We start from the raw sequence: 114,124 nt of genomic DNA, 5'->3' as shown, positions 1-114,124 counted from the left end.
CCCAGTGACCGCCCATGCCTCCCTCAGCCCGAAGCAGCGACGACGGTTCGCAGGGGCGGACGGCCGTCGTGGTGCCGACTGGCCGGCCCGCCTGCTGCAGCACATCGATGCCGAGGGCGGCGAGAGCGAACGGAAAGTGCGCCTGAGGCAGCCACCAATGGGCGGATGCGGCGTTCTTCAGGGAAGGTAGGCCTGGCCGGTGGTGCGGTCGGCAGATCATGACCAGACTGATGGCGGATGCGAGGAGAAGCCCATGGACTACTACGATCTCGGCACCCACTCCCGCCCTGTGACAACCTCGTCCGCCGAGGCCCAGCTGTGGTTCGACCGCGGCCTGGTGTGGACGTACGCCTTCCACCACGAGGAAGCCGTCCGCTGCTTCGAGGCCGCGGCAGCGGCGGACCCCGATTGCGCCATGGCCCAGTGGGGCATCGCCTACGCGCTCGGCCCCAACTACAACAAGCCGTGGGAGGCCTTCGACGGCGACGAGCTGGAACGCACCGTCGACCGGACCCACGCCGCCGTGGAACTGGCCCATGACAGAGCGGCCGGCACCACCCCCGTCGAGCGGGCCCTGATCCAAGCCCTGCGCACCCGCTATCCGCAGGCCGAGGCAGTGGAGGACTGCTCGGTGTGGAACGCGCCCTACGCCGACAGCATGCGTGCCGTCTACGACCTCGCCCCCGACGACCTGGACGTGGCCACGCTCTACGCGGACGCCCTCATGAACCTCACGCCCTGGCAGCTGTGGGACCTGCCCACCGGAGAGCCCGCCGAAGGTGCCCGTACGAGGGAGGCCAAGGCCGTCCTGGAACGCGCACTGGCCACCGAGGAGGGGGCACGCCACCCGGGCCTGCTGCACCTCTACATCCACCTGATGGAGATGTCCCCGACCCCGGAGACCGCCCTCCCCGTCGCCGACCGGCTGCGCGACCTGGTGCCGGATGCGGGGCACCTGCAGCACATGCCCTCGCACCTGGACGTGCTGTGCGGCGACTACCGGCGCGTCGTGTCGGACAACACCCGTGCGATCGCCGCCGACGAGAAGTTCCGCGCCCGCTCCGGCGCGATGAACTTCTACACCCTGTACCGATGCCACAACTACCACTTCAAGATCTACGGTGCGATGTTCCTCGGCCAGTCCCGAACCGCACTTCAGACGGCCGCCGAACTCGAGGCCTCCATCCCCGAAGAACTGCTGCGGGTGCAGAGCCCGCCCATGGCCGACTGGCTGGAGGGCTTTCTGGCCATGCGGGTCCACGTCCTGATCCGCTTCGGCCGCTGGGCGGACATCCTCGAACTGCCCCTGCCCGCCGACCCGGAGCTCTACAGCGTGACCACCGCGATGCTGCACTATGCCCGCGGCGTGGCGCTCTCGGCGACCGGCCGCATCCCGGAGGCCGAGACCGAACGCGAGCTGTTCCACCGCGCGCTCGCCCAAGTCCCGCCCACCCGCATGCTGTTCAACAACACCTGCGCCGACATCCTCGCCGTCGCCTCGGCGATGCTGGACGGGGAGCTGGAGTACCGCAAGGGCAACCACGACACCGCCTTCGCCGCCCTGGAACGGGCCATCGACCTGGACGACAACCTCCCGTACGACGAGCCCTGGGGATGGATGCAGCCCACCCGGCACGCCTACGGCGCCCTCCTCCTGGAACAGGGCCGCGTCGCGGAGGCCGAAGCGGTCTACCGCGCCGACCTGGGCCTGGACGACTCCCTCCCGCGCGCCCTGCAGCACCTCGGCAACGTCTGGTCCCTGCATGGCTTCCACGAGTGCCTGCTCCGCCTCGGCAAAGTGGGGGAGGCGCGCATCGTCGCCCAGCAGCTGAAGATGGCCGCCGCCATGACGGACGTACCCGTCGAAGCGTCCTGCTTCTGCCGCCTGGAGCGGGCGTCGGACGGCGATGCCAAGGGCGACTGCTGCGCCCCGGAGCACTGACGGACAGGGGATCGTCCTCACCGTCCTGGCGATCCCGACGTGGCCAGAATTTAAAGCAGTTGATTGACGTAAATGCCGGCGACCCGATTGACTGCGCCCATGACCTCCCCCCACGCCTCACCCGGCCCCGACGCGCCCGGCCTCGACCTCGAGTCTCTGCGCGCCCGCTACCGAGCCGAGCGGAACCGCAGAATCCGCCCCGACGGCGGCGGCCAGTACCAGCGGCTCGCCGGAGAGTTCGGTTACTACGCCGACGACCCCTACGCCGAACCCCTGCCGGGACGCGAGCCGTTGACCGACCGGGTCGAAGTGGCCATCGTCGGCGGCGGGTTCGGCGGTCTGCTCGCCGGCGCCCGGCTGCGGCAGGCGGGCGTCGAATCGATCCGCGTGATCGAGAAGGGCGGCGACTTCGGCGGCACCTGGTACTGGAACCGGTACCCCGGCATCCACTGCGACATCGAGTCGTACATCTACATGCCGCTGCTGGAGGAGGTCGGCTACGTCCCGCAGTGGAAGTACGCCCCCGGCGAGGAGATCCGCCACCACGCCCAGGCGGTCGGGCGGACCTTCGACCTGTACCGCGACGCCTGCTTCCAGACCCAGGTCACCGAACTGCGCTACGACGACGCCGAGTCGGAGTGGATCGTCACCACCGACCGGGGCGACCGGATGCGGGCACGCTACGTCGTCACCGCCAGCGGCACCCTCAGCGAGCCCAAGCTGCCCGGCATCCCCGGCATCACCGACTTCAAGGGCCACACCTTCCACACCAGCCGCTGGGACTACGCATACACCGGAGGGGACGCCGACGGAAACCTCCACCGGCTCGCCGACAAACGCGTCGGCGTGATCGGCACGGGCGCGACCGCGATCCAGTGCGTCCCGCATCTCGGCGCCGACGCCCGGCAGTTGTACGTGTTCCAGCGCACGCCCTCCTCGGTCGACGTACGCGGCAACCGCCCCACGGATCCCGCCTGGGCCGGGTCGTTGACACCGGGCTGGCAGCGTCGCCGTATGGAGAACTTCCTCACCCTGGTCACCGGCGGCCCGGCGGAGGAGGACCTCGTCGACGACGGCTGGACCCACACCGCCCGGCTGCAGCAGAAGCTGATCCCCAGCGACAGCCACCGCCGGCAGCTGCCGCCCGAGGAGCGGGAACGGGCGTACGAGATCGCCGACTACCAGAAGATGAACGAGATCCGCGCCCGCGTGGACGCCCTGGTCGACGACGCGGAGACGGCCGAACTGCTCAAGCCCTGGTACCGCTACATGTGCAAGCGGCCCACCTTCAGCGACTCCTACCTGCAGACCTTCAACCGGCCGAACGTCACCCTCGTCGACACGGCCGACAGCCACGGCGTGGAGCGGATCACCGAGGGCGGGGTCGTCGTCGGAGGCCGGGAGTACGAGGTCGACTGCATCATCTTCGCGACCGGCTTCGACGTCGGTGTGTCCGGCGTCTTCTCCGGACGGCTCCCCGTCCACGGCAGGGGCGGTGTCACCCTGACCGAGGCGTGGCGGCAGGGCCCCAAGACCCTGCACGGCTTCTACAGCCACGGTTTCCCCAACCTCTTCCAGTTGGGACCGCTGCAGAACGCCAGCTCCGTCAACTTCGTCCACGTCCTCGACGAACAGGCCACCCACGTGGCCGCCGTGGTCCGCGCCGCACGCGACCGGCGGGCGCTTCGGGTCGAGCCGAGCGCCGAGGCAGAGGCCGCATGGGTGGCGACGATCCGTCAGAAGGCGGCCGACCTCTACCGCTTCCAGGCCGAGTGCACCCCCGGCTACTACAACAACGAAGGCCGGCCCAGGGAGCGCAGCGAGTCGTACGGCGACGGACCGGTGGCCTTCCACGCCCTGCTGGCCAAGTGGCGCACGAACGGCGGCCTGAGCGAGGTCCTCGTCGACGGCGACGGAGGCACGGCGTGACGGCGACACGGGCCGATCGGCACGCGTCGCAGCCGCAGCTACGTCAGCCGCGCGGCCGCTCCAGCGTCAGCAGCAGCCCCTCCACCGCGCCGGGTCCTACGCGGCCCTTGACGCCGGCGGACGTGATGGCTTTGAGCGCCCAACCGTCCTCGGCGTGCTTGTTGAGGACCTTCTCCAGCTTGTCCCCGTCCAGTGCGTCGCCGATCAGCGACTCCCGGAAGGTGACGACCTTGTACTCGTACGTCTGAGGGCTGCTCATGGCTACGGGCTCTCCTGCGCGTCGGTCGGCGTGTCCGGGCCACCCAATCACACGCCGGAATCCCAGAGGCCTGACGGCAGTTCCCCTTCGTCCGCGAGTCCACCGGCCGACTGCTGCCGTAGGCGCGGCAGATCAGATGGTGGCGGTGTCTGCCGGTGGGCCGCCATCGGTAGAGCCGTTCACCGGCGCCGGCCTGCACGACATCGACCGCGTCCGCGGCCTCCAGGTCGCGCAGGGCCCGGTACACGGTGGTCAGTCCGATCCGTGCGCCGTCCTCGGTCATACGAGCGTGCAGGTCCTGTGCGGAGACGAAGTCGCGGCAGCTCGCGAGAGCTGAGAGGTGGGCCGCGTGTGTGACGTCAGCGCACGCGCCGCTCCTCCAACGGCGCGGCGCGCAGGCGTGCTGTGGCGTCGCTCGGCAGGTGGGGGGTGTGGCCCACCAGCCGGGCGGAGTTGGCGACGACGGCGATGCTGCTGGTGTTGTGGAGCAGGGCGGCCAGCACGGGGTTGATGGAGCCGCCGGCGCCCGCGATGAGGCCGACGAGGTTCACGCCGATGGACAGGGTGTAGTTCTGCCGTACGACGCGCAGGGTGTGCCGGCTGAGTTCCACGACGGCGGCGACATTGCGCAGGTCGTTTCCGGCCAGGGCGATGTCGGCGGTCTCGAGGGCGACGTGGGAGGAGTGCGCGCCCATGACGATGCCGACGTCGGCGAGCGCCAGTGCGGGGGCGTCGTTGGTGCCGTCGCCGACCATCGCGACGCTGTGGCCCTCGGCCTGGAGGTCGCGGATCAGCTGGAGTTTGGCCTCGGGCAGCGCGTGAGCGTGCACCTCGGTGATGCCGAGGGCGTCGGCCACGGCCTGGGCGGTCTCGGGCGCGTCGCCGGTCAGCAGCGCGATGCGGGTGACCCCGAGGTCGGTCAGCTGGCGGACGACGGTGTCGGCTCCGCCGCGTACGGCGTCGGACAGGCCGAGCATGCCGATCAGCCTGTCGTCGTGGGCGAGGCAGATGACGGTCTCGCCGGCGGTGCGCAGTCGGCTCGTCCAGTCCTGGGCGACGTCGGAGAGTTCCAGGCCGTGGCGGCGCAGCAGGGCGGGGCTGCCCACAAGCAGGCGGGTGCCGTCGAGTTCGGCGCGTACGCCCATCCCGAGCACGACCTCGCAGGCTTGGTGGATCGGGATGTGCAGGTGCTGTTCCTCGGTGCGCCGGACGATGGCCTCGGCGAGCGGGTGCCGGGCGTGCAGTTCGCCGGAGGCCGCCAGGCTCAGCACCTCGTCGGCGGTGACCGCTTCGTCGAGCGTGACCACGCTGGTGACCAGGGGGCGGCCGAGGGTGAGGGTGCCGGTCTTGTCGAAGACCACGGCGGTGACGCGGCCGATCCCTTCCAGGTGGGTGCCGCCCTTGATGAGGGTGCCTCTGCGGGCCCCGTTGCCGATCGCCGCGCTGATCGCGGTAGGGGTGGCCAGGCCCGCGGCACACGGACAGGCGATCAGCAGCATCGTCATCGCGCGCCGGGCGTCCCGGGTGAGCACGTACGTGATCCCGGCGAGGGCGAAGGAGACGGGAACGAAGCGGCGCGTGAAGGCGGCGGCGACGGTCTGGATCGGGGCCCGGTCGGCCTGCGCCTCCTCGACCCTACTGATGATGCGCCCGACGACGGTGTCCTGTCCGACCGAGGTGGCCCGGACGGTGATCGAACCGGTGGAGACGAGGGTGCCCGCGTACACCTCGGTGCCGGGCTGGACGTACACCGGAAGCGCCTCGCCGGTGATCGCCGCCTGGTCCACCAGCGCCTCGCCGGACTCGGCGGTGCCGTCGACGGGGATGCGGTGGTGCTCGTAGACCGCTACGACGTCGCCGGTCCTGACCTCCGTGAGGTCGGCCTCCACCTCCACGCCGTCGCGGACCAGCCAGACCCGCTCCTCGCCGATGGAGAGCAGTTCCTCGATGGCGCGACGGGTCCGCCGCAGGGTGATGGCCTGCAGGAACTCACCGATGTTGAGCAGCCACAGCACCATGAGCGCGACCACGTTCTCGCGCAGGACCAGCGAGATCACGGTCGCGGTCGTCACCAGCAGATCGGTGCCCGCGTGGCGTCTGCCGCCGAGGCTGCGTGCGGCGCCGCGGAAGAACGGCAGCCCGGTGAAGACGGTGACCGCGCCGAGCAGGCCGGCCGAGCCCGCCGGGGTCCACGGGGGCCGGCCGAGCAGTCGCCGCAGGGCCACCACAGCGAGCACCGCACCGCCGACGACCAGCCGCGCGACCTCTCCCGTGGAGGAGTCGGCCACGGAACGGCTGTCCCTGGCCGGCACTCCCGGTGGCGGCGCCTCGGCGAGCGCTGCGACGAGCCGGTCCACGTCGACCAGGTCGGGCTGCACCCAGACGATCACAGCGCCGGTCCGCGGGAAGATCCGCAACGCCCGGAAACCCGGCAGATCCGTGAACCGCTCATCGACGATCCCGGCACAGCCCGGCCGCGCACGCAGCCAGGGAACCACCAGCCGTACGCGGCCCGCGGCAGCGGACCGCACCACCACCCCGGAACCGGATCGCGGGCTTGCGCCGGACATGGCAACCACCTCTCAGATGCCCCTCTCAGCGCCTTTGCGCCGCCCCAAGGAGGCCGCAGGCCTCTCAGGGGCGCGGGGAACTGCGCGACCAGCCCCCACCGGCCCGCAGATTTCCCTCGTCCCAGCGGAGCGCTCAGTGCTCGTGATCGTGGGCGTGCCCCTCGACACCGACCGCCGAGGGCGGCGGCGCCTCCTCACCCAACTGCTCCCTGGCCTCCGCCAGCAGGTCTCCCGCCTTCAGGCGAGCCTCCTCGGCGGCCTCCCCGAGCCGGCGCCCCGTCGTGATGCCTCCCGCGATGCCGCTGACCAGCAGCCGGCGGGCCACGGGTTTCGCTTTGGGGGCGGCCTTGGCGGCTCCCCGCAGAACCAGTACGCCGGCGGTTCCGGACAGGGCGTAGTGCGTGATGCGGCCCACGACCACACCCGCGAAAGCGGCGGGATGCATCATGGCCTCCTTCCGCGGAGCCCGCGAAGGGGATTCATCCTTCTTCGGCGCGGTATGTCCATTCTCGTCCCGCAGCGACTGTCACGCATCAGCCGTACCGCGCCGGCCCAAGGCGACAGAGAGTCATTTCCCGGTAATGATTGTCATATGGAATGACTGGAAGGCGTTCTTGACATCCGTTTCCATCTAGCGTGGCGCTGACACCGGGACAGATCGAGCCCGGTGGACGTCCCCCTGGTTGCGGAGGAATCATTCATGCCTGCGTCCTCACCTCGGCGCCTGGCGCCGCTCATCACCGGTGCTTCCCTGGTCCTGCTGGCCGGTTGCGGCAGTTCGTCCGACTCCGGCAGCGGCACCGCCGCAGGCCAGAGTCCCGTTTCCGCGTCCGCCGTCGCCGTGGTGACCTCGACGAACGTCTACGGCGACATCGTCAAGCAGATAGGCGGCGGGAAGGTCGACATCACTTCGATCATCAGTGATCCCGACCAGGACCCGCACTCCTACGAGGCCAATACGCAGAACCAGTTGGCGCTGTCCAAGGCGAAGGTCGTCGTCGAGAACGGCGGCGGTTACGACGACTTCATCGACCGCATGCTGAAGAGCAGCGACAACTCGTCCGCCGAAGTGATCAACGCCGTCAAGGTCTCCGGGAAGACCGCCCCGGCGGGCGGGGAACTCAACGAGCACGTCTGGTACGACTTCCCCACGACCGCCGAACTCGCCGACCGCATCGCGGCAGCCCTGACCAAGGCCGACCCGGACGACGCCGCCACCTTCACCAAGAACGCGGGCGCCTTCAAGGCGAAACTGAAACCGCTGGAGGCGAAGGAAGCGCGGATCAAGGCCGGCCACGGCGGCGAGCCGATCGCCATCACCGAGCCGGTGCCGCTGTACCTGACCGAGGCGAGCGGCTTGGTGAACAAGACGCCCGAGGAGTTCAGCGAAGCCATCGAGGAAGGCGACGACGTCTCCCCGAGGACCCTGGAGGAGACGCTGGCGCTGTTCACCGACAAGAAGGTCGAGGCGCTGGTCTACAACGAGCAGACCTCCGGACCGCAGACCGAGAAGGTCGAGCGGGCGGCCAGGACCGCCGGGATTCCCGTCGTCCCCGTCACCGAGACCCTGCCCGAGGGCCAGGACTACATCGGCTGGATGACCGGCAACGTCGACGCGCTCGCGAGCGCGCTGGGCAAGTGAGGCGGCCCACGGTGACCTCCTTGCCCCGTGCCCGTGAGGGCAGGATCGAGGACCGCGGCACGGACGCCGCGGTGATCAGCCTGCGCGGTGCGGCCCTGTCCTACGGTGCGCGGGTGCTGTGGCAGGACCTCGATCTCGACGTACGGACAGGGGAGTTCCTGGCCGTGCTCGGGCCCAACGGATCCGGGAAGACCAGCTTCGTACGCGCCCTGCTGGGCCAACGGCAGCTGTCCGCAGGGAAGTTGACGGTTCTTGGCCGCCCGCCGCACAAGGGCAGCAGGCACATCGGCTACGTCCCGCAGCAGGCCACACTGTCCGAGCAGGCGATGTTGCGCGCCCGGGACCTGGTCCGCTTCGGCATCGACGGGCACGGCTTCGGGCCGCGGCTGCGCTCGGGCGCCGTACGCCGCCGCGTGGACGAGGTCCTCGCCTCGGTCGGGGCCGCCGCGTACGCGGATGTCCCCGTCGCCCTGCTCTCGGGCGGCGAACGCCAGCGCGTCCGCATCGGGCAGGCGCTGGCGACCGACCCGCGCATCCTGCTGTGCGACGAGCCGCTGCTCTCCCTCGACCTGCACCATCAGCGAGCGGTGACGGAACTGGTGGACTCCCGGCGCCGCTCGCACGGCACGGCGGTGGTGTTCGTGACCCACGAGATCAACCCCGTGCTGGGACTGGTGGACCGCGTGCTGTACCTCGCCCGCGGGGGCTTCCGGGTCGGCACCCCCGACGAGGTGCTGACCTCTCAGGCGCTGTCGCAGCTGTACGGCACACAGGTCGACGTCATCCGGGTCCGGGACCGGATCACGGTCGTCGGCGTGCCCGACGAGGTGGCCCAGCCACCGCACCACTCCGAACTGCCCCACGGAGTACGGCCATGACGATCGCCGAGGGGATCTGGCAGCAGATCTTCAACTTCGACAACTACGGCGAACTGCTCGCCCTGGTCCGCAACTCCCTCATCGCCGGCGTCGCACTCGGCCTGGTCGGTGGCCTGGTCGGGGTCTTCGTCATCATGCGGGACCTGCCGTTCGCCGTGCACGGGATCAGCGAGCTGTCGTTCGCCGGGGCCTCGGCCGCGCTGCTGCTGGGTGTGAACATCGTGGGCGGCTCGATCGTCGGCTCGCTCATCGCCGCGGGAGCCATCGGGCTGCTCGGTTCGCGCGCGCGGGACCGCAACTCGGTGATCGGGACTCTCATGCCGTTCGGCCTCGGCCTCGGCGTGCTCTTCCTCGCCCTGTACAAGGGCCGGGCGGCGAACAAGTTCGGCATCCTCACCGGGCAGATCGTCGCCGTCGACACCCCGCAGATGTCCTGGCTGCTCGGCACGTCGGCCGTGGTGCTCGTAGCGCTGATGATCATGTGGCGCCCGCTCGCCTTCGCCAGCGCCGACCCGGAGGTGGCCGGGGCCCGGGGGGTGCCGGTTCGGGCCCTGTCGTTCGCCTTCATGCTCGTGCTGGGGCTCGCGGTCGCGCTGTCCGTGCAGATCGTCGGCGCGCTGCTGGTCCTCACCCTCGTCGTCACCCCCGCGGCCGCCGCCGCCCGGATCACCGCGTCTCCCGTGCTGCTGCCCGTGCTGAGCGTGCTCTTCGCGGTGGCCTCCATCGAGGGCGGGATCCTGCTGGCCCTGGGCAGCAGCATTCCCATCAGCCCCTACGTGACCACCATCTCGTTCGCGATCTACCTGGTCTGCCGACTGGTGGGCACGTACCGGACCCGGCAGTGGGGAGCGCGGGAAACCGTTCCCGAGTCCGCCTGACCGACCTTCACCGGCTGCCCGAAGAGCGCACCTGCCGGGCTGGATGCATGCAGGAATTGCTATATGTTAATGTCGCAATGGATCAGCCGGCATGAGTCCGCGGCCGGTCAGAGGAATGCGCAAGGAGCCCCCATGAGTACCGCCACCGACCACCGCACGCACCAGGACCACGTACACACCCACGGCGATGGCTGCGGACACGTGGCCATCCCGCACGGCGACCACACCGACTACGCCCACGACGGCCACATTCACCGCGTCCACGGCGACCACGTCGACGAGTGCGCCGCCGGCGGTCACGCCGCCCACGAAGGCCACGACCATCAGCACGGTGAGGGGTGCGGACATGTCGCCGTCCCGCACGAGGACCACACCGACTACGTGCACGACGGTCACCGTCACGCCGTTCACGACGGGCACTGGGACGACCACTGAGAATCCGCGGCGCTGGGAATCATTGTCATATGCTAATTTGTGCATGTGGCGATGACTTCCCCTTCCCCTGCCCGTGAGCCGCTGGAGACTCTCCAGGCGGCCAGCGACCTGCTGCGCGCGCTGGCCTCACCCGTGCGCGTCGGCATCGTGCGCGAACTGGCCGGGGGCGGAAAGTACGTCCATGAACTCGTCGCCGCACTGGGCGTGAGCCAGCCGCTGGTCTCCCAGCATCTGCGGGTGCTGCGCACCTCGCGCATAGTCACGGCCCGGCGTCACGCCCGCGAGACCCAGTACAGCCTGACCGACGACCATGTGGCGCACATCGTGCTGGACGCCATTCGGCACGCACAGGAATAGGTGCACCGCCCACCCGCGAAACGAGACACGTCGACGGCCGCCCGGCTTCCCGCCGGGCGGCCGTCGACGTCTTCACTGCGGTCGGCGCAGGCCCGCGATGAGGAGTGCGACCAGTTGGCGGGCGTCGTAGCGGGGATCGCTGTCCGCGCCGATGCAGAGGTTGCCGACGCCGCGCATGAGCGCGTAGGCGTCCACGTCGGCGCGGATCTCCCCGGCGACGGCCGCGGCTTCGAGCAGCTGGGCGCAGACGGGCACCAGGCGGTCGAGGAAGTAGGCGTGCAGCGTGTCGAAGCCGGAGTTGTCGGACTGCAGCACGGCGGCGAGTCCGTGCTTGGTGACCAGGAAGTCGACGAAGAGGTCGATCCACTGTCCCAGTGCGGCATGCGGGGTCGGGGCGGCCGAGAGAAGGGCCGGCCCCGCCTCGGCGCAGGCGTCGACCTGGTGCCGGTAGACGGCGATGATGAGATCCGCTCGGGTGGGGAAGTGGCGGTAGATCGTGCCCATCCCGACGCCGGCCCGGGCCGCGATATCGCGTACCGGCGCGTCCACGCCCGCGGTGACGAAGACCGCTGCGGCCGCGTCGAGCAGGGTCTCCTTGTTGCGCCGGGCGTCCGCCCGCTTGGGCCGGGCCGGGCGTGCCACGCCCTCCTCGCTGTTGTTCCCCACGCCATTTCCTCCACTGATTCGCCGGCCGCGCTTGCTAAGCGGAACATCGCTCCGTATCGTTAGCGGAGCAACGTTCCGCTTATTCATGATATCCGCCATGGAGGCATACGGTCATGCAGTACCGCACCTTGGGCCGCACCGGTGTGCAGGTCAGCTCCCTCGCGCTCGGCGCGATGAACTTCGGCAGGATCGGACGTACCACCCAGGACGAGGCCACCGCCCTCGTCGATGCCGCACTCGAGGGCGGGATCAACGTCATCGACACCGCGGACATGTACAGCGCCGGCGAGTCGGAGGAGCTGGTCGGCAAAGCCATCGCCGGCCGCCGCGACGACATCGTGCTGGCCACGAAGGCGACCATGCCGATGAGCGACGAACCCAACCACCAGGGCAGCTCGCGCCGTTGGCTGGTCACCGCCCTGGACGACAGCCTGCGCCGCCTCGGCGTGGACCACGTCGACCTCTACCAGATCCACCGGTGGGACCCGAACACCAGCGACGAGGAGACGCTGTCGGCGCTGACCGACCTGCAACGCGCGGGAAAGATCCGCTACTTCGGCTCCTCGACGTTCCCTGCCTACCGCATCGTGCAGGCCCAATGGGCCGCCCGCGAGCATCACTTGAGCCGCTACGTCACCGAACAGCCAAGCTACTCGATCCTCCAGCGCGGCATCGAGACCCATGTGCTGCCCGTGACCGAGCAGTACGGGCTCGGGGTGCTGGTGTGGAGCCCGCTGGCCTCGGGCTGGCTGTCGGGCGCGGTCCGCGAGGGCCGGGAGGTCACCACCAGCCGCTCCACGTTCATGCCCGACCGCTTCGACCTCTCCCTCCCCGTCAACCGGGCCAGGTTGGACGCCGTCGAGCAGCTGGCCAAGGTCGCCGACGAGGCCGGGCTGACCATGATCCAGCTCGCGCTCGGATTCGTGACCGCGCATCCCGGCGTGACGAGCGCCCTCATCGGCCCCCGCACACCGGACCACCTGCACGCGCAACTCGCCGCCGCGGACACCGTGCTCTCCGCCGATGTGCTCGACGCGATCGATGCCGTCGTCGCCCCCGGCACCGACCTAGCCCCGCACGAGAAGCACGACACCCCGCCGGCGCTGCTCGACCCGTCACTGCGGCGCCGCTGATCACTGCCCTGACCGCGGCGGTCGTGGTCTGCGCGGTCACCGGGGTGCCGCCCGCAGCTGCCTCGGCAGAGCCCTCAGGTGCCGAGAGGATCAGTGTCGCGACCGACGGCACCCAGGCCGACGACAACTGTCCCCGATCCAGCCCCCAGTGATCAGCCGTGACGGGGAATACGTCGCCTATTCAATCCTGTGGATGAGAAACACGCGGATCGGCCGACACCGTCTTCCAGTCCACGGCCGACGACAGCGTGCCCGGCGACACCAACGGCACGTCGGACGTCTTCATCCGTCACTTCTCCTGATCGCCCCGGCACGAACATCGCGGCACGACCGACCCGCTCGACCCGGCCCGACGAGGTCGAGCGGGTCGGTGACTCCCCGCGTGGTCACCGACCGCTGTCCCCATGGTGTGGCGTGAATATGGACGGGAACCTTGCGAGAACCTTGCTTCACTGGTGAGGGGCTCGTGCACAGTGACCTCGGGGGAGCGCATGACGGACTTTCTGCTGTTGGGCACGGTGGAGTTACGAGGCGCGGACGGCACGGTGCTGGACGCCGGTCCGGCCAAGCAGCGCACGGTACTTGCGGCACTGCTGGTGGATACGGGCCGCTGGGTGGCTACGGACACGCTGATCGACCGGGTCTGGGGAGAGGACCCGCCGTCCCAGGTGCGTCCCTCGCTCTACGCGCACATCGCCCGGATCCGAAGGATGCTGGCGAGCACGGGCGCACCCGCCGGCTCGGGCGAGGACAGCGCCGGGCCACAGCTGCGGCGCGGCCCCGGCGGCTACCTGCTCGACGTACCGCCCGACCGGGTCGACGTGCACCGGTTCCGGCGTCTGCTCGAACAGGCCCGGGAGGCTGGTCGCACCGATGCCGAGCGGGTGGCGATGCTGCGTGAGGCGGTCGGGTTGTGGCGCGGTGAGCCGCTGGCCGGGCTGGCCGGTGCGTGGGCGGACCGCACCCGGGAGAGCTGGCAGCAGCAGCGCATCGAGGCGGTGCTGGCCTGGGCCGATGCTGAGTTCCGGGTGGGCCGGCACGCCGGGGTGATCGGCACGCTGACCGCTCTGGTCGCCGAGCATCCCCTGGTCGAGCCGCTCACCGTGGCGCTGATGCGGGCGCTGCAGGCCGCCGGACGCGGTCCGGAGGCCCTGGCCCGCTACACCGACCTGCAGAAGCAACTGTCCGAGGAGCTGGGGACGGACCCGGGGGCCGGGGCACAGCGGACGCATTTGGCCATCCTGCGCGGCGAATTCGCCTCGCCGACGGCCCATGACGCCCTGCCGTCGGCCGAGGCGGGGCCCGGTCGCCGGGCGGTCCCGGCGCAATTGCCTTTAGTCGCAAGGGGGTTCACCGGTCGGGAGCAGGAACTGGCGCGGCTGGACGGGATCCTGGCCGCAGCCGCGGAACGCCCGGCCGCGGTCGTCATCTCGGCGATCGCGGGTGCGGGCGGCATCGGCAAGACCTGGCTGGCGTTGCACTGGGCACACGGCCACACCGAACACTTCCCGGACGGTCAGCTCTTCGTCGACCTGCTGGGCTTCAATCCGTCCGTGCCGCCCATGGAGCCGACCACGGCCCTGCGCGGCTTCCTGGAAACGCTGGGCGTGGCCCCGCATGCCGTGCCGTCCACGCTGCAGGGCCAGGCCGGCCTGTACCGGAGCCTGCTGGCGGACAAGCGGATGCTGGTGATGCTGGACAACGCCGGCAGCCCGGACCAGGTCGTCCCGCTGCTGCCGGGCAACCCGGACTGCGTCGTCCTGATCACCAGCCGCCGCAGACTGACCGAACTGGTCACCCGTCACGGTGCCCGTCCCGTCGTCCTCGACCCGCTGAGCGCGGAGGAATCGCGCCGCGTCCTGGACGTGCGCCTGGGCACCGCACGGGCCGCCGCCGAGCCGGACGCCGTCGAGGAACTGCTCATCTGGTGCGGCGGATACCCCCTCGCGCTGGGCATCGTCGCCGGCCGCGCCGGCTGCACCCCACGCCTGCCGCTGGCCCGGATCGCCGCCGAACTCCGCGAGGCCACGACCAGGCTCGACGCCCTCGACGACGACACGCCCGCGGCGAGTCTGCCGAAGGTGCTGTCATGGTCGTACGACGCCCTGACCGCCGTACAGGCACGGCTGTTGGCCCTGCTGGGCCTTGCTCCCGGTCCCGACATCGGGCTGTCCGCCCTCGTTTCCCTCGCCGACCTGCCCACGCCGGAGGCCCGCGCGGCGTTGCGTGCCCTGGAGGACCTGCACCTCGTCGAGCAGCACGAGCCCGGGCGCTGGCGCATGCATGACCTGGTGCGTCTCTACGCCGCCGACCGGGGCCGGCAGGACCTCGCGCCCGACGAACGGGACGCGGCGCTGCGGCGACTGGTCGAGTTCTACCTGCACACCGCGTGCGCGACCCGCGGTCTGATGGTGCTGGAGCTGGACGACGCACCTCCCCAGCTCGGCCCGCCCGGCCCCGGCTGCCGGCCGCAGCAGCTGACCACGCAGGCCGAGGCGGTGCGGTGGCTCGCCGACGAACTGCCCAATCTGCTCGCCGCGCAGGAACTGGCGGCCGGCCGCGGCTGGCGCCGGCTCGTGTGGCAGCTCGCATGGAGCCTGGACCACTTCCAGAGTCTGCTGGGCCATGTTCACGACCGAGTGGCGATGTGGCAGGCGGCACTGGCCGCGCTCGATCCGGACGACTCGCTCGCCGTGAAGGTGCGGGCCCGGTGGCGGCTCGGGCACGCCGCCGCTTATGCCGGAGCACACGAAGAGTCCACCAAGCAACTGGAGCATGCGCTGAGCCTGGCCGAGCAGGCCGGCGACCACGGCACCCAGGCCCGCATCCACATCGCGCTGGCACAGGGACACGGGCGCCAGGATCACCTGCGGGCGGCGCTGGACCACGCCACCCTCGCCGTACAGCTGGAGCGGGAAGCGGACCTGCCGGCGGTCAGGGCCGCCGCGCTCAACTCGGTGGGCTGGTACAGCGCCCGGCTCGGGGACTACGACCAGGCGCGCGTCCACTGTGCGGCAGCACTGCCGTTGGCCCGCCGCATCCGGCACGAGGGCGTGGAAGCCGACATCCTCGACAGCCTCGGCTACATCGCCCACCACACCGGCCACCACGACGAAGCGGTGGACCACTACCGGCTCGCCGTGTCCCGGTACCGCGCCATCGGCGGAGACTACTGGGCCGCCGACACGCTCGACCGCCTGGGCCACAGCTACCACGCGCTCGGCAACCCGGAACTGGCCCGCATCACCTGGCAGGAGGCAGCCGCGATGTACCGGGACCAACACCGCCACCAGCCCGCCGAACGCGTCCAGCGTCAACTCGACGCCCTCGAACGGACAGAGAACAGCTGAGAGCGCCCCAAAGGGGCGCGGGGAACTGCGCGACCAGCCACGATGGCGCCGCAGCGAACCGACGGCACACGGCGGCACTTCCCGCGTCGCGCTCAGGCCGCCGGGTTGTCCAGCGGCCGCAGTTCGTCCGCGTAGGAGACGGAGATGCGGCGCATCACACCGTCCGCGGTGATGTCGTACTGGCCGAGGCGCCACAGCGGCGGCGAGTACGCGTGGATCGAGACCGTGTCGTCGGTGGCGCCGGTGAGGCGGTGGATGTGCTCGGGCCCGAAGCAGAACGCTCCGCCGGCACCGACCGTGCTGGACAGATGGCTGCCGCCGATGCGCGGGTTGGACTCGTTGAGGGCGCCCTGGACGACACGGACCGCGCCCGAGGAGATGTCGTGGTCGTGCCAGCCGGTGTCATTCTGCCGGGTCCAGCACAGCAGCCATACGTCGACGTACTCGTCCCGGTACAGGGAGGCGTAGTGCCGCTGCTCGTGCGAGAAGGCGATCTGCTCGCGCCACAGCTCGGGGCGGGCGGAGAGTTCGTCGACGAGTGCCCGGAGTTCGTGCTTGTCGAGCGTGCGGTCCGGGAGGGACTCGTAGGTCACGGGTGGCTCCTTTCTGTCTTTCCGTCGGCGAGGCTCATGTGCGGCCTCGCAGCAGGCGGTCCGGGTTGGTGGTACGCAGGGCGTGGACCGCGGCGTCCGTGCCGATGTCGGGGATGACGGGGGACGCGTACGGGCGGTCGCTGCCGCTGACGATCACGTCGATGCCGACGGCCCGGACGAGGGCGTCCACGGCGCGGGTCCCGTAGGAGGACGTCTCGTAGAAGACGTCGAAGTCGATCGCGCCGCGTCCGCCGCCCCGGGCCGCCAGCCGCTCGCCGTGCAGCGGGGCCAGGCCGGCGAGGGCGGCGAAGCAGACCCGCAGGCGTGGATGGCGGGCGCGGCCGAAGGCGCGGAACGCGAACCATGACGCGTGCATCTGGTGCAGGTAGGGGACCAGCGCGGGCCACCAAGGGGGCGTGTCCTGGGTGGCGGGGGCGGCGCCGGGGTGGATGAACAGGGGCTTGCCGAGGCGGGTGAGGACGTCCAGCAGTGGGGCGCACTCCTGCCAGCCCGCGGCGTCGAGCAGTGCTGTGGCAGGGAGTTGGAGGCCCACGCAGCCCCGGCGCAGCTCGTGTTCGACGGCCTCGGGGTCCGGCTCGGACAGACAGGGCGAGGCCCAGACGCCGAACGGGTCCGGGAGCGCGAGGGCGCCGTCGTGGAACGCGGTCAGCAGCTCGGTGGCCTCGGCGGGCGGCAGGTACTCGATGCCGAGCGGGCTGGAGAGGGAGACCAGGGCCAGGCCGAGCCCGTCCGCGGCGGCGAGGCGGGCGCGGGCGGTGACCTCGTGATCGGCGGGGTCGACCACATACGGCGGCTCGCCCGCGAGGTGCAGGGTCCAGCCGTCCAGACACGGCGGCGTGGTGCGGGCGCGCAGCACCTCGATGAAGGCGGCTGGCCAGATGTGCTGGTGGACGTCGATGAGCACGCTGCAGTCCTCGGGAAGCGCAGGTGGGCGGGGTTACGGCACGGCTGTTAAGCGCTTCAGTGATGCGGTTAACTTAAGCGGTTAACCAGATGTGGTGTCAAGCGTGCGCCCACAGTGCGGACAGGGCCCGGTAGGCTTCCCGCCATGGCCAGGCCCAATAAGCGCACCACCCTCCGTGAGGTGGCCGAGGCCACGGGCCTTTCCACCGCAGCCGTCTCCTATGCCCTGCGCGGCAAGCAGGTCTCGAAGGAGACCGAGGAGCGGGTCCGCAGGGCGGCGGCCGAGCTGGGCTACGAGGCCGACCCCATCGCCCGTGCCCTGGCCAGCGGCCGCACCAGCATGGTCGGAGTGCTCGCCGGCGATCTCCAGGATCTGTGGCAGCAGCAGCTGATGGCGGCCATCGGCCGGGAACTGCTGGCCAGCGACCACTACGCGTTGATCCTGGACGCGGGCGGCGACCCCGAGCGCGAGCTGGCGCTCGCCAAGCAACTGCGCGACCAGCGCGTCGACGCACTGCTCGTCTCGCCCGTCAACCCCTCGGCGGAGAGCTGGGCCGCGATCGCCGACGCACTGCCGGTGGTGGCCGTCGGGGACTCGCTGAGCCGGGCCCGCACGGCCGGGCAGGTCATCTTCGACAACCGGGCCGGCATCGACGCCGTACTGGAGTATCTGCACGGACTCGGCCACCGCCGCGTGACCGTTCTGACCCCGACCCGGCCCAGCACACCTGGCCGGCCCGCCGACGTCTACGTCCGCGAGGCGGCCGACCGGCTGGGGCTGTGGGTCGAACTGGTGCCGTGCCCGCAGGAGTTGGGCGAGGCGACGGCGGTGGCCCGGCGCGTCCTGGACGTCGACTGGTCCGCGACCGCCGTGTTCTGCTTCTCCGACTCCCTGGCGTACGGCGTGTACGGCGCGGCGGCCGAGGCCTCCCTCGAAGTGGGCCGGGACGTGTCCGTGGTCGGCTTCGACGACCACCCGGTGTCACGGGTGCTCACGCCGCCCCTGACCACGGTGGACTGGGGGCTGGCCGAGATCGCCGTGGAGGCGGCCCGGCTGACCGTCGCGGCGATCGAGGGGAAGCGGGTGCGCAGGAAGCGGATCCTGTGCGCGCCGCGGATGAGCGAGCGGGGGTCGGCGGTCCGGGTGTGAGCGGCCTCGCCTCTGCTCACCTGGTCGGCCCAACGGCGGTGGACCACCGGCTTGGCTGGCCCCGGCCCGTTTTCGCCACGGCGTCAGCCGAAACCGCACAGATGATCCGAACGGAGACCGCCTAGGCTGGCCGGCATGAGCGCACATTTTGACGTGGTGGTCCTGGGCGCCGGCCCCGGGGGATATGTAGCAGCGATCAGGGCGGCCCAGCTCGGCAAGAGCGTGGCGATCGTCGAGGAGAAGTACTGGGGCGGCGTGTGCCTGAACGTGGGGTGCATTCCGTCGAAGGCGCTGCTGCGCAACGCGGAGCTGGCCCACATCTTCACCCAGGAGGCCAAGACCTTCGGCATCCAGGTGAACGGTGACGTGACCTTCGACTACGGCGCGGCCTTCACCCGCAGCCGCAAGGTGGCGGACGGACGCGTCAAGGGCGTCCACTACCTGATGAAGAAGAACAAGATCACCCAGTTCACCGGCCGCGGCACCTTCAGCGACGACCGCACCCTCCAGGTCTCCCTCACCGACGGCGGCACGGAGACCGTCACCTTCGGCCACTGCATCATCGCCGCCGGCGCCACCACGAAACTGCTGCCGGGCACCTCGCTCAGCGAACGCGTGGTGACGTACGAGGAGCAGATCCTGTCCGACACGCTCCCGGAGAGCGTCATCATCGCGGGCGCCGGCGCCATCGGCGTCGAGTTCGCTTACGTCCTGCACAACTACGGTGTCCAGGTCACCCTCGTCGAGTTCCTCGACCGCATCGTCCCGCTGGAGGACGAGGAGGTCTCCGCGGAACTGACCCGCCGTTACAAGCGGCTCGGCATCAACGTGCTGACGTCCACCCGGGTCGAGGCGATCAACGACTCGGGCGACTCGGTCAAGGTCATGGTGACCACGGGCGGCCAGCGGCAGACACTGCAGGCCGGAAAGGTGCTCCAGGCCATCGGCTTCCAGCCGCGGGTGCAGGGCTACGGCCTGGAGAAGACAGGCGTGAAGCTCACCGACCGCGGGGCGATCGACATCGACGCCCGCTGCCGCACGAGCGTCCCGCACATCTTCGCCATCGGCGATGTGACGGCGAAGCTGATGCTCGCCCACGCCGCCGAGGCGATGGGCATCGTGGCCGCCGAGACGATCGCCGACGCCGAGACGATGGAGCTCGACTACGTCATGATTCCGCGGGCTACCTACTGCCAGCCGCAGATCGCCAGCTTCGGCTGGACCGAGGCGCAGGCACGCGAGCGGGGCTACGACGTCCAGGTGGCGAAGTTCCCGTTCACCGCCAACGGCAAGTCGCACGGCCTGGGCGACACCGCGGGCTTCGTGAAGATCCTCAGCGACGCCAAGTACGGCGAACTCCTCGGCGCCCACCTGATCGGTCCCGAAGTCACCGAACTCCTCCCGGAGTTGACCCTCGCCCAGCAGTGGGACCTGACCGTCCACGAGGTCGCGCGCAACGTCCACGGCCATCCGACGCTGGGCGAGGCGGTCAAGGAGGCCATCCACGGGCTGGCCGGCCACATGATCAACATGTGACCGGTTGCGTAGGGAGGGACGGTACGACTCCGTCCTAGCGGGCGAACCCCCAGCCCATCAGGAGGGACGGCACGCCCTCAGCATCGCCGAAGGAACTGGCGTGCAGGCGGGTGACGCCCTGGGTGGACGGGCCGTCGGCGGAGCCGGGCAGCAGCCACGCCGAGCTGGGGGCGGTGTCGTCGCCCGGTGCCGACACGACGAGTTCGGCGCGGTGGTCGCCGTCGAGGTCGGTGAGGCCGACGGCCTGCCCGAAAGCGTGGTTGCTGCCCGGGACGCCCCGGACGTCGCTCTCGTCGAGCACGCGTGCGCTGCGGCCCGTCAGTCCCTGCCGTCCGCCCAGGAAGAGCAGCACCTCCTCTGGGCCCGCCTGCGCGTACACCTCGGCCCGGGGTGCCCCGGCCACGACGTCGGCGGAGCCGTCGCCGTTCACGTCGCCGGCGTCCAGGGACGTGAAGACGGCGTCCTCGTTCTGGGGCTCCTTGCCGGGCACGCCCGGGGAGTCCCGGTCGAGGGTGGTGGTCCGGGGCCCCGGGCCGTTCTCGGTGCCGTACGCCACGGTGACCGAGCTGCGGCTCGCCCGGCCGCCCCGAGGGCTGACGATCAGGTCGCCGTAGCCGTCCGCGTCCACGTCGCCCACCGTGGCCGTCGCCCCGGCGGGGACGTGCGTGGCGTCGGGCCGCGCGAAGCCGTCGCGGCCGCCCCGCAGGTAACTGCCGGACCAGTGCAGGTCGGACCACTCCTCCTCGCCGCCGGTGTCGGCGTCGTGGAAGCTCACCAGGTCATCGATGCCGTCACCGTTGAGGTCCCCGGCGACGAGATCCCGGTACGCCGCCTCGCGCGCGAAGCCGGCCGGCATCCGCGGCGCGGGCACCGGGCCCGTTCCGGCGGGAGTGCCGTCCCGCCGGAACGGGCCCTTCAACAGCCCCTTGTCGGAGCCGAGTCCGAAGACAAGGTCGGCATGCCCGTCACCGTCGAAGTCACCGGCGGCGAGCTGCTCCTCGAGGAGGGGCTCCTGCACCCCGGGCACGTGGCTGCCGTCCGTCCCCGGCACCCGGGCGGCGTGTGTCAGCCCTCGCGGTGACCCCCACATGAGGATCACACGGGCGCCGTCCCCCTCGAACACGGAGGCCGCGAGGTCGGTGTAGCCGTCGTCGTCGAAGTCCCGGGCCACCGCGTCGGACCCGAACATCGCCTCGTCGCGTGCCGTGCCGGGTATGGCGGGGTCGTTCTGCGTGAGGTACTGGCACCGCTCCAGGCCTGTCCCGGAACCCGAGCCGTACGCCACCTGGATGCTCCCGCCGAGGTATCCGTTCTCGACGTCTCCCGGGCCCGCGGTCAGGGCTACGTCGGGGTGGCCGTCGCCGTCGAAGTCGGGGGCTGCGGTGGTGGGGGAGGTGACGGTGGACGGTTTGGCGCGGGCGGTCCCGTCGAGGGGTGCGGTGCCGCCGACGCTGGTCCGGCAGGCGTGCGGCGCGTCGATGTCCGGCGGCTCGTCCTGCGCGAGCACGGACCCCACGACGAGGACCGCCGCGAGACCTGCCGCACCGCCCCCGAACGCCAACTGCCGTTTGCCGATACGCCCTCGCACGCACCCCTCCTGTTCGCCTCACACGTCCCGTACGCGCAAGAACGCCTCAGCCACGGCCGCGGTTCCATCGGAGTCGCACCACGTCGCAATCGCCCTACGACGCCGGTCAGTTACTGCATGAAGGAGACGTCAGGGAGGCGTCGCGACGGGCCGCGCGGTCAGTCGCTCCTCACAGGCACAACGGGACGATCTGCGCGACGAGTGGGGCGTCGGCGGGGTGCGATCGCCGGACTCTGATCGCCGGTGAGCCTCCGTGCGACGGACACCTGCCGGCCGTCGCCCCACTGTGCGTCCGACGTCGTCGTCTGGCTGTGCGCGGCGGGCGCGGGGAGACCCGGGAGTCCCTGGAGACGGGACAACTCGCCGGCGCACCGCTGCAGCGCCACTTCCAGGACCTCCGGCATGGTCAGGGTGCCGGTGCCGTCCGGCGGGACGATCCAGCGCAGCGCGCCCCAGCGGCAGTGCGGCGCGGGAGCGGCGATCCACGTGCCCCTGCCGAGCAGGCGCAGCCCGGTGCCGATCCAGACCGCATACGGCTCCGGGGGCAGGAGGAAGCCCACATGACGGCGACGGGTATCCAACAGGCAGGGACCGGGGTTGAGCAGCGGCAGCTCCTCCAGTAGCTCGGCGACCCGCAGCCCGAGTTCTTCCGGCACGACGAGCACGTCCCAGAACCGTCCGGCGGCCAGCAGGGTGACCCCGGTACTGCCGTTCTGCCACTCCTCCTTGCAGGCACGGGGATCCTCCGACGCCGCGGCCAGCCACTCCATTGACCTCGTCCACTGCGTGAGTGCCATGAAAGCCTCCTAGTAGTGCGCCGATGTACTGCACTGCCCGCCCGGGGCTGTTCGGGGTGACCTTTCGGGATGACCTGTGATGATCGTGGGTTGTTGGGCTGGAATGACAGATGTGGATGATCGGTTGATGCCCCAGTGCATCGGGTGCCGGGTGCCGCGAACAGACGGCCGGGGCTCAATTCCCCGTATGGGGGGAGCGCCCGCGCACCAAACCGGCAGGTATATGCACGGGAGCGCTCCGGCGCACACAGGCTTACGGGCCGTCAGTTCCCGCTACTGCTCAGCCGTTTGCGCTGGCGCAGCGAGATCCGGTTGCCGTCCGGGTCCACCGCCTCGATACGGACCCCGAACGCGTAGTCCTCCGGTTCGGGCTGGTCGAATGCCACGCCGCGGTCGCGCAGCACCTTGAAGTCCTTCCTCAGGTCGTCCGATTCGAGGAAGACCGGACCGGGCGCGGTCACCGGGTCGGCCTCGGCCGGCTGCCCCGAGGCCGCGGCGTGCGGCCAGAGGAGGATCTCGACGGGACTGCCGGGGACGCCTACGGTCAGGAAGCGGCCCAGCGGACTGGAAACGTCGACGCGCTCCTCCAGACCGAGCTGTTCCGTGTAGAACCGCAGCGCGCGGTCCTGGTCGGTGACGTAGAGCGTCACGTACATGATGTTGGTCAGCATCGTGGTGTCCTTCCTTCGCGGGTCCGACCCGAGTGAGGGTCGCGTTGCTTCGTCACGGCACTGACGGACCCCGACGCGAGAATGTGACGCATGGACGCCAACACGACGCGCCTCGACACCGCTCGGATCCGGGCGGCTCGCCGGGTGATCGACCCGGTCTTTCTCGACACTCCCCTGTACCGCTGCGAGCCGCTGGAACCCGATCTCGGGTGCACGGTGAGCATCAAGCTCGAAACGGCGAATCCGGTCCGCAGTTTCAAGGCCCGCGGCACCGAACTGGTCGCGAGCCTGCTCGCCGACGATGGCTCGCGGGCCGTGGTGTGCGCCAGCGCGGGCAACCTCGGCCAGGCGCTGGCCTGGTCCGGTCGCGGCCGGGGGCTCGATGTGACCGTCGTGGCCTCCCGCTTCGCGACCGTGGCCAAGCTTGATCGCATCCGTGACCTGGGCGCCGGGCTGGAACTGGTGGACGGCGACCACGAGTTGGCTCGCGAGCGGGCGGCGTCCATCGCACGGTACGACGGCATCCGGCTGGTCGAGGACAGCCTGGACATCGAGACCTGCGAGGGCGCGGCGACCATCGGCCTGGAACTGGTGGACGCCGCGCCGTCGTTCGACGCCGTGCTGGTCGCTCTGGGCGGCGGGGCGCTGGCCACCGGTGTGGGGCACGTGCTGAAGGCCTTGGCTCCCGACGTCGAGGTGATCTGCGTCCAGCCGCTGGGCGCACCGGCGATGACACAGTCGTGGCGCGGGCGGCGCGTGGTCACCACCGACTCGACGAACACCATCGCCGACGGAGTCGCCGGCCGGTATCCCATCCCGGAAGTCCTGGACGACCTCCTCCTGGTCGCCGACGACGCCGTCCTGGTCCAGGAGGAGTCGATCATCGTCGGTATGCGGATGCTCCTCGACCACGCCGGCCTCGTCGTCGAACCGTCGGCGGCGCTCGGCATCGCGGCGATCATCGAGGACCGTGACCGCTTCGCCGGACGGCACGTCGTCACCATCGTCTGCGGCAGCAACGTCGACGTGGATACGTATCACCGCTGGGTCGGTGCGGCTCCCAGCCACGGACCGTGACACCGGCGGGCGATGAGTTCGCCCCGCGGCAACGGTCTTCTCTCCGGTAAGCAAGAGCAGGACCCTGACAGGAGACGCTCCCGCATGACTGAACCGGAACTGGCAGCGGACCGCTCCCGGAAGACCGGCGTTTGGCCCTTGATCCGTACTGAGCGAGCGGCGCTGGCTGCTGATCTCGCGGGTCTGACGGACGAGCAGTGGCAAACGCCGTCACTGTGCACCGAGTTGACGGTGCGTGAGGTACTGGCACACCTCACCGCCGCGGCGAGTCTCAACTCCGTACGGTGGCTGGCGGGTGTGCTCCGTTGCCGGTTCGACTTCGACCGGCAGGTGGCGATGCGGCTGGCCGAGCAACTGGGTGCGACGCCGGCCGAGACGCTGGCGAGATTCCAGCGTGTGGTCCCCAGTACGACCAATCCTCCCCTCCCCGTCATCGCGATGCTCGGCGAGACGATCGTGCACGCGGAGGACATCCGCCGCCCGCTGGGCATCGGCCGTGCCTACCCGATCGACGTGGTCACGAGGGTGGCGGAGTACTACCGGGGCTCCGACCTCGTGGTCGTGGCCAAGGGGCGCATCGGCGGGCTGAAACTCGTCGCGAAGGACGGCCCCTTCACCACCGGCTCCGGGCCGCTCGTCTCGGGTACGACCTTGGCGCTGGTCATGGCGATGACCGGGCGCGCGACATACTGCGACGACCTCGAAGGCGACGGTGCCGAGCTCTTGCGCGGTCGCTGCGGGACGCGATGACCGCGGCCGACTCCACAAGAGCCGCCACGAGAGGGATCTCCGGTTCTAGACTCTTCTCATGGACAGGATCGACCGCGCCAGCCGGCTGATCGAGGCTCCACCGGCGGCTGTCTACGGTGCCCTCCTCGACCGGGAGTCCCTCGAGGCATGGTTGCCGCCGGACGGCATGCGCGGGCGGGTCGAGCGGTGGGATCCCCAGCCCGGCGGCGGGTTCCGGATGGTCCTCACCTACCTCGATCCCACCGACAGCCCCGGCAAGACGTCGGACGCGACGGACGTCGTCGACGTCGAATTCGCCGACCTGGTGCCGCCGGAACGCGTGGTGCAGCGGGCGGTGTTCGAGGCCGACGACCCGTCCTACGCGGGCACGATGACGATGACCTGGTTCCTCGCTGCCGTCGGTGACGGGACCGAGGTGACCGTCACCGCCACGGGTGTGCCGTCCGGCATCGACCAGGCGGCCCACGAGGAGGGGATCAGTTCCTCGCTGGCCAATCTGGCGTCGTATGTCGAAAGGGCCGACTGACTCAGGTTGGACGTCAGTAGCGGAAGTCATCGGATGTTCCTTGGCCGCTGACCCCGCCAGCTGCCTGATCCTCCCGTGTTCCGACCTCATTCACCCGATCAATTCTTGTTCTGCGCCTTGACGAGTGCATGTAATGTCGCCGATTCTGCGGGTCATCCAATGTATCGGCATGAGGAGATGGCGCATGCCCGAATCATCCTCGTTCAGACACACATTCCTCGGAGCTTTAACGGTGGAAGCTGCATCGGCAGCGCTGATCTCCCGGCGGGCCTTCGTCGCGGGCAGCTCAGCGGCCGTGCTCGCGGCCGGTTCCCCCGTGGCGTGGGCAGGTCGCTCACACCAGCGCGATGTACACGGCGAACTGCTCGACGACGCCGCGATGTTATGGAAACGCGTCCCCGGCAGCTGGCAGGAGGGACCCTTCCTGGGCAACGGCTACATGGCCGCGCACCTCTACCGGAAGCCGGGGGAGGACAACGTCCTGCGCATCATGATCAACAACGGTCTGGTGCAGGACCAGCGCGGCCAATGGGAAGCCGCGATCGGATACTCGCGGCTCGGCGTCGGCCACCTCACCCTCACCTTCGCCGGCGCCATCACCGCCGTGGACTGGCGGCTCGACCTCGACGACGCCGAACTGACCGGCACGATCACGACCACGCGCGGGGGAGCGAAGTTCAGCGCCCTGATCCTGAACCACCGCGACGTGCTCCTCGCCCGCCTCGAACCCACCGCGGGCGAGGAGTCCGCGACGTGGGGCTTCACCCCGCTGCCCGCGCGGACGACCCGCACCATCCGCCTGCCACCCGACTACACCGGCAACCCGGACCCGGCCGTCACCCTCGGCCTGGTCGAGCAGCCGCTGCACGCGGGCGGCGGCTACTCCACCGCCTGGCGCGAGGTCCGCTCTGGTACACGGCGATTGCTGGCTGCCTCCATCGCGTACGGCTATCCGGACTCGACGGGTCGCGACCAGGCGGTCCGTGCGGTCGACGAAACGCTCGACGGCGCCCCGGACCGCGAGATCACACGGCACCGGCGCTGGTGGCACGGTTTCTACCGGCGCAGCCTGGTCTCCGTGCCCGACAAGAAGGTCCAGCGCTTCTACTGGATCCAGCTCTACAAGCTGGCCTGCGCCACCCGCGCGGGCGGCCCGGTCACCCCGGTCTTCGGCCCCTGGTTCCCCGAGTCGGGCAACGGCTGGACCAACATCTGGTGGAACACCAACGTCCAGGTCACCTATCCGGTGGCCAACGGCTCCAACCACCGCGAACTCGACGCCATCACGCCCACCTTCGCCCGCTACCACGAGAACCTGGAGACCAACATCCGGCCGGAGCTGCGCGACGGCGAGACATACGCGCTCTGCCACCCCGGCGACTGGCAACTGCGCTCCGGCCCGCGCTACGTCGGCCGTCCCGGCATCGACCCCAACGACCACACCGGCAACCTCATCTGGGCCCTGCACAACACCTGGGTCACCTACCGCCACCACATGGACGACAAGGTGCTGCGCCATGTCATCCACCCGGTGCTCACCAAGGCGGTCAACCACCACGCCCGCTTCCTCACCGATGGCGCGGACGGCAGGCTGCACCTGCCCGAGACCCGCTCGCCCGAGTACGCCAACGCCGCCGACTGCACGTACGACCTGTCGCTGCTGAAGTGGGGCTGTGCGACGCTGCTGGCCTCGGCGAAACGACTGCGCCTTGACGACCCGCACGCCGGGCGATGGCGCGACATCCTCGCCCGCTTGGTCCCGTACCACGAGAACGAGAACGGCGTGATGATCGGCGCCGGCGTCCCCCTCGCCGAATCCCACCGCCACTTCTCCCACCTGCTGTGGCTGTACCCCCTCCAGGAGAAGCTGGAGCGGCGCACCTTCGACCACTGGACCTCGATGCAGGCGCGCTGGCACGGCTACAGCTTCGCCGCCGCCTCATCCATGGAGACGCTGTTCGGCAACGCGGAGGAGGCGCTGTCGTATCTGCGCTTCTATCTGGACGGCAACGTCGTCGACAACTGCGCCCTGACGCCGAACACCATGTACCGCGAGGGCTCCAACTTCGCGCTGGAGAGCCCTATCAGCGCGGGCCAGTCGCTGCTCGACATGGTCACCCAGAGCCACGGCGGCGTGGTGCGGGTGTTCCCCGCTGTCTCCTCGACCTGGCCCGACGTCTCGATCTCCCGGGTCCGTACGCAGGGCGCCTTCCTCGTCGACGCCTCCCGGTCGGGCGGCCGGACCGACTGGATCGCTGTGACGAGCGAGGCGGGCGAACCGCTGGTGCTGCGGCACGGAATCGACGGCGATATCGAGGTCCGCGAAAAGGCGAACGGCTCCCGGCTTCCGTACCGCGACCGCGGCGACGGAACCATCGCCGTCGGCGTGCGCCGGGGCCGTACGGCCGTCGTGACCCGGCGCGGCGACCGGCCGCGACTCACACCACGGAACGTCCCGGCCAACGGCGACGCCCCGGCTTGGGGCCTGCCGTAGCGAGGCCCGGCATCCGTGACGCCCGGCATCCGTGACGCTCGACATCCGTGACGCCCGACCCCCCACCGATCGACACCATCGACACAGGAGGGCACATATGAACACCAAGCGCAGAGCACTCGCCACCGTCTGCACCGCAGCCGCGGCCGTCATGACCCTGCTGGCCGGCCAGGCTCATGCCGCGGTGATCTGGGACGGCGACGCCTCCCGCGGCACCGGCGTCTTCGGCCACATCGGCAGCAACTGCGGCGCGCCCGGCAGCGTGACCGCGGTGGACGAATCCGCGCGGGGCGAGGTGTGGCGCTACCGCAAGCCGGCCGGCTCCAACCGCTGCGAGAGCCGCGGCATCGTCGTGGGCGGCGACGACTACACCTTCACCAACGGCAGCACCCGCTACCTGGGCTGGGCCAGCAAGCTCTCCAGTACGGTCGACAACAACGCGATCTTCCAGTGGAAGTCGTACGGCGACCACCAGCAGAACTGGCCCGTCGTGCTCAAGATGATCGGCGGCAAGCTGACGGTGATCCAGCGGCAACCGGACGGAACCGTGCACACGATCTGGACTAGGTCCGTCTCCGCCGGTGCCTGGAACCACATCGTCATCGGCCTCCACCTGTCCGACCAGACGCGCGGCGGCTGGGTCGAACTCTGGTTCAACGGCGCCAAGCAGACCTTCAACAGCGGCACCCAGCGCTGGAACTGCCGGACCTTCGACAGCGAGAACCACCCGAAGTGGGGTGTCTACGGCGCCGACTCGAACTCGGTGGACCACTACGTGGACGCTCTGAAGATCGGCACGTCCTACGGGGACGTGGACTGAGCCTCCGGAGGCGAACGGCAGCGTCCGGCGGCGCGCTTCCGCCGCCGGGCCTGCGGTCGGTTACTGTGCGCGAATGTCAAACGCGCGTACGCATGGGGGCTACCGGACGGGCGGCTTATGGGCCGCGGCAGGAATCTCCTTCGGGGCTGTGGTGGTCGGCTCGGCCATCGCCGTGTTCGGCATGATGGAGTTCGACGAGCGGTGCCAGCACGGGCTGACGCAGGGGCCGGGCCGGCTCCTGCGGGTGCGGGATCAGGCGTTTCCGCCGGCCACCATCTGCGAGTTCCAGTACGGAGAGGTCTCCTCGATCGGCGGCGGGGGAGTGCTCAACGTGCTGCTCTGGGGCAGCTTTCTGGTCCTGGTCGTCTGTCTGCTCGTGGCCCTGATCGCCGAGTGTCTCGATCCGCCACTCGGCAGCGAGCTCGTCGTGCCGATGTCCAGGTCCGCGAAACTCCGCCGTACGGGAGCGGCGTTCTTCGTGCTCGGCTCCGTCTTCCTCATGGTCTACGCGTTCGCCGGATGGTGGCTGGTCGCGGGGCCGTCGTCGGCCTGTGCGGCAGGGGCGGACTGGGGGACCCAGGCGCCGAAGACGCTGGAGTACAGCTTCTTCCCGCCGCAGGCGACCTGCCAGTACACCAGCGGCCTGACGCGGCAGATGAACCCCGACTGGGTGGCATCGCTGGCAACCGAGTTGGCCGTTCCCGCGCTGATCGCCGGAGTGGGCTTTGGGCTTGCCTTGCGGCGCTGGGCCGTGGAACGGGCGCCCGATTCAGGTCCGGCTATGAGGAATTGGGGACAGTCGCGTCGGGCTTCGACGGCTGAGACCGAGATCTCGTAGGCGTCGCCACGCACCGCCCCGCCGACACCACCGCCGGCGACACGGACGCGCCATATGACGCACTGTCCCAGCTTCGGGAGGGGTCCCGATCCCCGCCACTACGATCCGCCCCATGCAATGGTTCCGCAGGAGAGGCAAGAAGAGTCAACCAACCGGCGAATCCCGGGACATGGCAGCTCCCGAGAAGGGACCAGAACCCGAACCTGAGTCAACCCCGAAGCAAGCGGGCAACCTCGGAACGGAGAAGTCCCACCGCATTGAACCGCATCCGAAATGTGTGAGTTGCCGACGAACCATCGATCCTGAGGACTTGCGTCCCGACCCGATGGGGGAGCAGGGCATATGGGACATCGCCGCGAACCTCGGTCTGACCCAGGAGGATCTCGCTGGGCCGATGGCCGATGTCAGCGCCCAGCTCTACGCGCGGCGGTGCGATCGCTGCGATTCCTGGATGTGCCATGTGTGCGTGGACAAGGTCACCGGGCACGGCCGGCGGCCGGCCAGGCACCAAAGCTGCGGAGGCATCTTCCGGCCGAAACAGGCCGGTTGACGGAACCGGGCTCCGCTTTTTTGGCCCCTCGACGGGAGAGGGCGACAGAGAAGGGACTGAGCCATGTCAGACGATGTCGTTGGCTGGATCGGATCAGGTGCCGTTCTCGGGATGCTGCTGCTGATGTGGGCATATTGGGTGTGGAGCATGCGTGACGCGGATGAGCCCACGGAGCCGCCTCGAAGGAAAACCGTGTCGGCGCCGCATCCGGCATATACGCTCTCGTGCGCCTACTGCGGCTATATCTGGCCGGTTCTGGATCCTGCGTCTGAAACACTGAAATGTCCCAACCCTGCGTGCGGTCGAACGCATCAGGGAATCCGGTACCCCGACCCTTGGGGCCGACCATACCGGTGAGGTTGCGTTGGCTGCATTGCGGGCGCCCGGCAAGAACGCAGATCACCACTACTCCGCCCACGTCACTGCTTAAGGTCATCCGGTGACGAGTAGCAACGCGCCCCGTTCCCATGTCCTTGAAGGCACCCGTCCGGCAACGCCGCCCACCAACTGGCGTTACCGGCTTCGCCAGTTCGGATACACCGAACGCCCCCGGACCGACACCCGCGAGCGCCTGGTTCCGCCCTTTCCGAAGCCGTCCACTCGCCTCTGGGAATTCCTGGGGCTCGGCCCGGCACCGGCCCACCGCCTCGGGAGGGCGATGGACTGGCTGGGGCCGGTACTCGTCGCCGTATTGGCCGGAGCGATACGTTTCTGGCAGCTCGGCCGTCCTCATGCCTTCGTCTTCGACGAGACCTACTACGCCAAGGACGCCTGGTCCCTGCTGCGGTTCGGCTACGAGGGCACCTGGCCGGACCGTAAGATCGCCGACCCGCAGGTACTCGCGGACCCCCAGGTGATCTCTCTTACCGACACCGGGGCCTTCGTCGCACACCCGCCCATGGGCAAGTGGGTGATCGCCCTCGGTGAGGGGATGTTCGGCCTCGACCCGTTCGGCTGGCGCTTCATGACGGCGCTCCTGGGCACGCTGTCGGTGCTGATGCTGTGCCGAATAGGCCGCCGCCTGTTCCGTTCGACGATGCTGGGCTGCCTGGCCGGCGCACTGCTGGCGATGGACGGCCTGCATGTGGTGATGAGCCGTACCGCTCTGCTGGACCTCGTCGTCATGTTCTTCGTGCTCGCGGCGTTCGGATGTCTGCTGATCGACCGGGACCAGGCGCGGGCCCGGCTCGCGGCGGCCTTGCCGGTCGGCGAGGACGGCCGTACGCGTCCGGACGGGAACACGGGTGATCATGCCGGGACGGGCTTGCGTCCATGGCGGCTCGCGGCCGGTGTCTGCCTGGGACTGGCGGCTTCGAGTAAATGGAGCGGCCTGTATTTCCTGGTCTTCTTCGTGGCACTGACCCTGCTGTGGGACGTCGGCGCCCGCCGCGTGGCGGGGGCGCGCCGCCCGTATCGCGCGGTGTTGCGCAAGGACCTCGGCTGGTCGGTGCTGTCCGTCGCCGCGGTCAGTGTGGTGACGTATGTGGCGACATGGAGCGGCTGGTTCCTGTCCGGCAACGGTTACGGACGCCACTGGGCGGACGGCCGCGGCGGCACCTGGTCGTGGATTCCGGCTCCGCTGCGCAGCCTGTGGCACTACGAGTACGGGGTCTACCAGTTCAACGTGGGACTGCACACTCCCCACAAGTACGAGTCCAATCCCTGGAGTTGGCTGGTCCTCGGCCGCCCCGTGCTCTTCCACTACGAGTCGCCGGCGCCCGGGAAGGACGGCTGCACCGCGACGACCGACTGCTCACAGACGATCCTCGCGCTCGGCACGCCGCTCCTGTGGTGGTCGGCGTGCTGCGCACTCATCTACCTGCTCTACCGATGGGCACTGCGCCGCGACTGGCGTGCCGGCGCCATCCTCTGTGCGGTGAGCGCCGGTTACCTGCCCTGGTTCCTGTACCAGGACCGTACGATCTTCTCCTTCTACGCCGTCGTCTTCGTGCCGTACCTGAGCCTGGCCGTGACGATGATGCTGGGAGCGGTGCTGGGGCCGCCGGGGGCGGCTGAGAAGCGTCGCATACAGGGGACGGTGGCGGCGGGCGCGCTCGTGCTGCTCATCGCCTGGAACTTCATCTACTTCTTCCCGGTCTACATGGGCCAGACGATCCCGTACGCCGACTGGCGCGCGAGGATGTGGCTCGACACGTGGATCTGAAGACACGGCAGGCCGCGGGGGCGGCGAACGTGCGCGCCACTGCGTCAACTGGCGGCAGCGCCGAACCACTTGGGCAGCCGGCTGAGCAGATCCTGCTGATCGTCGCCCACCCACGCCACATGGCCGTCCGGCCGGAGGAGTACCGCGGGCACGTCCAGTTCCTCGCTCACGTCGACGACGTGGTCGACCCGGTCGTCCCAGCCCGCCACCGACAACCGGCCGGTCTGGTCGAGCAGCAGGCCGCGACCGCCGTGCATCAATGCGTAGAGGTTCCCCCGCTTCAGCTCCACGTCCCGCAGCCGCCGGCCGAGGAGTTCGTGGCCCTCGCCGAAGTCGTAGCGGATCCCGGTCGCGGTGATCTTCTCGGTCAGATACCGGTTCACCTCCTCGAAGTCCATCAGTTCCGACAGCAGCCTGCGTACGGCCTGGGGGCCCGGCTCGTTGGACAGCAGCTCCATCTGCGCGCGGGTGTTGTTCAGCACGTCGGCCGCCACCGGGTGCCGCTCGGTGTGGTAGCTGTCCAGCAACCCCTGCGGTGCCCAGCCGCCCACCTCGGCGGCCAGTTTCCAGCCGAGGTTGAACGCGTCCTGGATGCCGAGATTGAGCCCCTGCCCGCCGACCGGCGGGTGGATGTGCGCCGCGTCGCCGGCCAGCAGCACCCGGCCGACCCGGTAGCGCTCGGCCAGCCGGGTGGCGTCGCCGAAGCGGGACAGCCAGCGGGGTGAGTGCACGCCGAAGTCGGTGCCGGCGATGACCCGCAGCTGTCGCTTGAACTCCTCGAGAGTCGGCGGTACGGAACGGTCCTCGGCCACCCCTTCGGCGGGCACGCCGACGCGGTACACCCCGTCCCCGAGGGGCATGGCGCCGAACCGCTTCTCGGTCTTGCGGACTTCGGCCATCACGGCGGCCAGCGTCTCCGGCTCCGCGGTCAGCTTCATCTCGCCCAGCAGGGTCTCGACGCGGCTGGGCTCGCCGGGGAAGCCGACGCCGAGCAGCTTGCGCACCGTGCTGCGGCCGCCGTCGCAGCCGACGACGTAGCGCGAGCGCAGCCGCGTGCCGTCGGCCAGCTCGGCGCTCACCCCGTGGTCGTCCTGGCTCAGCCCGGCCAGCGCGCAGCCGCGCCGGACCTCGGCGTCGAGCTCGGTGGCGCGCTCGGCCAGCAGGCTGTCGGTGGTGGTCTGCGGGATGCCGAGGACGTACGGATGCGAGGTGTCCAGCCGTTCCGGCGCGGGCTTGCTGATTCCGGCGAAGTAGCCACCGACCGGGTACTGCTGACCGAGCGCCAGGAATCGATCGATCACCCCGCGCTGATCCATCACCTCGATGCTGCGCGCGTGCAGGCCGAGCGAGCGGACGATCGGGGTCGGCTCTACGTCCTTCTCCAGCACGACCACGTGTACGCCGTGCAACCGCAATTCGCCGGCCAGCATCAAACCGGTGGGTCCGCCGCCGACCACGATCACGTCAATCATCTGAACGCCCCCGTCATTTCCGCAGCTTGTGGCTTCGGCCGCTCATTCTGCGGCCCGACCGGGGCCTTGCCGCAAGCCCCCCAGTGCGCTATAGGTTGAGAGTGGCAAGGAGTACACACTCTCCTTGCCTTTGCGCTTTTTCCGCGCGGGTCAGTTGTGCGTGGTGGCCGGTGGGCCGGCGACGGCGGTGAGGTGGAGTTTGGTCTCGTCCTCGCTGGCGGGCGCCGCGGTCATGATGACGATCTTGAGCTCGGAGTCGCCGTCGGTCAGGACGTCGCAGTCCACCGTGATGGGGCCCACCGACGGGTGGTCGATCGTCTTGTGGTCCTCGCGGTGCGCGGCCACCTCTCCCGTCGCCCACAGCGCGGCGAACTTCCTGTTGCCCGCGTTCAGTTCGCGGATCAGCGCGGCCAGGCGGCTGTCCTCGGGGAAGCGGCCGGTGGCGCGGCGCAGGTCGGAGACGACGGCGGCGTCGGTGGCGTCGCGGTCCGCCTCGGTCACCGGCCACAGCGCGAGGCGGGGGGAGGCGCCGTCGACCGGGAATCTGTCGCGGGCGAAGTTGCGCAGCCGGGGCGGGGTGGGGGAGGGGTCGCCCAGCAGGGCGGCCCACCCACGGTTCCACCACACCAGTTGCCAGTCCGCCGCGAACACGGCGACCGCCACGTCCCCGAGGCGGGCGAGGACCCGCTGCATGCCGGGCGGCAGATGGTCGGAGATCGTGCCGTCCACCGGCGGTACGAGCTGGGCCAGCCGGTACAGGTGGTCCCGCTCGGCGATGGACAGTTGCAGGGCGCGCGCCAGGGACGCCACCACCGATGCCGAGGGTGTCGTGGCCCGTCCTTGTTCCAGGCGCACGATGTAGTCGACCGACACCCCGGCCAGTTCGGCCAGTTCTTCCCGCCGCAGCCCCACCGCCCGGCGCCCGCGGGCCACCGGCAGCCCGGCGGCCGACGGGGGCAGCCGGTCCCGCCATGTGCGGAGCACCGCGCCCAGTCCGGTTCCGGGTGACATCGACATGATCTCCATCGTCCCGCATCCCCGGTCGTCTGTGGGGGCGCGAGGGTGGTACTGGTCGTCCTACCGTCGAAGCCTCCCTGGTCCGCCTTACCGGCCGGGACCAGGATCGAAGGCATGACGATCACCTTCATCACCGGAGCCAACAAGGGTCTCGGCCGCGAGACCGCCCGCCGCCTGATCGAGTACGGCCATGCCGTGCTCGTGGGAGCCCGTGACCGCGAGAGGGGCGAGGAGGCCGCTGCCGCGCTCGGCGCCCGCTACGTCCCCATCGACGTGACCGACGACGCCTCCGTGGCCGCCGCGGCCGCGGACGTCGCCGAACACGAGGGCAGGATCGACGTCCTGATCAACAACGCCGGTGTGCACGGCCCCGTAGGCGATCCCGGCGACCTCACCGCCGCCGACGCCCGCGCCGTCCTGGACATCAACGTCATCGGCGTGGTCCGCACCACCACCGCGTTCCTGCCGCTGCTGCGCCGCTCGGACGACCCTGTGATCGTCAACGTCAGCAGCGGCATGGGCTCCCTCGCCCTCACCCACGATCCCGACCGGCCCGAGTCGCGTGTCGTCGCGCCGCTGTACACCTCGTCGAAGGCGGCCCTGACGATGCTGACCACGCAGTACGCGAAGGGGCTCAAGGACATCCGCGTCAACGCCGCCGACCCCGGCTACACCGCGACCGACCTCAACGGTCACAGCGGCCCCCAAACCGTCACCGAGGGCACGGACGCGATCGTCGCCCTGGCCACCGAGGGGCCCGGCGCCGGTACCGGACGCTTCGTCTCCCGGCATGGCGAGATCGCCTGGTCCTGAAACCGGCCGGGGATGCCGCGATCCGCGATGAGTTCTGCGTCGTCCGGCGGTCATACTGTCGAACCCGTTACCGAGGAGGACTGCTGATGCGCAGCGTGACCTATTCGATGGGTGCCTCATTCGACGGCTACATCGTCGGGCCGGACGGCAACTTCGACTGGACGGTGCCCGACGAGGACGTCTTCCGCTTCTGGATCGACGAGATCCGACAGGTCGGCGTCCACCTGCTGGGACGACGGCTGTACGAGACGATGCTGTACTGGGAGACCGCCGACCAGGATCGATCGCTCGACGAGGCCGAACTCGAGTGGGTCGCGCTCTGGAACCCGCTCCCGAAGGTGGTGTTCTCCACCACGCTGTCGGCGGTGCAGGGCAATGCGCGCCTGGCCTCCGGCGGCCTGGCGGAGGAGATCGAGCGGTTGCGAGCCGAGCCGGGGGAGGGCGAGATCGCGATCGGCGGCGCGACGCTCGCCGCCGAGGCCGCGGCGCTGGGTCTGATCGACGAGTACCGGGTCATGGTCCACCCGGTGCTGGTGGGCGGTGGCATTCCGTTCTTTCCCCGGCACGAGCGCCGGGTGGATCTCGAACTCGTCGAGACACGCACCTTCAGTTCGAAATTCGTCTACCTCCGCTACCGCGTGGCATCAGCGAAATGATCCGCCGCAGACGCAGGTAAGGCGCGTGGGGTTATCCCCACCCCCGATCCGCCAGCAGCCGCCATGGTTCGCCAAGACCGTGATCCGTAGCTTCGAGTCATCGGCTCGAAAAGATCGCGAGAGGACGGACCATGAGGCTGCGCAGCGGCAAGCGGCAGAAGACGGACGACCGGCCGGAGGCCCAGGGCGCGCCCGGTCTCGCCGTCGAACTGCGCGGCGTCCGGCGGCAGTACGGCCGCGGCGCCGGTGCCGTGCACGCGCTCGCGGGCATCGACCTCGCCCTGCCACGCGGCACGTTCACCGCCGTCATGGGCCCTTCCGGCTCCGGCAAGTCCACCTTCCTGCAGTGCGCCGCCGGCCTCGACCGGCCGTCGGCCGGCTCGGTGCGCCTCGGCGGTACGGAGATCACGGGCATGCGGGAGAACCAGCTCACCGAGTTGCGCCGCAGCCGCCTCGGCTTCGTCTTCCAGGCCTTCAACCTCCTGCCTTCCCTCACCGTCGAGCAGAACGTGCTGCTCCCGATACGCCTCGCCGGGCAGCGCCAGGACCGCCGACGGGCACAGGCGGTGCTCGCGCAGGTCGGCCTCACCGACAAGGCGAAGCGGCGGCCCGGCGAGCTCTCCGGCGGCCAGCAGCAGCGCGTGGCCATCGCCCGCGCCCTGATCACCAGCCCGGACGTGGTGTTCGCCGACGAGCCCACCGGCGCCCTCGACACCGGCACCGCCGCCGAGGTCCTCGGCCTGCTCCGGCACGCGGTGGACACCCTCGGGGCCACGGTCGTCATGGTCACCCACGACCCGGCCGCGGCCGTCTGGGCCGACCGCGTGCTGTTCCTCGCGGACGGCGTCTTCGCCGGTGGCCTCGACCGCGGCTCGGCGGAGCAGATCGCGGCGCACATGGCCGCCCTGACCTCCCGTTCGGGCGCGATGGTGGGGGCGGCGGCGTGAGGAGGTTCGCCCCCAACGGCCTCGCCCGCGCGGCCGTGCGCTTCAAACCCGCGTCGTTCGCGGGCACGTTCGTCGCGCTGATGATGGCGGCGCTGATCGTCTCCGCCTGCGGCATCCTCCTGGAGACGGGCGCCCGCGCCTCGGTTCCGGCCGAGCGGTACGCCACGGCGCCGGTGGTGGTGGCCGCGGACCAGTACGCCCGCTTCGTCACGGGCAGCGGGGACAGCCGGTCCGAGTCGGCGGACCTGCTGCCGGACACGGCACGTGTGGACGCCGCACTGGCCGGCAAGGCGGCCCGCGTGCCCGGCGCGGAAGGGGCGGTGCCGGACTTCACGTTCCCGGTGCGCCAGGGCGACGGCACGCTGACGGGCCACGGCTGGGGAGCGCACACCTTCACCGGTGCCGCGCTCACCTCCGGTGCCGCACCCCGTACCGGCGAGGTCGTACTCGACGCAGCCGCCGCGAGGGCCGCGAAGGCCGGCGTCGGCGACACGGTCGTGCTCGAAACCGCCACCGGACGCGCCGATTTCCGCGTCTCCGGGCTGGCGAAGACCGGACCCGGCGACATGGCCGAGGGAGCCACGGGCTGGTTCGCCGACGCCCAGGCCTCCGCGCTGGCCGGGCATCCCGGCAAGGCCGACGCCATCGCCGTACTGGCGAAGGACGGGGCGGACGCCGACGCGCTCGCCGCCGGTGTGGAGAAGGCGCTCGCCGGCTCCGGCGCCAGGGTGCACACCGGGGACGATCGCGGCGCCGTGGAGGACCGTGGACTCGGGTACGCCAGGGAGATGCTCACCGCGCTCGGCGGCTCCTTCGGCGGGATCGCCGCCATGGTCGCCGTCTTCACGGCGTCCGGCACGGTCGCGCTGTCCGTCGCCCAGCGGGCCCGGGAGTTCGCGCTGCTGCGCGCCGTCGGGGCCACTCCGCGGCAGATCCGCCGCGCGGTCGCCGCGGAGGCGCTGCTCGTCGCGCCCGCCGCCGGTCTGGTCGGCTGCCTGCCGGGGATCGGGCTCGCCCACTGGTGGTTCGGGCAGTTGCAGGCCCGCGGGGCCGTTCCGGAGGCCGTGGACCTGCACATCTCCTGGATCCCTCTGGTCGTCGCCGTCGGCGCGGGACTGCTGACCGCGCTCACCGCCGGCTGGGCCGCCGGGCGCCGACCCGCGAAGATCAGGCCGGGGCAGGCGCTCACCGAGGCGTCGGTGGAGCCACTGCGGCCGGGTGTGATCCGTACGCTGCTGGGCCTGGGCGCCCTCGTCGGCGGCGGGTTCCTCACCGTCGTCGCCGCCCGTTCGGCGGGGGAGGACGCGGCCAACGCCGCCCTCGGAGTCGTCATGCTCTTCATGCTCGCCGTCGCGCTGCTCGGCCCGCTGGTGGCGCGGCTGTGCGCGGAGCTGTTCGGGCTCCCGCTGAGCGGCGGCGGTGCCTCGGCCTCGCTCGCGGCCGCCAACTCCCGTACGAACGCCCGTCGACTGGCCTCCGCGATCACCCCGATCGTGCTGGCCATGGCCTTCGCCTCGACGCTCGTCTTCATGCACACGAGCGAGAGCCATGTCGCCGCGAAGCAGCTGCGTGCCGGCGTCACCGCGGACCACGTGGTCACGGACCCGGCCGGGCTGCCCGCCGACGCCGTCGACCGGGCCACCCGCGCGCCCGGCGTCGACGCGGCCGTCGGCCTGCTCGACACGCAGGTGCTCGTGCCCGTCGGGTCGGGCGGCGACCGGTGGCTCCAGAGCTCGGCGACCCAGGGCATCTCCGGTTCCGGCGCGCAGCTCGCGAAGGTGCAGGACCTCGACGTGCGCAGCGGCAGCCTGGACCGGGTCGGCCAGGGCCGGATCGCCATCGACAAGACGCTCGCCACGTCGGCGAAGGTCGAGGTCGGCGACACACTGCCCCTCTACCTCCCCGACGGCACCAGGACCAGCCCCGAGGTCGTCGCCGTGTACGGCCGCGGGCTCGGCCTCGCCGCGGTGACCATGGACCGCGCGTCGCTGGCCGCCCACGTCACCTCGGGCTTCGACAGCACGCTCCTGGTACGGGGCGGCGACGCACAGGCCCTCGCCCCGCTCGGCAAGGTCACCGACGCCTCCGGCTACGTGGTCGAGCAGAGCACCGACCGCGAGCTCAACGCCTGGGCCAATTACACGATGGCGGGCGTCCTCGGTGGCTTCGCCGCCGTCGCCGCCGTCAACACGCTCGTGATGACCGTCCTCGACCGCCGCCGCGAACTCGGCATGCTCCGTCTCGTCGGCTCCACCCGGCGCCAGGTGATGCGGATGCTGCGCTGGGAAGGCCTCCTGGTGGCGGTGACCGGCATCGTCCTCGGCACGGCCATCACCGCCGCGACACTGATCCCGATGATGCGCGGCCTCACCGGCGAGGCCCCGTACGTACCTCCCCTGGTGTACGCGGCCTTCGCCGGCGGCGCGGTGGGCCTGGGCCTGCTGGCAGTGACCCTGCCGGCGAGGGCGGCGCTGCGGCGCTGAGGAACCCCGTCCGCGCGGTCCACGCCGCTCTGTGACCCATGACACATGCAGTTCCTGTCAGCAATCGGGGCGCTGTTCCGCTCAAGTCACCGAGAGCAAGCGAACCGACAGGAGCGAACACATGAAGCACCGCATCGTCGTTCTCGGCGCCGGCTACGCCGGGGCTTACGCCGCCGGGACCCTGGCCCGTCGGCTGTCCTCGGAGGACACCGAGATCACCGTGGTCAACGCCGAGCCGGACTTCGTCCAGCGCATGCGGCTGCACCAGTTGGCGGCCGGCCGGGAGATCGAGGCTCCGAAGCTCGTCGACGTTTTCGCGGGCACGGGGATACGGCTGCGTCTGGCCCGTGTCACCGCCGTCGACCCCGAGCGCCAGGTCGTCGCCGTGGCCGACGCCGACGGCGGCGGCGAGGTCGGCTACGACACGCTTCTCTACGCGCTCGGCAGCCGCGGTGACGTTCATGGCGTCCCCGGCGTGGCCGAGCACGCGTTCGACGTCGCCGCCCGGCCCTCGGCGCGGCGTCTGCGCGAGCGACTGGACTATCTGGGCGGGCGGGGCGAAGGCCGGAATGTCGTGGTCGTCGGCGACGGGCTGACCGGCATCGAGACCGCCACGGAGATCGCCGAATCCCGGCCCGGCCTGTCGGTGGCCCTGGTCGCCCGCGGCGAGCTCGGCGCCCGGCTCTCCGCCGGTGCCCGCGGCCACCTGCGTCAGGCCTGCGACCGGCTGGGCATCACCGTCCTGGAGCACAGCGAGGTCGAAGCCGTCGAAGCGGCGCGGGTGCTCTGCGCCGACGGCACCGCCCTGGCGGCCGACGTGACCGTGTGGACGGCCGGGTTCGCGGTCAGCCCTCTCGCCGCCGCCGGCGGTCTTGAGGTCGCCGAGAACGGTCGGATCGTCGTCGATCGCACCATGCGGTCGGTCTCGCACGCGGACGTCTACGCCATCGGTGACAGCGCCTACGCCATCGGCGACAACGGCCGGCCGCTGCCGATGTCCTGCGCTTCGGCCGGCTACACCGGCCGGCAGGCCGTCGAGGCGATCGTGGGCCGCCTGACCGGCCGCAAGATCGCGAACACCAAGCTGGTCTACGAGGGCAACCACATCAGCCTCGGACGGCGGGACGGGATCCTGCAGACGGTCGACGACGAAGGGCAGGCGAAGCCGAAGTACATGGGTGGCCGGAATCCCGCGCGGATCAAGGCGGGCATCCTCAAGATGTCGCTGTGGGCCACCTCGCACCCCACCTTCGGCCTGCCCAAGCGCAAGCACCGTATGGACGCCGCGCTACCTGCCGCTGCCGAGAAGCGGGTTGCCGCCTAAGGTGATCCGCATGGACGGCACCGCCCCTGATCGCTTCGACACCAGTCAGTTCGAGGCCAGCCGGAACCGGCTGGCCTCGCTGGCCTACCGGCTCCTGGGCTCCGCCACCGACGCCGAAGACGCCGTGCAGGACGGGTTCCTGCACTGGCAGGCCGCCGACCGGGAGCGCATCAAGGTGCCGGAAGCATGGCTGACCAAGGTCGTCACCAACCTGTGCCTCGACCGGCTCCGCTCGGCACAGGCCCGCCGCGAACGCACCGCCGGTGCCTGGCTCCCCGAACCGCTCCTCGACGGCGATCCGATGCTCGGCCCGGCCGAGACGTTCGAGCAGCGGGAATCGGTCTCCCTGGCCGTGCTGACGCTCATGGAGCGCCTGTCACCCGTCGAGCGGGCCGTCTACGTCCTGCGCGAAGCGTTCTCCTACAGCCACGCCGAGATCGCCGAGATCCTCGACATCACCGAGTCAGCAAGCCAGCAGCACCTCCACCGGTCCCGGCGCCGCGTCACCGCCGAGCGCCGCCGCGACGGCAGCGAGGTCGACCCGGCATCCGCCCGCAGGATCGTCGAGGAATTCCTTGCCGCCGCCACCTCTGGGCGCACCGAACGGCTGGTGGCGCTGCTCACCGACGACGCGATCGCGATCTCCGACGGCGTCGGCGGCACGGCAGCGAAGCTGCTGCGGTTCGACACTCCGCAGCGTGTCGCCGCCGTCGTACGGGCCGGCCTCAAACCCACAGCCGCGAAACGGCGCCTTGCGGGCGGCACGCCCGCCATCCACTACGCGCACGTCAACGGCGCCCCTGCCATTCTCTTCGTGATCGGCGACCAGGTCAGGGGCATCGCGACGTTCGACCTCGCGAGCGGCCGGATCGCAACGGTGCGCGGCATCGCCGCCCCCACCCGCCTCGCCCGCCTCACCGAAGCCTGGCGCCAACATGAACCCGACACACCGCTCATCACCCAGTGGTGACCCGGCGCCGACATGGAATCCACGAAGGACCCGGTGTGCCAACGTGTGCCCATGACGTCTCTTGCCCAGCTCCGCAAGCGGCGCTCTCCTTCCCCGAGACCGTCGAGCAGGCCACCCGCACCGCGACGGCCGCCTTCATGGTCGGCGACAAGCCGTTCGCCTCGCTGGGCAAGGACAAGTACGTCCGCCTTCACCTTCCGGCCAAGGACGCGGACGAGATGCTCGCCGCGCACCCGGCCACGAAGCCGTACACCCGCGGCGCGGTGCGGATCGGCGTACGCGTCCCGTTGGGGGAGATCGACGGGCAACACCTCAACCACTGGGTACGACGTGCCTGGTTGGCGCGTGCCCCCAAGCGTCTCGCCGCGCAGGTGCGGCAGCCGGCACCGCGGCTTCCGGCGCGGTAGGCGACCTGCCGAAGACGATCGGCAGGCCCGCTACGCAGGCGCTTGCTTCCGCCGGGATCACGAAGCCGCCCTTTTCCGGCACCCAGATGCACACCCTGCAGTCGGCCTTGCCGAGGTCCACGCCCGCGCACCGCTGTTCCATCTCATCCATGCCGTGCCTCCCGCCCTGGCCATGACGACGGCGGTACCCGCCCTTCCGGGGCCACAGGATTCGAAGACCCCCGCTTGCGTACTCGTGGCAACAACACTGAACTCCTGCGCTCGGCCCCCGCGTCCGACTTCCAAACGGGCTCAATGATCGGCACCAAGCTCAATCGACGTCCTCCGGACGGGCACCACCCTGGATTTCCCGGCCACGGGGCGGGACCGACAGGGCCCGGGATGACTACCAAGAGGCCCTGTTCCCATGCCCGGCACCGGCGGCGATCATCCGATCGAGACTCCCGTTCGACGGAAACCTCTCAAGATCGGAAAGGCACAGCTTCACCTCCCTCAGGAAAGGTGGATCGCTCGTTTCACCGGCAAAGGGCTCACGAGCCCCGAGATCGGCACCCAGGTGTTCCTCCGCCCCGACGCGGTCGAATGGCACCTCCGCAAGGTGCTCTCGCAGCTCGGCATCTCCTCTCGCAAGGAGATCCGCAGCGTGCAGCTCGAAGGCGCGGCGATGTCGGCCCAGTCTTGAGCTAGGCCAGGGTTGTGGTGGGTGGTCGGTCGGTGAGTGTGGTGCGCAGTTGTCTGCGGGAGGTGATGCCGAGTTTGGCGAACACTTTCCGCAGGTGCCATTCCACGGTGTGGGGGCTGAGGAACAGCTGCGCGCCGATCTCGGGGTTGGTCAGTCCGTCACGGGCGAGGCGCGCGATCTGCGCCTCCTGGGCGGTGAGCGCCGTTGGGGTGGCGATCGCGTGCCTGGCCACCGTTTCACCGGTCGCCTGCAACTCACGCCCGGCCCGTTCGGCGAACGCACGGGCACTGAACCCGGAGAACATCCCATGCGCGGTCCGCAACTGCGTACGAGCGTCGCTGCGGCGATTCTCCCGACGCAGCCACTCTCCATACAGCAAATGAGCCCGGGCCAGTTCGACCCGCATCCGGGTACGGCCCAGCCGCTCGATCGCCTCCCGGTGAAGCCGCTCAGCAGAGCCACCCTCGCTGACCAGCGCACGCGAGCGCGCCTGGACACCCAACGCCCACTCCGTGCCGGCCGCATCCGTCAACTCGGTCAACCGCCCCAGCGCAGCGACAGCCGCACTACGCGCGCCACTACGCACCCCTGCCTCCACCAACTCGGTCAATCCCCAGTGGGCCACGGCCACGTCCTGCGCGTTCGTCTCTGCCTGGTTCGCTGCTGCGAACGCTTGTTTGTACTTGCCCAGGCCGTTGCAGAGCACCGCTCTGGCCCACTGGGCGACGGTCACGCCAACACCTTCTCCACGGACCACGGCGTCGTTCATCTTGGCCTGGATCAGCGCATCGGCCATGAGTTCGTCTCCTTGCCAGGCGGCCAGACCGAGCGCGCCGTACGAAACGAAGCTGCCGCCGACCGCCTCGTTCACCGATGCGATCTCCGCGACGAGCAACGCGGCCGCATCCAGTTCGCCGGCGAACACGTGGACGAGGACCGCGGAGCTGAGCGCCAGGGGCAGCTCGCCCAGGGCGCCGATGGTGCGGGCGGTCCTCACATGGCGCGTGGCGAGCTCCGACCAGCTTCGGTCATCCCATATGTCGCTCGCGACAGCGGATGCGAGTCGGCACCACCGCATCACTTCCCCGGCGTCGGTGTCCCAGTCGAACGAACGCAGAGCGTTCTGAGAGACGGCGGCCGCGGCAACGTACCCATCCGTGAACCTGACGACCAAAGAGTCAAAGAGGAGGTCTGCGTTGCGCGGCGGCAGGGCAACCGGCGAGACCTCGCGTGCGGCTGTTGCCACCGCGCGCACGTCGGAGCCACCTCCAAGGCTCCCGCCGTAGATGGCAGCCAAGAGAGCGTCCAGGAAGGTCTCGCGAGCGAGGTCGGCGTCGAGCGGTGCGAGTCGGCGTGCTGCGGCCAGCAAGAGAGGAGAAGCCTCATTGCCGCGACTCGAGGCGAAGGCGATCTGAGCACGAAGGAGATACAGGCGGGCGTGGTGAAGCTCGTCCACTGGTCCCACTTCGGCGACTGCCAGTAGCTCCTCTGCGGCCTCCGGCGCGCCGGCTCGAAGCTTTGCCTGCGCAGCGGCAAGAGCGCGCGCCGCCCTGCGCCGCGGTTCCGGGGTCAGCACGGCGGCGCGTGCCAGGAAGGCTGCCGCGGCAGTGGTGCCTCCACGCGACTGAGCCCGCCCGGCCGATGACTCGAGCTCGGCGGCGACCGCCTCGTCGGGTCCCATGGCCGCGAGGGCGCGATGCCATGCACGGCGGTCGGGATCAAGGGTGGGCTCGGTCACCTCCGCCAGCACGCGGTGGGCTTCACGCCTCTCGGCGGGGTCGGCCGACCAGTAGATCGCAGAGCGCAACAGCGGGTGCCGGAATCGCATCAGGTTGCCGATGTCGATCATCCCGGCAGCTTGCGCGGCGGCGGCCGCGCCGGGCTCGATACCGAGTCGCTCCAGCGCGCGCCACAGCAACATCACGTCGCCGACCGGTTCGGCGGCAGCGGTCAGCAGCAGCCGCTGCGTCGTCGGCGGAAGGGATCGAACCCGCCGGAGGTAGCTCTGCTCGATGTGGCCGACCATCGATCCCGGGTCGGGCAGTCCGAAGCCGCCGGCCAGTTCTGCCGCTGTCAGACCACGCGGGAATTCCAGCAACGCGAGCGGGTTGCCGCGAGCCTCGGCGACGATCCTGTCGCGGACCCGCTCGTCCATGGGTGCTGCTATTACCGAATCCAACAGCGCGCGGGCATTGGCATCATTCATGCCCGTGAGCGTGAGCTCAGGCAGACCAGCAAATTCGCGTTGCCCCTGAATATCACGGAAGGCGAACACCAACGCGAGCGGTTCGGCGAGCATCCGTCGCGCAACGAAGGCCAGGGTCTGTGCGGAGACCCGGTCGAGCCATTGCGCGTCGTCCACCAGGCAGAACAGCGGCTCCTCTGCGGCTACGTCGGCCAGCAGGCTGAGTACCGCCAGGCCGACCAGGAATCGATCCGGCGGTGGCCCCGTTCTCAGTCCGAACGCCGTAGCCAGAGCCTCGCCCTGCGGACCCGGAAGGCGCTCCAGGCGACCGAGGAACGGAGCACACACCTGGTGCAGGCCCGCGAACGGGAGCTCCATCTCGGACTCGACACCGGCCCCCCGGGCGATTCGGTGTGCAGAAGCACGTTCTGCCATGTAGTCCAAGAGAGCGGACTTACCGATACCGGCCTCGCCGCGCAACACCAGGACAGCGCTGTGTCCTGCCTCCACGACGGATGCAAGTTGATCGAGCGCGCCGCATTCGCTGCGTCGGCCGTGCAGCTGTCTTCGAGGGTTTTCGTTCGCCATCGCCACCGCCCGCGCAAGCGTAGCAAGAACCAAATTCGGCTCAGCCGCGGCAGCTGTAGTTCTTGATCGGTAGGGCATCGTGGCTGGTCAGGTGGTTGTGGCGGCGGTGATGTTGTTCCATCTCCGGTGGGTATCGGCCGCTTGGCGCTGGTGGTGGTGCCACGCGAACCAGTGCAGGAAGTGGTCGCGGTCGCGTCGGGTGCGGGGCAGGGCGGTGATCCTCAGGGGTTGGAACAGTTCCGGCCGCTGGGTGGGGCGAGCTCGCTGCCGGTGGTGGCCGTGGTGGTGCGGACGCGGGTGACGGCCAGGACGTCGGCGAGCATGCTGATCAAAGTCCGGCGCATCCAGAAGGTCCAGCAGGTGGTCTGGCCCTGGGTGAGGCCGCAGACGCCCTCGGCAGTGTGGAAGTCCTCCTCGACGCGCCACCCGCGGCACACCACGCCCACAAGATCAGCCAGGGTGATGGGAGTGGCGGAGTGGAGCAGTAGATGGAGAGCTCACGGGTGTCGCGGTGGCGGCGGACCAGAAAGGTGGCGTGCCCGGGCTTGTGCCCGTCGGGGACACCGGTGAACAGGCGTCGTTCCTCGTCGGCGGCCCACTCGGCGCTGAGGTACAGGGCCCGGCCGATCGGAGCGTGCCCGTGCCGGCTCGCGTAGGTGAGGTGGACGGCGACCTGGCACAGGCCCATAACGCCCAGTCTGCGGAGTATTGGCGGGCCGCGCCGACGCAGTCCGTAAAGGACTTCTCGTCCCCGGTCTCGTCCACGACTTACACCACGTCCCGATCGGTGAGTTCACCGGTCGCCCAGGCGGCGACCCGGGCCCGGTCATGGCCGACGGCGGCGCGGGAGAGCAGTGCTGTAGTCGGTGAGGCCCGCGGTGGCCGAAGGCATGGGCGAGCGTCCAGCAGTTCCGCGTGTCCAGCTCCACCAGCATCGCCTCGGTCATCTCCTGGGCCACAGCGCGTGGTTCACGGCGCTCGAAGCAGTCCGCGACATCCTCGGTCACCGCCCCCAACGCCGCCGTCCACTCCCGCTCGGCCATGGCGGCCTCCACTGCCACCTGGCCTGAAACTCCGTCACAACGTTCGTGATCACGGTGGTCGTACCTACGGCCGCAGGCACCCCGCCATCTAGCTGAGCAGCCCCAAGATCCAACGCAACCACATTTAGAGATGCCGTGCGTTTCACTCACCGCTGCGGCGGGAGCCCTCGGCATGACCACCTCCGCCGCCTCCCAGCAGACGTTCCTGCTGGAGCAGGAGGCCGGGCAGCCCTTGATCGATCGGCTGCCGCGTGGTGCCCGCCCCACGCTGGCGGGTGCCGCGCTGGCCGAACGCGGTCAGGCCATCCGCCGGGAACTCCGCGCCGCGCAGGCCGACCTGGACTCCTTCACCGCGCTCGACCAGGGCACCTTGCGGCTCGGCTCCTTCCCCCACGGCCGGCACCGGGCCCAGCTCGGGGCGGTCCGGCGGGGCTGATGGTGCTACCAAGCAGCGACCCCAGCCCGACCTGCCCACTGGCCCCCGCGCGATTACCTGTCGCCCAGCGCCGACCGTGCGGTGCGCACGGCGAGTTCGGCGAGGAGGACGGTGGACGCGGTGCCCAGACAGAGAGCCCATTGGGTCGCGGTCAGCGGCACGGTCCCGAAGACCGCCTGCGCCCAGGGCAGTTGGACGACGGCGACCTGTACGACGAGGACGCCGGCCAGGCACAGCCACAGCGCGCGGTTGCGGAACTGGTGTCGGCCCAGCAGCGTGCCACCGTCCGCGCGGGCACTGAGCGCGTTGAATGGCTGGAACAGTACGAACGTGGTGAACGCCATGGTCACGGCGGTGTCCGGCCCGACGTGGGAGCGGGCGATGGCGAAGAGCGTCACCGTGCCCAGGGCCATGACCGCACCGGCCCAGCCGATGGCGAGGAGGCGGCGGGCGTTCAGGATGCGCTCACCCGGGTCGCGCGGCGGATGGCGCATCACATCGTCACGGGCGGGGTCGACGGCCAGGGCCATCGCGGGTGGACCGTCCATGATGATGTTGACCCACAGCAGTTGGGCCGCCGTGAGCGGTGAGGGCAGACCGGCGAGAGAGGCGCTGAGCAGCGTCAGAATCGCGCCGATGTTGGTGGACAGCTGGAAGCGGACGAACTTGACGATGTTGGCGTAGATGGCGCGGCCTTCGTGGACGGCCTGCACGATCGTGGAGAAGTCGTCGTCGGTGAGGACGACATCGGCGGCTTCCTTGGCCACGTCCGTACCCGTGATGCCCATGGCCACGCCGATGTGGGCGGCCCGGAGCGCTGCCGCGTCATTGACACCGTCACCGGTCATCGCGACTATGTGCCCCCGGTTCGTCAGCGTCCGCACGATCACCACCTTGTGCTCCGGGGCGACCCGGGCGAACACACCGATGTCATCGATGCGCTCGGCGAGTTGTTGCTCGGTCATCCGGTCCAGTTCGGCCCCTGTCACGACATCGCCGTCGATGTACAGCTCGCGGGCGATGGCCGCCGCCGTGTCGGCATGGTCACCGGTGATCATCTTGACGGCCACGCCCGCCGTGCGGCACAGCGCCATCGCTTCCCGTGCCTGCGGGCGGGGCGGGTCGGCGATCCCGGCGACCGACACCAGGGTCAGGCCGGGCAGCGCGGCCGGAGTGAACGCGCTCGGTGTGCCGTCCATCAGGGCGGTGGCCGCGCCCAGCACCCGAAGTCCGCTGCCGCCGAGTTGGCCCGTCACGGCGAGGAGCTCGTCCCTGTGCCGTTCGTCGAGGGCCCGCACACCGTCCTCCGTGAGCACGTCGGTGCACATGTCCAGCAGGACATCGACCGCGCCCTTGACGTGGACGCGGGTGCGGCCGTCTGGTTCGGTGTGGAAGGTGGCCATGTACTTGGTGGCCCCGTCGAAGGGCAGCTCGCCCGCGCGGGGCAGCTCCGAACGCAGCCAGTCGGCGTCCACACCGGCCTTGGCCGCCAGGACGACCAGTGCGGCTTCCGTCGGGTCACCGATGAAGACGCCGCCGGACACGTGTGCGTCGTTGCACAGGGCGAAGGGAAGCACCGCGTCATGGAGATCGTCGGGTGCAGAGGCGTCTTCCGTGCCATGGATGCGGATGGCGCCCGCCGTTCCGTACCCCTCCCCGGTGACGTCGTAGAGCCTGCCCGCGGTCCACAAGATCCGTGCGGTCATCTCGTTGAGGGTGAGCGTGCCGGTCTTGTCGCTGCACACGACCGTGGCAGCGCCGAGCGACTCCACCGAGGCCAGTCGTTTGACGATGGCACCGCGACGCGCCATACGGTGTACACCGAGTGCCAGCGTCAGTGCCAGTACGGCGGGCAGGCCTTCGGGGATCGCGGCGACGGCGAGGGCCACGGCCTGCAGTGCGACGTCCGAGAGCGACTCACCACGGACCAGCGCGCTCAGGGCATAGGCGACGACCGCGACTCCGCTCAGTAGCGCCAGCCGCCGGCCCAGGCTGTCCAGTTGGACCTGGAGCGGGGTGGGCGGCTCCGTCCCGGTGCGCAACGCCTCGGCGATGGCGCCGAGTTCCGTGCGCATCCCGGTGGCCGTGACGATCATCTCGGCCCGGCCCCGGGTCAGCGCGGTGTTCATGAACAGCATGGTTGTGCGTTCGGCGAGCGGCACCGAGGTGATCGAGGTGTGATCGAAGGTTGTCACACTCTTGGCAACCGGCTGGGACTCACCGGTCAGGGCAGCCTCGGCCACCTCGACCGTCTCCGCGACGGTCAGCCGACCGTCGGCCGGTACGCGGTCGCCCGCCTCCAGCAGAACCACGTCTCCTGGTACGAGGAGCCGCGCCTCCACCACCTGCTCCGTGCCGTCGCGGCGAACCCTGGCCGTGGGCACCAGCATCCGGCGCAGTGCCTCCAGACTGCGCTCGGCACGTCGCTCCTGCCAGTAACCGAGCGTGGCGTTGATCAGCAGTACGACGGTGATCACTACTGCGTCGCTGATGTCACCGATAGCTCCGGCCACCACGGCGGCGATCAGCAGGATGAGGATGAGCCAGTTGCGGAACTGGTCCAGGAACTTCAGCCACTGCGGGCGTCGGGCCGGTTCGGACAGCTGATTGGCGCCGTGGACCGCCGCGCGCTCGGAGACCTGCCGTGTGCTCAGCCCCGCCCCCGGGTCGACGCCGAGCCGTTCCGCCACCTGGTCGGGAGCCTGCCGATAGGCGTCCGGCTCAGCGGCGGGTGCGCGGTCGGCCGTCTCCGCCGCGGGTTCGGTGATGGGTTTGGTGATGGGCTCGGTCATTCAGCGCACTCCTTGGGCCGGCGGGCACATGGGCCGCTGCCACACGTAGGACACCCGTATGACCGGGCACAAGGCGAGGGTGTGACACGCAGGGTGCCGGTTCGAGGTGTGCCACGGACGGGTGGGCCCGGTGTGTGTCACAGACGGGCGGGCTGTCCGGTCCATTTCGTGTGAGGGAAGAGTTTCTCAGCGGCACCTGGAGGGATCCGCCGTACGCCCCGGCATTCGACCCGCCCGGATCCTGTCTCGCCGCGACCGGGCCTCATGCTTCACCTGGAGCACGTCATGGACGCGAGGGAAGAGGCCGAGCGCGGCCTGATCGACATTGGGAACTTCCTGTACGAAGAAGCCCATCTGCAAGCGGCGCGCCAGCGCGTGGCGGACTTCACCGCACGGGCACCTGGGCTCAACCGGGAGCAGAAGACGGACATCGAGCGGTGGTATCTCGAGGAACAGGCCTACGTCGCCCACATGGTGACAGAGCACATCACCGACAGCCTGACCATGGTCGAGGAGCAACACCGTGTCCGCATCCGGCGATGGCTGAGAGGCACGCTGACCACCATGACCCTGATCACCGTGACGATGATCGGCCTGTGCGTGGTCATCGTGGAATCGCTGCGCTGAACCACTGGCGCACGGCGCCGAACCACCCAGGGGCCGGCGTCTTCACGACGCGCGGCGCGTACGTGCAGGCGGTGTGTGTCTGGCCGAAGCCGGTCGTTGTGAAGGCGGTCGGCGGAATTCCGCTGCCCCAACCCTGTCACAGAACCGATCCGACCCTTGTCTTATGTCTTATGAGGGAGACGTGATGGGAGCAGCCGTGACTTTCAGCGACACGGGGTCCTCCAAGGACCCCGTCAAACCATGCGGCCCACGACACCCGGCCGTATCGCGGCATCCCGAAGCGTGCTCATGTACCAGGCGTCAGATCCGGCCGCCCCGAGCAGCCGCCACGTGGTCACGCCCTTAGACGATTGCGACCGCAGGAACGGAGACCGCAGGACTATGGATGTCGAGCCGTCCCCCACGACGAGTGACCTGGAAGAGGCCGTTTCCGTTTTTCTGCAGTGTCGGAGGCGTCTCTTCGGCATCGCCTACCGTGTGCTCGGCAGCGTGGTCGAGGCCGAAGACGTGGTTCAGGAAGTGTGGCTGCGCTGGCAGAACACCGACCGTTCCGTGGTGGTCAGCCCGGTCGCCTTCCTTTCGAGTGCGACGACCCGACTGGCCATCAACGTCGCACAGTCCGCGCGTGTGCGTCGGGAGACGTACATAGGGCCGTGGCTGCCCGAACCCGTCGACACGAGCTCGGATCCGGAGCTGGGTGCGCAGCGTGCGGAAGCCCTTGAATTGGCGCTGCTGTTGGTGCTGGAGAAGCTCAGCCCCACGGAGCGCGCTGCGTACGTCCTGCGCGAGGCGTTCGATTACGCCTACCCCGAGATCGCCGAGATCCTTCAGCTCAGCCTCGTCAACGTACGGAAGATCGTGAGCCGCGCTCGCAAGCGTCTGTCGGACGAGCCGCGGGAGAGCGTGGACACGGCGGAGCACCGACGCCTTCTCAGTGCCTTCGTCTCGGCGGCTCAAACGGGGGATGTGGCTTCGCTTGAGGCCCTCCTCACCCCCGATGTCGTCAGTCTGTCCGACGGGAACGGTATGCGGGGCTGTGCTCGTATACCCGTGCTGGGCCGTGCACATGTGGCGAAGATGGTCACCTATCCGGTTTTCTGGCGAGAGGCGGAGGCCAAGCTGGTCGACGCCAACGGCTCCACGGGTGCGCTGCTCTACCGAGACGGCCAAGCCATCGCCTTCATGGCGATGGCCGCCTCGAGGGAAGGCATCCACCAGTTGATGTGGGTGTTCAGCCCGAGCAAGATCGCCGCGCTTCTCGAGTCGCGTTCCCGTTTCGCGACCGCTTCGGAAGACGCCGACCCCGTGCGGTGAGCCGGTGCGTCAGGACCTACCGTCGCCTTGCGATCAGCTGCCTTGCCGCGGTCACGGGCTCTGGTGTGGGCCAGGGGCACCATGGGCGGTTGGGTGGTTCCAAGGGCGGAGTTTGTCGGGGTTGAGGACGACCCAGACCTGTACGACCTGGTGGTCGGCGACGCCGAGGCTGATGACGGCGGCGACCTCTCGACCGTAACGGGCGACGAGACCGATGGCGCCGTTGACCGGGTGGGTGGCGAGTGTGGTGCGCGGGCGCTGGGCCAGCAGGGTGAGCAGGCTGCGGGCAACCCGCCGACTGCCGTGGACGGGCCGGGCCAGTGCCCGGACCTTGCCGCCGCCGTCGAAGAACGCGGTGACATCCCGGCACAGCAGCGACGCCAGCAGTTCGGCGTCCCCGCTCACACACGCCTCACGAACGGCGCGGGCCAGGGCGTCGTGGTCGCTCGGCGACGTGGAACGCGAACGTCGCAGCCGAAGACTGTGCCGGGCCCGGTCGGCGAGTTCGGCGCATTCGGGCTCACCGCGTCCCACGATGTCCGCGACCGCACCTGGAGCCATCCCGAAGACGTCACTGAGTACGAACGCCGCCCGCTCGGCCGGCGACAGCGAATCCAGCGCACTCAGCAGAACCCGACTGATCTCCGCCCCCAGTCCTTGCTGAGCGCCCTCGCTCCCCGCCCCGGCCCCCGTGCCACGCCCCGGCCCGCGGTCGCCCTCGTCCTGGCGGCCAACCGTACGCAGGCCCGTCGCACTCAGGCCCGTCGGACTCAGGCTGGCCGCATGACGGCCAGGAGAAGCCAGCCGCCCCAGACAGATCCCGCCCACCGTCCTGGCAAGCCACAACCGGGGCACTACGATCTCTGCCCGCGCGGTATCGGACAACCCGTACCACCGGCGGTAGGCATCACCCACCACGGCCTCCGCGGCACCAGCGCTGCCCAGCATCCAGTAGGCGACATCCAGCAGATACCGGCGTTCCTCGACCAGCTCACCGATCGGCACCGCCCCGACATCATCCATACGCCGGCCTCCCCCGGACGGCAGCAGGGCCGCCGCGGCCGATGGCTGAGTACTCGCGCACGGCACACCTCTTTCATCGCTCGGCTCAATCTGTCTGACCGAGCAGGCACGGATCCTGTGACACAGCCCACGGGGCATCACCTGGTGCCACGGCCCGGGCACCCGACCTGGCGGCCCCGTAGCCGGGGTTCCGCACGGTGTTGTCACACCTGGGCCGGTCGCACGGTCTGATGAGACGACCCCCGGCCTCTTCGCACAGACGCGAGCAACGTGATCGAATTCCGGGGCCTCCCGCCGAACGACGATCCGTGGAGGTTCGTTTCCCATGGCTGCTGAACGCGGAGATTACGCGACGTATTGGCGCGAACGGGCCGCTTGTCTACGCGTCGACCCCGATCTGTTCTTCCCCATAGGAACGGGCGGTCTGACGCTCGAACAGGTCGACGCGGCCAAGGCCGTCTGCGGCCGTTGTGCTGTCGTGCAGCAGTGCCTCGACTGGGCCGTGCAGGTGGGCCAGGTGGAAGGCGTTTGGGGCGGTACGACGGAGAGTGAACGCCGAGCGATGAGGCGGTACGGGACCCGCCGGGCCGAGGGCACGATCACCACGGCGGCATGAGGGCAGGCGCAGCCCCGGATGCCGTACGCCGAGCTGGGGTACCAGGAGTACCAGGACGCAAGGACATCACCGGCGGGCGCCGAGTCGGAGGCGGCCCTCGGACGGATGGGGGTCGGCGTCCGCGACGAGGGCCCTTTCCAGGTGGACGAGGTCGCCGGACCGGGCTGCCGCGAGGAACGCCTGGACGAGACGGCGGTACGCGACGGAGTCCACCGGCTGCGGGTGATCGTTCACGGCGAGTCGCTGTTGGGCGCGGCTGACCTGCTGCCTCGTATTGGCGACGCTCAGGCGTAGGAGCTCGGAGATCCTGCAGTACGGGTAGCCGAAACCCTGCCGGAGGACGAACGCGGCACGCTGTCTCGGCGTCAGCGCCCCCATCAGCAGGAGAACCGCCCGCTCGACGGTGTCTTGCCGCTCGGCCGCCGCTTCCGGGGTCGCGCGGGTGTCTACCGATTCGGGGAGCCAGGGAGTGGCGCAGGTTTCGCGGCGTCGCCAGGCGGACTGGACGACATTGATGGCCAGCCGCACGGTCGTCGTCCTGAGCAACGCCCGTGGGTTCGAGACGACCCCACGACTTGCGCCCTGCCACCGGAGCCACGTCTCCTGGACGACGTCCTCGGCGTCGTTCACGTTCCCCACGATTCCACCGGCGATCTTGAGGAGTCCGGGCCTGGCACGGACGAACACCGACGTCGCGTAGTCCAGGCCATCGATCGTCGGCTCAGTCGTCGTATCCGTCATCTCCCGGCCTTCGCCGGCTTCGGCCAGGTATGTGTCCATGACCGGCTCCTCTGTTCCGTTGGGGCAGCGGCGTGAGGGCCGCCGAGATCCAATGTGGAGCACGGGGATGGCCGATCGCGCCCTTGGAAAGCCGTAGGAGACTTCGTGGTCGTTTGCGGTGAATCAGTGGCCAGGCCTCGCAACCGTTCTGAACGGTCGTGTCGCGAGGCGGGCGGGACCGCGTTTTTGCTGTGCGGCCCGCGGGGAAGCCGACGCGTCCCGGTCGACCCAGGGCGCGGTGATCCCGAGTCGGATTACCATACCGAGTGAAAGTTCCTGACAAGGGAGTTGCCATGGCGAGGAGCGGTTCAAGGGCCGGACTCCTCGGCAGGCAGAACGAGTGCAAGGCCCTCGACGACCTCCTCGCAGGCGCCAGAGCCGGGCACAGCGGTGTCCTGGTCCTGCGCGGTGAGGCAGGGATCGGGAAGACCGAGCTGCTGAGGCATCTCCTCGACGGCGCCACCGGATGCCGCACCATCAGGGCGGCCGGCGTCCAGTCCGAGATGGAACTCTCCTACGCAGGCCTGCACCAGCTCTGCGCTCCACTGCTCACCGGTCTCGACCAGTTGCCCGAGCCGCAACGCGACGCGCTCGGTACGGCGTTCGGTCTGCGCGCCGGCGCCGTGCCCGACCGGTTCCTCGTGGGCCTGGCCACTCTGAGCCTCATCGCGGAGGCCGGGGGCGATCAGCCGCTGGTCTGCGTAGTCGACGACGCACAGTGGCTGGACGAGGCGTCGGCGCTGACCTTGGAGTTCGTGGCCCGCCGGCTGCTCGCGGAAGCGGTCGTGCTCGTCTTCGCCGTCCGTGAGCCCAGCGCCGGCAACGCTCTGGGCAGCCTCCCCGAGCTGCCCGTCACGGGGCTGACCAAGCGAGACTCCCGGACACTCCTTGACTCGATCGTCACCGGGCCGCTCGACGATCGGGTGCGCGACCGCATAGTCGCCGAGTCACGAGGCAACCCGCTGGCCCTGCTCGAACTGCCGCATGGGCCGACCGCGGCGGAGATGGCCGGCGGCTTCGAGCGTCCGGACGCATGGCCGCTGTCGAGCCAGATCGAGCAGGGCTTCCTCCGACGGGTCCAGTCGCTTCCGGCCGAGACGCAACGTCTGCTGTTCACCGCCGCCGCGGAACCGCTGGGCGATGTGACACTGCTGAGGCGTGCGGCCGGGCGCCTGGGGATCGATGTCGACGCCGCCGTATCGCACGATGGCGCGGCGGACCTGATCACACTCGGCACCGGGGTGATGTTCCGGCACCCACTGGTGCGCTCGGCGGCCTATCGCGCGGCGGGCCCACGCGAACGTCGAGAGGCGCACAAGGCCCTGGCCGACGTCACCGATGCCCAGCTCGACCCCGATCGCCGGGCTTGGCATCTGGCCGACGCGGCTTCGGGGCCCGACGAGACGGTAGCTGCCGAACTGGAGCGCTCCGCGGGCCGGGCCCAGGCACGCGGCGGCGTCGCGGCGGCGGCCGCGTTCCTCCAGCGGGCGTCAGAACTGACGCGAGATCCCGTCCGCCGCTCGCAGCGCGCACTCGAAGCTGCACAAGCGAAATTCCAGGCCGGGGCGTTCGGGCCGGCGGCCGCTCTCCTCGCGACCGTGAAGGCCGGACCGCCCGACGAGCTCAGGTGGGCACGGATCGACGCGATGCATGCCGGAATCGCGTTCGCGCAGGGCCGGGGCAAGGAGGCCCCTCCGCTGCTGCTCGCCGCCGCTCGCCGACTCGAGCAGTTCGACGTGGCGCTCGCTCGCGAGACCTACTTGGAAGCGGTCTCGGCGGTGATATTCGCCGGCCAGTCGGCTCGCAGTCCGGGGTACCGGGAGGCGGGCGAGGCGGCGCGCGGAGCGCCGCAGCCGCAGCTGCTGCGCGCGACCGACAAGCTGCTGGATGCCCTTTCCGTGCGTCTCACGGACGGCTACGCGGCATCGGTGCCGATGATCGAGCGAGTCCTCACGGCGTTCTGCGACGAGGAGGTCCCCGTCCAGGAGTCGCTGCGCTGGCTCTTGCTCGCCGGGGTCATCGCGGCGGATCTGTGGGACCTCGAGCGCTGGCACATGGTCGCGGCCCGTCACGTGACGATCACCCGTGAGGCCGGCGCGCTCAGCGAGCTCCCGCTCGCCCTCGACTCGTCCGCCGTCGTGCACGTTTTCGCCGGCGAGCTGGCGACGGCGGCGTCGGTGATCGAGGAGGTCACAACGGTGAGTGCGGCGATCGGGAGCAACCAGCCGCCCTTCGGCGCTCTCGCACTGGCTGCCGTGCGCGGCCGCGAGCGAGAGGCACGCACGCTGATCGACGCCACGATCAGTGAGTCCGAGCAGCGTGGCCAGGGGCTCGGGGCCACGGTCGCACACTGCCACCATGCGGTGCTCTGCAACGGCCTCGCCCAATACGAGGAGGCAGTGACGGCGGCCCAAGAGGCAGCCAGACACCAGCAGGAGTTCGGCGCGCCGCGCTGGGGCCTGGTCGAGCTGGTCGAGGCGGCCGTACGTAGCGGCTCGCCAGAGCTGGCGACCGACGCGCTCGAGCAACTCGCGGAGACGACACGAGCCAGTGGCACAGACTGGGCACTGGGTGTCGAAGCGCGCTCGCGGGCGCTCCTGAGCAAGGCCGACGCCGCGGAGCAGCTCTACCGTGAGGCGATCGAGCGGCTCGCCCGGACCCGGGTCCGCGTGGAGCTGGCCCGCGCACGGCTCTTGTACGGCGAGTGGCTGAGCCGTCAGAATCGCCGCGTCGACGCCCGCGCCCAACTGGAGGTCGCACACGAGATGTTCAGCCGTATCGGGGCGGCGGCGTTCGCCGAACGCGCGCGCGGCGAGTTGCAGGCCACGGGGGCGAAGGTCCGCAGCCACACCGTCGTGACGCCCACGGCCCTCACCTCGCAGGAGGCGCAGATTGCCCGGCTCGCGGGGGAGGGGCTCACGAACCCCGAGATCGGCGCCCAGTTGTTCATCAGCCGGCACACGGTCGAGTGGCATCTCCGCAAGGTGTTCTCGAAGCTCGGCATCTCCTCCCGCAGGGAGATCCGCACTATGCGGCTCCAGGGCGAGGCGACATCCGCCTGATCCGCTGCCTCCTTACTCCGGGTCGTGGCCACCGTTTCGAACGAGACCGTATCGAACGAATCGATGGTTGTACTGTGGCCTCGTGGCAGCCGAAATCCCTCCCCGTGCCGTCCCCCCGCCTGTGATCGACCGTCCCGGGGACGCCTCGCCCTTCGCTCTCGGCCTGCTGCTGCGCCGGGCGCACTGGCGAGCGGCTGCCGTGATGGAGGAGGCCCTCCGGCCGCTCGGTATCGAGCTGCGGCATTTCGCCGTCCTCATCGTGCTCGTCGATCGAGGGCCCACGGTGCAGCGGGACCTGGTGGCGGCGACGGGTTCGGACAAGGCGGGCATCATGCGCGTCGTGGACGACCTGGAGCGCAGGGGCCTTGCAGTACGCAAGGCCGTCCCGGGGGACCGGCGGGTACGGGCGGTGGAGATCACACCCAAGGGTGTCGAGCTTTACGATGCCGCCCATGTGGCGGCGGAGCCGCTGGCCGAGCGCCTGGTCACCGAACTGGCGCCCGGCGAGCCCGAGCAACTGACGGATCTGCTGACCCGGTTCGCCTATCCCACCGACGGTGAGGAGTAGGCGCCCCCACGCACGCGTCGCAGTCGCTCCGCGAGCTCCTTGGCCTTGGTGGTCGCCTCCTCGAAGGCGCGCTCACGTGAGGCCTCGTAGAGGGGGATCAGCTCGTTCATGGCCGGATTGCGCGGTGCCAGGGTCAGTTCCGGGACGATGAAGTCGAGGTCCAGGCTGAGGGTGTCCCTGAGAACGGCCTCCAGATAGTTCTGTACGAATTCGAAGCCCTCGCGCGGGGTGCCCGGCGCGTACGAACCACCGCGGCTGGCGACGACGATGACCGGGGTGCCCTGCGCGGAGGGGTTCTCGCCCGCGGTGCGGCCTAGCAGGAGCACGCTGTCGAGCCACGCCTTGAGGGTCGATGGGATCGAGAAGTTGTGCATGGGGGCGCCGATCAGAACGGCATCCGCCCGCTCCAGTTCCTCAATGAGCTTCAGGCGCGCGGCGAACGCAGCGGACTGCTCCGGCGTGTGCGCTGACGGCGGGGTGAAACCAGCGGTCCAGGCGCTGGCGGTGATGTGCGGTACGGGGTCGGTCGCGAGGTCGCGATGGATCACCGTGCCCTCAGGGTGCTGCTCCTCCCATGCCTTGAGGAAGGCGGCCGCGACCGAACGGGACGAGGACCCCTCGCCGGGGAGCACGGACGAGTCGATGTGCAGCAGCGTGACCATGGGCTTTCTCCAAAGAGACGGTGCCCGGGCGTGACCACGGGCTGGGAACTTGCGCTCGACGATAGTTAAAGACGAGACGGTATTGAATGATACCATCCCGAGTGAAACGAAGGCGGGTGCGGCGAGCACAAGTACGCCGAGCGCAAAGGAGAGGCAGGCGATCGTGGACGTCTATGAGGCCGTCAGGAGTCGGCGGGCCGTGCGTGGTTTCAGCGACCGGCAGGTCCCGCGGGAGACGCTGGAGCGCGTGGTGTCCGCCGCGTCCTGGGCGCCGTCCGCCTCGAATCTCCAGCCGTGGCACGCCTACGTGGTGACCGGCGGGCCCCTGGCCGAACTCAAGCGGCGGGCCGGTGAGCGCCTGGCCTCGGGCGAGTCCTGGGACGAGCCGGAGTACCAGCAGTACCCGGCCGCACTGAAGTCCCCCTACCGCGAGCGCCGATCCGCCTTCGGCGAGCAACGCTACGGCGCGCTGGGCATTCCGCGAGAGGACGTCGAGGCCCGGCAGCGAGCCGCCTCCGCGAACTGGCAGTGCTTCGGCGCGCCCGCCGCCCTGTTCTGCTACATCGACCGCGACATGGGTCTGGCCCAATGGTCCGACGTCGGTATGTATGTGCAGACCGTCATGCTGCTGCTCCGCGCCGAAGGGCTGCACAGTTGCCCGCAGATGGCATGGGCGAAGTACCACAGGACCGTCTCGGAGGTCCTGTTACCCCCGGGTGAACTCATACTCTTCTGCGGTATGTCGATCGGGTTCGAGGACACCACGGCGGCTGACACGCGCACGGGCCGGGCACCACTCCGCGAGACCGTCACATTCGTGGACGGTCTCTGACCGGGCCACACTGTCTCACACTGGTGGGATGCCGCTGCCGTACGGGCCGTACTGGTCCAGGTACGTGATGTGCTCCGGTCCCGTTTCCCGGCGCAGTACCTTCACGCGGGTCCCGAGTTCCATGGCTTCGGCCGTCAGCGACTCAACTGTGGCTGACGTGGCGGTCCCTTTCTCGGCTGCTCGGGCTATTGCGTGTCCAGTCGTACGGCAGAGATGTCGAGGGTCAGCTTCACCTTGTCGCTGATCAGCACTCCGCCTGTGGCCAGCGCCGAGTTCCAGTCGATCCCCCAGTCGGAGCGCTTCAGGGTGGCCGTGCCCTCGAAGCCGACACGGTTCTGCCCGTTGGCGTCCTCGCCTGCGCCGCCGAACTCGAGATCGATGTGAAGGGGCACTTCGATGTCCTTGATCCGAAGGCCGCCGTCCATGAGGAACCGGCCGTCGCCGGCCTCCACGATCCCGGTCGACTGAAAGCTCATGAGAGGGAATGTCGCCGAGTCGAGGAAGTCCGGGCCGGTGACATGGGCGTCCCGCTGCGCGATGCCCGTGTCGAGACTGCCGGTCTGGACACTGACCTGGGCCTCGGACCGCGTGGGACGGGTCCCGTCGAGCCTGAGCGTTCCTTCGAATGCGGTGAATTTCCCGCGTACGTTGGTGATCATGGCATGCCGGACGGAAAACGCGATCGTGCTATGGGCCGGGTCAATGGTGTAGATGCCCGTCAGCCCTTGATAGGGAGAGGCATTCGGAGTTGTTATGTCCGTGTGATGAGACATGGCGGACCGTTCCTTCGCGATGGGAACTCGTAAGGCGATGAAGGGGTGGCCCCTGCCGGTGGGCAGGGGCCACCGGCAGGGCTTACCGCTGCTGGGCGAGCCAGTCGGTGAGCTTGGTCTGGGCGATCTGTGCGTCTGGGCCTGGGAGGAGTGTGGTCTCCTTCACCTGGGCGCCGGAGTACGGGGCGTGGGGGTCCGTGATGACCGTGCGGGGGTCGTTCTTGGTGGTGAGTGCCTTGCGGATGAGCTCGTCGAGCTGGAACTGGTCGGGGCCCGCGACCTCTACCATCCCGTTGACCGGGGTGCCGACCGCGGTGCGGCCGACGGCGGCGGCCACGTCGTCGGAGTAGATGGGCTGGATCTTGACGGGGGCCAGCCGGACGGTGTCGCCGTCGGTCGACATGTCCGCGATCCCCTTCATGAACTCGAAGAACTGGGTGGCGTGGACGATGGAGTAGGGGATGCCGGACGCTTTGATCAGCTCTTCCTGGGTTTGCTTGGCGCGGAAGTAGCCGCTCTCCTGGAGGCGCTCGGTGCCGACCACGGACAGCGCCACGTGGTGGGTCACGCCGGCCTCGGTCTCCGCTTTGAGGAGGTTGGTTGTGGAGGTGCGGAAGAAGTCCATGACGGCGTTGTCCTCGAAGGAGGGGGAGTTGGACACGTCGACCACGACCGAGGCGTCCTTGAGGACCTCGGCCAGGCCCTCGCCCGTCAACGTGTTGACGCCGGTGTTGGGGGCGGCCGCGACCGCCTCGTGCCCGTGCTCGTTGAGCTTGCCGACCAGCTTCGAGCCGATGAGCCCGGTTCCACCGATGACTACGACCTTCATAACGGATTCCTCTCGGAGATTTTCGAGTTGCACCAGAAGAGACAGGACAGTGGCCCTATCTGTGACAGGGGCCGCGATTCCTTTTCTTGGCCGGTGTCACGAGTCTGCGGAAGTCATTCGACAAGCTCTCCGGTGATCGACACGTCTGCAGCGGAGGGGAAATCTAGTCCGGGAACGGCGGAATGCTTTCACGGGTGGCGGTTGTGAAGTGGGCGAAGTAGGCGAAGTAGAGCACTCCACTGACTACGGCAGGCGTCATGCCACTGTTGTGACACTGTCACAGAAGCTCCGGGTGCCCGGTCATCACTTCCAAACGGTTGTGTGAACCCCGGGATGCACGGCGGTCGTCGTTCGTCCGTCCCAGGGCGGACCCATGGAGGTGCAGCACAGTGTCGGACAAGGACTCAGAGGGCAGGACCAGCGTTCAACCGCGATCCGAGGTGTGGAAGACGGCGGCGAAGATGCTGCAGGATGCCAAGCCGCCCTTCATCCCCGAGGGTGCTTCGGCCATGACCATCTTCGTCGAGTGGCCGCCCGGTGACCCCGGCACTCCTCCGCACCGCCACTCGGGACCGGCCTTCGGATACGTGATCGAAGGCGCGGTGCGCTTCGAAATCGAGGGTGAACCCGAGCGTGTGGTGAGGGCCGGTGAGACCTTCTGGGAGCCTGGCGGCGACGTGATCCACTATCAGGACGGCAACGCTCTGACGGATGCGCGGACCCGGTTCACCGTGACCATGCTGTGTGAACCCGGCCGGCCGATGCTCACCCTGGTCGACGAGGACGAACTGGCCCAGCGGACCCACCTGCGTGCACCGCGGGCCAGGCACTGACAAGGAGGCACAGTGTTCGAGCACCGGACAGAGGCTGAGATGAGGCTGCACTCCGAGGAGAGGGCCAGGGAACTCGCCTTGAAAAGGCGGCAGGAGGAGAGCGGCGACAGCGCCGAGAACGACGTCGCCGTCGAGACACCGCTTCGGGCCGACGAGGCGCACGTGACCACGGAAACGACGGTCACCACTGAAGCGGAGCCAGCCGGCTGACCCTCGATGCGGGTGGGTCGGGCGGTGGGTGTGGGCGGCTGTCGCCCACACCCACCTCTCAGCGAGGGGCCCGCTCAGTTCGCGGCGGCGCGTTTCGGCGCGGGAGAGGGCGAAGTCGAGGACGATCAGGAGTGCGTCCCTGACCGAGCCAGTCTGTCGCGGGTCGACGGCGATCAGAGCGGCACCTGCTCGGTCAGGTCCAGCGCCCACCGCACCTCGTGCAGGTTGTGCTGGATCTTCCCGTCGAACGCGTTGACGGCGACCGCGAAGGGGATGCCTTTGTGCTCGAACGGGCATTGGATCAGCACTCGCATCGGTCTCCGGCGGTCACCCTGGCACCGGACGGCGACTGCATCATCGTGGACAAACGGCAGGACAAGGCGACCGCCGCGCCCACGACACCGGGGTCACCTTCATCCCCAGCGTCTACGGTCGCCCCCACCTGGTGGCGGTTTCACGCCCTCGGCTGGAGGCACTCGCCCATCCGGTACGGCTGCGGCTGCTGCGCACCCTGGCCCGCGGCCCGCACACCGCCGGTGAGCTGGCCGACGTCCGACTTCGGACTCTCGGTACTGCCTCATCGGCAGGGAAATTGACGCCGGAGCCGGAGCCGCCGTGGGGTCAGTCCGCTGTTCGGTGAGCTTCCGGGCCGGCGAGCAGGCGCCACGTTCACTCAGATCCGCTCCTGCACCCGGGTTGAGGGAGTGGCTCGCGTGCCAGTGTGGCTTGCGGCGTTCCCAGACGTTGGCTGTCACACCATGGCGCTCTGTCCTGTCTACATGGTGAACAGACAAGGAGCAGGGGTAACCATGCGCGAGATCCTGATCGTCGGTGGTGGCTATGCGGGCTTCTACACTGCGTGGGGCCTGGAGAAGAAGCTGCGTGCGAGCGAGGCGCGGGTCACGGTTGTCGACCCGCGCCCGTACATGACCTACCAGCCCTTCCTGCCGGAGGTGACCGCCGGGTCGGTCGAGGCACGGCATGCCGCCGTGTCGTTGCGGCGTCACCTGCGCAGGACCCGGCTCATCGCGGGGAGGGCGATCGAGATCCGCAACGGGGACCGGACGGTCACCGTCCGGCCAGTGAACGGACCCGACTACGAACTCCGTTATGACACCCTCGTGGTCACGGCCGGCGCCGTGACCCGCACCTTCCCCGTACCGGGGCTGGCGCAGCAGGCGATCGGTCTGAAGCATGTGGAGGAGGCGGTGGCCATCCGCGACCGGCTTCTGACCGCGTTCGACCAGGCGGCGGCGCTGCCACCTGGTGCCGAGCGGCGCAAGCTGCTCACCGTCACGTTCGTGGGCGGCGGGTTCACCGGTGTCGAGGGCTTCGGCGAACTGCTGTCGCTGGCTACCGCGATGCTCAAGTTCCATCCCGAGCTGGACCTTGACGATCTGTCATTTCACTTGGTCGAGGCCCAGGATCGTATTCTGCCCGAAGTGAGCGACAGGCCAGGTGCGTGGGTGGTGCGCTCCTTGGAACGCCGTGGCGCGCATGTACACCTCAATACGCAGCTTGTCTCCGCCGTGGATGGGCACGTCGTGCTCTCTGACGGAGAGGAGTTCGATTCGGAACTGATCGTCTGGACCGCCGGCAACGCCTCCAACCCGGTCGTGCGGAACCACACGGACCTGCCGGTCGACGAGCGAGGGCTGCTGGTGGTCCGCCCCGATCTTCGCGTGGGGACCGACACCGAACCCGTGCCGGATGTGTGGGCGGCGGGAGACGACGCGGCCGTTCCGGATCTGGCTTCGCCGGTACCAGGGGCGCGCACGGTGCCGAACGCCCAGCACGCCGTCCGGCAGGGCAAACGCCTTGCGAAGAACATCGCAGCGAGCCTGCGCGGCGGCAGAATCCGCGACTACCGCCACAGCAGTCTGGGCGTGGTGGCGACGCTGGGACTGGGGCGGGGCATCTTCCAGTACAAGAGCATCGTCATCAAGGGACTTCCTGCCTGGCTCATGCACCGGGGCTATCACGTCCTGGCCGTGCCCACCTGGGAGCGCAAGGTCCGCGTTCTCACCGTCTGGCTCACCGCTGCCCTGTTCGGCCGGGATCTGGTGTCGCTCGCCGCGGTGCAGCACCCGCGGGACGCGTTCCTCGAGAGCGGCGACCGCGGCCACCCGCAGCGCTCCGCCGGGAGCGAGGCAACCGGACACGTGGCTGCGTGAGCACGTCGGAAGGGTTCAGCGGTTGAGGAGCGGCATCAGGGCGCGGGCCGATGTGATTGCGATGCCTTTGCGGTTTCCGGGGCAGCTCCGCTTGGGGCGGAGTTTCCGCTGCCGTGGCCAGGTGTCCGAGTGCCCATGGGACGACGACTACGCATGGCAGGGCCGTCGCCGTCACGGCGCCAGCGCCACAGGAACGCGTGTGAACAGGGGCGTCGCGCCGACGGTGCCCGCACAGCTCAACGCGCCGGGATCCGTCGTGCATCCCGGCATCCGATCCACCCGGACCCGGTATCGCGGCAACCGAGCTTCAGGGAGCAGAAGTTGGACACCGAGCGGTGGCATCAGAGCTGAACCATCGGCGCTGCTTGGCCTACGTCTGGTCGGACCCCGGAGTCTGCCCGCTGCCCGCGACGACCCGCACCGCCGACCGGATCCGCCACGTCGCGCCTCCGGCTGCCCCCTTGGACACGGATCCTCGGGTCACTCGAGACATTGTCAATCGGTCGTAACACTGATGCGGAGAACCGTGTGCGAGGTCCTCCAGCCCGCGTTGATTTGGCGACTTGACCCGTTTTGAAGTGGAAGCCCTCTGAATGAAACTGGCCAGGGGTGTCGGGGTGCAGACCCTGCGCGTAACACTGTCTTCGAAGTTAGTGTGAGTTGGGACGGTAGGGGTGCAACGGTTTGATAGGCTGATCACAGCGTTCGGGTGCCGTGGACACAGACCCCCGCGATCGGTCCCGGAACGCGGCACCTGCGATTAGAGCACGCAGGTGCAGAGCCCGGGCGCCACGCGACCCCCGACGGGTGGCGCCCGGTGCCATCCACGGCCCGGCTGCGGCCACCAGGCTGACGCACGGGTGCTGACAGGCAGTGCGGTGCCCACCGTGAACCCTGGCTCAGGCCCAGGTCTACGGCTCGGGTCGTAGGCGACAGCTCCCCGACGGCCAGGCGGTTTTCGGCCGCCGACCCGTCCAGCGGCACTCACACCAGCGATAGGTGGCCAGCAGGGAGGTCTAGGAATGCTTGGCGCGGTAGAGCCCTCGGCCGGTCCGCTCGACACGGGACGCACCGACCAGGCGGTCAAGGGTGCTGCGAACACCGTTGATGCTTCCGCTGTCGGTGTCACGGCCGAGAGCCGCGGCGACATCGCGGGCCCGCACGTCGACATCGCCGATGCCGGCGAAGTACTCCATGATCTGCTCGGTGAGCTTGCCGTATGACTTCTGCCCGTCCGTGCCGACGGCAACAGGACGTTCCGCCTCCTTGCCGCGCCGCGGCTTCCGAGGCTTCGGTGCGGCCTTCGTGGCGGTGTCTGCAGGCTCGGCCGAAGCGCTGTCCGTCTCCGGCTCGGTGGTTGTCACGGCCCGACCCTGCTGCGTACCCGCGGCACCGGCCGTACCCGTAACGTTCGTCGCGGCTGAGTTGAACATCAGGGGTTCGAGGGCGCTGAGGGCCCGCTGCACCGAGCTGAGATGCGCCACGACTGCGGCCAACTCCCTTTCCAGCGCCTGCTTCTGGACCTGCAGGCGGGCCAGGTCCGCTTGAAGGCTCTCGGCGGTGATCTCAAGGTTATGCGCTGTTGCGGAAGCCATGTGTTCCTCTCATCTCAACCCCACGTGCCGCGCCCCGGCTCACGTGCGGTGCCGATCGGTCTGAACGCGGGCATTGGGTTCCCCTCCGCCATGGTATGCAATGACTCACTCTGAATAGGTCATCGTGGAGTTGGGAGACTGTGCTCAACGGTATGAAACACATGGTTGGTCAGTATCTGATGGTCTTCAGCCGCCGTGTGGGGGCCGCATGGAACGCTTCGCTGCATCCCGGCCGACGTCGTCGGTGAGAGCGTCGGCATCCGTGCAGCCGGGTGATCCATCAAAGAACCTCAAGAAGAGATCAGGATCAGCCGTCGCCCCGTTCTGACAGGTTCTCGCGTGAGCGGGTGCCGCTGGGGTTGGCGGACTGGTTCCAGGGGCGGAGTTTGTCGGGGTTGAGGACGACCCAGAGTTGTACGACCTGGTGGTCGGCGATGTCGAGGCTGATGACGGCGGCAACCTGGTGGTCGTAGCGGGCGACGAGGCCGGTGCTGCCGTTGACGGAGTGGGTGGTCAGTGTGACGCGTGGGCGGCGGGCCAGGAGTGCCAGCAGGCTGTGGGCTACGTGTCGGCTGCCGTGGACGGGCCTGGTCAGTGCCCGGACCTTGCCGCCGCCGTCGAAGAACACCGTGGCGTCCGGGCGCAGCAGCGATGCCAGCAGTTCGGCGTCTTCCCTCACGCAGGCATGGCGGACGGCTTGGGCGAGGGCGTCGTGCTCGGCCGGCGTCGTCGGACGAGAGCGCCGCCGCCGCAGACTGTGGCGGGCCCGGTCGGCGAGTTCGGCGCACTCCGGTTCGGTGCGTCCCACAATTTCGGCGACCGTGCCCGGAGTCATCCCGAAGACGTCATTGAGTGCGAACGCCGCCCGCTCGGCCGGCGACAGCGAATCCAGGGCCCCGCGAGAAGACCGTCGACGACAGGGGCACCCCCGCGTCGGGTGCTGTAGCCCACCTCGGCAGACGCGCTGGTGAACAGCCTGGGCCGACCTGGTTCCTGTCCCCTCGGCAACCACGGTGCACGGGTTCAAGCGCCGTCCCCGCGGCCTTGCGTGTCACATCCACGCCTCATGCCCGGTCATATGGGTGGAAGCAGTCCACGAGCTTACTGAGCCGAGGAGTGCAGCGATGACCAAGCCCGTTCTTGAGTCTGTGGGGGCGACGGCCGGCCCGCCGTGAACGACATCGGCAAACCTGGCGACCTGAAGTCATTGCCCAGCGCCGAAAGATCCCGCGGCGAGCCATGAGATGCGGAATCCGTGCTGTCAAACACAACCCTTTTCGAACGGTTTACGAATGGTGGTGGGGGCATGGGTGACGGGAGTCAGGGAAACGAAGCGCGGACAGGGGAGAAGGGGGAAAGGATTGCCGAATGGGTTGATGGGCGCCTGGGTGTCTACAGCGTGGTCAAGGCAAAAACGCGAAGAGCTTTCCCGGACCACTGGTCGTTCATTCTGGGAGAGATATGCCTGTATAGCTTCATCATCCTCATCATTACGGGCATGTATCTGTCACTGTACTTCCATCCGTCCATGGAACAAGTGGAGTATCAGGGCAGTTACGCGCCGCTGAGGGGCCAGCTGGTGTCGGAGGCGTTCAATTCGACCATGCATATCTCCTTCGACGTCCGTGGCGGCCTGCTGATACGGCAGGCCCACCACTGGGCGGCGCTGATCTTTGTCGCCGCCATGCTCGTCCATATGCTGCGCGTATTCTTCACGGGCGCCTTCCGTAAGCCTCGCGAACTAAACTGGGTTTTTGGATTCCTTCTGCTGGTTCTCGGTATGTTCGGAGGACTCACTGGATACGACCTTCCGGATGACCTCCTTTCCGGAACCGGACTCATGGTTGTGAACGGAACAATCCTTTCCATCCCTATCATCGGAACCTACCTCTCGATGTTCCTCTTCGGAGGTGAGTTTCCAGGGGACGATCTGGTGGCGCGCTTCAACACGATTCACGTTCTGATCATTCCTGCCCTCATGGTGGGACTTCTTGCAGCCCATCTGCTCATGGTCCTCTACCACAGGCACACGCAGTATCCCGGTCCGGGACGGAACAACAACAATGTTGTGGGCCTGCCGCTGAAGGTACGTGCTGTGAAGTCCGGAGGGTTCTTCTTCCTTGTCGCCGGGGTCATCTTCGTCATGGCTGCGGTCGCACAGATCAACCCTGTCTGGCTGTACGGCCCTTACCGTGCCGACCAGGTTTCGGCCGGATCGCAGCCCGACTGGTACATGGGTGTGGCAGACGGACTGCTGCGGGTCATGCCTGGCTGGGAGATCACCTTCTGGGGTCACACGCTGGCCTTGGATAACCTGATCCCCCTGTCGGCAGGCGTTGGTCTCTTCCTTGCCATGGGTGCCTACCCGTTCATCGAATCCTGGGTGACCGGTGACGACCGTGAGCAGCACCTCCTCGACCACCCCCGCAACCGCCCCGTGCGAACGGCACTTGGTGTCGCCTGGCTCACTTTCTATCTGGTGGCCTGGATCGGTGCCGCGAACGACATCATCGCCATCCGCTTCCACGTCTCGGTCGAGTCAGTGACGTGGGCAGTTCGCATCGGCCTTTTCATCGGGCCTCTCGCGGCCTACGTCATAACGAAGCGGTGGGCACTCGGCCTCCAGCGCCGAGACCGCGACAAAGTGCTGCACGGCCGCGAGACCGGCATCATCAAGCGTTTGCCGCACGGCGAGTTCATCGAGGTGCACGAGCCGCTCAGCCAAGAACAACTCCACGTTCTCACTCAACACGAGCAGTACCAGCCGATCGGTACCGGTCCTGCGGGGAACGGGGAAGGCCCGGACGCCGGATCCCGCTTTCCTCAGCGTCTGCGTGCCAGGCTCAGCCGGAGCTTCTACGGGGAAGGCACGCAGATCACCAAGCCGACCGCGCAGGAGTACACGGAGATCACCAGCAAAAACCGACTCTGAGACATCCGCACGCGCGACCGACGTGTATTGGAGGGCGGCCCCGCAGTGTTGGAGTGCGACCCCGCACACCGACCGTGTTGTCTGGGTCTGTCTCGGCGTATGTCACACCTTCAGCAGGTGCCTTGTCATAAGGGTGACAGCAGGCGAGAGTCTGCCGACCTGAGGAGCGCAGTGATGACCAAGCCCCTTCTTGAGACTGCGGCTCAGGCACTCGCGGACGCGACGGCCAGTCCGCCGTTCCTGTACGAGTTCGGTCCGGAAGGTGCCCGGAAGGTCCTGGACGAACTGCAGGCAGTGCCGGTGGAGAAGCCGGACATTGAGGAGAAGTGGATCACGGTGCCCGCCGAGGTGGGCGATGTGCCGGTACGCATCGTCAAGCCCGTCGGCAGTCAACGCACGCTGCCGGTCGTCCTCTACCTGCACGGCGGGGGCTGGGTGACGGGCGACGCCGGCACTCATGACCGTCTGGTGCGCGAGCTGGCCGTGGGGACGAATGCCGCCGTCGTGTTCGTGGAGTACGACCGTGCGCCGGAGGCCAAGTACCCGGTGGCCATCGAACAGGCGTACGCGACAGCGCGGTGGATCACCGCCAAGGGCGCCGACGAGGGGCTGGACGGCTCCCGCCTGGCTGTGGCCGGGGACTCCGCCGGCGGCAACATGACCGCCGCGCTGACCCTCATGGCCAAGCGGCGTGGTGATGTGACCTTCGCGCACCAGTCGCTGTACTACCCCGTGACGGACGCGGCCCAGAACACCGAAAGTTACCGGGAATTCGCGGCCGGCCCCTACCTCACGGCGAAGGCCATGGCCTGGTTCTGGGACTGCTACACGACCGATTTCGCCCAGCGGGCGGAGACCACCGTATCGCCGCTGCGGGCGAGCCTGAAGGAGTTGCAGGGGCTGCCGCCCGCGCTCGTCATCGTCGACGAGAGCGATGTGCTGCGGGACGAGGGCGAGGCGTACGCCCGCAGGCTGGCCCAGGCTGACGTCCCCACCACGAGCATCCGAATCAACGGCACCCTGCACGACTTCATGATGCTCAACCTTCTCCGGAGCACACCGGCAGCAACTGCCGCAGTGGAGCAGGCCATCCAGACCCTACGCACCGTCCTGCACAGCACCTGAGGACTCTCCGCAGTGTGGACCTCCTCCGTGCGGGACGATGACCAGCAGCCCCTCACGAAACGTCGTTGGTGTCACCGTCGCGCTCCCAGCCTTGCAGCATCGTGTCACAGGTTGGGCGGCTGCCCGGTCATCGTTGCGAAACCAATGCGATCCAACACCGTGTGAGAAGGGTCGATCTCATGAGCGTTACTCGTCGAGGGCCAGTGTCGTTGGCACGCTTTGCCTTCAGAGGGCGCGCCTCGGCGATCGGGCGTGGCCAGAAGAGGCATCGAACCGTGACGGGCGACAAGGGGACGCGTCCTCTGTCATCGGGCCGGTCGCCCGGGGACCCGACTTCGGCGGGCTTGCGCGCTCTTCCCCGTCCTGTGGCCGTGGTGGTGGGCGCCGGTGGTGTGCTCGGAGCGGCGCATGTCGGTGTCGGATACGCGCTGGAGCAGCGCGGATTCATCCCGGACATGATCATCGGAACCTCGGTGGGTGCACTCAACGGGGCCATCGCGGCCGCCCACCCCAACAGGGCCGCGCCATGGCTGGACCACGTGTGGACCCAGTTGCGCCGCCGTGAGGTGTATCCACTCGGCCACCTGTCCACACGGGCCAGCGTCTTCACCGACCGCGGCCTGCGGCGACTGATCGCCCGGGCCGGGCTGCCGTCGCGGATCGAGCAGTTGGCGGTCCCGTTCACCGCGGTGGCCATGGACCTCGCCACCGGCGCCCCAGTGCTGCTCGACCACGGAGACCTCGAATCCGCGCTGCTGGCCAGCGCGGCCATTCCCGGGATCCTGCCCCCGGTGGTGCGTGAGGGCCGGACCCTCGTCGACGGGGGAGTGGTCGCCTATGTACCGGTACTGGCGGCCCACCAGGCGGGAGCTGCCAGCGTGGTGGTGCTGTCGACCGGGCCGGAGAGCTCGCCGTTGCGCCCCGCCAATCCACGACGGCGTGCCGGTGCGATCGCCGCCAGGGCTGGGCTCCTGCTGTTGCGTCATCAGATCGAGCGCGACCTGGAAGAGGTGTCCAAGCACATCCCGACCGTCGTGCTCCCCACCGGCATTGAGGCCTGGCCTGCCCCGTGGGACTTCGGCCACTCCCAGCGGCTGATCAGCACCGCGTCCCACACCGCGGGGCGCTTCCTCGACGGGCTGCACATCAGCGGGCCGGGGCTGTATCGGGTCAACGACCCTGCGGTGACGTCCGCCGGTCCGGGCGAGGCATCGACTTCTTACCTATCGGAGGCCGACCTGTGAGTACCGTCGCGTTCCTCAACATCGGCATGCACGGGCACATCAACCCGACGCTGCCGGTCGTGGCCGAGCTCGTTCGGCGAGGCCACACCGTCACGTACCACACCTCGCCGCAGTTCCGTGAGGAGATCGAGGCCACCGGCGCGACGGTGCGCCTCTACCCCGAGGGCGACCAGCCGTTTCCCGATGAGCTGACGCCGCTCACCTGGCTGGAGGCGCTCGCGAACACCACCGTCCGCTGGCTGCCTGCCGTGCTCACCGACCTGCGCCTCGAACGGCCCGATCTGATCGTCCACGACGCCTCCTGTCTGTGGGGCGCGGTTGCCGCTCGCGAACTCAAGGTGCCGGCGGCCTCGTCGTTCACCACGTTCGCCTTCAACCGGCACCTCCACAGCCCCACCCGGGGCTCGTGGGACCTGCTGGCCGAGGCGAGGGCCCGGCCCCGTAGCGTCCGGGGCTATCTGCGGTCCCGTCGGGAGCTGCACCGCCGCTTCGACACCTCGGGGCTGCCACGGCTCGACCTGGCGAACATCCGCCAGCCGCTCAACCTCGTCTACACCTCGCGGGAGTTCCAGCCCGCCATCGGGGACTTCGACGAGTCGTACCGTTTCGTCGGCCCGAGCATCGGCGCCCGCCCGGTCGACCCGTCGTTCCCGGTCGATCGGCTGCGGGACCCGGTGTTGTACGCGTCGTTGGGCACGGTGTTCAACGCAGATCCGGAGCTGCTGCGCACGTTCGCCACCGCGCTCGCCCCGCTGGGCGGCACTGTGGTCTTGTCCACGGGGCAGACCGATCCCGATGCGCTGGGGCCGCTGCCTGCGAACGTGCTCGCCCGGCGCTTCGTGCCGCAACTGGAGGTGCTGGCCCGCGCGGCGCTGTTCGTCACCCATGGCGGGATGAACAGTGTCAATGAGGCCATGTATGCCGGGGTTCCGCTGTTGGTGGTCCCGCAGGGGGCTGATCAGCCGATGGTGGCCCGCCGCGTCGTCGAGCTCGGCGCCGGCCTGTCGATCCGAACCGAGGACGTGGCCAGGGGCTCCGTACGTGTCCTTGCCAGGCGCCTGCTCCACGACCCCGGGTTCCGGGCGGCCTCGACCATGCTGAAGGCCGCCCAGCACGATGCGGGGGGATACCAGCGGGCCACCGACGAACTGGAGCGGTACATGCATGTGGTCGGCTCGGTCGGTCCGTCCGTTCCTGTCGATCCGTCACCGCGAGGCTGAGTGATGTCGGTCGTCGTCCTTCTGCTGTTGTTGGCCGGACTGTCGGAGGCTGTCGGGCGCATTCTGCCGCTGCTGGCGCGCAGGCCTGGCATGCCGCGAACCCTTGTCGGCGGGTTGCTACTGGCCGCGGGCATCGTCGAGGGCGTCGTGTTCGCGCTGTGGCCGCTGACCGCGTGGAACCTGGCCGAGCTGGTGATGTCCTCTCCAGCACCGGGCGAGGGCTTGGCGTGGACACCCGGGCTGGTCGCCCCGCTGCTGCTCGCCGCCATCCTCGCGTTCCCGTTGCTGGGGCCCTTTCTCCATCTGCTGCTCTTCCTGGGCGTCGGGGCCGTCCTAGCCGACCATCTGGCGGTGGCGACCGGACTCGGCTGGTGGAGTGCCGCCGGTTGTGTGGCCGTCGCCGGGGTCGGACTCGGTGTCGCCGTGGAGACCGTTCGGCGTCTGGTCGTCCGGATCAGCGCGCCCCGGGCAATGGAGTCGATCACATGAACACATTCCTGCTCTGGGCCCTCGTCCTTGGGCCCGTCCTGCTGGCGGAGGCTCTTCTGGCCCGGCACGAGGTGCTTGTCTACAGCGCCGGCCTGCGCACTCCCGGCAGCGAGCTTCCGGAGGGCGTGCCCTACGCACGGGGTGCCGGCCCGGACCGTCCGCCGGATGCTTACCTGGTGTACCTGGACGGCATAGGAAAGCGCCGCTTCCGCGATACCCGGGACGGCGGCCAGCTGGTCAAGGACGTGATAGCCAAAGCGCCGGAACTGCGAGTGCTTGGGCAGGTGCAGCCCTACTCGCCGCTGGCCGATCCGCTGGCCGACCGCAAGGTGTGGGCGTGGCTGCGCCGGCACATCGGGCTGCTGCTGTTCCTGCACAACGTCATGCAGGTCTTCGTAGCCGCCGACCACCGGTACCGCCCCCTGTACAACCGGGCCGTCGGCACCCAGATCGCCACGCAGCTCCGGCTCGCCGGCTACCAGCCCGGCAGCGGCATCCCCGTGGTGCTGCTCAGCTACAGCGGCGGCGCGCAGGTCGCGACCGGCGCGGTCGAGGAACTGCACACCCAGCTGCGTTGCCCGGTCGTGGTGATCACGCTCGGCGGGTTCCACAACGGCGCCAACGATCTCACCCATGCCGAGCACGTGCACCAACTCACCAGCGCGAGCGACCGGATTGAGCGGGTCGGCACCTGGATCTTCCCTCAGCGTTGGCGCTTGTTCCGCCGTAGCGGATGGAACCGCGCCAGCCGAGCCGGGAAGATCACCGTGCATCGGCTCGACCCGGCCACCCATCTCGGGCCGCGCAGCTACATCAGCCCGGAGGGCAAGCTGCCCGATGGCCGCAGCTACCTCGACCACACCACCGACTCCCTCATCGCGCTCATCCGTGCCCATTGCGGAGCGACCGCGGTGACGGACGAACCGTTGCCATGAGGGCGTCGCCCAGAGCGCGCAGCGCGGTCGGCGCGAAGTCGGCCCCGTCGGGTGTCTCCGTCGCGACATCGTCGGCCGAATTGCTCACGGGGAGGGCAATGAGCAACGGAGCCGGGAGCCCCTGTCCGAGCAACGCCACCGACCGCCCCGTTGCCGCGGCCCGCGGGAGGTGGTCCTCACGGTGTGGTGGCCTGCACGAGAATGACCTGCCATACGTGCTGGGGGTGCCCCTCACGCTGTTGGTGGCCGGTCCACCAGGCAAGCCGTACCAGCCCGCCGTGCAGAAAGTCGGTGACCTGCTGCATTACGCGATCGCCCGTGACCAGTGGGAGCGCCGCAGCCAGGGCGAGGGCTCCAGCCCGCCGACGGCTTCGCCCATCACCTGCTCATCCGCCGCTCCACCGAAAAGAAGCAGCTCGCGGGTGGGCGCGTGGATTTCGAGTACGCCTACTTCCTCGTGCATGACCGCTGCGACGCTGCCCTGCCGCAGGCTGTGTGCCGGGCCGGAGTGCGGTGGAGGATCGAGGAGAACAACCAGCAGGCGAAACAGATCACCGGGCTGGGCCGGTACCAGGTCCGCCGCTGGAACTCCTGGCACCGCCACGTCGCCTGCGCGATGATCGCCCTGGCCTTCCTGACCGGCCAGCGCGCCCAGCACTCCGCGCAGCAAGTTGCATCCGAGAACGACGCGGTCCCCAACCACGCATCCGAACAGAGTAATGAACAGGGAAAAGCCCCACCCACGAGAGAGATGAGCGCCCACCACTGATCCGCCTGACCATCCCCGCACTCGCCGGCGTGCTCGCCGCCACCGCCCTCGTCGGCCACCACGAACCCGTCTACCACCTACAGCAGCATCACTGGCGAGCCCTCCACCAGACCCGGGCAACCGCCAGCCACTACAACCGCCGCGGCGACCCACTACCCGCCCGCCTCCGCCCCTGGCGACCGCAACGCGGCCACAACCGATCACACCACGAAGATCTGATGAGGCTTAGCACAAGGCCCACGACTTCTTCTGATCGCCGATGCGCATTCTGCTGATCGGCCTGCATTCGCCAGCGACAGACGGATAGAATTTGAGCGCTTATTCTCAGTGAATTCCTGGCGCGGGGGGACAGGATGTTCTACAGGCGCAACATGATCAGTATCCGCGTCAGTCGACGGGTGCTCTGGGTCGATTCCGAGGCCTACCCCCTGCACAACATCGCCCGCGTGACGACAAAGACACTGAAACCGAGCTTCGTCAAGATCCTGAAGCTCGTCGGGCGCTGGGTTCTCGTGGTGTACGTCGTGCTCATGGGCTTCGCCCTGTACGCGACCCAAGGCCAATCCACCCTGGTCGAACTCATCATGCCGGCGGTCCTGCTATTCCTGGCCACGCTCCTTGTCTCCGGCCTCATCCGCCTGTTCATGTCAGTCACCCGAAAGTCGCTGCATCAACTCAACATCGAGACCGCGGGAGCACCGTACGCCGTACTCGCGAGCCCCAACGAAGAACTGGTGACCCAGATCTCCCAATCGATCATGGAAGCGATCGACAACCCGCAGGCAGAGTTTCAATTCCAGGTCGAGAACTTCCATGTCGGCGACAGCATCAAGCAGTTCGGAAACAACAACACGGGCAAGGTAAGTCGATGAGCGAGAATTTTCACTTCGGCGACAAGATCGATCAGACTGGCGATCGAAATGTGGGCAAGGTCCAAGGGCCGGTGACCTACGGCGATGTCGACCAGTCCCTCCAGAGGATCACTCCGGGCTTCGAGGCCCTCGCCGAAGCCGTGGCCGACGCCGTGCGCCATCTGTCCGCTGCGGGCGTGCCGGACGATGTCCGCGAGGACGCATCGCACCTCGCGACAACGATCCGCGCCGAAGTCGCCCGAGACGAGCCGGACCCCGGCACCCTCCGACGCGCCGTGGCGACCCTCAAGGGGTACCTCGCACCGATCGCCATTACCACCGCTACGGCAGGTGCCGCGGTCGGCGGCGAGGAGACGGCCCATGCGCTAATCGAACGGCTGGGCACCGTGCTGTGACCGCCTGAGTCTGGAGCGGATGCGTCTCACTCGCGAGCGGGTGGCCAACTTCCTCAAGGCGCTCAGCACGCCGGGTACGACCGTCCTCGCCTCCTCAGCCGCCGCGCGCGTCATTGCCTCCGTCATCTACCAACGGCGCCACGGCGACACCGAGTTCGCCAAGGCCAGGACGGCGCGCGGGGCACCAGCAAGGCCAGCCTTGTACTACAGCCTCAGACTTTGTGACCGTCCAGGCCCGGGCAACCGTCAGCCACCACCACCGTCGCGGCGACCCTATACCCGCCCGCTTCCGACCCTGACGACCAGCACCCAATCACAACCGATCACACCACGAGGATCTGAGGCTGTAGTACCAGCCTGTCGAGCGAGGCGGTGGTCGAGGCATTCCGTGACCGGATCGATGTGGCCTTCGTGTCATGCCTCGGCCGCATCGCCCCCGAGGAGGCCACGCGGACACCGGGGTTCGCGCCCGTACGTCCGCACAACTGGCCGGCCTCGTCATGCTGCGCTACGTCCTCGCGGTGGAGCCGCTGGCCACACTCGACTTCGAGGAACTGATGGAGTGGCTCGTCCCCGCCGTCGAGGTCCACGTCGACCAGTTGCCCCAGGAGTAGGCGGCGGCGCGGGCCCACGCCCGTCGCCGTCCGAGGTCGGGTTGAGACACCACGAGGCGTTCCCTGTCCTGGGGCCGCTCGCCGCGCGCGGCCCCAAGGCGGAAAGGGGCGGTCAGGTGACCTTGGTGCGCACGCGGTGCGGACGGCGTCTCAGAGTTCGCTGCGCACCGCTGCGTTGCTGACGACCGCCGAATTGGTCGGGAGCTGGTGCAGAGCGTCGGAGATCGCTTCAATCCGCTCGTTGAGGTCCACGAGTTCTTGGCGAAGCTCGTTGACGCGGATCTCCAGCTCAGTGGCTTCAGTGGCCAAGGACACCACTGTGGCCGTCATATCGATTCGGTGCTCAGTGGCTCGGGTCATCGTGTGTCCTTCTGCGGCGGAGAACGGAAGAGTGGACGTCACGGCCCCTCCCTGTTCAGGAAGCTTCTGCCTGGTCCAGCTGTACGGCAGAGATGTCGAGGGTCAGGTTCGCCTTGTCGCTGATCAGGACCGCACCCGTGGCCAGTGGCGTGTTCCAGTCAGCCTCCAGTCGGAGCACTTCAGGGTGGCCGTCCCCTCGAATCCGACAGTGTTCTGCCGAAGGTAGCCGGACATGCGGAACTGGCCGTCACCGGCATCGACGACCCCGGTGGAACGGAAGGTCATGAGAGGGAACGTCGCCGAGTCGAGAAAGCCCGGGCCGGTGACGTGGGCGTCCCGCTGCGAAATGCCCGTGTCCAAACTGCCGACCTGGACTGCGACATGGGCCTCGGACCGGATGGGATCGGCCCCGTCGAGCACATTGGTGATCATGGTGTGGCGGACGGGAAACCGATCGTGCTACGGGCCGGGTCAATCGTGTAGACGCCAGTCAGCCCTTCATAGCGGGCGGTATTCGGAACAGTGATTTCCTTGTGGTTGAACATGGCGGGCGTTCCTTCTTGCGTGGATCTCGGAAGGGATGGATTCCGGCACACTGCGGCCGTACAGTCGAATTCCGGGCTGCTTCTAGAGCGAAGTACTGCCGGTCGTGAACGCCGAATCCTGGCCGACGAGAGACGGTGTGAAACAGCTCGTCCGGGCAAGAGGGCCAACGCAGTGAACGTGTACGTGGTGGAGCGAATCTGCGCCCGGAGTGCAGGAGTGGCCCCTGCCGGTGGGCAGGGGCCACGGGCCGTTCCTACTGCTGCTGGGCGAGCCAGTCGGTGAGCTTGGTCTGGGCGATCTGTGCGTCGGGGCCTGGGAGGAGTGTGGTCTCCTTCACCTGGGCGCCGGAGTACGGGGCGTGGGGGTCCGTGATGACCGTGCGGGGGTCGTTCTTGGCGGTGAGTGCCTTGCGGATGAGCTCGTCGAGCTGGAACTGGTCGGGGCCCGCGACCTCTACCATCCCGTTGACCGGGGTGCCGACCGCGGTGCGGCCGACGGCGGCGGCCACGTCGTCGGAGTAGATGGGCTGGATCTTGACGGGGGCCAGCCGGACGGTGTCGCCGTCGGTCGACATGTCCGCGATCCCCTTCATGAACTCGAAGAACTGGGTGGCGTGGACGATGGAGTAGGGGATGCCGGACGCTTTGATCAGCTCTTCCTGGGTCTGCTTGGCGCGGAAGTAGCCGCTCTCCTGGAGGCGCTCGGTGCCGACCACGGACAGCGCCACGTGGTGGGTCACGCCGGCCTCGGTCTCCGCTTTGAGGAGGTTGGTTGTGGAGGTGCGGAAGAAGTCCATGACGGCGTTGTCCTCGAAGGAGGGGGAGTTGGACACGTCGACCACGACCGAGGCGTCCTTGAGGACCTCGGCCAGGCCCTCGCCGGTCAGAGTGTTGACGCCGGTGTTGGGGGCGGCCGCGACCGCCTCGTGCCCGTGTTCGTTGAGCTTGCCGACCAGCTTCGAGCCGATGAGCCCGGTTCCACCGATGACTACGACCTTCATAACGGATTCCTCTCGGAAGTGTTCATGGTGCGGCGCGCATCCTGCGATGAGGCTGTCCACCGGCACCGAATTCGGTCTGCACTAGAAGAGACAAGACAGGGGCGGTGCTTGTGACAGGGGTTCGCAAGAATCGAGAGTTGTACGAGGTTATTCGGCAAGCTTTCCGTCGGACGAGACCTCTTCCATCAGGGAGGAAATCTCGTCCGGGACGGCCGGAATGCTCTCACGGGTGATGCCGGTCGTCGGGGACCACACGAGATTGACCTGCAGAGCGGGATCCAGGTCGGGGTAGTCGCTGCGGTTGTGACAGCCGCGGGTCTCGCGACGCTCCAGTGCTGCTTCTAGGGTGGCCCGGGCCGCCAGGGCAGCGGACTTGAGATCGAAGGCGTGCGCGAGGTCCTGGTAGCCGGCGATGTCCGGGTGTACGCCGACGTCCTCCATCCTCTTCTCGATCACTGCGAGCTCCGCCAGCCCGGCACGCAGGCCCTCTTCGTCGCGTACGACTCCCGCATGCTCGGTCATGGTGTTGCGGATGGCGCGCTGCAGGGCGCGGACGTTCTCCGGTCCGTCAGCCACGAGAAGATCGTCGATCTCCGCGCGGGCCTGCGCGATGGCCGACGCCGACCGCCGCTGTGCAGCCAGGGACTGCGAGTACGCGGCGGCCGCCTGGCCTGTGATGCGGCCGAAGACCAGCAACTCGATGAGACTGTTCCCACCGAGGCGATTGGCGCCGTGCAGCCCGCTCGACGCCTCACCGATGGCGTACAGACCACGCACGTCAGTGCTGTGGTCCTCGGGACGCACCCACACCCCACCCATCGAGTAGTGCGCAGTGGGCGCGATCTCGATCGGTTCGCGGGTGATGTCCAGCATCTGGAGATCCAGCAGGGTCTGGTAGACACGGGGCAGTCGCGTCATGATCGTCTGCCGTGGCAGATGGGAGACGTCGAGCCACACGCCTCCCCTGGGGGTCCCTCGCCCTTCCTTGATCTCCGTGTAGGAGGCCAGGGCCACACGGTCGCGGGTGGACAGCTCCATGCGGTCGGGGTCGTAGCGCGCCATGAACCGTTCCCCGAACGCGTTGCGCAGGATGCCGCCTTCCCCTCGGGCGGCCTCGCTGACCAGGGTGCCGGCCGCGTTCTCCGGCTCGATGATCCCGGAAGGATGGAACTGCACCAGCTCGGGGTCGCGCAGGCGGGCTCCGGCTTCCACGGCCAGGCGGAAGGAGTCGCCCGTGTTCTCGTCGCGCCGCGAGGATGTGCGCCGCCAGATGCGGGTGTGACCACCCGCGGCGAGAATGACGGCGTCGGCGTGGATCAGGTAGCGGGTTCCGCGCGTGAGGTCGAAGCCGTAGGCACCGAAGACTGCACCCTCGTGCACCAGGAGACGGGTGATGTAGACGCCGTCGAGCACGGGGATGTTCAGCTGATCCGCGCGCCTGATGAGCGTGCGCTGGATCTCCAGGCCGGTGTAGTCGCCCGTGAAGGCGGTGCGCCGGAACTTGTGCGCGCCGAAGTAGCGCTGGGAGATCCGGCCGTCCTCCTCCCTGGCGAAGGCCATGCCATAGCGTTCCAGGTCGTCGATGCCTCGGGCGGCACCCTGCGTGACGATCTGGGCGGTGCGAGGGTCGGCCAGCAGATAGCTCTCCTTGAGAGTGTCGGCCGCGTGCTGCTGCCAGCTGTCCTCGGGGTCCATGGTGGCCAGGGCCGCGTTGATCCCTCCGGCAGCAAGTGCCGTATGGGCGTCCTCCTTGGGGCGCTTGCCGACCGCGAGGACATCCATGCCGGCCTCAGCCAGCTCGATTGCCGCTCGCAGCCCAGAGCCTCCGGTGCCGATCACCAACACCATGGTGGAAAGACGTTGTTCATTGATAGCCACGGTCTACTCCGATCGCCGGGTTGTCACTCACTACGACCAGGCCGTCCTGGCATCTGTGACACCTTTCGTCGCTGACGCCCACGAGATCGAGAGACAATGTCAATGCGGCCCACTCTCCTTCGGCGGCTGCGGTGTCACGGCAGAATGCGGTCCAGGGGGACCTCCAGGTCGAACTGCTCCCGCTGCACGCTGGGCAGCAGGGTCATGTTGGGAGGGGCACCAGCCGGAACGCTGCCTGCGCGGGCCGGCTGTTCATCGACACGTTGCCATCTTGGAAAGCGCTGGTCAGTGGGCTGGTGTGAGTCGGGGGTGGGGGCTCATCTCCGCGTTCGTCAGGGCGAGGAGGGCGAGCAGGAGGGTGGTGGCGTGCTTCGCTTTCAGACGGAGCTTGGTGTGTACGCGCCAGTTCTTGAGTTCGGCGAAGCCGTGCTCGTTCGCCGCGCGTTCCTGGCTGACCAGCCGGCTCGCTTGCCTCTCGGCGGCGGTCAGCGGCTTGTTCCGCGACGCCTGCGCCACCGCGCACCTCTGTCGGCCGTGTCACGGGGGATCAGCGAGAGGTGAGGGGGGTCTCGGACTCAACGCGGGTGAGCTTTTCGGGGTTGCGGACGTAATAGAGGCCGGTGACGCGGGCGTTCTCCACGCGGAAGGCCAGCACGCCGTCGATCACGCCGTCCAGGCGCAGGATGAGGCCGGGGTTGCCGTTGACCGTCGTGGCCTCACTGGTGAAGGTGCCGCCGGCCTTGTGGAGACTGCCGGCCATGTAACGGAGCACCTTGTCGGTGCCGACGACCGGCCGCGGGGCCGCCAGTTTGAGGCCGCCGCCGTCGCTGACGAAAACAACGTCCGGGGCGAGTACCTCGACCAGGCCCTGCAGGTCCCCGGTCTCGAGCGCGCGCTGGAACGAATCCAGCGTTGCCCGGGTTTCTTCCGGGGAAACCGGTGTGCGCGGCCGGCGGGCGTCGACGTGCCGGCGTGCGCGGTGGGCGATCTGGCGTGCGGCGGCGGGGCTCTTGCCGATCGCGGCCGCGATGTCGTCATAGCCGATGTCGAAGACCTCGCGCAGCACGAAGACGGCGCGTTCGGTCGGTGAGAGGGTTTCGAGGACGAACATGAGTGCCAGCGACAGGTTCTCGGACAGTTCGACGTCCTCGGCCACGTCCGGCGCGGTGAGCAGGGGCTCGGGCAGCCAGGGGCCGACGTAGGCCTCCTTGAGCCGTTTTAGGGCGCGTAGCCGGTTGAGTGCCTGCCGGGTCGTGATCTGTACCAGGTAGGCGCGCTGGTCCCGCACCTGCGCCAGGTCGACCTCAACCCACCGCAGCCAGGCCTCCTGGAGAACGTCCTCGGCGTCCGCCGCCGATCCGAGTATCTCGTAGGCGACGGTGAACAGCAGGTCACGGTGGGTGACGAAGGCCTCGGTCGCGGGGTCGGTGACGTGGTCGTTCATGTCGTGCGCTTCGCTCTCTCGGAGGGAACTCGGCGGCTAGGCCGCGCCTCGCGTGTGGGACGGCGTCGTGGGGTCTTGCGGCTGAGGCGTTTCCAGGCGGTCGGCGTCGCCATGGGATCCGCGGGAACTGGCCTTGCGGGCCCCGGACACCAACTTGTTGAGAGTGAACCGGCAGGCGATCTCCTTCACGCCGGCACCCGTCCGCCCGCTGATGCGGAGCGCGTTCACCTTGTCGTTCGGGTAGGAGAACTGGGTGACGCCCTCTTTCCGGCCGAGGCTGAGGCACTGCCCGGCGAAGAACATCCGGACGGGCGAGGGTGTTTTCCCCGCGATCCGGCGCAGGATCGTGTCGGCGGCTGCCGGACCCAGCTGTACGGCGGCCTGGCAGCTCATCCGGAACGGGTGGTCCGGCATCACCCCCGCGTCCCCAGCGGCGACGATGCGCTCGTCGTCCACACTGGTCAGCGTCGTGTCGGTGACCAGGCGGCCTTCGGTGTCGGTGCGCAGCCCGCTGCGGGCGGCCAGGTCCGGGACACGGAAACCCGCGGTCCAGATTGTCACCGCGCTGGGCAGCTCGCGGCCGTCGTCGAGCTGTACGGCGCCCTGTGTCACTTCCGTCACCCGCGCGCGGGGACCTTCGAGGACGCTCACGCCCAGCTTGGCGAGCCGGCGTGCGACCGGGCGGCGGACCCGGGCGTGCAGGGCGGGGCCGAGTGCGCCGCCGCAGACCAGGGTGACCTTGCGACCCGCTTCCGCCAGCTCGGCGGCGGTCTCCAGGCCGGTCGCGCCGGCCCCGATCACGGTCACCGGAGCCATCGCGGGCGCCGCATCCAGCGCCGACCGCAGTCGTTCCGCTCCCTCGAGGTCCGACACCCAATAGGCGAACTCTGCCGCTCCTGGCACGCCGGGCACGGCGGCGCCGCTGCCCACCGCGTAGACGAGGTAGTCGTACGAGACCGTGCCACCGCCCGCCAGCGACACCTGGCGCTCGGCAGCGTCGATCCGGGTCGCGGTGTCGACCACCAGCCGGACCTTCCCGCCCATGACCTTCTCGAAGCCCTCGGTCGCGTCATCGGAGCCGGTCACGCGCTGGTGCAGGCGGATCCGCTCGACGAAGTGGGCACGTGGATTGACCACGGTCACCGACACGCCATCGCGCCGCGCCAGGCTGTTGGCCGCCGTCACGCCCCCGTACCCGCCGCCGATCACGACCACCTCGACGTTCCCGTTCATGATGTCTCCCTGGGTTTATGGACTCGACATGGAGACACCGGCCGCCCATCCGCTGTGACAGTTCGCGGATGAGACGTAGCCCACACAGGTCACCTGGTGCCGGCGGCGCCCGTCGCAACGAGTCCCAGGAGGTTGTCGTGAATCTCGGTGAACCGGGCCCGCACCGCCTCCGCGGCCTTGGCGACATCGCGCGCGGCGGGATCGCGAGGCCGTTCGAGCAGCAGGTGGACGGTGTCGGCGAGGGCGGTTTCGGGATCGCCGATGCTGAGCGGGTCTGCGACATGGGCGTCGTTCATGACGGTAAGGAACCCGACCAGCACGGCGTGCAGGGCGTACATCTGCCTGGACAGCGGGAGATCGTCGCGCACGATCCCGTGGTCGCGCAGGATCGTCAGGACCGCGTTGCCCATCGCGCTCGTGGTGGCCTCGGCGAAGCGCTCCTGGTCGGCGGGGCGATGGAGCAGTTGCCGCAGGGCGCTGTTGTCGCTCCGGAGCCACCGCAGCCATGGGTTGGCCAGTGTCGTGCGGATGAGCAGCGGAGCGAGACAGCGGGGCAGGACAGACTGCGGGTCCTGGGCGATCTGGCTGTTGATGGTCTCGATCCAGGCCAGTACCTCACGCGCGGCCAGCCCCACGAACAGGTCTTCCTTGGTTTCCCAGTACAGGTAGACCGTGCCCTTGCCCACGCCCGCGGCCGCGGCGATCTCGGCGATGGTCACCTTGCGGACGCCGTGTTCGAGGGCCAGCTCGCGCGCACTGTCGAGGATTCTGGCCGCCTTCACGGAGTCGTGTTCGATCAGCCGGCTCACCGTCGTGGTTCCTCCCGTTCGCTCTTCGGCGTCATGATGGCACGGGGGTTCACGGAGGTGGTGAGCCTGCCGTACGGCGGGCCCGTAGGCCGGGTCAGGTCCTGCCGATGTCCACCGTCTTCATCCGGGAAGCCTTGCTGCGGTGCTCGGCCTCCGAGAGGAGCGTTCTGCCGAGCGTCGTCCCCACCACGTGGTCGAAGACGAACCGGATCCCGTACTCGGTGCGGTCGGCCGGGACGAAAAGCTTACGCATGGCCATGCCGGAGCCCTGGTGGAACTCGATGAAGGGGCGGAGTTTCTCCTCCCAGGCCCGCAGCGCCCGCGGCACGTCTCCGGGATACAGCTCCAGCATCGTACCCAGCATGTCGGCCCCGGCCAGGCCACTGGAGGCCCCCATCCCGGAGTAGAGGGTCAGGCACCACGCCGAGTCGCCGACGAGTACCACCCTGCCCTGGTGCCACGTGTCGAGCCGCACCTGCTCGGCGGTGTCGAACAGGTGGTCCGGCGCCTGCTCGAACTGGTCGAGCAGCCAGCCGAGCGTCGCACCCGTGGGCTCCGGTCCGAACACGGCCCGCAGCGAGTCGATGGCGGGCCTGGTGAACTCGCCGTCCACATCCTCGGTCCGGTAGTTGAACAGCACCGTCGGTGGCCGGTCGGCGAAGGCGAACACCCATGCCGACCGGCCCAGCTCGGACATGATGATTCCGTCCGTGCCCCGGAAACCGGGAACCGGGCCGGGCAGGGCGCACGCCGCGATCATGTAGCCGAGACGGTGAATACGGCCGTCATCGGGCCCGAACGCCAGTCGGCGCGTGGTCGAGCGCAGGCCGTCGGCCCCCACCACGAGGTCGAACCGTTCGGTGGTCACCGTCCCTGCGGCCCGGTCCTCGATGTCGACCCGCACGCTTTCCGCGTCCTGGCGCAGCGCGACCGGAACGGACGAGTACCGGACCTCCACGTCCTCGGGCAGGGCGTCGAACGCGGCCTGCTCGACGTCGCCGCGCACGACCGGGCGTGACTCGCCGGCCACGGCCTCGGCGAAGCCCATGCCGCGCCGCCGTCGGCCCGCGCGATCGACGTTGTAGTAGGCGATGTCCGTCGAGAAGCGGTTCGGCACCTCGATGCCGAGGCGCTCTGCCGCGGTGATCCCGGTGCCGAAGAGGGTGAGGAAGTACCCGCCGCGGCGGCGTTCGGCTGCTTTCTCCAGGACGACAACGTCCCAGCCCGCCTTGTGCAGCCGAAGCGCGGAGGCTGTTCCGCTGACGCCGAGTCCGACTACGAGAGCCCGCTGTCGCGGGGTGGTGTTCGTCTTCATGCCGCCAGAGTAGAGTAACTGACCAGATTAGTCATTTGGTCAGTCGTGCCGGGCGCGACCGACATGAACGGAGTCCCCGCCATGCCAACCGTTTTCGTCCACGGCTTCCCTGAGACGCCGGACGTCTGGGAGCCGATGCTCGTCGAGCTCGAACGCATCGCTCCCGCTCGACCCGGCCCGATCCGCCTGTCCCCGCCCGGTTTCGGGGCGCCCTTGCCGACGGGGTTCGGGGCGACCGTCGGTGACTACCGGGACTGGCTCATCGGCGAACTGGAGCGTTTCGCCGAGCCCGTCGACCTGGTCGGGCACGACTGGGGCGGCGTGCACACCCTCAACGCAGTGATGGCCCGCCCTGACCTCGTGCGCAGCTGGGTCAGCGATGTGACCGGCCTGTTCGATCCGGACTACGTATGGCACGAGTTCGCCCTGAGTCAGCAGGCCCCGGAGAGCACGGGACCGGACCCCGCCGTCCCGCTCGGCCCGGACCTCGCGATGCGGGTCGCGATGCTCGTGAAGTTCGGCATGAGCGAGCCGGTGGCGAAGCAGGTCGCGGCAGGCCAGGACGAGGCGATGGGGCGGGCCGCGCACGCGCTCTACCGATCGGCCGCCCAACCGGTGATGGCCGAGCTGGGCCGGAACCTCGAACGCGCGGCGCAGCGGCCCGGGCTCGCCCTGCTCGCCACCGAGGACCTCTTGGCCGGGACCATCGAACAGCGGTACCGCACGGCGCAGTTGGCCGGCGCCGGGACCGCGACGCTCGAGGGGCTCGGCCACTGGTGGATGACCCAAGACCCCTCCCATGGTGCCCAGGTGCTCACCGACTTCTGGGACTTGTTGGACCGCTGACGAGCCAATCGACCCGAGCTGGAGAAGGCTGTCGCCCTCGCCCGCAAGTTGCGTGTGTCCGTCGTCTCGCGTCACCCTCGTCGTCCATGAGCCCAAGTGGCTCGGCTGCGCCATCGCCCTCGCGACCCTGACGGAGGAGCTGAAGCGATCGGCGCTGGCCCGGAGTTCCTCACACACAACCATCAACGCCGAGTACCTCAAGACATCCTCGGGACAGCAGGGCGAGCCGTTCGTCCTCGATGGCGACCGCCGCCTGATCGCCCAACTGCTATCGCATCATTCGCACAAGAGGGACATCGCTCTCTTCAGCAGTGGCAAGGAAGAGGCTGCTGACGCCGTCCTGTGGTTCCCCTCCTGACAAGACGCCCGTCCGGGGTGTCGCGGGACCGAACCGTGCAAGGCACGGTCACTGCGGCAGTGTCCGGCTGCGGGACGCGGGGGGCCTCGCCACAACAGTGGGCACGGTGACGATCGAGGCCCCCTTGGTCAGGAGACGTTGCACAGGACAGGGCCCGGCAACTGCCAGCAGTTCCTTTATATCGAACCGCACAGTCACATCGACTTGGTCGAGCGGCCAACTGTGACGGTCCGCAAATGCCCGGACGGTCATGGACGTACACGATCCGAGCGCGGCCAGAAGCAGTTCTCCGGGTGCGGGTCCGATATCCGTACTGATGGGCCGGGGTTCGTCCGCGGTCAGCGTATGAGGACCCACCCCAAATGGAACGGGCGAGGCGCACCGTTTGCGGCCGGTGGTCGCCAAGTGGAGCGGCGAGCGCGGCAGAAAGCGGTCACTCGTCCCCTCACTGCTAAGACAGAAGGGTTCTCGCTCTTGTGACACATGGCAAGAGGCTGTCGCGCAGCGCGGTGCTACCTATTCCTGCCAAAGCGGGCTCGGCACCACGCCTCCGTACCGATTCACCGCGTCGGAGGAGATCTCATGAAGAGCCGTCGTGTGCCATGTGGGGCACTCGACGGCTGCGGAAACAGCCTGCGAACGGCATACGCCTGAGCAGGCAGCAGATGTCGCCGGCTACGGAGCCAGCGTGATCGTTGTCGGCGTTCCCTGCCAGGCCATCTTCGCGTAGGGGCACAGCGAATCGGCCTTCTCCAGGAGCGGGGCGGCGATCTCAGGGTCGATGCCCGGCCACTTGATCACCAGATCGACGCGCAGCAAGTAGCCGCCGTCTTCCGGGTCCCGACCGAACGCCACGGTTGCCTCCACGGATAGCGCGGCGGGATCGAGCGCGGCCTGGCGTGCCACCAGGCTCAGTGCCCCGTGGAAGCAGGCGGCGAAGCCGGCAGCGAATAACTGCTCGGGATTCGTCCCCCGGCCGTCGCCCCCCAATTCGGTAGGCATGCGCAGGTTGATGTCCAGGACTCCGTCGGTCGAGCGTGCTGTCCCGGTGGCCCGCCCATGACTCGCTGCACCGCCGCTCACGGTCACCGTCGTGGTGTAGATGGGGGCGAAGGACTCTCCGTGGAAGTCCTTGTCGGTGGACAGATCGGGCAGCGGATCCTGCCCGGTCACCGCATGCCTCCCTCGGCGTCGCAGCACACGGCCGGGCACGGAGCCGGCATCGATACCGGAGGGCGGGCGTCCGCCGACGACGGTATGTCACATCGACACGCGATGCGCGACGCCATGCCATGTGCAGAGCCCACCGAACCAACTGTGCCAAATGCCATGTTGTATGCACCTTCGTGTAAGGAAGAAGCTCCGTGCTTCGGACAGCTGGTTGACCGACAAGTCACCTCCGTTGTGACAGCAGCCGATACGGGGCTCGCGCGTGAAGTGGTTCGGGACGCTGGTCAGCGCCGCGTGAGCCGGACTGCCAGCACGGCCGGATCGGCCCGCCTGGGCAGCGGAGCGAACCCGGCCTTCTCCAGTTCCCCGATCACCGTTGTACGGGCGGCCGGCCACATCCAGAACGTTTCGTTGTGCTCTCGCAGCACAACGCCATCGCCCCGTACCCAGTAGTCGAAGCGTGTCCGGATCCGGTTCACGTCGGCCGACGCCACCACGCGTCCTCCGTACTCGTGCTCGCCGACTCTCCGGGTCGGGAGGTCATGCGTGGTCTCGCGATGCGGGAGGCGGGCAGGCGGGAGTTGGATGAGCAGCACACCTGCGGGGACGAGTGCCTTGGCGATGGCCGGCCACAGGGCACGCCGTGAAGTCGGGGAAAGACAGGCGATCGTGTTATGGCATACGGCCACGTCGGCCACCTCGTGCAGGCCGACTTCATCGAGCGTGTGAGGGTGCACAGTGACCCGCATCCTCAAGTCGGCGGGCAGGGAAGCGAGACGCGTCATCAGCGGGGAACGCATGGAACGCGTGGGCTCGACAGCATGCACGGGGACTTCTGATTCCATGAGGCTCATCAGCGTGACACATCCGGTTCCAGCACCGACGTCCAGCACACCGAGACGGGCGTTCCCGACATCGCCGCTGTACAGCCGGTGTACGAGTGCCCCGTCCCGCTCGGCCTGCAAGACGTCGTAGAACTCGGCACTGATCGCATAGGCGTCCAGCTCCTCTCGGCCGAGAGGAACGACGGACCCATCTGTTGGAGAAGGGTGCATATCCAGCAAGACAAACCATGTGACTCATCTGTGACAGTACGGTCGAGGCAGTTCGGCCCTTGCCGCCGTGAACGCGGCCGCGCAACAACAGGTGCTGGGTGGGTGGGGCGCCCAGGGCGTCGTGGTCACGTTCAGGAGTGACCACCCTGCAGTCAGGGCTGTTCCGGGCTTTCGGCGAGCAGCTCGTGGGTGAACGCCGCGGCTTCCACGATCGCCTTCACGGCTAGATACTGGGCGGCGTCGGAGCCGTCGACGAGTCGGTGGTCGTACGACAGCGACAGGTCACCATGCCTGTCACGTCCATTGAGGCAAGACCGGCGCTCCGTGCCTTGCCGGTCAGATCGACGATCGACCTCGCGATGTCGGCGATGCTCAGGTCGCCCGCCGCCTTGATGACCGGGGTCGTCAGCTCCCTCTCCGTGTCGACCGCGATGCCGATGTTCTCGGTGTCGAAGTAGGTGACGGTTCCTTCGTCCTCGTTGATCCAGCATCGGAGACAGCTGAAAGCCCTCGCGGGTGGTGAAGGTGCCCTCGGCCCGGGCGCGCAGCCGCGTCAGGCTGGTGACGTCGGCCTCGGCCACGGTGGTGAGCGGTGCCTGCTCCTGAAGGCCCTTCATCAGACTGTCGCCGATGATCTTGCGGATGCGTGTCATCCGACGATCTCCAGCAGCACACCGGAGGCGGGGGAGGGGATCTCGGTGGGGTTCGTCGGCCTTGACCGTCTCGCCGATCTGCTTCAGTCAGCGGGTGACCGTGCCCTCGGTGACGCTCTCGCCAAGGGCCGGAAGGTTACGGAAACAGACATGACTTGGGTTGCTCCTCACGTATCTGCAGGCGCTCACCCTTGCCAGCCGTAGCGTTGGCGGGCCCGGTCGACCCTGTCCGGAGCGATGACACCGGACCGCGCCAACTGGTCCAGGGCGGCGACGACGATCGACTCGGGGTCCACCCGGAAGTAGCGGCGCACGGCGTCACGGGTGTCCGACAGTCCGAAGCCGTCCGTTCCCAGCGACGAGTAGTCCTGCTCGACCCACTGGCTGATCTGATCCGGCACCTGCCGCATCCAGTCGCTGACCGCCAGCACGGGCCCTGGTGCGCCCGACAGCGCCGCCGTCACATTCGGGACGAGCTCCTCCTCACCGCGTAGCCGCGCCCGGTCGGCACACAGGGCGTCGCGGCGCAGCTCCGTCCAGGACGTCACCGACCAGACATCGGCGTGCACTTCCCACTGTGACAGCAGGAGTTCCTGGGCCTTGAGCGCCCAGTGGATGGCCGTGCCGGAGGACAGCAACTGAATCCGCGGTTCCCCAGCGCTGGGCTCGGCCCGTCGGAAGGGGTAGATCCCTCGCAGGATGCCTTCCTCGACGGACGGACTGGTGGGCATGGGCGGCTGCTGCTTGGGCTCGTTGTAGACCGTCAGGTAGTAGAAGATGTCTTCGGGCTGGTCGCCGTACATCCGCCGGAGCCCTTCCCGGACGATCACCGCGATCTCGTAGGCGAAGGCCGGGTCGTAGATGACGGCGGCGGGATTCGTGGAGGCCAGCAGGTGGGAATGCCCGTCGGCGTGTTGCAGTCCCTCGCCGGTCATGGTCGTACGCCCGGCCGTCGCCCCGATGACGAAGCCCCGGCCCATTTGGTCCGCCAGGGCCCAGAACTGGTCGCCGGTGCGCTGGAATCCGAACATGGCGTAGAAGATGTAGAAGGGGATCATGGGTTCGCCGTGTGTGGCGTATGACGTCGCCGCCGCGGTGAACTCGGCCACCGACCCGGCCTCGGTGATGCCTTCGTCGATGAGCTGGCCGTCGGTGGCCTCCCGGTAGTGCAGTAGCTGATCGGCGTCGACCGGCTCGTAGCGCTGACCCTTCGGCGCGTAGATCCCGGCTGTCGGGAACAGTGCCTCCATGCCGAACGTGCGTGCCTCGTCGGGGATGATGGGCACCCAGCGGTGTCCTGTCTCCTCCACGCGCATCAGCTCCTTGACCAGCCGGACCAGGGCCATGGTGGTGGCCACCTCCTGTCTGCCGAAGCCTTTCTGGAGGGCTTCGAAGGGGCCGGACGGTGGCTGCTTGAGCGCCTTGGCCACCACCCTCCGTTCCGGGACGGGGCCTGCCAGGGCGGAACGCCTTTCGCGCAGGTACCGCACCTCTTCCGAATCCTCACCGGGGTGCCAGTACGGGACCACGTCCCCGCTCAACGCGCTGTCCGGGATGGGCAGTTCCAGCGAGTCGCGCATCTGACGGAACTGCGGCATGGTCAGCTTCTTCATCTGATGGTTGGCGTTGCGGGACTCGAAGCCCGAACCCAGTGTGTGGCCCTTCACCGTCTGGGCGAGGACGACGGTCGGCTGATCCCTGTGGTCGACCGCGGCCCGGTAGGCGGCGTGGACCTTGAGGGGTTCGTGCCCGCCACGGGAGTTCCGGAACAGGTCGGTGAGCTGCGCGTCACTCAGACTCGCGGCGAGGCGGGACAGTGTGTCACCGGTGAAGAAGTGTGCGCGTATGTAGGCGGCGTCCCGCGCGGCGTACGTCTGGAGCTGACCGTCGGGTACCTCGCCGAGGCGGCGGACGAGGGAGCCGTCCGTGTCCTGCCGTAGTACGGCGTCCCAGGCCTCGCCCCAGAGGGTCTTCACCACATGCCAGCCCGCGCCGCGGAACCGGGCCTCCAGTTCCTGCACGATCTTGGAGTTCGACCGGACCGGGCCGTCCAGCCGCTGCAGGTTGCAGTTGATGACGAAGGTGAGGTTGTCGAGACCTTCACGAGCGGCGAGTTCCAGCGCGGCCGTCGACTCGGGCTCGTCCACCTCCCCGTCGCCCAGGAACGCCCACACACGAGACCCGGAAGTGTCCTTGATCCCCCTGTTGTGCAGATAGCGGTTGAACCGGGCCTGGTAGATGGCGGCGAGCGGGCCCAGACCCATCGAGACGGTCGGGAACTCCCACAGCCACGGCAGGCGCCGGGGGTGCGGATAGGAGGGCAGACCGTGACCGTCGGCCTCGCGCCGGAAGCCGTCCAGTTGCTCCTCGCTCAGCCGGCCCTCCAGGAACACCCGTGCGTAGATGCCGGGCGAGGCATGTCCCTGCAGAAACAGCTGATCCCCGGAACCGTCGCCGTCCTTGCCCTGGAAGAAGTGCTGGAACCCGATCTCGTAGAGCCATGCCGCAGAGGCGTACGTCGAGATATGGCCGCCGAGACCCAGACGGGATCCGCGGGTCACCATCGCGGCCGCGTTCCAGCGGTTCAGCGCGGTGATACGGGTCTCCATGGCGATGTCACCCGGGAACGCCGGTTGGGACGACACCGGGATCGTGTTGATGTAGTCCGTGGACACAAGCCCCGGCAGGGCCACACCGGACCTGGCCGCGTACTCGTGCACACGCCGCAGCAGGTACCCGGCGCGTTCCGGCCCGGCATGCCGGATGACAGCGTCGAGCGATGCCTGCCACTCCTTCGTCTCCTCGGCGTCAAGGTCCGGCAACTGGTCGAGCTCACTCATCGCGGAGGACTGCGTGGGCGGGGTCGGATCACTCATTGAGGGCTTCCTGTCATCACAACATGGGAGGAGAAGACGGACGGCGGCTGCGGCCACGAGCACGCTGTGGCGGCCGTCCCAGGAGATATGCGTGGGGAGGCCGCCGCAGGTCCGCACGCGTCAGCGTCGCGCGAACCACGCGCTGAAGGTCGTGTGACCAATGCGGGCGCGCGGTGTGGACAGAAGCGCGTGTTTTTCCCACCTCGGCGGCGAAGCGCCTGGCACGCGGACCGGAGACAACACTGGCGTCGCTGCCTGCGGCGAGGAGCTTCGACGGGAGGTCGTCAAGGCGGTACTCCTCGGGGCCGGCCACCTCCAGCGTGCCGAACAGCGGCACTCCTACACCGACATGCGCGACAGCGGCAGCGATGTCGCCCGGCGCCACGGGACGGATCAGCGCAGGCGCGACGTGGACGCGTGTCTGCGACAGCCATGGCATCGAGGGACGCGAAGGACACTGCGGCACGCACGATCGAATGGGGGATCGGGGGCTTCTGTACTTGGTATTCCTGCAGCTCTTTCGCGAGGAAGTAACCCGACCGCAGCCGCTCGGCTCCCACCACCGACAGGACCACGTGGTGCTCGACGTCGGCCGAGGCCGCCGTGGCCAGGAGATTGGCCGTCGCGGTGCGGAAGAAGGGCAGACCGGCCTCCTCGGTGTGTGCGGAGGCGTCGGTGACGTCCACCACCACCTCGGTCCCCCGCAGGGCCTCGTCGAGACCGTGCCCTGCGATAACGACTCTCATCTGGGTTCCTTCCCTTCGAGGGGTCAGTGATCCCATTGGCGTCTTCAAGCCGGCCACGTCGGACACCCCACTGACTACGACAGCGGTTGGGCCCTTGTTGTGACATCGCTCAACGAGTAGTGCCACGGTTCAAGGGCCCGGGACCGCGAACATCGGACCGCGCAGGCTGAGCGGAAGCACTGTCACATATGCACCGTGTGCCCGGTCATCACCGCAAAACGATTGTGAGCCCGGCAAGCCGATGCTCACGCTGGTAGAAGAGAGGAACTGGCACATCGGGCTCACCTGCGTGCACCACGTCCCGTGGGAGGGCAGGAGAAGTATGAGCGCCACTTACGTTGTGTGCTGCATGCTGACGGTGCTGTTCGTGACCGCGGCAGTCCATGAGTTGCGACACCGTGTCCTACCGCGGAGTTACGGGTGGCGCATGCGGATCGACGGCCTCCTGCACACCATCATGGCAGTGGCCATGTCTGTCATGCCGTGGAGTTGGGGCACTCCCGTGCCTGCGGGTACGCAAGCGGCCTTCTTCGCGGCCGCAGCACTGTGGTTTCCGCTGTCCACCCTCAGTCGGAGTCACGGGGCGCGACTGATCGCGGTGGCGCGGAGCATTCCGTCCGCTGCCGCCATGGCCGCGATGGTCTGGATGGCACGCCCGACGGAGAGTTCGCGACATGAGGACCTGGCCGCCCACGCCGGTCACTCAATGGGGGAACCAGCAGGCCACGACGTGGGGACTGGGGTACTCGTGTTGTATCTCCTCGTCTGCGCCCTCCGGTCGCTCACGCGCGACCTGCCGGGGCTGCGACGGAACACAAGGCACCCGCGCACCCTTGCTATCAAGGAGCTCTACGGCCACTTCTGGCAGGGCGCCATGCACCTTGGAACGGTCGTGATGCTACTCGTACACCAATGACGGTGCCCGACGCGGGCTCTCCTGAGACGGGAAGCCAACGCACAGCTCAGCAAGAACGATTGACGCCGGTAGTCCGTCTCCCCGCCTAGGGTCGGGGCGGCGCGGAGACGGACCGTGTGCACCCGGCCGGGAAGGTGTCGGCTAGCCGAACTGGCCAGGCTGGTAGTCCCCGGCAGGCTGCTGGTTGATGACGTTGACGCGGTTGTAGGCGTTGATGACGGCGATGAGGGACATGAGGGCGACCATCTGGTCCTCGTCGAAGTGCTTGGCCGCGTTCGCCCAGGCCTCATCCGTGACACCACCGGCCGCGTCGGCGATGCGGGTGCCCTGCTCCGTCAGTTCCAGTGCGGCGCGCTCGGCTTCCGTGAAGACCTTGGCCTCGCGCCAGGCCGCGACCAGGTTGAGACGCTGCGGGGTCTCTCCCGCCAGGGTGGCGTCCTTGGTGTGCATGTCGGTGCAGAAGCCGCAACCGTTGATCTGGCTTGCGCGGATCTTCACCAGCTCCTGGACCACGGCCGGCAAAACTGAGTCCGAAAGCACCTTGCTGGCTGAGTTGATGTGCTTCAGCACCTTTCCCGCGAGGGGATGGCCGAAATAGTTGAGACGCGGTTCCACGGTGATCTCCTTGCCGTGTTGCAGATACACACTATTGACCGGGGTGGCCCGGCGAAGTGTGACAGGAAGAAGGGTGTGACGCGCGCCTCATCCGCTCGGCTGACGGCCCCCGACGAACGTGACCGTCTGGTCGAGCGACAGGATCTCAGCGACGGTTTTGCGGTACCTCGCCCAGCGGAGGCGGTCCTGGCGGCGGACTCGGGCCGTCGCAGTGCGGGGTACGTTGACGGCAGCGAGCGGGCCCGTCAGTCGCTCGGAGATCCGCCAGTGCCTGGCCGCGGTTGTCTCGCTCCTGGCTGACTGTTGTAAGGGCTGCGTCGACGCGACCTTGCTTCGTGTGACAAGGTGTTGATTCGGACGGTATGTATGCCATGCGCATCGAGATGTACGGTGGTATAGGTGCGGGCTGATGGGGTGCCAGCTCTACGGGGCGCCGCAAGGCGTAGTGGCCCCCGATCCCGCAGAATCTGCTGGCGAAGGCCCGTCGGCGCGGCGAACTGGTCCAGGCCAATCGAGCGGAAGAACAGACACCACCGGTGGCCCGGTTCGGTGGGATCCTCCTCCGACGGCAGCGGGCGGCGGAACTCGTCGATCGCGAGCCCGTCTGGGTGGACTGTCCGCAGAGAGAACTCATCGCGAGACTCCTGACGGATACTGCGAGATCTGCGGAAGCCAGGGCAACGTGCAAGTGCTCCACGCCCGCGCTCTCGCTGACCTCATTCGTGCCGGACGGCAGCCTCCGACTGGGGCGCGCGTCATGTTTCACCGGCGCCGCAAGAGCGTCGCGGCCTGCGACATCTGCCACGACCGTATCCATTCGTAACAGCCGGCCAGACCACTCACGCAGTGCTCCCTGGACCGACAGATGACCGGGGAACCGTCACGTCCGGTTCGGTGGGAGGCCGCGCGGAACAGGACTCGCCTGCAGTGAGAACCGCCTCGCCGTCTGCCTGATCACACACCGCCACGTGAGACGCCTGTGAGGCCCAGGCCACGGATGTACCCACGGGACAACCACGGAGTCACCTACGGATCCTCAAGGGCGCGATCGGCTGCCCTGGGTGCCACGTTGGCTTTCAACAGCCTCAAGCTGCCCACACCGGGGCAGAGGAGCCGGCCGTGGAGGCATGCGTGGTTCAAGTCAGGAACGATCAGAAGACAGACGATATGACGGCCACCCCGACCATCGGTGAACTGGATGTCGCGGTGTCGGCGTTCGTCGCCTTCGGCATCAGCTCGGCATCGCCGGCGTTCACCATCTTCCGCATCCCGTAGGCGCCTTGGCGGCCGCTGACCGAGCGATGCCGATACTTCCAGGCGGAGATCACGCCTCGATCAACGATCACTGCTCGCCCGACACGTCACTCGGGCACGGCTTTCGTCCGCTCACCCAGCCACCCCAACAGACCGCAGGCGGCGGACCAGAAGACTCCGCCCGCACCATCAGGCGACCGCGGAACAGCTCAAAGAGTCACGAACCGTCCTCTGCGAACTCTCGGCCGCCATGTGAGCTCGGAGGAAGCAACTCGTGGACGGTGATGACCCGGCGCTGCGGAGCATGACCATAGGACTGGTCGGACGCGAACAGGAGTTGAAACTGCTCCGGTCCTTCGTCGACGACACGGTCAGGAGCGGCGGGGTCCTGCTGCTGTCGGGAGAGCCGGGCGTGGGCAAGTCCGTCCTGCTGGACACTGCGGCGAAGGCCGCGATGTCGGCTGGTGCGCTGGTGCTGCGTTCCGACGGTGTCGAGTTCCTGACGGACATGTCCTTCTCCGCACTGAGCCACGTGCTCGAACCCTTGCGCCAGGAACTCGACGGACTCAGCCCGCCGTACCGTGACGCGCTGATGGTGGCGCTGGGCATCAGTGAGGGCGCCGCGGTGGACCGCCTCGTCGTCTACGGCGCGGCCGTGGCTCTGCTCCGCCAAGCCGCGAGTACGCGTCCGTTGCTGCTGGTCGTGGATGACCTGCAATGGGTCGACCGTGCCAGCGCGGCGGCTCTCGCGTTCGTCGCCCGGCGGCTGACTGGGAGCCGGGTGGGCTTTCTCGCCGCCTCACGGCCGGGGTACGAGGGCTTCTTCGACCGGTCTGGACTCCCCGAACTCGCCGTGCGCCCGCTGGACGACAGGGCCGCGGCAGGCCTCGTCGGTATGCGGTTCCCGCTGCTCGGCGCGCGAGACATGCAGAGCGTTCTGGCGCAGGCTCAAGGGAATCCCCTGGTGCTTCTGGAACTGCCGGGTGCGCTCAGCGACCCGCGCCGCGGCTCGGGGGGCGAGTTCTCCGCAGTGCTTCCGCTCAGTCGGCGCCTGCAGGACCTGTACGCCTCCCGGGTCGCGGAGCTGCCGGCACCCACCCGTCGGCTGCTGCTCCTGGCCGCACTGGAGGGCGCCGGTGATCTGCGGGTCCTACGGGCCGTCGGCTCCAGCGAGGACACGCTCACCGATCTCGCGCCGGCGGAGCGGGCCCAGCTGGTGCGGATCGAGGACCGAGGCCTGGGGAGACTGGTCTTCCGCCACCCGCTGGTCCGCGCGACGATCGTATGGGGCTCGAGCAGTGGTCAGCGCCTCGACGCCCATCATGCCCTGGCGCACGCACTGACCGATCAGCCCGATCGCCGGGCATGGCATCTCGCCGAGGCCACACCCGACCCCGACGAACGGGTCGCGGCGCTCCTTGAGCAGACCGCCCACCGGGTCCGCCGACGCGGCGACGCCGTCGGTGCGTTCAACGCGCTGGTGCGGGCCGCGGACCTCACTCCGGGCTCCGCGGACCGGAGCAGACGTCTGGCTGAAGCGGCCTATGTGGGCTCGGACGTGGCTGGGGAGCTGCGGACGGCGGCAGAACTGCTCGTGGCGGCCCGTCGCGCTGATCCCGAACTCCGTGGGTCGCTGCAGGCGGCAGTCGCGGGGTCCCATGTGCTGCTCAATCGTGACGGTGACGTCAACACCGCCTTCCGGTTGCTCGTCGGCGCGATCACGACCCGTGCGGGCCGGTCCGACGGTGGTGACGACAACGCACTCTTCGACGCGCTCCGCACCCTGCTCAAGGTATGCCTGGTGGCCGGCAGACCTGAGTTCTGGGACGGATATCGCGCCGCCATGGCCCAGCTGACCGTGGGACTGTCACCCCTCATGGAGCTGCTGGTTGGCATCCTCGTCGACCCGGCACGTGCCACCTCCACGAGCCTGGCCCAACTCGATGCGGCGATCCACGATCTGCACCAGGAATCCGACCCCACCCGGATCGAGCGGATCGGGATGATGGCACTCTCCGTGGACCGGGCGACGGGGTGTCGTGCGGCCCTCTGGCGCGTCGTCGAGGACGGGCGAGAGGGGGGCGCCGTCACGTCGGCCCTCAGCGCGCTGACGGTGCTGTGCATGGACGATTTCATGACGGGTCAGTGGGAGGAGTGCGGCCGCCTTGTCACGGAGGGGCTCGGACTGTGCGCGGAGCACGGCTACCAGCTGATGGCATGGCAATTCCGACTTCCCGAGGGCCTGCTCGCCGCTGTGAGAGGCGACGACGCCACGGTGCGGAGACTGGCACAACAGATCACGGACTGGGCGGAGCCCCGCGGCGTTCACAATTTCATGAACTTCGCACGGCACCACTCGGCACTCGCCGCCCTGGGGCGCGGTGACCATGAAGAGGCCTACCGCAACGCAACGGCGATCAGTCCCCCAGGCGTGCTGGCCCCCCACGTCTGGCAGGCTCTGTGGGTTCCCATGGATCTCGTGGAAGCCGCTGTGCACACCGGACGCCGAGCCGAAGCACTCGCACATGTGGCCGCGATGCGGCAGGAGGGCCTCCCCGCGCTCTCTCCCCGACTGGCACTGCTCACCGCCGGCTCAGCCGCCATGGCCGCCACCGAGAAGCAGGCTGCGGGACTCTTCGAGGAAGCCCTCGCCATTCCCGGCATCGAGCGCTGGCCCTTCGACCTCGCCCGCGTACGCCTGGCCTACGGCAGGCACCTACGTCGCGCACGTGCCGCCCGGGAGTCCCGGGTGCACCTCGACGCTGCCCTCGACACCTTTCGTCATCTGGAAGCCGCCCCCTGGGCCGCACGGGCGGCGGAGGAACTGCGGGCAGGCGGCCATGTCACCGCATGGGTGCGCCAGGGGCGGCGGGCGAACCCGCTCACACCACAGGAACTCGAGATCGCGACACTCGCCGCCGCTGGAATGACCAACAAGGAGATCGGTGAACGGCTCTTCCTCTCCCACCGAACCGTAGGAGCCCACCTGTACCGGGTCTACCCGAAGATCGGCATCACCTCCCGCGTCACTCTCGGTGAGGCTCTCGCCGCGCTGCCGCCGCACGAGGAGCCAGGGGACCGGCCCACTTCACAGAGGTGACCGACGGGTGCCGTAAGCCTGACGACGCCGGATCGATGCCGTCAGCGATGCGGATCACTGGGGCCGTTGAGGAGTTGACGGACGGCTCCGTCCAGATCGAGGTGATGTTGCTCGGTACCGGCCGGCACCACCGCGAGGGTTCGTCGCAGGAAGGCCCCGAGTACGCGCGCGGAGGCCGTCACGACAACCGCCTCAGCGTGCGGGCACGGTCTCAGCGCGATGCACACCCGGCTCGCCCTGGAGTGCCGTGACGGCCACACCTGAACGTCACCGGCGCCTGTGAGTCCCTCCTGTCCGTTCAGTAGGAGATCACGGCCGAACACCCACCGCACGGTGTCGTCGTCCCAGAGGTGAAACGTCATGGACACCGCGTACGGATCGGCGCTGTCGTAGTGCAGATCGACCATCACGGGCGGGTCCACCCCGTCTGCGACAGCGAGGCGGACAAGCATCCGGCACACCAACGGAGTAGGACTGTCAGGGCTTTTCATCACATCACCACGCGGTAGACCCGATGCGGCAAGGGGGACACCACGATTCTGCGAGCGGGCGGAAGCCGCAGCATCAGTCAAATGACCAGTAAGTCTGCTGTCCGTCTGCGCGGCCGGCCGATGACATGCCGCCGGCCAGTCCGTCGGCCGCATCGAGAGTCATATGACCGATGCACGACCTCGCCGGCCGGGGCGACACTTGACTGTTCATCAGGTCGGGGAATCGGTCGCTGAGAGGGATCAGTGAAGCTGACGAAGTTCGGGCACTCGTGTATCCGGCTTGAAGGCCCTGAGGGAAGGCTGGTCATCGATCCGGGCAGTTTCACCGAGGACGAGTCGGTGGAGCGCGCTGATGCGATCCTGGTGACGCATGAGCACTTTGATCACTTCACGGAGTTCCGTGTGCGCGGAGCAGCGGAGGCGAATCGCGGCCTGCAGGTGTGGACGGTGGCGGCCGTGGCCGAACTGCTGACCGGACTGGGCGATCAGCTCCACGTCATCAGCCACGGTGACGCGTTCACGGCCGCCGGTTTCGAGATCGAGGCGCACGGCACGTGGCACGCGACCTTGCACCCCGACATGCCGGCCGTCACGAACACCGGTTTTCTCATCGAGCAGAGCCTGTTCCATCCGGGCGATGCGCTCACGGTGCCCGACAAGCCGGTCAGCACACTGTTGTTGCCGGTGCACACTTCCTGGTCACGCTTCTCCGAGCTCATCGACTGGGTGCGCGAAGTCGCTCCGGAGCGGGCCGTGCCCATGCACGACGGCGCGCTCAATCCGCTGGGGCTCGCGATGGCCGACGGCCTGCTCGGAGAGCACGGACCTGGGATCAACGCCTCCTACGTCAGGCTGAATCCGCTGGAGGAGATCGACGGCATCTGACCGCCGGGACATCCGAGGTCAGCTCTTGTGCCGGCCTCGGGACCCCGCCTCGTCCGGAGGCTCACAAGGGCGCGGGTCGAGCGCGTCGCGAAGGGCCGCCCGGGAGGCGATGCCGAGTTTCTGGAAGACGTTACGCAGATGCGCTCCGACGGTCCGGGCGGACAGGCGGAGCCGTTCGCCGATCTGCTTGTTGCTCAGCCCGGAAACGGCCAGCATGGCGATCTCGCGTTCCCTGGACGTAAGCGCGCCTGGCCCGACCGCCCCGCCGTGTGACCTCTTCTGACCGGTGGCCCGCAGTTCGTTCTCGGCTCTGGTCGCCCAAGGCCGTGCGCCCATCCGCTGGAAGGCGTCGCGCGCCGCGCTGAGCTGCACCCGCGCGGCGGAGATGGCCCGGGCACGCCGAAGGTGTTCGCCGTAGGCCAGCCGCACGCGGGCCAGTTCGAAGGCCCAGCGATCGGCTCCGGGGGTCGCCAACGCTTCCTCGAAGAGCGCGGTGGCCGTGCTGTCGGAGGCGGCCATGGCTGCCGAGCCTGCCACGAGAAGAGCCAGCCGTGGGGAGAGGACGGCCATACCGGTAGCGCACATGGCTGCAACATGGGCATCCGCCTCGGCCTGACGGTTGCTTCGTACAGCGGCCTCGACGAGATCCATGGGGACCCGCAGCGCCATGGCGACACGGGAGGCGAAGACCCCCGCCGGGCTGATGGCGGTCGTCTGTTGATAGGCAGCCTCATAGTCACCCCGTCCCAGTGCGGCCAGAGCCCGGGCGTGCGCCACGTACATCCGGGCCACCCCGAGCCCTCGGGGCGCCGCGTAGCGCTCAAGGTCGTGGGTCACTGCTGCCGCGGTGTCGAAGTCACCCCGCCCCGCGGCGAGGAGAGCCTTGACGTAGCGTCCCGGCAACGCCCCGAGCCCATAGCCGTGGTCCTGGCACAACTGGAGGCCCTCGTCGACCAGACGCTGTGCGTCGTCCCATCTGCCGGTCATGAAGTCTTCATGGCTCAGCAGGATCAGCGCGTGGATGCCCGAGGCGACGGCGCCTCCCTGCCTTCCGTCGCGGGCGACGCGCCACAGTGCCCCGCGAAGGCCGGCAAGCCGGTCCACGTGGAGAGCCGTTTGTGCGAGTCGGACAATGCGGGCCGGATCGACTTCCTCGTCGCTGCCGTGGATCAGGCGGTCGAGTTCCTCGAGCACGGCGGCCGCGGTACGGACCGGGTCGCAGGCAGTGCTGGCGCACAGTGACACGAGGCGGTCGCACGCGAAGTCGGCGACCGCTGCGTGGAAGGGATCCCACAGTTCGGCTCGCCCACCGAAGAAGCACACCAGCAGCAGCGTTGCGAAGGCCTCGTTCAAGACGCGGTCGTCCGCGTCGTCCCGGACCGAGAAGGCCTCGATGGCTCCGACCAACAGGCGGTGGGCGGTGTCGATATCGCCCTCACCGGAGAGCAGCATGTACGAGGCGGCGGTCGTGGCGCGCAACGACTCGTTGCTCCCGGGGGCGGCGGCGTGGGCGGCGGCCAGCAACCGTGGCGTGCTGCGCAGATCGCCGGCCGCTTCCGCGCCGATGTACGCCGCCCGAGCCAGCCGGCGGCTCCGGTCGGAGCCATGCGGGCTCAGCTCGGCCGCGCGCAGCAACGTGGCGACGGCTCCGACGACGTCGCCACGCCCAAGGACCAGCTGAGCCACCTCGTCCAGCAGAGAAGCCACCTGCTCATCGGGCTCGATGCTGGCCTCCGCCAAGTGCCATGCCCGTCGCTCCGGCTGGTCCGCCAACAACTGCGCCAAGGCGCGGTGCGCATGACGCCGCTCGCCGCCGGTCGACTCCTTCACCACCGCGGAACGGATCAGGGGATGGCCGAACACGATGCGGCGGGGGTTGCCGTCGATACGAATCAGCCCGGACCGCTCGGCAGGTTCGAGGTCACTGGGACCGGGTTCCCCGGGGCCGGTTGACTGCAGGATGCGCGGATCGCCCGTGGCGTCCAGGGCCAGGCGCAGCGCAAGGCGGCGCGTCGGGGCGGGAAGCTCGTTCACCCGCGACGCGAACAGCGTCTCGAGCCGTCCGACGGGCGGCCCGGCGACAGGCGCCGCCGACCCTGCGGCGGCTTGCGGGCCGCTCGCCTCGTAGCCCGCCAGTTCCAGAAGTGCCAGGGGATTGCCCTGAGCCTCCGCCACCAGACGCACGCGATCCCCGGCTACCAGGGTCGGGAACCGGCTGCGCACCAGGTCCGTCGCCGCCTCTTCGCCGAGGGGGCGCAGTTCGTGCTCGGGAAGGTCCTTGCGGTCGAAGTGGCTCTCAGTGCCCAGGCGCGCCGCCCCGAGAAAGCAGACGCCGCTGTCGGCCAGGCGGCGGGACACGAACCCCAGCACACCGGCGCTCGCCCGATCAAGCCACTGCAGATCATCCACGATCATGACCAACGGCTGACGGTCGGCGGCACGACGGAGCAGGGCAAGCGCCGCTTCGGACACCTGCAGCCGGTTCGGGGCCGGGCCCACGCCGAAGCCCAACGCCACCGACAGCGCGCTGCGCTGCCCGGCTCCGAGCAGCCCGAACTCACCACCGAGCGGAAGAAGGATCTGATGGAGCCCGGAATAGGTGACATCGGCCTCGAATTCCACACCGGCACTACGCAGTACCAGACTCCCGGCCGCTTCTGCCGTCCGCGCCGCGAAGTCCAGCAGCTCGGTTTTGCCCACGCCCGGTTCGCCGGTCAGGAGCAGAGTCCCTCCCACGGTCGCGGCACCGTCGACGAACGAGCGAATGAGCGCCAGCTCTTCGTCCCGCCCGACCAGGCCATCGGCTTCTCCGGGTCGCGGGGGCCCAGGTCTGTCCAACACATGCTCTCCCGGCTCGGATAGGAGTCGGACGGCCGGTGCCGCTGAAGACCGACGGCTCCCCTTCCGTCGGAGTGCTGCGGCTGAGCCACCCCATGTGGATAGAGCCGAGAGCCTACGCCCGGGGCCCGGGAAGGGCAGCAACAGCGAGGTGCGTCCACGGGCGCGGCGCAACGGCGGCACATGCCCCCCTGCGCGGTGCGCAGTCAGATGACTGATGTTTGGGCTCGGCTTCGGGCGGAGGCTGGTCCCGCATCAGTTCAGGTAACTGTATGGCCATGAGGCGATCATCATGATCCGACTACCGGTCCGTTGAGCCGTATCGAACCTTGAAGAAATCCGACTCACATTCTGTGGTTCTGCGCGCGGTTGTAAGTGAGCTGGATAAGGAACTCAGCGCATTTCGGTGGACTGCTCATGGATTGAGGCAAACAACAGGACATGAGCAAGGAGTAAATATGTGCCCCGCGCAGATATCTTCCACCAAAGTACTGGAGGATGAGGTGACCGCGTTCGTCGCACTCCGCCCCCAGCTGTTTTATGTTGCGTTTCGCATACTGGGGAACACGACCGAGTCCGAGGACGTCCTCCAGGACACATGGCTGCGTTGGCAGAACACCGACCGTGCCCGGGTGCTGGATCCTCCAGCGTTCCTGGCCCGGACCACAGCCCGTCTGGCCCTGAACGTTGCCCAGTCCGCCCGCTCACGTCATGAGACCGGTGCCGCCCCCTGGGCTGCCGAAACGATCGACACCACCACGGACCCAGTCACCAGGGTCGAGCGAGCAGAAGCCCTGGAGTCGGCCCTGCACCTGCTCCTCGCGAAGTTGAACCCCACGGAACGGGCCGCCTATGTTCTCCGTGTGGCCTTCGGCTACCCCTACAGCCAGATCGCCGACAATCTCCAGCTCAGTGGAGTCAACACCCGCCAGATCGTCAGCCGGGCCCGCAAGCGCCTCTGCACCGAACGTGGTAAGCCGGTAAGCAGCGTGGAACACCAGCGACTTGTGGATGCGTTCGTCGCCGCAGCGCAGTCAGGCAATTTCACAGACCTGGAAAATATCCTGACCGTCGACGCCGACCGGAATCGAATCCATACCGACCGGTTTCGGGTCCAGGCCACCGAGCGGAGTACTCGTATTCGTCAGCACGCCGCCGCCAGGTGAAATCGCTGGACGACGAGTTGTGGGCGCTCATCGACCCGATGCTGTTGCGCTGGCCGGACAACGTGCTAGCGAACTCCACCGAGCGGCGCTTTCGACAACTCCGTCACGGTTGTTCAGGGCCGGTAGGCCATCCCCGGCTGAGGCTTGGCGGGGGCAAGCAGTTGCGACACCGTGACGATGGTGTAGCCGCGCTGCTTGAGCGCCCTGATGATTCCCGGGACGGCGGGCACGGTCCCCTTGTGCAGGTCATGCAGCAGGATGATGCCGTCTCGACGGGTCTGGTCGAGCACCCGCTTGGTGATCAGGGCCGAGTCGGTCGTCTCGTAGTCCTTGGCCGTGACGCTCCACAGCACCTGCGCCATCCCCAAGTCCCGGCAGATCTCCGACACCTCGCGGTTGGTGCGGCCCTCCGGTGGACGCATCAGGACGGGCCTGGTGCCGGTGACCTTCTCGACGGCGTCCTGTGTCCGGGTCAGTTCCCGACGGGCGTCGGCCACTCCGAGATCTGTCAACCTCTTGTGCGTCCACGTGTGATTGCCGATTTCGTGCCCCTCGTCCGACATGCGACGCAGGATCTCAGGGTATTTCGCGATGTGGCCCTTGCCCTGCACGAAGAACGCGACGTGCAAATCCTCCTGCTTCAGAATGTCCAGCAGCCTGGGGGTCGTCAGGCTGGGGCCGCCGTCGAACGTGAGGGCCACGCACTTCGCCTTGCGGCAGTCGACCTTCCCGCCCACCGATCCCGATGCCTTGTCGCGGGCTGCGCGCGGCGAGGTGTGATCGTAGGTCGTGACCGTCAGGGCCAGATTCACCGCGACGGCCAGGACGGCGGCCACGGCTGTCCCGACGGCGAAGAGTGTTCGAGAGCGTCTTATTCGTGCGTTGACAGGCATGCGAAACCTTTCCCTGACTCGGGGTGTATTGCTGAAGTGCGCGGCAGCGACGGGGTGGGCATGCCGGCCGGGCGTTGCGCGTTGCTCCCGTACCGCTGGCAGGAGGGGAGCCGGACCTGGCAGAACCTCGCGCTACCGCGTGCGGGTGAAAGCCGGCTTCGCAGCGAGGTCTTGCGGGTGAACGTCAAGCGTCAGGCGATGCCTCTGGAAGCCTCCGAGCGGGCCCTCCACCCAGAGTGTCCGGCTGACTCCGGCGACCAGATCAAATCCCAGTGGGTCTGAAAGAGCCGTGCTGTGCGGGAGGCGGTGAAATGTGCGGGAGTTCGCCCCCAGGAACTCATGGAGATGACTAATCCGCTGATGATGATGAAGAACTTGACACCGAGTCAGCCGTAGCGGCTGATCTCATGCAGGAGCGGGGCAGAAGCGCCGTGTGGGTGTCCCCAAGATGGTGATACGCAGCCACCATTACCGCGGCCAAGAGGCGAAGCCCGCCTAAGGGGGACGCACCCCATGCTCGGGATCGGCCGTCGCGTACGAGTCGAGCAAGGTGCCCGGGGCACCCTCAGGCGTTGGGCAGGAGCGAGCGACTGACACGTATCTTTGACTGGCCGTGCGGGCGCTTCTCCCAGTCCTCCATGAAGCGCGCGTGCAGGCCGTGCTTGCGCGCCAGGGCCAGGAGGGTCTCGGTGCGGTAGTAGAAGTCCTCGCGCAGCACCTGGTGTTCGGTGCCCTCGGTGCGGTCGAAGGTGAAGTCGAAGAACCCGGTGTCGGTGAGCACACGTCCGACATGCTTGAGGCATTGGTCGATGACCGACAGCGGCGAGTGGGAGAAGACGCTGTGCGCGTGGACGACGTCGAAGTGATCGCTGGGCAGGAAGTCCAGGGTGAGGTCGCCGGTGATGGTCAGGTGCGGCACTTTGCCCTGGAGGCGGCGCTCGGCGAGGGTCTTCTTGGCGGCCATCAGGATGTCGGGTGAGATGTCGATGCCGTAGTAGTTGCCGGCGCCGAGGTGGCTGATGAAGCGCCAGCCGCCGCGCAGGTTGCCGCAGCCGATGTCGAGCATGCGGTGTTCGGGTCGCAGCCCGTGTTCGATGAGGTAGTCGAACTGCATCTGCCCGAGCGCGAGCCAGCGGTCGTGGCTCTGGCTGCCGACCGCGGCCTCCGGGTTGCGGCGGGTGTCCGAGGCCATCACGGCCCGGTAGTAGCCGACGTGGTCGGGGTGGATCAGGCGGAGCCAGGCGTCCCGGCCGGCCCGGCGGAGGTACGGCTTGACGCGGCCGGGATGGCGCAGTGCGTAACCGACCTTGTGGCTGAGGGCGGCGCGGTTGTTGCTCAGTTTCTTCGGCGACTTGGCGTCAGCGGGCATGATGAAGCGACCTCCGTGTGAAGGGGCCCAGTGAGGGGTTGAAAGGGCTGTGTAGGGGATGAAAGGGGCTTTGCGGGGGATGACAGGGTGAAGGGGATCCCCCGATGTGGTCGCCGCGGTCAGATACGGCGGCGGTGCAAGAGCACTGCGGTGACGACCGTGAGCAGGACGGCGAGGCCGCCCAGGACGGCGGTGTCGGTCCACTGGAAGGTCCAGTAGTCGCCGACGGGGTTTGCCTCGTAGAAGCGGGCGACGTACCCGTGCCGGTCCATGCATTCCCTGAGCTGGGCGCCGGAGGGGAAAGGGCAGTTCATCACGTCGTCGCGGCGCCCGGACGCGGTGATCAGCCCATAGTCGCCGGCCGACCACTTTTCGCCCATGGGCGGCTTGGGGATGGTGCCAGCGCTGGTGTAGGTGTGCGGCGGGACCAGCAGGCGGGTCCAGTGCGTCCACTCCAACAGAAGGGTCATCGTCCCGGTCACCAGGAGGGTCAGGCCCATGGCGACCAGAACCCGGCGGGCCAGCAGCCCCAGCAGTGTGCCCGCCGCCAGGCCGAACAGCGCGGCTGCGACGACGCGCGGACCCGAGCCGCTCAGTGCCGTGTTCTCGTACCAGAACAGGCCGTAACTCCGGTTGGCGGCCGGCCGCCACCACCACGCGAACACTCCCGCGAGCAGGCCGGAGAGGGTCACCGTGGTCGCCGCGGCGAGCGCGAACCGGGAGGCGAACCACTGGCCTCGGCTCACGCCCTGGGCGAGCACCACCCGGTGCATGCCCAGTTCCCGGTCGCGGCCCAGCAGCGGGGCGCCCCAGAAGACGCCGATCAGGACGGGCAGGGCCATGTTGAGGACGCCGAGGTACCGCAGCGGCTCGACGTCCAGCAGCAGGGGCAGGACGGTATCGGGTCGCATGCAGTGCAGCGGCCCGGGGCCGCAGTGGTCGAACTGCCCACTGCGCAGCTCGTCCAGCATGCCCGAGCGGTAGTACACGGCGATCGCCGCGGCGGCGGCCAGGACGGTCGCGCCGATGCCGACCATCATGCGCTGCTGGCGCCAAGCGAGCCAGAAGGAGCCTTTCACGCCGCCTCCTCCGTACGCTCGGCGGGGCCGGGGTGTCCCGGGGCGTCGGCTCGGAGGTAGCCGATCAGGATGTCCTCCAGTCTGGGCCGCTCGATGTGCCAGTCGCCGCGCAGCGGTCCGTTCTGTCGCACCAGGGCGGTCATCTGTCTGCCGGCTGCACGGCGTTGTACGACGGTGTGTGGTCCGGTCAGGGCATCGGCCTGGTCGACGTGCCCGGTCAGCATGGCGTGACTCGCTCGCAGTGCGTCGGTGTCCTCGCTCAGCTCGACGCCGCCGTCCCGCAGCACCAGAACCCAGTCGCAGGTCTGCTCCAGCTCGGGCAGGACGTGCGAGGACAGCACGATGCTCATACCGCGCTCGGCGGCCTCGGCCATCAGCCCCGCCATGATCTCGCCTCGTGCCACGGGGTCGAGGTCGGCCATGGGCTCGTCGAGAAGCAGGAGTTCGGGCCGCTTGCCACGGGCCAGGGCCAGTGCGACGCGGGTGCGCTGCCCGGGGGACAGCTCGCCGACGCGGGCGTGGAGCGGGATGTCGCCCTCCCGGACGGTCTGCTCGGCGGTCGCCTGGTCCCACGAGGAGTTCAGCTTCTTGCCCATCAGCAGAGTGTCCGCCACGGTGAAGCGGGGGTAGAGCGGCTTGTTCTGGGTGAGCAGGGCGACCCGGGCGCGGGCCTCGGACGTGCCGGGCGCGGTGCCCAGCACACGCAGTTCCCCGGAGTCGGCCCGCAGCAGGCCGCCGGCCAGGTGCAGAAGGGTGCTCTTGCCGGCGCCGTTGCGTCCGACGAGGGCGGTAATGCGACCGCCGGGCACGGTGAACTCACAGTCCCGCAGGGCCCAGCGGTCCCGCGTCCGGTACCGGAATCCGAGTCCCGTGGCGCGCAGTGCGGCCGGCGCGTCAGGCCCGGTCATGCGTCCTCCTCTTTCCGCTCCCGGTCGCCCGGGGCACGGGTGTCTTGCTCGTTGTCGTAGGCGTCCAGGGCCGCTGTGACCAGCGCGAGGACGTCGGCCCGTTCCAACCCCGCCGCCCGCGCGCGTGCCGTCCAGTCGGTGACCTCCCCGCGTAGGGGCGAGTCGTCCTCCGCCCCGGGCCGGGCGAGCGACCGTGTCACGAAGGTCCCCAGTCCCCGCCGCAGTTCCACCAGACCGGCCTGCTCCATGTCGCGGTAGGCCCGGAGCACGGTGTTGGGGTTGATGGCGGTCGCCGCCACCACCTCCCGGGCCGTGGGCAACTTGTCCCCGACCTTCAAGGTGCTCATCCGGAGCGCCCGTTCGGTCTGCTCGATGATCTGCACGTAGGCCGGTACGCCGCTGCCACGGTCGATCCGGTAGTCGATCACGTCGCCATCCATGACTCAGTGTGCTTGCATTAATGAATTAACACAAGCATGGTGGCGAGGGGCGGCGATGTCAAACAGGACCCATGAGGCCCAGGGCTGCGCACCAACCAAGCCCGACCCGCGCTGCGTGCTACCAAGGCCGGTCGGCCCGCCTCCTCCGCGCTGTGAGGCGCAGCGCCGACCCTTCATCCCTGTTCGTCGCGAAGGGCGGCCAACGCGGCGGCGAGCTTCCCCCGGCTGTTGATGTCCAGGCGAGGGTAGATCCGGTACAGATGGGCTCCGACGGTGCGGTGCGAGATGAACAGGCGCTGGCCGATCTCCCGGTTGCTCAGCCCTTGCGACGCCAGCACGGCGATCTGCATTTCCTGGGCCGACAACTGCTCGCTGGTGTTCGCGTGCCGTCGGCCGCTCGCCTCCCCGGCGGCGCGCAACTGCTCGCGGGCCATTTCGGCCCACGGATGCGCGCCGACGCGCTCGAACCCCTCGCGGGCGCTGCGCAGCGGGTTCCGGGCGTCGACGTTGCGCCGTTGCCGACGCAGCCGGCGGCCGTGGTGCAGGTGCAGCCGGGCTCGCGACAGCGACCAGGCGGCAGGCAGTGAGGCGAGCGCCGCTGTGTAGCACGCCTCCGCTGTGTCGTCCGGTGCCAGTACCGCTTCGGTGTAGGCGTGCGCCACCACCATCATTTCCGAGGGCAGTCGGCCGGCCAGCTCGGGGAGTTCGGCCAGCAGCTCCCGGGCCTGTTCGACGGTGCCCGCCGCCACTGCGGCGTCCGCCAGGTCCGGCGCGAGCAGCCAGCGGCTCACCGAGTGGTAGTGCGGATCGGCGGGATCGAACGCACGCGCGAGAAGGTCGTACGCCTCAGCCGTGCGGCCGTCGAAAAGAGCGAGCAGGCCCTCGACCTGTTGTGCCATCACGTTGACGAACGGCATGCCGAAGAACAGCCGGTGGGCACGCAGTTCACGTATCGTCCGGGCCGCGGCGTCGTTCTCCCCGCGCAGCGCCGCCACCAGGCCTCCCGTCGCCTTCATGCCCAGCCAGACGATCCATTCCCCCGTCTCTTCGGCCAGGACAAGCCCTTCGCCGGACTCTTCACGGGCTCGGTCGAGCTGGCCCAGGTACGCCCGAGGCCAACTGCCGGCCAGTGAGCGGGCGAGCAGCCCGAGTTTGCCTTGCGACCGCCATGCCGCAGCCGCGATCGACAGGTACCGGGCCGCACGGCTGAGGTCGCCCATGACCATGGCGCCACTGCCGAGGAAATGCAGGATCCGACCGTCCTGGACGTCCGGCTCAAGCCTGTCGAGCCGGGCGAGCACCTCGGCCCCGTGTCGGTACGGTTCGGTGTACGCCCGTACTGTCAGCACGTGCGGAGCGTCCGGATCGGGGTTCCACCGCTCCAGTTCGGCCGCGGCCTTGGCGCGTACCCGTGCGTCGCCGTCCTGGAAGAAGCAGCGTGCGGCGGCACGCCACAGCAGGTTCTCGGCGACGTCCGCGCCTCGCGCGTCGAACGCGCCGGCCGCCGTCGTGACCATGTCCTCGATCTGCCGGTGCGGCTCGTCCGGATCGAACGCGGCTTTGTCGGACACCACCATGAGTCGGGCCCGCTCCAGTGGGCCGAGTTCGCTCATGTCGGCGCGGTCCAGCAGCATCTGGGTGTGGATACGGTCGTTGATCTCGCTGGCCAACTCCACCGCCCGTACCAGGATGCCGGTTCGGCGGCGCGTGTCCTGGACGAGCTCGGCCGCCTGCCGCAGGGCCGGGACGGCCGCCGCCACCTTGCCGCGGGCCAGCGCCGCGTCGGCGAAACGCTCCAGCCTGTTGGCGAGTTCCTCGTCCGGGCCGAGCGTGGCGGCAGCCAGGTGAAGGAGCTGGCGCTCGGGCGTGTCGTCCATGGCCGCCGCGAGGACCCGATGGGTGCCCAGACGATCGGCGACCGTGGCGCGGGTGTAGATCGCCGAGCGCATCAGCGGATGCCGGAACTGGAGGGTACGGCCGACCAGGCTGACCAGACCCGCGTCGACCGCCTCCTGCACCGCGTCCACCGAGACCGACGTGCCGGAGAGGCGACTCGACACGTCCAGCAGCCGCTTCAGCGGTGCATTCGGCTCCGTTGCCAGGGCGAGGAGGAACGTGCGGCACTCACGGCTCGCCGAGTCCGTACGTGCGGCGAACGCGTCCTCCAGCCGCTGGGTCAGCGGCAGGTTGTCCAACTGCGCGGGCGTGTCCGGTACCGCCTTGGGCAGCTCGACCAGGGCCAGCGGATTGCCCGCGGCGCGCTCCAGGATGAGCGCCCGCACCGGCGCCGACAGGCCGGGCGCGCCGGCGTCGAGCAGTTCGGCGGCGGCCGACCGGCCGAGCGGTTGCAGAGGGAGGTTCGGGAACAGGGTCTGGCCGTGCGGGTCGGGGGAGTGGAGCCGCGAGGCAGCGATGATCAGTACGGGGAAGTCGCGGATGCGCCGGGCGACGAACCTGAGGACGTCCCTGCTCGGCGAATCGATCCATTGCAGATCGTCGACGAGCAGCAGGTGCGGCTGCCGGGCGAACGCGTCGGCGAGCAGTTCGAGTACGGCGAGTGCGACCCGGAATATCTGGGGCTCGGTCTGCGTGGCGCTGAACGCGTCGGTCAGCGCCAGCCGGTGTGGGACCGGCAGATTCTTGATGTCGTGGGCGACTGGTTGCAGCAGCAGTTGCAGAGCGGCGAACGGCAGCCACAACTCGGTCTCCACCCCGGATGCGCTCAGTACCTTGAAACCGCTCTCGGCACCCTCGGCGCCGAGCATGCGCAGCAGAGCCGACTTGCCGACGCCGGCCGTGCCGTGGAGCAACAGCGCGCCGCCGTGACCGGCCGCCGCCTCCGTCAGCAGCCCGCGCAGGGTTCGCAGCTCCTCATCCCGGCCGATCATCGCGGGCGTACGGACCGGATCGGGCGGTGACGTGATGGTCTCCACTGCTGGGCTGCGCATGTGCCACTTCCTCCGCACGCAGGTGTCCCTTCACGCGACATCGAAGTCGCGACAGTCGCGGCCCCTCACGCCGTGGGAGCGGCTCCACCATCAGCAGAACGACTTACGTCCTGTCCCACCGGGTACGCGTGGGCTCCCACGCACTCTGGCTCCTGTCCACAACCTCAGCATCGGTCAAGTGACCGTGGGGGTCATGGCGGGGCGCCCAAGCTCCGCGGCCATCCGGCTGCTGGAGCCACTCGCGCGCGGTAGCGCACTCGCCGTGACGCAGGATCCGTCCTGCGTCCAGCCGGCTGGGAGATGGCGTCGTGAACTGGCCTCACAGGCGTCCGAGTCGGCAATCGACTGTGTGGCGGAGACGGGACGTGTCGTCCCACTGTCCTGGTCCAGCCGGGACGGCTCGTCGCGAGGGCGTCGGCGGAAACGACGACCTACTCGGCGGCCGCAGTCGCCGGGTTGCTGAGGCCGCCCGTACGGAGACGGGGCCCGGCGGCTGCGTGCGCGGGACGTGGCGAGTTCGTAGGTGGTTCTCCGGGGCCACCCGCAGTGAGCAATGTGATCGTACGGCTCTGCCGTGCGCCAAGGCACCAGCGGCGGCTGGTGAGCTGTCGCAACACCCGGCGTGTCCGCAGGACAGGCAGAGCCGTGGACGAACCCATTGCTCCTCGGGCTTCAGCCCGAGGAGCAAGTCAATACCTGGACGTCCCGTTCTTCATTACCGAAACCCTCGCCCGGCACGCCACCAAACCGATCGCCGACGACGTCGACGAGACGCAACTGCGCGACTGGTACCGGCCCTTGGACCTACTGCCCGATGGCATCGAGACCGTCATCGGCGCCGACAGCACCCTCGCCGCGACGGTGGACCGCATCATGGCCGAGACAGGCCTGACCGGCCTCCCGGCGCTGGAGTAGCTGCGCGGCGATGCGTCAGGGCTTGCGGGCCACCCCGCCGTAGACGTCCGTGGGCACGGGCGTCGTGCCGGGCTCGGGGTGCCACAGGGGGCAGGAGACGATGCCGGGCTCGAGCAGTTCCAGGCCTTCGTAGTACGCGGCGAGCTGCTCAGGGCTGCGCAGGACGTACGGGATGGCGCCGGTGTCGTCGTAGCCCTGCTGGGCCCGCTTGAGTTCCTCGTCCGTGTCCGTGCTGTCGTAGTGCACGAAGTAGCTGCCGGGGCACAGGGCCGCCTGGAGGCGGCGGACGATGGACTTGGCCTCCTCGTAGTCCTGGATGTGGCCGAGGATGCCCATGAGCATCAGGGCGACCGGCTGGTCGAAGTCCAGGATCCGGCCCGCCGCTTCGAGGATCTTCTCCGGTTCGTGCAGGTCCGCGTCGACATACTCGGTGACGCCTTCGGGGGTGCTGGTGAGCAGGGCCTGGGCGTGCCGGAGGACGAGCGGGTCGTTGTCGGCGTAGACGATGCGGGACTCGGGCGCCACCCGCTGTGCGACCTGGTGGGTGTTGTCGTACGTGGGCAGGCCGGTGCCGATGTCGAGGAACTGCCGGATGCCGAGATCGCCGGCCACGAAGGTGACGGTGCGGATCAGGTACTGGCGGGAGGCGCGGGCCATGGTCTCGATGTTCGGCGCGGTCTCGCGGTAGGCGTCGCCCGCGATCCGGTCGACCTCGTAGTTGTCCTTGCCCCCCATCCAGTAGTTCCAGATGCGGGCGGAGTGCGGCACCGTGGTGTCGATCTTGGACAGTGCTTCCTGGTCGGGGGCGGGCCGGCCGTCTGCCATGGGAGTTCTCCTGCCGTGCGTCACGGGGTCGGTTACCAACGTACCGTCAACTGCTGTTGGTTCCGCCCGAGTTCGCGGTGCGCAGGGGTGCCCGGGCGGGGTAAGTGGGTGAGGTCGGCCGCGTCGAGGCTGACGACGGCGACGTGTTGGGCGAGGGTTCGCATCGCCCGCGCATAGGCGTCGGCCGCCTCGGTGGAGTCCGAGGGGGCGGGCCGGAGGCAGCTCACGGATGCCGTCAGGTGAATGAGGGCGCCGTCGCGTTCGGCCACGGATTCGGCGAAGTCCAGTGCCTGGATCCAGGTCACCCGGGAGTGGCCGCGGCGCAGTGGTCCGTAGACGAGTTCGTGGATGATGCTGCCGTCGAGGGC

Annotated in this window: 102 protein-coding genes and 6 pseudogenes (2 of these 108 cut by a window edge); 57 read left to right on the top strand and 51 right to left on the bottom strand. The window is 68.9% G+C overall.

Annotation, left to right across the window (positions count from 1 at the left end):
* From OG828_RS02980 to OG828_RS02970, 3 genes are all read left to right on the top strand, one after another.
* Window positions 1-8: the 3' end of an ABC transporter ATP-binding protein gene (locus OG828_RS02980; protein ID WP_328500007.1), read on the top strand. Its footprint begins 1,735 nt before the window's first position; the window shows 8 of its 1,743 coding nt (coding positions 1,736-1,743); the start codon falls outside the window, past its left edge; its stop codon occupies window positions 6-8.
* Between the two features lie 245 nt (window positions 9-253).
* Window positions 254-1,942, top strand: coding sequence for a hypothetical protein (locus OG828_RS02975; RefSeq protein ID WP_328500006.1), 1,689 nt, complete (start codon window positions 254-256; stop codon window positions 1,940-1,942).
* 99 nt (window positions 1,943-2,041) lie between these two features.
* Window positions 2,042-3,871, top strand: coding sequence for a flavin-containing monooxygenase (locus OG828_RS02970; RefSeq protein WP_328500005.1), 1,830 nt, complete (start codon window positions 2,042-2,044; stop codon window positions 3,869-3,871).
* A gap of 43 nt (window positions 3,872-3,914) precedes the next feature.
* On the opposite strand, the gene OG828_RS02965 is transcribed toward OG828_RS02970, so the two are convergent.
* From OG828_RS02965 to OG828_RS02950, 4 genes and pseudogenes are all read right to left on the bottom strand, one after another.
* Window positions 3,915-4,130, bottom strand: a complete 216-nt coding sequence (locus tag OG828_RS02965; protein WP_328349859.1) for a DUF4177 domain-containing protein — start codon at window positions 4,128-4,130, stop codon at window positions 3,915-3,917.
* A 109-nt stretch (window positions 4,131-4,239) separates the two neighbouring features.
* A pseudogene (locus OG828_RS02960) lies at window positions 4,240-4,455 on the bottom strand (transcriptional repressor); the annotation flags it as partial.
* 34 nt (window positions 4,456-4,489) lie between these two features.
* Window positions 4,490-6,700, bottom strand: coding sequence for a heavy metal translocating P-type ATPase (locus OG828_RS02955; protein ID WP_328500004.1), 2,211 nt, complete (start codon window positions 6,698-6,700; stop codon window positions 4,490-4,492).
* A gap of 133 nt (window positions 6,701-6,833) precedes the next feature.
* Window positions 6,834-7,148 (bottom strand): DUF1490 family protein, encoded by a 315-nt coding sequence (locus OG828_RS02950; protein ID WP_328349855.1) that lies wholly within the window; start codon window positions 7,146-7,148, stop codon window positions 6,834-6,836.
* A 252-nt stretch (window positions 7,149-7,400) separates the two neighbouring features.
* Between OG828_RS02950 and OG828_RS02945 the strand changes: the two genes are divergently transcribed.
* From OG828_RS02945 to OG828_RS02925, 5 genes are all read left to right on the top strand, one after another.
* A complete protein-coding gene (locus OG828_RS02945; RefSeq protein WP_328500003.1) occupies window positions 7,401-8,342 on the top strand; it encodes a metal ABC transporter solute-binding protein, Zn/Mn family in 942 nt (313 codons plus the stop codon).
* An 11-nt stretch (window positions 8,343-8,353) separates the two neighbouring features.
* Window positions 8,354-9,220 (top strand): metal ABC transporter ATP-binding protein, encoded by an 867-nt coding sequence (locus OG828_RS02940; RefSeq protein WP_443062367.1) that lies wholly within the window; start codon window positions 8,354-8,356, stop codon window positions 9,218-9,220.
* Window positions 9,217-10,098: a metal ABC transporter permease gene (locus OG828_RS02935; protein WP_328349851.1), complete on the top strand. Its 882-nt coding sequence runs from the start codon at window positions 9,217-9,219 to the stop codon at window positions 10,096-10,098. Before OG828_RS02940 ends, OG828_RS02935 begins: the two co-directional genes overlap by 4 nt.
* 132 nt (window positions 10,099-10,230) lie before the next feature.
* Window positions 10,231-10,533 (top strand): hypothetical protein, encoded by a 303-nt coding sequence (locus OG828_RS02930; RefSeq protein ID WP_328500002.1) that lies wholly within the window; start codon window positions 10,231-10,233, stop codon window positions 10,531-10,533.
* Window positions 10,534-10,584: 51 nt separating this feature from the next.
* Entirely contained in the window at window positions 10,585-10,890 is a 306-nt protein-coding gene (locus OG828_RS02925; RefSeq protein WP_328436468.1) for an ArsR/SmtB family transcription factor, read from the top strand.
* Window positions 10,891-10,962: 72 nt separating this feature from the next.
* On the opposite strand, the gene OG828_RS02920 is transcribed toward OG828_RS02925, so the two are convergent.
* Window positions 10,963-11,556, bottom strand: a complete 594-nt coding sequence (locus OG828_RS02920) for a TetR/AcrR family transcriptional regulator (RefSeq protein WP_328436467.1) — start codon at window positions 11,554-11,556, stop codon at window positions 10,963-10,965.
* 113 nt (window positions 11,557-11,669) lie between these two features.
* On the opposite strand from OG828_RS02920, the gene OG828_RS02915 reads away from it, so the two are divergent.
* Both OG828_RS02915 and OG828_RS02910 read left to right on the top strand, forming a co-directional pair.
* Window positions 11,670-12,689: an aldo/keto reductase gene (locus tag OG828_RS02915; RefSeq protein ID WP_328349843.1), complete on the top strand. Its 1,020-nt coding sequence runs from the start codon at window positions 11,670-11,672 to the stop codon at window positions 12,687-12,689.
* Between the two features lie 491 nt (window positions 12,690-13,180).
* Window positions 13,181-16,039, top strand: a complete 2,859-nt coding sequence (locus OG828_RS02910) for an AfsR/SARP family transcriptional regulator (RefSeq protein WP_328500001.1) — start codon at window positions 13,181-13,183, stop codon at window positions 16,037-16,039.
* 92 nt (window positions 16,040-16,131) lie between these two features.
* Here OG828_RS02910 and OG828_RS02905 read toward each other — a convergent pair whose 3' ends face one another.
* Together OG828_RS02905 and OG828_RS02900 are read right to left on the bottom strand one after the other, a co-directional pair.
* Window positions 16,132-16,632, bottom strand: a complete 501-nt coding sequence (locus OG828_RS02905) for a cysteine dioxygenase (protein ID WP_328436465.1) — start codon at window positions 16,630-16,632, stop codon at window positions 16,132-16,134.
* A 34-nt stretch (window positions 16,633-16,666) separates the two neighbouring features.
* A complete protein-coding gene (locus OG828_RS02900) occupies window positions 16,667-17,557 on the bottom strand; it encodes an amidohydrolase family protein (RefSeq protein ID WP_328500000.1) in 891 nt (296 codons plus the stop codon).
* A gap of 144 nt (window positions 17,558-17,701) precedes the next feature.
* Here OG828_RS02900 and OG828_RS02895 point away from each other — a divergent pair, with 144 nt between their 5' ends.
* The gene (locus OG828_RS02895; RefSeq protein ID WP_328499999.1) at window positions 17,702-18,706 is read left to right on the top strand and encodes a LacI family DNA-binding transcriptional regulator; all 1,005 of its coding nucleotides are present in this window, start codon (window positions 17,702-17,704) and stop codon (window positions 18,704-18,706) included.
* Window positions 18,707-18,841: 135 nt separating this feature from the next.
* Entirely contained in the window at window positions 18,842-20,242 is a 1,401-nt protein-coding gene (gene lpdA / locus OG828_RS02890) for a dihydrolipoyl dehydrogenase (RefSeq protein WP_328349832.1), read from the top strand.
* Between the two features lie 34 nt (window positions 20,243-20,276).
* Here the strand turns inward: lpdA and OG828_RS02885 are convergent, their stop codons facing one another.
* The 3 genes from OG828_RS02885 to OG828_RS02875 form a co-directional block, all read right to left on the bottom strand.
* Window positions 20,277-21,830 carry a VCBS repeat-containing protein gene (locus OG828_RS02885; RefSeq protein WP_328499998.1) on the bottom strand — a complete coding sequence of 518 codons (1,554 nt, stop codon included), beginning with the start codon at window positions 21,828-21,830 and terminating at the stop codon, window positions 20,277-20,279.
* A 158-nt stretch (window positions 21,831-21,988) separates the two neighbouring features.
* Window positions 21,989-22,627 (bottom strand): hypothetical protein, encoded by a 639-nt coding sequence (locus tag OG828_RS02880; RefSeq protein WP_328349829.1) that lies wholly within the window; start codon window positions 22,625-22,627, stop codon window positions 21,989-21,991.
* Window positions 22,628-22,890: 263 nt separating this feature from the next.
* The gene (locus tag OG828_RS02875) at window positions 22,891-23,298 is read right to left on the bottom strand and encodes a VOC family protein (RefSeq protein ID WP_328349827.1); all 408 of its coding nucleotides are present in this window, start codon (window positions 23,296-23,298) and stop codon (window positions 22,891-22,893) included.
* Window positions 23,299-23,388: 90 nt separating this feature from the next.
* Here OG828_RS02875 and OG828_RS02870 point away from each other — a divergent pair, with 90 nt between their 5' ends.
* The 8 genes from OG828_RS02870 (at window position 23,389) to OG828_RS02835 (ending at window position 32,517) form a co-directional block, all read left to right on the top strand.
* Window positions 23,389-24,375: a threonine ammonia-lyase gene (locus OG828_RS02870; RefSeq protein WP_328499997.1), complete on the top strand. Its 987-nt coding sequence runs from the start codon at window positions 23,389-23,391 to the stop codon at window positions 24,373-24,375.
* Between the two features lie 84 nt (window positions 24,376-24,459).
* A complete protein-coding gene (locus OG828_RS02865) occupies window positions 24,460-25,125 on the top strand; it encodes a maleylpyruvate isomerase family mycothiol-dependent enzyme (RefSeq protein WP_328499996.1) in 666 nt (221 codons plus the stop codon).
* 58 nt (window positions 25,126-25,183) lie between these two features.
* Complete coding sequence (locus OG828_RS02860; RefSeq protein ID WP_328499995.1) at window positions 25,184-25,651, top strand: SRPBCC family protein; 468 nt, start codon at window positions 25,184-25,186, stop codon at window positions 25,649-25,651.
* Between the two features lie 232 nt (window positions 25,652-25,883).
* Window positions 25,884-28,145, top strand: coding sequence for a glycosyl hydrolase family 95 catalytic domain-containing protein (locus OG828_RS02855; protein WP_328499994.1), 2,262 nt, complete (start codon window positions 25,884-25,886; stop codon window positions 28,143-28,145).
* Window positions 28,146-28,242: 97 nt separating this feature from the next.
* Complete coding sequence (locus OG828_RS02850; RefSeq protein WP_328499993.1) at window positions 28,243-28,965, top strand: heparin lyase I family protein; 723 nt, start codon at window positions 28,243-28,245, stop codon at window positions 28,963-28,965.
* Between the two features lie 73 nt (window positions 28,966-29,038).
* The gene (locus tag OG828_RS02845) at window positions 29,039-29,803 is read left to right on the top strand and encodes a hypothetical protein (protein WP_328499992.1); all 765 of its coding nucleotides are present in this window, start codon (window positions 29,039-29,041) and stop codon (window positions 29,801-29,803) included.
* 112 nt (window positions 29,804-29,915) lie between these two features.
* A complete protein-coding gene (locus OG828_RS02840) occupies window positions 29,916-30,353 on the top strand; it encodes a hypothetical protein (RefSeq protein WP_328499991.1) in 438 nt (145 codons plus the stop codon).
* 439 nt (window positions 30,354-30,792) lie between these two features.
* Complete coding sequence (locus OG828_RS02835; RefSeq protein ID WP_328499990.1) at window positions 30,793-32,517, top strand: dolichyl-phosphate-mannose--protein mannosyltransferase; 1,725 nt, start codon at window positions 30,793-30,795, stop codon at window positions 32,515-32,517.
* Between the two features lie 44 nt (window positions 32,518-32,561).
* On the opposite strand, the gene rox is transcribed toward OG828_RS02835, so the two are convergent.
* Window positions 32,562-33,989, bottom strand: coding sequence for a rifampin monooxygenase (rox, locus tag OG828_RS02830; RefSeq protein ID WP_328499989.1), 1,428 nt, complete (start codon window positions 33,987-33,989; stop codon window positions 32,562-32,564).
* 150 nt (window positions 33,990-34,139) lie between these two features.
* On the bottom strand, window positions 34,140-35,006 hold the full coding sequence (locus OG828_RS02825; protein ID WP_443062366.1) for a helix-turn-helix transcriptional regulator: 867 nt from the start codon (window positions 35,004-35,006) through the stop codon (window positions 34,140-34,142).
* 114 nt (window positions 35,007-35,120) lie between these two features.
* Between OG828_RS02825 and OG828_RS02820 the strand changes: the two genes are divergently transcribed.
* The 8 genes from OG828_RS02820 (at window position 35,121) to OG828_RS02785 (ending at window position 43,288) form a co-directional block, all read left to right on the top strand.
* Window positions 35,121-35,819, top strand: a complete 699-nt coding sequence (locus tag OG828_RS02820; protein ID WP_328499987.1) for an SDR family NAD(P)-dependent oxidoreductase — start codon at window positions 35,121-35,123, stop codon at window positions 35,817-35,819.
* Between the two features lie 86 nt (window positions 35,820-35,905).
* Complete coding sequence (locus tag OG828_RS02815) at window positions 35,906-36,475, top strand: dihydrofolate reductase family protein (RefSeq protein ID WP_328499986.1); 570 nt, start codon at window positions 35,906-35,908, stop codon at window positions 36,473-36,475.
* Between the two features lie 131 nt (window positions 36,476-36,606).
* Complete coding sequence (locus tag OG828_RS02810; protein WP_328436449.1) at window positions 36,607-37,422, top strand: ABC transporter ATP-binding protein; 816 nt, start codon at window positions 36,607-36,609, stop codon at window positions 37,420-37,422.
* A complete protein-coding gene (locus OG828_RS02805; RefSeq protein ID WP_328499985.1) occupies window positions 37,419-39,905 on the top strand; it encodes an FtsX-like permease family protein in 2,487 nt (828 codons plus the stop codon). Before OG828_RS02810 ends, OG828_RS02805 begins: the two co-directional genes overlap by 4 nt.
* 121 nt (window positions 39,906-40,026) lie before the next feature.
* Complete coding sequence (locus OG828_RS02800; protein ID WP_328499984.1) at window positions 40,027-41,229, top strand: NAD(P)/FAD-dependent oxidoreductase; 1,203 nt, start codon at window positions 40,027-40,029, stop codon at window positions 41,227-41,229.
* A 10-nt stretch (window positions 41,230-41,239) separates the two neighbouring features.
* On the top strand, window positions 41,240-42,199 hold the full coding sequence (locus tag OG828_RS02795; RefSeq protein WP_328436446.1) for a sigma-70 family RNA polymerase sigma factor: 960 nt from the start codon (window positions 41,240-41,242) through the stop codon (window positions 42,197-42,199).
* 35 nt (window positions 42,200-42,234) lie between these two features.
* Window positions 42,235-42,606, top strand: a complete 372-nt coding sequence (locus OG828_RS02790) for an MmcQ/YjbR family DNA-binding protein (RefSeq protein WP_328499983.1) — start codon at window positions 42,235-42,237, stop codon at window positions 42,604-42,606.
* A 406-nt stretch (window positions 42,607-43,012) separates the two neighbouring features.
* A complete protein-coding gene (locus tag OG828_RS02785) occupies window positions 43,013-43,288 on the top strand; it encodes a LuxR C-terminal-related transcriptional regulator (protein ID WP_328436444.1) in 276 nt (91 codons plus the stop codon).
* 1 nt (window position 43,289) lies between these two features.
* On the opposite strand, the gene OG828_RS02780 is transcribed toward OG828_RS02785, so the two are convergent.
* From OG828_RS02780 to OG828_RS49440, 3 genes and pseudogenes are all read right to left on the bottom strand, one after another.
* On the bottom strand, window positions 43,290-46,061 hold the full coding sequence (locus OG828_RS02780; RefSeq protein ID WP_328504786.1) for an AAA family ATPase: 2,772 nt from the start codon (window positions 46,059-46,061) through the stop codon (window positions 43,290-43,292).
* Between the two features lie 221 nt (window positions 46,062-46,282).
* Window positions 46,283-46,501 carry a hypothetical protein gene (locus OG828_RS02775; protein WP_328499982.1) on the bottom strand — a complete coding sequence of 73 codons (219 nt, stop codon included), beginning with the start codon at window positions 46,499-46,501 and terminating at the stop codon, window positions 46,283-46,285.
* 161 nt (window positions 46,502-46,662) lie between these two features.
* Window positions 46,663-46,749 (bottom strand): annotated as a pseudogene (locus OG828_RS49440) (hypothetical protein); the annotation flags it as partial.
* Window positions 46,750-47,234: 485 nt separating this feature from the next.
* On the opposite strand from OG828_RS49440, the gene OG828_RS02770 reads away from it, so the two are divergent.
* A complete protein-coding gene (locus tag OG828_RS02770; RefSeq protein ID WP_328436442.1) occupies window positions 47,235-47,540 on the top strand; it encodes a LysR family transcriptional regulator in 306 nt (101 codons plus the stop codon).
* A 53-nt stretch (window positions 47,541-47,593) separates the two neighbouring features.
* Here OG828_RS02770 and OG828_RS02765 read toward each other — a convergent pair whose 3' ends face one another.
* Window positions 47,594-50,332, bottom strand: a complete 2,739-nt coding sequence (locus tag OG828_RS02765) for a cation-translocating P-type ATPase (protein ID WP_328499981.1) — start codon at window positions 50,330-50,332, stop codon at window positions 47,594-47,596.
* 285 nt (window positions 50,333-50,617) lie between these two features.
* Here OG828_RS02765 and OG828_RS02760 point away from each other — a divergent pair, with 285 nt between their 5' ends.
* Window positions 50,618-50,959, top strand: a complete 342-nt coding sequence (locus OG828_RS02760; RefSeq protein WP_328349786.1) for a hypothetical protein — start codon at window positions 50,618-50,620, stop codon at window positions 50,957-50,959.
* Between the two features lie 381 nt (window positions 50,960-51,340).
* Entirely contained in the window at window positions 51,341-52,273 is a 933-nt protein-coding gene (locus OG828_RS02755; protein WP_328499980.1) for a sigma-70 family RNA polymerase sigma factor, read from the top strand.
* A 51-nt stretch (window positions 52,274-52,324) separates the two neighbouring features.
* On the opposite strand, the gene OG828_RS02750 is transcribed toward OG828_RS02755, so the two are convergent.
* Window positions 52,325-53,296, bottom strand: a complete 972-nt coding sequence (locus OG828_RS02750) for an RNA polymerase subunit sigma (RefSeq protein WP_328499979.1) — start codon at window positions 53,294-53,296, stop codon at window positions 52,325-52,327.
* A gap of 325 nt (window positions 53,297-53,621) precedes the next feature.
* Between OG828_RS02750 and OG828_RS02745 the strand changes: the two genes are divergently transcribed.
* Window positions 53,622-53,912, top strand: a complete 291-nt coding sequence (locus tag OG828_RS02745) for a WhiB family transcriptional regulator (RefSeq protein WP_328499978.1) — start codon at window positions 53,622-53,624, stop codon at window positions 53,910-53,912.
* 66 nt (window positions 53,913-53,978) lie between these two features.
* Here the strand turns inward: OG828_RS02745 and OG828_RS02740 are convergent, their stop codons facing one another.
* Entirely contained in the window at window positions 53,979-54,692 is a 714-nt protein-coding gene (locus OG828_RS02740) for a sigma factor-like helix-turn-helix DNA-binding protein (protein WP_328349779.1), read from the bottom strand.
* 293 nt (window positions 54,693-54,985) lie between these two features.
* On the opposite strand from OG828_RS02740, the gene OG828_RS02735 reads away from it, so the two are divergent.
* Window positions 54,986-57,754 carry a helix-turn-helix transcriptional regulator gene (locus tag OG828_RS02735; RefSeq protein ID WP_328499977.1) on the top strand — a complete coding sequence of 923 codons (2,769 nt, stop codon included), beginning with the start codon at window positions 54,986-54,988 and terminating at the stop codon, window positions 57,752-57,754.
* 82 nt (window positions 57,755-57,836) lie between these two features.
* Window positions 57,837-58,322 carry a MarR family winged helix-turn-helix transcriptional regulator gene (locus tag OG828_RS02730; protein WP_328436437.1) on the top strand — a complete coding sequence of 162 codons (486 nt, stop codon included), beginning with the start codon at window positions 57,837-57,839 and terminating at the stop codon, window positions 58,320-58,322.
* Here OG828_RS02730 and OG828_RS02725 read toward each other — a convergent pair.
* Complete coding sequence (locus OG828_RS02725) at window positions 58,298-58,984, bottom strand: FMN-dependent NADH-azoreductase (protein WP_328349773.1); 687 nt, start codon at window positions 58,982-58,984, stop codon at window positions 58,298-58,300. The genes OG828_RS02730 and OG828_RS02725 overlap by 25 nt on opposite strands.
* A gap of 163 nt (window positions 58,985-59,147) precedes the next feature.
* Between OG828_RS02725 and OG828_RS02720 the strand changes: the two genes are divergently transcribed.
* On the top strand, window positions 59,148-59,816 hold the full coding sequence (locus OG828_RS02720; RefSeq protein WP_328436436.1) for a nitroreductase: 669 nt from the start codon (window positions 59,148-59,150) through the stop codon (window positions 59,814-59,816).
* Window positions 59,817-60,001: 185 nt separating this feature from the next.
* Here OG828_RS02720 and OG828_RS02715 read toward each other — a convergent pair whose 3' ends face one another.
* On the bottom strand, window positions 60,002-60,589 hold the full coding sequence (locus OG828_RS02715; protein WP_328436435.1) for a YceI family protein: 588 nt from the start codon (window positions 60,587-60,589) through the stop codon (window positions 60,002-60,004).
* Window positions 60,590-60,671: 82 nt separating this feature from the next.
* Complete coding sequence (locus OG828_RS02710; RefSeq protein ID WP_328499976.1) at window positions 60,672-61,418, bottom strand: SDR family oxidoreductase; 747 nt, start codon at window positions 61,416-61,418, stop codon at window positions 60,672-60,674.
* Window positions 61,419-61,879: 461 nt separating this feature from the next.
* Between OG828_RS02710 and OG828_RS02705 the strand changes: the two genes are divergently transcribed.
* Window positions 61,880-62,251, top strand: coding sequence for a cupin domain-containing protein (locus OG828_RS02705; RefSeq protein ID WP_328349767.1), 372 nt, complete (start codon window positions 61,880-61,882; stop codon window positions 62,249-62,251).
* A 12-nt stretch (window positions 62,252-62,263) separates the two neighbouring features.
* Window positions 62,264-62,461 (top strand): hypothetical protein, encoded by a 198-nt coding sequence (locus OG828_RS02700; RefSeq protein ID WP_328349765.1) that lies wholly within the window; start codon window positions 62,264-62,266, stop codon window positions 62,459-62,461.
* A 93-nt stretch (window positions 62,462-62,554) separates the two neighbouring features.
* Here OG828_RS02700 and OG828_RS02695 read toward each other — a convergent pair.
* Window positions 62,555-62,751, bottom strand: a pseudogene (locus tag OG828_RS02695) (ATP-binding protein); the annotation flags it as partial.
* On the opposite strand from OG828_RS02695, the pseudogene OG828_RS02690 reads away from it, so the two are divergent.
* Window positions 62,739-63,071 (top strand): annotated as a pseudogene (locus OG828_RS02690) (DUF5937 family protein); the annotation flags it as partial. The pseudogenes OG828_RS02695 and OG828_RS02690 sit on opposite strands and share 13 nt — an antisense overlap.
* 199 nt (window positions 63,072-63,270) lie before the next feature.
* The gene (locus OG828_RS02685; protein ID WP_328504785.1) at window positions 63,271-64,635 is read left to right on the top strand and encodes an NAD(P)/FAD-dependent oxidoreductase; all 1,365 of its coding nucleotides are present in this window, start codon (window positions 63,271-63,273) and stop codon (window positions 64,633-64,635) included.
* Between the two features lie 1,016 nt (window positions 64,636-65,651).
* Here OG828_RS02685 and OG828_RS02680 read toward each other — a convergent pair.
* Both OG828_RS02680 and OG828_RS02675 read right to left on the bottom strand, forming a co-directional pair.
* The gene (locus OG828_RS02680) at window positions 65,652-66,230 is read right to left on the bottom strand and encodes a hypothetical protein (RefSeq protein WP_328436432.1); all 579 of its coding nucleotides are present in this window, start codon (window positions 66,228-66,230) and stop codon (window positions 65,652-65,654) included.
* 307 nt (window positions 66,231-66,537) lie between these two features.
* A complete protein-coding gene (locus OG828_RS02675; protein WP_328349699.1) occupies window positions 66,538-67,065 on the bottom strand; it encodes a hypothetical protein in 528 nt (175 codons plus the stop codon).
* 471 nt (window positions 67,066-67,536) lie between these two features.
* Here OG828_RS02675 and qcrB point away from each other — a divergent pair, with 471 nt between their 5' ends.
* The 6 genes from qcrB to OG828_RS02645 all read left to right on the top strand — a co-directional run bounded on the left by qcrB (window position 67,537) and on the right by OG828_RS02645 (window position 74,175).
* Window positions 67,537-69,162 (top strand): cytochrome bc1 complex cytochrome b subunit, encoded by a 1,626-nt coding sequence (gene qcrB / locus OG828_RS02670; RefSeq protein WP_328499975.1) that lies wholly within the window; start codon window positions 67,537-67,539, stop codon window positions 69,160-69,162.
* Window positions 69,163-69,336: 174 nt separating this feature from the next.
* On the top strand, window positions 69,337-70,287 hold the full coding sequence (locus OG828_RS02665; RefSeq protein ID WP_328349695.1) for an alpha/beta hydrolase: 951 nt from the start codon (window positions 69,337-69,339) through the stop codon (window positions 70,285-70,287).
* A gap of 344 nt (window positions 70,288-70,631) precedes the next feature.
* Window positions 70,632-71,531 (top strand): patatin-like phospholipase family protein, encoded by a 900-nt coding sequence (locus OG828_RS02660; protein WP_328349693.1) that lies wholly within the window; start codon window positions 70,632-70,634, stop codon window positions 71,529-71,531.
* On the top strand, window positions 71,528-72,751 hold the full coding sequence (locus OG828_RS02655) for a macrolide family glycosyltransferase (RefSeq protein ID WP_328499974.1): 1,224 nt from the start codon (window positions 71,528-71,530) through the stop codon (window positions 72,749-72,751). The genes OG828_RS02660 and OG828_RS02655 overlap by 4 nt, the downstream gene beginning before the upstream one ends.
* Window positions 72,752-72,754: 3 nt before the next feature.
* A complete protein-coding gene (locus OG828_RS02650) occupies window positions 72,755-73,240 on the top strand; it encodes a hypothetical protein (RefSeq protein ID WP_328349689.1) in 486 nt (161 codons plus the stop codon).
* A complete protein-coding gene (locus OG828_RS02645; RefSeq protein ID WP_328499973.1) occupies window positions 73,237-74,175 on the top strand; it encodes a hypothetical protein in 939 nt (312 codons plus the stop codon). The genes OG828_RS02650 and OG828_RS02645 overlap by 4 nt, the downstream gene beginning before the upstream one ends.
* Window positions 74,176-74,351: 176 nt before the next feature.
* Here OG828_RS02645 and OG828_RS02640 read toward each other — a convergent pair whose 3' ends face one another.
* On the bottom strand, window positions 74,352-74,480 hold the full coding sequence (locus tag OG828_RS02640; RefSeq protein ID WP_328499972.1) for a hypothetical protein: 129 nt from the start codon (window positions 74,478-74,480) through the stop codon (window positions 74,352-74,354).
* Window positions 74,481-74,500: 20 nt separating this feature from the next.
* On the opposite strand from OG828_RS02640, the gene OG828_RS02635 reads away from it, so the two are divergent.
* The 4 genes from OG828_RS02635 (at window position 74,501) to OG828_RS02620 (ending at window position 76,825) form a co-directional block, all read left to right on the top strand.
* A complete protein-coding gene (locus tag OG828_RS02635; RefSeq protein WP_328499971.1) occupies window positions 74,501-74,944 on the top strand; it encodes a hypothetical protein in 444 nt (147 codons plus the stop codon).
* 371 nt (window positions 74,945-75,315) lie between these two features.
* The gene (locus tag OG828_RS02630) at window positions 75,316-75,816 is read left to right on the top strand and encodes a DUF6232 family protein (RefSeq protein WP_328499970.1); all 501 of its coding nucleotides are present in this window, start codon (window positions 75,316-75,318) and stop codon (window positions 75,814-75,816) included.
* On the top strand, window positions 75,813-76,211 hold the full coding sequence (locus OG828_RS02625) for a hypothetical protein (RefSeq protein ID WP_328499969.1): 399 nt from the start codon (window positions 75,813-75,815) through the stop codon (window positions 76,209-76,211). Before OG828_RS02630 ends, OG828_RS02625 begins: the two co-directional genes overlap by 4 nt.
* A 416-nt stretch (window positions 76,212-76,627) precedes the next feature.
* A complete protein-coding gene (locus OG828_RS02620; protein ID WP_328349677.1) occupies window positions 76,628-76,825 on the top strand; it encodes a TetR/AcrR family transcriptional regulator in 198 nt (65 codons plus the stop codon).
* 150 nt (window positions 76,826-76,975) lie between these two features.
* Here the strand turns inward: OG828_RS02620 and OG828_RS02615 are convergent, their stop codons facing one another.
* The 10 genes from OG828_RS02615 to OG828_RS02570 form a co-directional block, all read right to left on the bottom strand.
* Window positions 76,976-77,227 carry a hypothetical protein gene (locus tag OG828_RS02615; RefSeq protein ID WP_328499968.1) on the bottom strand — a complete coding sequence of 84 codons (252 nt, stop codon included), beginning with the start codon at window positions 77,225-77,227 and terminating at the stop codon, window positions 76,976-76,978.
* A gap of 13 nt (window positions 77,228-77,240) precedes the next feature.
* A complete protein-coding gene (locus OG828_RS02610) occupies window positions 77,241-77,363 on the bottom strand; it encodes a hypothetical protein (protein WP_328505063.1) in 123 nt (40 codons plus the stop codon).
* Window positions 77,309-77,617, bottom strand: coding sequence for a YceI family protein (locus OG828_RS02605; RefSeq protein WP_328499967.1), 309 nt, complete (start codon window positions 77,615-77,617; stop codon window positions 77,309-77,311). Before OG828_RS02605 ends, OG828_RS02610 begins: the two co-directional genes overlap by 55 nt.
* A 367-nt stretch (window positions 77,618-77,984) precedes the next feature.
* Window positions 77,985-78,731 carry an SDR family oxidoreductase gene (locus OG828_RS02600; protein ID WP_328499966.1) on the bottom strand — a complete coding sequence of 249 codons (747 nt, stop codon included), beginning with the start codon at window positions 78,729-78,731 and terminating at the stop codon, window positions 77,985-77,987.
* Between the two features lie 147 nt (window positions 78,732-78,878).
* Window positions 78,879-80,579, bottom strand: a complete 1,701-nt coding sequence (locus OG828_RS02595; RefSeq protein WP_328371523.1) for an L-aspartate oxidase — start codon at window positions 80,577-80,579, stop codon at window positions 78,879-78,881.
* Window positions 80,580-80,894: 315 nt separating this feature from the next.
* Window positions 80,895-81,125 (bottom strand): hypothetical protein, encoded by a 231-nt coding sequence (locus OG828_RS02590; protein ID WP_328499965.1) that lies wholly within the window; start codon window positions 81,123-81,125, stop codon window positions 80,895-80,897.
* A gap of 31 nt (window positions 81,126-81,156) precedes the next feature.
* Window positions 81,157-82,053: an RNA polymerase sigma-70 factor gene (locus tag OG828_RS02585; RefSeq protein ID WP_328499964.1), complete on the bottom strand. Its 897-nt coding sequence runs from the start codon at window positions 82,051-82,053 to the stop codon at window positions 81,157-81,159.
* Between the two features lie 36 nt (window positions 82,054-82,089).
* On the bottom strand, window positions 82,090-83,286 hold the full coding sequence (locus OG828_RS02580; protein ID WP_328499963.1) for an NAD(P)/FAD-dependent oxidoreductase: 1,197 nt from the start codon (window positions 83,284-83,286) through the stop codon (window positions 82,090-82,092).
* A gap of 89 nt (window positions 83,287-83,375) precedes the next feature.
* Window positions 83,376-84,095: a TetR/AcrR family transcriptional regulator gene (locus tag OG828_RS02575; RefSeq protein ID WP_328499962.1), complete on the bottom strand. Its 720-nt coding sequence runs from the start codon at window positions 84,093-84,095 to the stop codon at window positions 83,376-83,378.
* A gap of 94 nt (window positions 84,096-84,189) precedes the next feature.
* Window positions 84,190-85,410, bottom strand: a complete 1,221-nt coding sequence (locus tag OG828_RS02570; protein ID WP_328349663.1) for an FAD-dependent monooxygenase — start codon at window positions 85,408-85,410, stop codon at window positions 84,190-84,192.
* An 81-nt stretch (window positions 85,411-85,491) separates the two neighbouring features.
* On the opposite strand from OG828_RS02570, the gene OG828_RS02565 reads away from it, so the two are divergent.
* Together OG828_RS02565 and OG828_RS02560 are read left to right on the top strand one after the other, a co-directional pair.
* Entirely contained in the window at window positions 85,492-86,256 is a 765-nt protein-coding gene (locus tag OG828_RS02565) for an alpha/beta fold hydrolase (protein WP_328499961.1), read from the top strand.
* A 52-nt stretch (window positions 86,257-86,308) separates the two neighbouring features.
* Window positions 86,309-86,614: a hypothetical protein gene (locus OG828_RS02560; protein ID WP_328499960.1), complete on the top strand. Its 306-nt coding sequence runs from the start codon at window positions 86,309-86,311 to the stop codon at window positions 86,612-86,614.
* A 48-nt stretch (window positions 86,615-86,662) separates the two neighbouring features.
* Here OG828_RS02560 and OG828_RS02555 read toward each other — a convergent pair whose 3' ends face one another.
* The 5 genes and pseudogenes from OG828_RS02555 to aceE form a co-directional block, all read right to left on the bottom strand.
* Complete coding sequence (locus OG828_RS02555; RefSeq protein WP_443062365.1) at window positions 86,663-86,866, bottom strand: hypothetical protein; 204 nt, start codon at window positions 86,864-86,866, stop codon at window positions 86,663-86,665.
* A 423-nt stretch (window positions 86,867-87,289) separates the two neighbouring features.
* Window positions 87,290-87,787, bottom strand: coding sequence for an Ohr family peroxiredoxin (locus tag OG828_RS02550; RefSeq protein ID WP_328349657.1), 498 nt, complete (start codon window positions 87,785-87,787; stop codon window positions 87,290-87,292).
* A gap of 281 nt (window positions 87,788-88,068) precedes the next feature.
* Window positions 88,069-88,521 carry a hypothetical protein gene (locus OG828_RS02545; protein WP_328499959.1) on the bottom strand — a complete coding sequence of 151 codons (453 nt, stop codon included), beginning with the start codon at window positions 88,519-88,521 and terminating at the stop codon, window positions 88,069-88,071.
* A 470-nt stretch (window positions 88,522-88,991) separates the two neighbouring features.
* A pseudogene (locus OG828_RS02540) lies at window positions 88,992-89,495 on the bottom strand (2-oxo acid dehydrogenase subunit E2); the annotation flags it as partial.
* 182 nt (window positions 89,496-89,677) lie between these two features.
* A complete protein-coding gene (aceE, locus tag OG828_RS02535) occupies window positions 89,678-92,368 on the bottom strand; it encodes a pyruvate dehydrogenase (acetyl-transferring), homodimeric type (protein ID WP_328499958.1) in 2,691 nt (896 codons plus the stop codon).
* Window positions 92,369-93,355: 987 nt separating this feature from the next.
* Between aceE and OG828_RS49435 the strand changes: the two genes are divergently transcribed.
* On the top strand, window positions 93,356-94,030 hold the full coding sequence (locus tag OG828_RS49435) for a DUF5134 domain-containing protein (RefSeq protein WP_443062364.1): 675 nt from the start codon (window positions 93,356-93,358) through the stop codon (window positions 94,028-94,030).
* 141 nt (window positions 94,031-94,171) lie between these two features.
* Here the strand turns inward: OG828_RS49435 and OG828_RS02530 are convergent, their stop codons facing one another.
* Window positions 94,172-94,645, bottom strand: a complete 474-nt coding sequence (locus OG828_RS02530) for a carboxymuconolactone decarboxylase family protein (protein WP_328349651.1) — start codon at window positions 94,643-94,645, stop codon at window positions 94,172-94,174.
* 409 nt (window positions 94,646-95,054) lie between these two features.
* On the opposite strand from OG828_RS02530, the gene OG828_RS02525 reads away from it, so the two are divergent.
* Together OG828_RS02525 and OG828_RS02520 are read left to right on the top strand one after the other, a co-directional pair.
* Window positions 95,055-95,468, top strand: a complete 414-nt coding sequence (locus OG828_RS02525) for an HNH endonuclease (RefSeq protein WP_328499957.1) — start codon at window positions 95,055-95,057, stop codon at window positions 95,466-95,468.
* A 735-nt stretch (window positions 95,469-96,203) separates the two neighbouring features.
* On the top strand, window positions 96,204-98,999 hold the full coding sequence (locus OG828_RS02520; protein ID WP_328499956.1) for an AAA family ATPase: 2,796 nt from the start codon (window positions 96,204-96,206) through the stop codon (window positions 98,997-98,999).
* 41 nt (window positions 99,000-99,040) lie between these two features.
* On the opposite strand, the gene OG828_RS02515 is transcribed toward OG828_RS02520, so the two are convergent.
* The gene (locus OG828_RS02515; RefSeq protein ID WP_328349647.1) at window positions 99,041-99,451 is read right to left on the bottom strand and encodes an SsgA family sporulation/cell division regulator; all 411 of its coding nucleotides are present in this window, start codon (window positions 99,449-99,451) and stop codon (window positions 99,041-99,043) included.
* Window positions 99,452-99,733: 282 nt separating this feature from the next.
* Between OG828_RS02515 and OG828_RS02510 the strand changes: the two genes are divergently transcribed.
* A complete protein-coding gene (locus OG828_RS02510; RefSeq protein ID WP_328499955.1) occupies window positions 99,734-100,375 on the top strand; it encodes an MBL fold metallo-hydrolase in 642 nt (213 codons plus the stop codon).
* Between the two features lie 18 nt (window positions 100,376-100,393).
* Here the strand turns inward: OG828_RS02510 and OG828_RS02505 are convergent, their stop codons facing one another.
* A complete protein-coding gene (locus tag OG828_RS02505) occupies window positions 100,394-103,216 on the bottom strand; it encodes an ATP-binding protein (protein WP_328499954.1) in 2,823 nt (940 codons plus the stop codon).
* 455 nt (window positions 103,217-103,671) lie between these two features.
* On the opposite strand from OG828_RS02505, the gene OG828_RS02500 reads away from it, so the two are divergent.
* Window positions 103,672-104,379 carry a sigma-70 family RNA polymerase sigma factor gene (locus OG828_RS02500; RefSeq protein WP_328349641.1) on the top strand — a complete coding sequence of 236 codons (708 nt, stop codon included), beginning with the start codon at window positions 103,672-103,674 and terminating at the stop codon, window positions 104,377-104,379.
* Between the two features lie 113 nt (window positions 104,380-104,492).
* Here the strand turns inward: OG828_RS02500 and OG828_RS02495 are convergent, their stop codons facing one another.
* The 6 genes from OG828_RS02495 to OG828_RS02470 form a co-directional block, all read right to left on the bottom strand.
* Window positions 104,493-105,272: a polysaccharide deacetylase family protein gene (locus OG828_RS02495; RefSeq protein WP_328349639.1), complete on the bottom strand. Its 780-nt coding sequence runs from the start codon at window positions 105,270-105,272 to the stop codon at window positions 104,493-104,495.
* Window positions 105,273-105,837: 565 nt separating this feature from the next.
* Complete coding sequence (locus tag OG828_RS02490; RefSeq protein WP_328499953.1) at window positions 105,838-106,641, bottom strand: class I SAM-dependent methyltransferase; 804 nt, start codon at window positions 106,639-106,641, stop codon at window positions 105,838-105,840.
* Window positions 106,642-106,760: 119 nt separating this feature from the next.
* Window positions 106,761-107,720, bottom strand: a complete 960-nt coding sequence (locus OG828_RS02485) for a transporter (RefSeq protein ID WP_328499952.1) — start codon at window positions 107,718-107,720, stop codon at window positions 106,761-106,763.
* Complete coding sequence (locus tag OG828_RS02480) at window positions 107,717-108,628, bottom strand: ABC transporter ATP-binding protein (protein WP_328499951.1); 912 nt, start codon at window positions 108,626-108,628, stop codon at window positions 107,717-107,719. The genes OG828_RS02485 and OG828_RS02480 overlap by 4 nt, the downstream gene beginning before the upstream one ends.
* Window positions 108,625-109,068 carry a GntR family transcriptional regulator gene (locus tag OG828_RS02475; RefSeq protein WP_328349632.1) on the bottom strand — a complete coding sequence of 148 codons (444 nt, stop codon included), beginning with the start codon at window positions 109,066-109,068 and terminating at the stop codon, window positions 108,625-108,627. The genes OG828_RS02480 and OG828_RS02475 overlap by 4 nt, the downstream gene beginning before the upstream one ends.
* Window positions 109,069-109,241: 173 nt before the next feature.
* Window positions 109,242-112,016: an ATP-binding protein gene (locus OG828_RS02470; RefSeq protein ID WP_328499950.1), complete on the bottom strand. Its 2,775-nt coding sequence runs from the start codon at window positions 112,014-112,016 to the stop codon at window positions 109,242-109,244.
* A gap of 666 nt (window positions 112,017-112,682) precedes the next feature.
* On the opposite strand from OG828_RS02470, the pseudogene OG828_RS02465 reads away from it, so the two are divergent.
* Window positions 112,683-112,931 (top strand): annotated as a pseudogene (locus OG828_RS02465) (kinase); the annotation flags it as partial.
* A gap of 15 nt (window positions 112,932-112,946) precedes the next feature.
* Here the strand turns inward: OG828_RS02465 and OG828_RS02460 are convergent.
* A complete protein-coding gene (locus tag OG828_RS02460; RefSeq protein ID WP_328436404.1) occupies window positions 112,947-113,756 on the bottom strand; it encodes an SAM-dependent methyltransferase in 810 nt (269 codons plus the stop codon).
* Window positions 113,757-113,788: 32 nt separating this feature from the next.
* A protein-coding gene (locus OG828_RS02455) for a hypothetical protein (protein ID WP_328499949.1) crosses the window boundary here: on the bottom strand, window positions 113,789-114,124 show its 3' portion. The gene runs 189 nt beyond the window's last position; 336 of the gene's 525 nt are visible here — the last part of the coding sequence; its start codon lies beyond the right edge, outside the window; the stop codon is at window positions 113,789-113,791.

The organism is Streptomyces sp. NBC_00457, assembly GCF_036014015.1.
In the GTDB taxonomy this organism is placed as follows: Bacteria; Actinomycetota; Actinomycetes; order Streptomycetales; family Streptomycetaceae; genus Streptomyces.
This window is presented reverse-complemented; position numbering and strand designations above follow the sequence as displayed.

Excerpts from the sequence above, each read along its gene's own strand:
- OG828_RS02975 (WP_328500006.1), top strand. The coding sequence starts at position 254 with ATGGACTACTACGATCTCGGCACCCACTCCCGCCCTGTGACAACCTCG.
- OG828_RS02970 (WP_328500005.1), top strand. The coding sequence starts at position 2,042 with ATGACCTCCCCCCACGCCTCACCCGGCCCCGACGCGCCCGGCCTCGAC.
- OG828_RS02965 (WP_328349859.1), bottom strand. The coding sequence starts at position 4,130 with ATGAGCAGCCCTCAGACGTACGAGTACAAGGTCGTCACCTTCCGGGAG.
- OG828_RS02955 (WP_328500004.1), bottom strand. The coding sequence starts at position 6,700 with ATGTCCGGCGCAAGCCCGCGATCCGGTTCCGGGGTGGTGGTGCGGTCC.
- OG828_RS02950 (WP_328349855.1), bottom strand. The coding sequence starts at position 7,148 with ATGATGCATCCCGCCGCTTTCGCGGGTGTGGTCGTGGGCCGCATCACG.
- OG828_RS02945 (WP_328500003.1), top strand. The coding sequence starts at position 7,401 with ATGCCTGCGTCCTCACCTCGGCGCCTGGCGCCGCTCATCACCGGTGCT.
- OG828_RS02935 (WP_328349851.1), top strand. The coding sequence starts at position 9,217 with ATGACGATCGCCGAGGGGATCTGGCAGCAGATCTTCAACTTCGACAAC.
- OG828_RS02930 (WP_328500002.1), top strand. The coding sequence starts at position 10,231 with ATGAGTACCGCCACCGACCACCGCACGCACCAGGACCACGTACACACC.
- OG828_RS02925 (WP_328436468.1), top strand. The coding sequence starts at position 10,585 with ATGACTTCCCCTTCCCCTGCCCGTGAGCCGCTGGAGACTCTCCAGGCG.
- OG828_RS02915 (WP_328349843.1), top strand. The coding sequence starts at position 11,670 with ATGCAGTACCGCACCTTGGGCCGCACCGGTGTGCAGGTCAGCTCCCTC.
- OG828_RS02910 (WP_328500001.1), top strand. The coding sequence starts at position 13,181 with ATGACGGACTTTCTGCTGTTGGGCACGGTGGAGTTACGAGGCGCGGAC.
- OG828_RS02895 (WP_328499999.1), top strand. The coding sequence starts at position 17,702 with ATGGCCAGGCCCAATAAGCGCACCACCCTCCGTGAGGTGGCCGAGGCC.
- lpdA (WP_328349832.1), top strand. The coding sequence starts at position 18,842 with ATGAGCGCACATTTTGACGTGGTGGTCCTGGGCGCCGGCCCCGGGGGA.
- OG828_RS02880 (WP_328349829.1), bottom strand. The coding sequence starts at position 22,627 with ATGGCACTCACGCAGTGGACGAGGTCAATGGAGTGGCTGGCCGCGGCG.
- OG828_RS02875 (WP_328349827.1), bottom strand. The coding sequence starts at position 23,298 with ATGCTGACCAACATCATGTACGTGACGCTCTACGTCACCGACCAGGAC.
- OG828_RS02870 (WP_328499997.1), top strand. The coding sequence starts at position 23,389 with ATGGACGCCAACACGACGCGCCTCGACACCGCTCGGATCCGGGCGGCT.
- OG828_RS02865 (WP_328499996.1), top strand. The coding sequence starts at position 24,460 with ATGACTGAACCGGAACTGGCAGCGGACCGCTCCCGGAAGACCGGCGTT.
- OG828_RS02860 (WP_328499995.1), top strand. The coding sequence starts at position 25,184 with ATGGACAGGATCGACCGCGCCAGCCGGCTGATCGAGGCTCCACCGGCG.
- OG828_RS02850 (WP_328499993.1), top strand. The coding sequence starts at position 28,243 with ATGAACACCAAGCGCAGAGCACTCGCCACCGTCTGCACCGCAGCCGCG.
- OG828_RS02845 (WP_328499992.1), top strand. The coding sequence starts at position 29,039 with ATGTCAAACGCGCGTACGCATGGGGGCTACCGGACGGGCGGCTTATGG.
- OG828_RS02840 (WP_328499991.1), top strand. The coding sequence starts at position 29,916 with ATGCAATGGTTCCGCAGGAGAGGCAAGAAGAGTCAACCAACCGGCGAA.
- rox (WP_328499989.1), bottom strand. The coding sequence starts at position 33,989 with ATGATTGACGTGATCGTGGTCGGCGGCGGACCCACCGGTTTGATGCTG.
- OG828_RS02825 (WP_443062366.1), bottom strand. The coding sequence starts at position 35,006 with ATGTCGATGTCACCCGGAACCGGACTGGGCGCGGTGCTCCGCACATGG.
- OG828_RS02820 (WP_328499987.1), top strand. The coding sequence starts at position 35,121 with ATGACGATCACCTTCATCACCGGAGCCAACAAGGGTCTCGGCCGCGAG.
- OG828_RS02815 (WP_328499986.1), top strand. The coding sequence starts at position 35,906 with ATGCGCAGCGTGACCTATTCGATGGGTGCCTCATTCGACGGCTACATC.
- OG828_RS02810 (WP_328436449.1), top strand. The coding sequence starts at position 36,607 with ATGAGGCTGCGCAGCGGCAAGCGGCAGAAGACGGACGACCGGCCGGAG.
- OG828_RS02800 (WP_328499984.1), top strand. The coding sequence starts at position 40,027 with ATGAAGCACCGCATCGTCGTTCTCGGCGCCGGCTACGCCGGGGCTTAC.
- OG828_RS02795 (WP_328436446.1), top strand. The coding sequence starts at position 41,240 with ATGGACGGCACCGCCCCTGATCGCTTCGACACCAGTCAGTTCGAGGCC.
- OG828_RS02785 (WP_328436444.1), top strand. The coding sequence starts at position 43,013 with ATGCCCGGCACCGGCGGCGATCATCCGATCGAGACTCCCGTTCGACGG.
- OG828_RS02780 (WP_328504786.1), bottom strand. The coding sequence starts at position 46,061 with ATGGCGAACGAAAACCCTCGAAGACAGCTGCACGGCCGACGCAGCGAA.
- OG828_RS02770 (WP_328436442.1), top strand. The coding sequence starts at position 47,235 with ATGCCGTGCGTTTCACTCACCGCTGCGGCGGGAGCCCTCGGCATGACC.
- OG828_RS02765 (WP_328499981.1), bottom strand. The coding sequence starts at position 50,332 with ATGACCGAGCCCATCACCAAACCCATCACCGAACCCGCGGCGGAGACG.
- OG828_RS02760 (WP_328349786.1), top strand. The coding sequence starts at position 50,618 with ATGGACGCGAGGGAAGAGGCCGAGCGCGGCCTGATCGACATTGGGAAC.
- OG828_RS02755 (WP_328499980.1), top strand. The coding sequence starts at position 51,341 with ATGGATGTCGAGCCGTCCCCCACGACGAGTGACCTGGAAGAGGCCGTT.
- OG828_RS02750 (WP_328499979.1), bottom strand. The coding sequence starts at position 53,296 with ATGGATGATGTCGGGGCGGTGCCGATCGGTGAGCTGGTCGAGGAACGC.
- OG828_RS02745 (WP_328499978.1), top strand. The coding sequence starts at position 53,622 with ATGGCTGCTGAACGCGGAGATTACGCGACGTATTGGCGCGAACGGGCC.
- OG828_RS02740 (WP_328349779.1), bottom strand. The coding sequence starts at position 54,692 with ATGGACACATACCTGGCCGAAGCCGGCGAAGGCCGGGAGATGACGGAT.
- OG828_RS02735 (WP_328499977.1), top strand. The coding sequence starts at position 54,986 with ATGGCGAGGAGCGGTTCAAGGGCCGGACTCCTCGGCAGGCAGAACGAG.
- OG828_RS02725 (WP_328349773.1), bottom strand. The coding sequence starts at position 58,984 with ATGGTCACGCTGCTGCACATCGACTCGTCCGTGCTCCCCGGCGAGGGG.
- OG828_RS02715 (WP_328436435.1), bottom strand. The coding sequence starts at position 60,589 with ATGTCTCATCACACGGACATAACAACTCCGAATGCCTCTCCCTATCAA.
- OG828_RS02710 (WP_328499976.1), bottom strand. The coding sequence starts at position 61,418 with ATGAAGGTCGTAGTCATCGGTGGAACCGGGCTCATCGGCTCGAAGCTG.
- OG828_RS02705 (WP_328349767.1), top strand. The coding sequence starts at position 61,880 with ATGCTGCAGGATGCCAAGCCGCCCTTCATCCCCGAGGGTGCTTCGGCC.
- OG828_RS02685 (WP_328504785.1), top strand. The coding sequence starts at position 63,271 with ATGCGCGAGATCCTGATCGTCGGTGGTGGCTATGCGGGCTTCTACACT.
- OG828_RS02680 (WP_328436432.1), bottom strand. The coding sequence starts at position 66,230 with ATGGCTTCCGCAACAGCGCATAACCTTGAGATCACCGCCGAGAGCCTT.
- OG828_RS02675 (WP_328349699.1), bottom strand. The coding sequence starts at position 67,065 with ATGACTCCGGGCACGGTCGCCGAAATTGTGGGACGCACCGAACCGGAG.
- qcrB (WP_328499975.1), top strand. The coding sequence starts at position 67,537 with ATGGGTGACGGGAGTCAGGGAAACGAAGCGCGGACAGGGGAGAAGGGG.
- OG828_RS02665 (WP_328349695.1), top strand. The coding sequence starts at position 69,337 with ATGACCAAGCCCCTTCTTGAGACTGCGGCTCAGGCACTCGCGGACGCG.
- OG828_RS02650 (WP_328349689.1), top strand. The coding sequence starts at position 72,755 with ATGTCGGTCGTCGTCCTTCTGCTGTTGTTGGCCGGACTGTCGGAGGCT.
- OG828_RS02645 (WP_328499973.1), top strand. The coding sequence starts at position 73,237 with ATGAACACATTCCTGCTCTGGGCCCTCGTCCTTGGGCCCGTCCTGCTG.
- OG828_RS02640 (WP_328499972.1), bottom strand. The coding sequence starts at position 74,480 with ATGCAGCAGGTCACCGACTTTCTGCACGGCGGGCTGGTACGGCTTGCC.
- OG828_RS02630 (WP_328499970.1), top strand. The coding sequence starts at position 75,316 with ATGATCAGTATCCGCGTCAGTCGACGGGTGCTCTGGGTCGATTCCGAG.
- OG828_RS02625 (WP_328499969.1), top strand. The coding sequence starts at position 75,813 with ATGAGCGAGAATTTTCACTTCGGCGACAAGATCGATCAGACTGGCGAT.
- OG828_RS02620 (WP_328349677.1), top strand. The coding sequence starts at position 76,628 with ATGCCTCGGCCGCATCGCCCCCGAGGAGGCCACGCGGACACCGGGGTT.
- OG828_RS02605 (WP_328499967.1), bottom strand. The coding sequence starts at position 77,617 with ATGATCACCAATGTGCTCGACGGGGCCGATCCCATCCGGTCCGAGGCC.
- OG828_RS02600 (WP_328499966.1), bottom strand. The coding sequence starts at position 78,731 with ATGAAGGTCGTAGTCATCGGTGGAACCGGGCTCATCGGCTCGAAGCTG.
- OG828_RS02595 (WP_328371523.1), bottom strand. The coding sequence starts at position 80,579 with ATGGTGTTGGTGATCGGCACCGGAGGCTCTGGGCTGCGAGCGGCAATC.
- OG828_RS02585 (WP_328499964.1), bottom strand. The coding sequence starts at position 82,053 with ATGAACGACCACGTCACCGACCCCGCGACCGAGGCCTTCGTCACCCAC.
- OG828_RS02580 (WP_328499963.1), bottom strand. The coding sequence starts at position 83,286 with ATGAACGGGAACGTCGAGGTGGTCGTGATCGGCGGCGGGTACGGGGGC.
- OG828_RS02570 (WP_328349663.1), bottom strand. The coding sequence starts at position 85,410 with ATGAAGACGAACACCACCCCGCGACAGCGGGCTCTCGTAGTCGGACTC.
- OG828_RS02565 (WP_328499961.1), top strand. The coding sequence starts at position 85,492 with ATGCCAACCGTTTTCGTCCACGGCTTCCCTGAGACGCCGGACGTCTGG.
- OG828_RS02555 (WP_443062365.1), bottom strand. The coding sequence starts at position 86,866 with ATGACCGTCCGGGCATTTGCGGACCGTCACAGTTGGCCGCTCGACCAA.
- aceE (WP_328499958.1), bottom strand. The coding sequence starts at position 92,368 with ATGAGTGATCCGACCCCGCCCACGCAGTCCTCCGCGATGAGTGAGCTC.
- OG828_RS49435 (WP_443062364.1), top strand. The coding sequence starts at position 93,356 with ATGCTCACGCTGGTAGAAGAGAGGAACTGGCACATCGGGCTCACCTGC.
- OG828_RS02525 (WP_328499957.1), top strand. The coding sequence starts at position 95,055 with ATGGGGTGCCAGCTCTACGGGGCGCCGCAAGGCGTAGTGGCCCCCGAT.
- OG828_RS02520 (WP_328499956.1), top strand. The coding sequence starts at position 96,204 with ATGACCATAGGACTGGTCGGACGCGAACAGGAGTTGAAACTGCTCCGG.
- OG828_RS02515 (WP_328349647.1), bottom strand. The coding sequence starts at position 99,451 with ATGCTTGTCCGCCTCGCTGTCGCAGACGGGGTGGACCCGCCCGTGATG.
- OG828_RS02500 (WP_328349641.1), top strand. The coding sequence starts at position 103,672 with ATGTGCCCCGCGCAGATATCTTCCACCAAAGTACTGGAGGATGAGGTG.
- OG828_RS02495 (WP_328349639.1), bottom strand. The coding sequence starts at position 105,272 with ATGCCTGTCAACGCACGAATAAGACGCTCTCGAACACTCTTCGCCGTC.
- OG828_RS02490 (WP_328499953.1), bottom strand. The coding sequence starts at position 106,641 with ATGCCCGCTGACGCCAAGTCGCCGAAGAAACTGAGCAACAACCGCGCC.
- OG828_RS02480 (WP_328499951.1), bottom strand. The coding sequence starts at position 108,628 with ATGACCGGGCCTGACGCGCCGGCCGCACTGCGCGCCACGGGACTCGGA.
- OG828_RS02475 (WP_328349632.1), bottom strand. The coding sequence starts at position 109,068 with ATGGATGGCGACGTGATCGACTACCGGATCGACCGTGGCAGCGGCGTA.
- OG828_RS02470 (WP_328499950.1), bottom strand. The coding sequence starts at position 112,016 with ATGCGCAGCCCAGCAGTGGAGACCATCACGTCACCGCCCGATCCGGTC.
- OG828_RS02460 (WP_328436404.1), bottom strand. The coding sequence starts at position 113,756 with ATGGCAGACGGCCGGCCCGCCCCCGACCAGGAAGCACTGTCCAAGATC.